The 114,219-nt window shown below is 60.7% G+C and carries 101 protein-coding genes, 2 tRNA genes and 1 pseudogene (1 of these 104 only partly in view); 68 read left to right on the top strand and 36 right to left on the bottom strand.

The features are described from left to right. Both ruvB and A37A_RS0104815 read left to right on the top strand, forming a co-directional pair. Nucleotides 1–107: the final stretch of a Holliday junction branch migration DNA helicase RuvB gene (ruvB, locus tag A37A_RS0104820; protein WP_018290397.1), read on the top strand. 922 nt of this gene lie to the left of the window's left edge; only the last 107 of its 1,029 coding nucleotides appear in the window; its start codon lies off the left edge, out of view; the stop codon is at nt 105–107. A gap of 11 nt (nt 108–118) precedes the next feature. Continuing rightward, entirely contained in the window at nt 119–1,249 is a 1,131-nt protein-coding gene (locus A37A_RS0104815) for a serine hydrolase (RefSeq protein WP_018290396.1), read from the top strand. Here the strand turns inward: A37A_RS0104815 and A37A_RS0104810 are convergent. Together A37A_RS0104810 and A37A_RS15860 are read right to left on the bottom strand one after the other, a co-directional pair. Then, the gene (locus tag A37A_RS0104810) at nt 1,206–2,315 is read right to left on the bottom strand and encodes a hypothetical protein (protein WP_018290395.1); all 1,110 of its coding nucleotides are present in this window, start codon (nt 2,313–2,315) and stop codon (nt 1,206–1,208) included. The genes A37A_RS0104815 and A37A_RS0104810 overlap by 44 nt on opposite strands. Then, nucleotides 2,312–3,625, bottom strand: a complete 1,314-nt coding sequence (locus tag A37A_RS15860) for an APC family permease (RefSeq protein WP_018290394.1) — start codon at nt 3,623–3,625, stop codon at nt 2,312–2,314. Before A37A_RS15860 ends, A37A_RS0104810 begins: the two co-directional genes overlap by 4 nt. 190 nt (nt 3,626–3,815) lie before the next feature. On the opposite strand from A37A_RS15860, the gene A37A_RS0104795 reads away from it, so the two are divergent. The 4 genes from A37A_RS0104795 (at nt 3,816) to A37A_RS0104780 (ending at nt 6,483) form a co-directional block, all read left to right on the top strand. Beyond that, complete coding sequence (locus A37A_RS0104795; protein WP_018290393.1) at nt 3,816–4,232, top strand: secondary thiamine-phosphate synthase enzyme YjbQ; 417 nt, start codon at nt 3,816–3,818, stop codon at nt 4,230–4,232. After that, entirely contained in the window at nt 4,229–4,807 is a 579-nt protein-coding gene (locus tag A37A_RS0104790; RefSeq protein WP_018290392.1) for a rhodanese-like domain-containing protein, read from the top strand. Before A37A_RS0104795 ends, A37A_RS0104790 begins: the two co-directional genes overlap by 4 nt. 79 nt (nt 4,808–4,886) lie before the next feature. Further along, a tRNA-Lys gene (locus tag A37A_RS0104785) sits at nt 4,887–4,962 on the top strand. Between the two features lie 57 nt (nt 4,963–5,019). Further along, nucleotides 5,020–6,483, top strand: coding sequence for a tetratricopeptide repeat-containing serine protease family protein (locus A37A_RS0104780; protein ID WP_018290391.1), 1,464 nt, complete (start codon nt 5,020–5,022; stop codon nt 6,481–6,483). A gap of 153 nt (nt 6,484–6,636) precedes the next feature. Here A37A_RS0104780 and A37A_RS0104775 read toward each other — a convergent pair whose 3' ends face one another. Further along, entirely contained in the window at nt 6,637–7,527 is an 891-nt protein-coding gene (locus tag A37A_RS0104775; RefSeq protein WP_020494027.1) for a bestrophin family protein, read from the bottom strand. A 544-nt stretch (nt 7,528–8,071) separates the two neighbouring features. Between A37A_RS0104775 and A37A_RS15855 the strand changes: the two genes are divergently transcribed. The 4 genes from A37A_RS15855 to A37A_RS0104745 all read left to right on the top strand — a co-directional run bounded on the left by A37A_RS15855 (nt 8,072) and on the right by A37A_RS0104745 (nt 12,031). Further along, a complete protein-coding gene (locus A37A_RS15855) occupies nt 8,072–9,169 on the top strand; it encodes a mechanosensitive ion channel family protein (protein WP_018290389.1) in 1,098 nt (365 codons plus the stop codon). Between the two features lie 171 nt (nt 9,170–9,340). Further along, on the top strand, nt 9,341–10,111 hold the full coding sequence (locus tag A37A_RS0104755) for a bifunctional 2-polyprenyl-6-hydroxyphenol methylase/3-demethylubiquinol 3-O-methyltransferase UbiG (protein ID WP_051076245.1): 771 nt from the start codon (nt 9,341–9,343) through the stop codon (nt 10,109–10,111). Further along, nucleotides 10,108–10,851 (top strand): bifunctional 2-polyprenyl-6-hydroxyphenol methylase/3-demethylubiquinol 3-O-methyltransferase UbiG, encoded by a 744-nt coding sequence (locus tag A37A_RS0104750; RefSeq protein WP_018290386.1) that lies wholly within the window; start codon nt 10,108–10,110, stop codon nt 10,849–10,851. The genes A37A_RS0104755 and A37A_RS0104750 overlap by 4 nt, the downstream gene beginning before the upstream one ends. Before the next feature lie 25 nt (nt 10,852–10,876). After that, nucleotides 10,877–12,031 carry a glycosyltransferase family 4 protein gene (locus A37A_RS0104745; RefSeq protein WP_018290385.1) on the top strand — a complete coding sequence of 385 codons (1,155 nt, stop codon included), beginning with the start codon at nt 10,877–10,879 and terminating at the stop codon, nt 12,029–12,031. 13 nt (nt 12,032–12,044) lie between these two features. On the opposite strand, the gene A37A_RS15850 is transcribed toward A37A_RS0104745, so the two are convergent. Next, nucleotides 12,045–12,818, bottom strand: coding sequence for an HAD family hydrolase (locus A37A_RS15850; RefSeq protein ID WP_020494025.1), 774 nt, complete (start codon nt 12,816–12,818; stop codon nt 12,045–12,047). A gap of 347 nt (nt 12,819–13,165) precedes the next feature. On the opposite strand from A37A_RS15850, the gene A37A_RS0104730 reads away from it, so the two are divergent. The 8 genes from A37A_RS0104730 (at nt 13,166) to A37A_RS0104695 (ending at nt 20,112) form a co-directional block, all read left to right on the top strand. After that, on the top strand, nt 13,166–13,804 hold the full coding sequence (locus A37A_RS0104730; RefSeq protein WP_020494022.1) for a MotA/TolQ/ExbB proton channel family protein: 639 nt from the start codon (nt 13,166–13,168) through the stop codon (nt 13,802–13,804). Between the two features lie 29 nt (nt 13,805–13,833). After that, on the top strand, nt 13,834–14,346 hold the full coding sequence (locus A37A_RS15845; RefSeq protein WP_018290382.1) for a biopolymer transporter ExbD: 513 nt from the start codon (nt 13,834–13,836) through the stop codon (nt 14,344–14,346). Then, nucleotides 14,333–14,953, top strand: coding sequence for an energy transducer TonB (locus tag A37A_RS15840; protein ID WP_018290381.1), 621 nt, complete (start codon nt 14,333–14,335; stop codon nt 14,951–14,953). The genes A37A_RS15845 and A37A_RS15840 overlap by 14 nt, the downstream gene beginning before the upstream one ends. Nucleotides 14,954–15,011: 58 nt before the next feature. Next, nucleotides 15,012–16,493 (top strand): anthranilate synthase component I, encoded by a 1,482-nt coding sequence (locus A37A_RS0104715; RefSeq protein ID WP_018290380.1) that lies wholly within the window; start codon nt 15,012–15,014, stop codon nt 16,491–16,493. Nucleotides 16,494–16,510: 17 nt separating this feature from the next. Continuing rightward, on the top strand, nt 16,511–17,137 hold the full coding sequence (locus A37A_RS0104710; RefSeq protein ID WP_051076273.1) for an aminodeoxychorismate/anthranilate synthase component II: 627 nt from the start codon (nt 16,511–16,513) through the stop codon (nt 17,135–17,137). Between the two features lie 19 nt (nt 17,138–17,156). After that, entirely contained in the window at nt 17,157–18,413 is a 1,257-nt protein-coding gene (locus tag A37A_RS0104705; RefSeq protein WP_018290378.1) for a Glu/Leu/Phe/Val dehydrogenase, read from the top strand. A 62-nt stretch (nt 18,414–18,475) separates the two neighbouring features. Beyond that, nucleotides 18,476–19,408 (top strand): dienelactone hydrolase family protein, encoded by a 933-nt coding sequence (locus tag A37A_RS0104700; RefSeq protein WP_018290377.1) that lies wholly within the window; start codon nt 18,476–18,478, stop codon nt 19,406–19,408. Nucleotides 19,409–19,413: 5 nt separating this feature from the next. Beyond that, nucleotides 19,414–20,112, top strand: a complete 699-nt coding sequence (locus tag A37A_RS0104695) for a biotin/lipoate A/B protein ligase family protein (protein WP_196799500.1) — start codon at nt 19,414–19,416, stop codon at nt 20,110–20,112. A gap of 20 nt (nt 20,113–20,132) precedes the next feature. Here A37A_RS0104695 and ald read toward each other — a convergent pair whose 3' ends face one another. After that, nucleotides 20,133–21,242 (bottom strand): alanine dehydrogenase, encoded by a 1,110-nt coding sequence (ald, locus tag A37A_RS0104690; RefSeq protein ID WP_018290375.1) that lies wholly within the window; start codon nt 21,240–21,242, stop codon nt 20,133–20,135. Between the two features lie 131 nt (nt 21,243–21,373). Between ald and A37A_RS0104685 the strand changes: the two genes are divergently transcribed. Beyond that, entirely contained in the window at nt 21,374–21,934 is a 561-nt protein-coding gene (locus tag A37A_RS0104685; RefSeq protein WP_018290373.1) for an NADPH-dependent FMN reductase, read from the top strand. A gap of 1,000 nt (nt 21,935–22,934) precedes the next feature. On the opposite strand, the gene glgA is transcribed toward A37A_RS0104685, so the two are convergent. Next, nucleotides 22,935–24,374: a glycogen synthase GlgA gene (gene glgA, locus A37A_RS0104675; RefSeq protein ID WP_018290371.1), complete on the bottom strand. Its 1,440-nt coding sequence runs from the start codon at nt 24,372–24,374 to the stop codon at nt 22,935–22,937. Between the two features lie 243 nt (nt 24,375–24,617). Between glgA and A37A_RS0104670 the strand changes: the two genes are divergently transcribed. The 4 genes from A37A_RS0104670 to A37A_RS0104655 are packed head-to-tail and all read left to right on the top strand — an operon-like array spanning nt 24,618 to nt 28,112. Then, the gene (locus A37A_RS0104670; RefSeq protein WP_018290370.1) at nt 24,618–25,592 is read left to right on the top strand and encodes a PhoH family protein; all 975 of its coding nucleotides are present in this window, start codon (nt 24,618–24,620) and stop codon (nt 25,590–25,592) included. Continuing rightward, nucleotides 25,589–27,232 carry an HD family phosphohydrolase gene (locus A37A_RS0104665; protein ID WP_020494019.1) on the top strand — a complete coding sequence of 548 codons (1,644 nt, stop codon included), beginning with the start codon at nt 25,589–25,591 and terminating at the stop codon, nt 27,230–27,232. Before A37A_RS0104670 ends, A37A_RS0104665 begins: the two co-directional genes overlap by 4 nt. Nucleotides 27,233–27,257: 25 nt before the next feature. Further along, entirely contained in the window at nt 27,258–27,557 is a 300-nt protein-coding gene (gene ybeY, locus A37A_RS15835; RefSeq protein WP_018290368.1) for an rRNA maturation RNase YbeY, read from the top strand. Between the two features lie 3 nt (nt 27,558–27,560). After that, complete coding sequence (locus A37A_RS0104655; protein ID WP_018290367.1) at nt 27,561–28,112, top strand: DNA repair protein RecO; 552 nt, start codon at nt 27,561–27,563, stop codon at nt 28,110–28,112. Here the strand turns inward: A37A_RS0104655 and A37A_RS0104650 are convergent. Together A37A_RS0104650 and A37A_RS0104645 are read right to left on the bottom strand one after the other, a co-directional pair. Further along, the gene (locus tag A37A_RS0104650) at nt 28,098–30,263 is read right to left on the bottom strand and encodes an AMP-binding protein (protein WP_018290366.1); all 2,166 of its coding nucleotides are present in this window, start codon (nt 30,261–30,263) and stop codon (nt 28,098–28,100) included. The genes A37A_RS0104655 and A37A_RS0104650 overlap by 15 nt on opposite strands. A gap of 99 nt (nt 30,264–30,362) precedes the next feature. Then, nucleotides 30,363–31,469, bottom strand: coding sequence for a glycoside hydrolase family 3 N-terminal domain-containing protein (locus A37A_RS0104645; RefSeq protein WP_018290365.1), 1,107 nt, complete (start codon nt 31,467–31,469; stop codon nt 30,363–30,365). 111 nt (nt 31,470–31,580) lie between these two features. Between A37A_RS0104645 and A37A_RS15830 the strand changes: the two genes are divergently transcribed. After that, nucleotides 31,581–31,898, top strand: coding sequence for an acylphosphatase (locus tag A37A_RS15830; protein WP_020494018.1), 318 nt, complete (start codon nt 31,581–31,583; stop codon nt 31,896–31,898). Here A37A_RS15830 and metE read toward each other — a convergent pair. Beyond that, entirely contained in the window at nt 31,869–34,193 is a 2,325-nt protein-coding gene (gene metE / locus A37A_RS0104635; protein ID WP_018290363.1) for a 5-methyltetrahydropteroyltriglutamate--homocysteine S-methyltransferase, read from the bottom strand. The two genes, A37A_RS15830 and metE, sit on opposite strands and share 30 nt — an antisense overlap. 117 nt (nt 34,194–34,310) lie before the next feature. Between metE and rsmA the strand changes: the two genes are divergently transcribed. The 8 genes from rsmA to A37A_RS0104590 all read left to right on the top strand — a co-directional run bounded on the left by rsmA (nt 34,311) and on the right by A37A_RS0104590 (nt 41,300). Continuing rightward, nucleotides 34,311–35,087 (top strand): 16S rRNA (adenine(1518)-N(6)/adenine(1519)-N(6))-dimethyltransferase RsmA, encoded by a 777-nt coding sequence (gene rsmA / locus A37A_RS0104625; RefSeq protein WP_018290361.1) that lies wholly within the window; start codon nt 34,311–34,313, stop codon nt 35,085–35,087. Nucleotides 35,088–35,239: 152 nt separating this feature from the next. Next, a complete protein-coding gene (gene merT, locus A37A_RS0104620; protein ID WP_018290360.1) occupies nt 35,240–35,614 on the top strand; it encodes a mercuric ion transporter MerT in 375 nt (124 codons plus the stop codon). Nucleotides 35,615–35,627: 13 nt separating this feature from the next. Beyond that, on the top strand, nt 35,628–35,930 hold the full coding sequence (gene merP, locus A37A_RS0104615; protein WP_018290359.1) for a mercury resistance system periplasmic binding protein MerP: 303 nt from the start codon (nt 35,628–35,630) through the stop codon (nt 35,928–35,930). Continuing rightward, on the top strand, nt 35,927–37,543 hold the full coding sequence (merA, locus tag A37A_RS0104610; RefSeq protein WP_018290358.1) for a mercury(II) reductase: 1,617 nt from the start codon (nt 35,927–35,929) through the stop codon (nt 37,541–37,543). The genes merP and merA overlap by 4 nt, the downstream gene beginning before the upstream one ends. A gap of 11 nt (nt 37,544–37,554) precedes the next feature. Further along, the gene (gene merE / locus A37A_RS0104605) at nt 37,555–37,779 is read left to right on the top strand and encodes a broad-spectrum mercury transporter MerE (RefSeq protein ID WP_018290357.1); all 225 of its coding nucleotides are present in this window, start codon (nt 37,555–37,557) and stop codon (nt 37,777–37,779) included. A 364-nt stretch (nt 37,780–38,143) separates the two neighbouring features. Then, nucleotides 38,144–38,623 (top strand): acetolactate synthase small subunit, encoded by a 480-nt coding sequence (gene ilvN, locus A37A_RS0104600; RefSeq protein WP_026195654.1) that lies wholly within the window; start codon nt 38,144–38,146, stop codon nt 38,621–38,623. A 17-nt stretch (nt 38,624–38,640) separates the two neighbouring features. Beyond that, entirely contained in the window at nt 38,641–39,693 is a 1,053-nt protein-coding gene (gene ilvC / locus A37A_RS0104595) for a ketol-acid reductoisomerase (RefSeq protein WP_018290355.1), read from the top strand. Beyond that, nucleotides 39,690–41,300, top strand: a complete 1,611-nt coding sequence (locus tag A37A_RS0104590; protein ID WP_020494017.1) for a 2-isopropylmalate synthase — start codon at nt 39,690–39,692, stop codon at nt 41,298–41,300. Before ilvC ends, A37A_RS0104590 begins: the two co-directional genes overlap by 4 nt. Before the next feature lie 167 nt (nt 41,301–41,467). Here A37A_RS0104590 and A37A_RS19980 read toward each other — a convergent pair whose 3' ends face one another. Together A37A_RS19980 and ppc are read right to left on the bottom strand one after the other, a co-directional pair. Next, complete coding sequence (locus A37A_RS19980) at nt 41,468–41,689, bottom strand: hypothetical protein (RefSeq protein ID WP_155996477.1); 222 nt, start codon at nt 41,687–41,689, stop codon at nt 41,468–41,470. A gap of 82 nt (nt 41,690–41,771) precedes the next feature. Further along, entirely contained in the window at nt 41,772–44,543 is a 2,772-nt protein-coding gene (gene ppc, locus A37A_RS0104580; protein ID WP_018290351.1) for a phosphoenolpyruvate carboxylase, read from the bottom strand. A 157-nt stretch (nt 44,544–44,700) separates the two neighbouring features. Here ppc and A37A_RS0104575 point away from each other — a divergent pair, with 157 nt between their 5' ends. The 11 genes from A37A_RS0104575 to A37A_RS15810 all read left to right on the top strand — a co-directional run bounded on the left by A37A_RS0104575 (nt 44,701) and on the right by A37A_RS15810 (nt 54,802). Further along, on the top strand, nt 44,701–45,708 hold the full coding sequence (locus tag A37A_RS0104575; RefSeq protein WP_018290350.1) for a tyrosine recombinase XerC: 1,008 nt from the start codon (nt 44,701–44,703) through the stop codon (nt 45,706–45,708). 61 nt (nt 45,709–45,769) lie between these two features. Beyond that, nucleotides 45,770–47,110, top strand: a complete 1,341-nt coding sequence (locus A37A_RS0104570; protein ID WP_026195652.1) for a 3-deoxy-D-manno-octulosonic acid transferase — start codon at nt 45,770–45,772, stop codon at nt 47,108–47,110. Between the two features lie 287 nt (nt 47,111–47,397). After that, entirely contained in the window at nt 47,398–48,393 is a 996-nt protein-coding gene (locus A37A_RS0104565; protein WP_020494016.1) for an ABC transporter ATP-binding protein, read from the top strand. Beyond that, nucleotides 48,374–49,174: an ABC transporter permease gene (locus A37A_RS0104560; RefSeq protein WP_018290347.1), complete on the top strand. Its 801-nt coding sequence runs from the start codon at nt 48,374–48,376 to the stop codon at nt 49,172–49,174. The genes A37A_RS0104565 and A37A_RS0104560 overlap by 20 nt, the downstream gene beginning before the upstream one ends. Next, on the top strand, nt 49,171–49,866 hold the full coding sequence (locus tag A37A_RS15825; protein WP_018290346.1) for an SCO family protein: 696 nt from the start codon (nt 49,171–49,173) through the stop codon (nt 49,864–49,866). The genes A37A_RS0104560 and A37A_RS15825 overlap by 4 nt, the downstream gene beginning before the upstream one ends. Then, on the top strand, nt 49,863–50,297 hold the full coding sequence (locus A37A_RS0104550; protein ID WP_018290345.1) for a DUF420 domain-containing protein: 435 nt from the start codon (nt 49,863–49,865) through the stop codon (nt 50,295–50,297). The genes A37A_RS15825 and A37A_RS0104550 overlap by 4 nt, the downstream gene beginning before the upstream one ends. A gap of 293 nt (nt 50,298–50,590) precedes the next feature. Further along, nucleotides 50,591–52,150 (top strand): glucose-6-phosphate dehydrogenase, encoded by a 1,560-nt coding sequence (zwf, locus tag A37A_RS0104545; protein ID WP_020494015.1) that lies wholly within the window; start codon nt 50,591–50,593, stop codon nt 52,148–52,150. A 2-nt stretch (nt 52,151–52,152) separates the two neighbouring features. Continuing rightward, entirely contained in the window at nt 52,153–52,836 is a 684-nt protein-coding gene (gene pgl / locus A37A_RS15820; protein ID WP_018290343.1) for a 6-phosphogluconolactonase, read from the top strand. A gap of 369 nt (nt 52,837–53,205) precedes the next feature. After that, nucleotides 53,206–53,886 (top strand): tetratricopeptide repeat protein, encoded by a 681-nt coding sequence (locus tag A37A_RS15815; protein WP_018290342.1) that lies wholly within the window; start codon nt 53,206–53,208, stop codon nt 53,884–53,886. A gap of 51 nt (nt 53,887–53,937) precedes the next feature. Beyond that, a tRNA-Cys gene (locus A37A_RS0104530) sits at nt 53,938–54,009 on the top strand. A 94-nt stretch (nt 54,010–54,103) separates the two neighbouring features. Beyond that, nucleotides 54,104–54,802, top strand: a complete 699-nt coding sequence (locus tag A37A_RS15810; RefSeq protein ID WP_196799497.1) for a L,D-transpeptidase — start codon at nt 54,104–54,106, stop codon at nt 54,800–54,802. Nucleotides 54,803–54,902: 100 nt separating this feature from the next. Here the strand turns inward: A37A_RS15810 and ileS are convergent, their stop codons facing one another. The 3 genes from ileS to A37A_RS0104510 are packed head-to-tail and all read right to left on the bottom strand — an operon-like array spanning nt 54,903 to nt 60,619. Continuing rightward, a complete protein-coding gene (gene ileS / locus A37A_RS0104520; protein WP_018290340.1) occupies nt 54,903–57,605 on the bottom strand; it encodes an isoleucine--tRNA ligase in 2,703 nt (900 codons plus the stop codon). A gap of 5 nt (nt 57,606–57,610) precedes the next feature. After that, a complete protein-coding gene (gene pheS, locus A37A_RS0104515) occupies nt 57,611–58,651 on the bottom strand; it encodes a phenylalanine--tRNA ligase subunit alpha (RefSeq protein WP_018290339.1) in 1,041 nt (346 codons plus the stop codon). 57 nt (nt 58,652–58,708) lie between these two features. Next, a complete protein-coding gene (locus A37A_RS0104510) occupies nt 58,709–60,619 on the bottom strand; it encodes a hypothetical protein (RefSeq protein ID WP_018290338.1) in 1,911 nt (636 codons plus the stop codon). 123 nt (nt 60,620–60,742) lie between these two features. Between A37A_RS0104510 and A37A_RS0104505 the strand changes: the two genes are divergently transcribed. From A37A_RS0104505 to A37A_RS0104485, 4 genes are all read left to right on the top strand, one after another. Then, nucleotides 60,743–62,422: a formate--tetrahydrofolate ligase gene (locus tag A37A_RS0104505; protein ID WP_018290337.1), complete on the top strand. Its 1,680-nt coding sequence runs from the start codon at nt 60,743–60,745 to the stop codon at nt 62,420–62,422. Beyond that, nucleotides 62,391–63,266: a TIGR04255 family protein gene (locus A37A_RS0104500; RefSeq protein ID WP_081616189.1), complete on the top strand. Its 876-nt coding sequence runs from the start codon at nt 62,391–62,393 to the stop codon at nt 63,264–63,266. The genes A37A_RS0104505 and A37A_RS0104500 overlap by 32 nt, the downstream gene beginning before the upstream one ends. Continuing rightward, nucleotides 63,247–63,792 carry a hypothetical protein gene (locus A37A_RS0104495; protein WP_155996476.1) on the top strand — a complete coding sequence of 182 codons (546 nt, stop codon included), beginning with the start codon at nt 63,247–63,249 and terminating at the stop codon, nt 63,790–63,792. The genes A37A_RS0104500 and A37A_RS0104495 overlap by 20 nt, the downstream gene beginning before the upstream one ends. 511 nt (nt 63,793–64,303) lie before the next feature. Then, nucleotides 64,304–64,774, top strand: coding sequence for a universal stress protein (locus tag A37A_RS0104485; RefSeq protein ID WP_018290333.1), 471 nt, complete (start codon nt 64,304–64,306; stop codon nt 64,772–64,774). On the opposite strand, the gene lepB is transcribed toward A37A_RS0104485, so the two are convergent. The 10 genes and pseudogenes from lepB to A37A_RS0104440 form a co-directional block, all read right to left on the bottom strand. Next, nucleotides 64,768–65,916 carry a signal peptidase I gene (gene lepB, locus A37A_RS0104480; protein ID WP_018290332.1) on the bottom strand — a complete coding sequence of 383 codons (1,149 nt, stop codon included), beginning with the start codon at nt 65,914–65,916 and terminating at the stop codon, nt 64,768–64,770. The genes A37A_RS0104485 and lepB overlap by 7 nt on opposite strands. After that, nucleotides 65,913–67,721 carry a translation elongation factor 4 gene (gene lepA / locus A37A_RS0104475; RefSeq protein ID WP_018290331.1) on the bottom strand — a complete coding sequence of 603 codons (1,809 nt, stop codon included), beginning with the start codon at nt 67,719–67,721 and terminating at the stop codon, nt 65,913–65,915. Before lepA ends, lepB begins: the two co-directional genes overlap by 4 nt. A gap of 131 nt (nt 67,722–67,852) precedes the next feature. Then, nucleotides 67,853–68,758, bottom strand: a complete 906-nt coding sequence (locus A37A_RS0104470) for an alpha-E domain-containing protein (protein ID WP_018290330.1) — start codon at nt 68,756–68,758, stop codon at nt 67,853–67,855. Continuing rightward, a complete protein-coding gene (locus A37A_RS0104465) occupies nt 68,755–70,272 on the bottom strand; it encodes a circularly permuted type 2 ATP-grasp protein (protein WP_018290329.1) in 1,518 nt (505 codons plus the stop codon). The genes A37A_RS0104470 and A37A_RS0104465 overlap by 4 nt, the downstream gene beginning before the upstream one ends. 48 nt (nt 70,273–70,320) lie before the next feature. Then, complete coding sequence (locus A37A_RS0104460; protein WP_020494012.1) at nt 70,321–71,301, bottom strand: aldo/keto reductase; 981 nt, start codon at nt 71,299–71,301, stop codon at nt 70,321–70,323. Between the two features lie 52 nt (nt 71,302–71,353). Further along, nucleotides 71,354–71,827 (bottom strand): transposase, encoded by a 474-nt coding sequence (locus A37A_RS18965; RefSeq protein ID WP_020494011.1) that lies wholly within the window; start codon nt 71,825–71,827, stop codon nt 71,354–71,356. 74 nt (nt 71,828–71,901) lie between these two features. Continuing rightward, nucleotides 71,902–72,444 (bottom strand): hypothetical protein, encoded by a 543-nt coding sequence (locus A37A_RS18150; RefSeq protein WP_018290326.1) that lies wholly within the window; start codon nt 72,442–72,444, stop codon nt 71,902–71,904. A gap of 151 nt (nt 72,445–72,595) precedes the next feature. Beyond that, nucleotides 72,596–72,919, bottom strand: a pseudogene (locus A37A_RS15800) (transposase); the annotation flags it as partial. A 1,119-nt stretch (nt 72,920–74,038) separates the two neighbouring features. Next, complete coding sequence (locus A37A_RS15795) at nt 74,039–74,755, bottom strand: lysophospholipid acyltransferase family protein (RefSeq protein WP_018290323.1); 717 nt, start codon at nt 74,753–74,755, stop codon at nt 74,039–74,041. Continuing rightward, complete coding sequence (locus tag A37A_RS0104440; RefSeq protein WP_018290322.1) at nt 74,752–76,098, bottom strand: hemolysin family protein; 1,347 nt, start codon at nt 76,096–76,098, stop codon at nt 74,752–74,754. The genes A37A_RS15795 and A37A_RS0104440 overlap by 4 nt, the downstream gene beginning before the upstream one ends. A gap of 207 nt (nt 76,099–76,305) precedes the next feature. Between A37A_RS0104440 and A37A_RS15790 the strand changes: the two genes are divergently transcribed. The 6 genes from A37A_RS15790 to A37A_RS0104400 all read left to right on the top strand — a co-directional run bounded on the left by A37A_RS15790 (nt 76,306) and on the right by A37A_RS0104400 (nt 83,056). Then, nucleotides 76,306–77,580: a folylpolyglutamate synthase/dihydrofolate synthase family protein gene (locus A37A_RS15790; protein ID WP_018290321.1), complete on the top strand. Its 1,275-nt coding sequence runs from the start codon at nt 76,306–76,308 to the stop codon at nt 77,578–77,580. Further along, nucleotides 77,567–78,241, top strand: a complete 675-nt coding sequence (locus tag A37A_RS18145; RefSeq protein WP_018290320.1) for an HAD-IA family hydrolase — start codon at nt 77,567–77,569, stop codon at nt 78,239–78,241. The genes A37A_RS15790 and A37A_RS18145 overlap by 14 nt, the downstream gene beginning before the upstream one ends. 98 nt (nt 78,242–78,339) lie before the next feature. Then, the gene (locus A37A_RS0104415) at nt 78,340–79,011 is read left to right on the top strand and encodes a succinate dehydrogenase cytochrome b subunit (RefSeq protein WP_020494009.1); all 672 of its coding nucleotides are present in this window, start codon (nt 78,340–78,342) and stop codon (nt 79,009–79,011) included. 37 nt (nt 79,012–79,048) lie between these two features. After that, nucleotides 79,049–80,965 (top strand): fumarate reductase/succinate dehydrogenase flavoprotein subunit, encoded by a 1,917-nt coding sequence (locus A37A_RS0104410; RefSeq protein ID WP_020494008.1) that lies wholly within the window; start codon nt 79,049–79,051, stop codon nt 80,963–80,965. Then, the gene (locus A37A_RS0104405; RefSeq protein WP_018290317.1) at nt 80,966–81,736 is read left to right on the top strand and encodes a succinate dehydrogenase/fumarate reductase iron-sulfur subunit; all 771 of its coding nucleotides are present in this window, start codon (nt 80,966–80,968) and stop codon (nt 81,734–81,736) included. It abuts the gene before it with no gap. 249 nt (nt 81,737–81,985) lie between these two features. Further along, on the top strand, nt 81,986–83,056 hold the full coding sequence (locus A37A_RS0104400) for a bile acid:sodium symporter family protein (protein ID WP_040888248.1): 1,071 nt from the start codon (nt 81,986–81,988) through the stop codon (nt 83,054–83,056). Nucleotides 83,057–83,106: 50 nt separating this feature from the next. Here A37A_RS0104400 and pstB read toward each other — a convergent pair whose 3' ends face one another. The 4 genes from pstB to pstS form a co-directional block, all read right to left on the bottom strand. Beyond that, nucleotides 83,107–83,934, bottom strand: a complete 828-nt coding sequence (gene pstB / locus A37A_RS0104395) for a phosphate ABC transporter ATP-binding protein PstB (RefSeq protein ID WP_018290315.1) — start codon at nt 83,932–83,934, stop codon at nt 83,107–83,109. Beyond that, the gene (pstA, locus tag A37A_RS0104390) at nt 83,931–84,842 is read right to left on the bottom strand and encodes a phosphate ABC transporter permease PstA (RefSeq protein WP_018290314.1); all 912 of its coding nucleotides are present in this window, start codon (nt 84,840–84,842) and stop codon (nt 83,931–83,933) included. The genes pstB and pstA overlap by 4 nt, the downstream gene beginning before the upstream one ends. Further along, the gene (pstC, locus tag A37A_RS15780; RefSeq protein ID WP_020494007.1) at nt 84,839–85,867 is read right to left on the bottom strand and encodes a phosphate ABC transporter permease subunit PstC; all 1,029 of its coding nucleotides are present in this window, start codon (nt 85,865–85,867) and stop codon (nt 84,839–84,841) included. The genes pstA and pstC overlap by 4 nt, the downstream gene beginning before the upstream one ends. Nucleotides 85,868–85,981: 114 nt before the next feature. After that, a complete protein-coding gene (gene pstS, locus A37A_RS0104380; RefSeq protein WP_018290312.1) occupies nt 85,982–87,013 on the bottom strand; it encodes a phosphate ABC transporter substrate-binding protein PstS in 1,032 nt (343 codons plus the stop codon). Nucleotides 87,014–87,204: 191 nt separating this feature from the next. On the opposite strand from pstS, the gene A37A_RS0104375 reads away from it, so the two are divergent. The 6 genes from A37A_RS0104375 to leuS all read left to right on the top strand — a co-directional run bounded on the left by A37A_RS0104375 (nt 87,205) and on the right by leuS (nt 94,349). Beyond that, the gene (locus A37A_RS0104375) at nt 87,205–87,495 is read left to right on the top strand and encodes a hypothetical protein (RefSeq protein WP_020494005.1); all 291 of its coding nucleotides are present in this window, start codon (nt 87,205–87,207) and stop codon (nt 87,493–87,495) included. A 27-nt stretch (nt 87,496–87,522) separates the two neighbouring features. Next, nucleotides 87,523–88,407 carry a polyprenyl synthetase family protein gene (locus A37A_RS0104370; RefSeq protein ID WP_018290310.1) on the top strand — a complete coding sequence of 295 codons (885 nt, stop codon included), beginning with the start codon at nt 87,523–87,525 and terminating at the stop codon, nt 88,405–88,407. Between the two features lie 74 nt (nt 88,408–88,481). Beyond that, entirely contained in the window at nt 88,482–90,545 is a 2,064-nt protein-coding gene (gene shc, locus A37A_RS0104365) for a squalene--hopene cyclase (RefSeq protein WP_155996475.1), read from the top strand. Beyond that, complete coding sequence (locus A37A_RS18140) at nt 90,542–91,270, top strand: hypothetical protein (RefSeq protein WP_018290308.1); 729 nt, start codon at nt 90,542–90,544, stop codon at nt 91,268–91,270. The genes shc and A37A_RS18140 overlap by 4 nt, the downstream gene beginning before the upstream one ends. Then, the gene (locus A37A_RS0104355; RefSeq protein WP_020494002.1) at nt 91,251–91,577 is read left to right on the top strand and encodes an iron-sulfur cluster assembly accessory protein; all 327 of its coding nucleotides are present in this window, start codon (nt 91,251–91,253) and stop codon (nt 91,575–91,577) included. Before A37A_RS18140 ends, A37A_RS0104355 begins: the two co-directional genes overlap by 20 nt. A 300-nt stretch (nt 91,578–91,877) precedes the next feature. After that, nucleotides 91,878–94,349 (top strand): leucine--tRNA ligase, encoded by a 2,472-nt coding sequence (leuS, locus tag A37A_RS0104350; RefSeq protein WP_026195647.1) that lies wholly within the window; start codon nt 91,878–91,880, stop codon nt 94,347–94,349. A 71-nt stretch (nt 94,350–94,420) separates the two neighbouring features. Here leuS and A37A_RS0104345 read toward each other — a convergent pair whose 3' ends face one another. Beyond that, nucleotides 94,421–95,755 (bottom strand): TldD/PmbA family protein, encoded by a 1,335-nt coding sequence (locus A37A_RS0104345; protein WP_018290305.1) that lies wholly within the window; start codon nt 95,753–95,755, stop codon nt 94,421–94,423. Then, nucleotides 95,752–97,320 carry a TldD/PmbA family protein gene (locus A37A_RS0104340; protein WP_018290304.1) on the bottom strand — a complete coding sequence of 523 codons (1,569 nt, stop codon included), beginning with the start codon at nt 97,318–97,320 and terminating at the stop codon, nt 95,752–95,754. Before A37A_RS0104340 ends, A37A_RS0104345 begins: the two co-directional genes overlap by 4 nt. Nucleotides 97,321–97,491: 171 nt before the next feature. Between A37A_RS0104340 and A37A_RS0104330 the strand changes: the two genes are divergently transcribed. From A37A_RS0104330 to A37A_RS18135, 3 genes are read left to right on the top strand one after another with little or no spacing between them, the layout of a single operon-like run. After that, entirely contained in the window at nt 97,492–98,757 is a 1,266-nt protein-coding gene (locus A37A_RS0104330) for a M20 family metallopeptidase (RefSeq protein ID WP_018290302.1), read from the top strand. A 9-nt stretch (nt 98,758–98,766) separates the two neighbouring features. Further along, nucleotides 98,767–99,444 carry a hypothetical protein gene (locus A37A_RS0104325; protein WP_018290301.1) on the top strand — a complete coding sequence of 226 codons (678 nt, stop codon included), beginning with the start codon at nt 98,767–98,769 and terminating at the stop codon, nt 99,442–99,444. Nucleotides 99,445–99,487: 43 nt separating this feature from the next. Next, a complete protein-coding gene (locus A37A_RS18135; RefSeq protein WP_231363765.1) occupies nt 99,488–101,308 on the top strand; it encodes an N-acetylmuramic acid 6-phosphate etherase in 1,821 nt (606 codons plus the stop codon). Here the strand turns inward: A37A_RS18135 and nth are convergent. The 4 genes from nth to A37A_RS0104300 are packed head-to-tail and all read right to left on the bottom strand — an operon-like array spanning nt 101,305 to nt 106,839. Then, nucleotides 101,305–102,015, bottom strand: a complete 711-nt coding sequence (gene nth, locus A37A_RS0104315; RefSeq protein ID WP_018290299.1) for an endonuclease III — start codon at nt 102,013–102,015, stop codon at nt 101,305–101,307. The two genes, A37A_RS18135 and nth, sit on opposite strands and share 4 nt — an antisense overlap. Continuing rightward, nucleotides 102,012–103,406, bottom strand: coding sequence for a 30S ribosomal protein S12 methylthiotransferase RimO (gene rimO, locus A37A_RS0104310; RefSeq protein WP_018290298.1), 1,395 nt, complete (start codon nt 103,404–103,406; stop codon nt 102,012–102,014). Before rimO ends, nth begins: the two co-directional genes overlap by 4 nt. Beyond that, nucleotides 103,403–104,491, bottom strand: a complete 1,089-nt coding sequence (locus A37A_RS0104305; RefSeq protein WP_018290297.1) for a helix-turn-helix domain-containing protein — start codon at nt 104,489–104,491, stop codon at nt 103,403–103,405. The genes rimO and A37A_RS0104305 overlap by 4 nt, the downstream gene beginning before the upstream one ends. Nucleotides 104,492–104,505: 14 nt before the next feature. Then, nucleotides 104,506–106,839 carry a DNA translocase FtsK gene (locus A37A_RS0104300; RefSeq protein ID WP_018290296.1) on the bottom strand — a complete coding sequence of 778 codons (2,334 nt, stop codon included), beginning with the start codon at nt 106,837–106,839 and terminating at the stop codon, nt 104,506–104,508. A gap of 305 nt (nt 106,840–107,144) precedes the next feature. Between A37A_RS0104300 and A37A_RS0104295 the strand changes: the two genes are divergently transcribed. After that, entirely contained in the window at nt 107,145–107,759 is a 615-nt protein-coding gene (locus A37A_RS0104295; RefSeq protein ID WP_018290295.1) for a superoxide dismutase, read from the top strand. A 44-nt stretch (nt 107,760–107,803) separates the two neighbouring features. Here the strand turns inward: A37A_RS0104295 and A37A_RS20535 are convergent, their stop codons facing one another. Further along, nucleotides 107,804–108,055 carry a hypothetical protein gene (locus A37A_RS20535; protein WP_018290294.1) on the bottom strand — a complete coding sequence of 84 codons (252 nt, stop codon included), beginning with the start codon at nt 108,053–108,055 and terminating at the stop codon, nt 107,804–107,806. A 115-nt stretch (nt 108,056–108,170) separates the two neighbouring features. On the opposite strand from A37A_RS20535, the gene A37A_RS15765 reads away from it, so the two are divergent. Together A37A_RS15765 and A37A_RS0104280 are read left to right on the top strand one after the other, a co-directional pair. Next, nucleotides 108,171–108,722 carry a DUF192 domain-containing protein gene (locus tag A37A_RS15765; RefSeq protein WP_196799493.1) on the top strand — a complete coding sequence of 184 codons (552 nt, stop codon included), beginning with the start codon at nt 108,171–108,173 and terminating at the stop codon, nt 108,720–108,722. Continuing rightward, nucleotides 108,719–109,501: a histidinol-phosphatase HisJ family protein gene (locus tag A37A_RS0104280; protein ID WP_018290292.1), complete on the top strand. Its 783-nt coding sequence runs from the start codon at nt 108,719–108,721 to the stop codon at nt 109,499–109,501. Before A37A_RS15765 ends, A37A_RS0104280 begins: the two co-directional genes overlap by 4 nt. Here A37A_RS0104280 and hpnC read toward each other — a convergent pair. Further along, on the bottom strand, nt 109,487–110,416 hold the full coding sequence (hpnC, locus tag A37A_RS15760) for a squalene synthase HpnC (protein ID WP_196799492.1): 930 nt from the start codon (nt 110,414–110,416) through the stop codon (nt 109,487–109,489). The genes A37A_RS0104280 and hpnC overlap by 15 nt on opposite strands. 176 nt (nt 110,417–110,592) lie before the next feature. On the opposite strand from hpnC, the gene coaE reads away from it, so the two are divergent. The 3 genes from coaE (at nt 110,593) to galE (ending at nt 113,785) form a co-directional block, all read left to right on the top strand. Continuing rightward, complete coding sequence (gene coaE, locus A37A_RS0104270; RefSeq protein WP_018290290.1) at nt 110,593–111,195, top strand: dephospho-CoA kinase; 603 nt, start codon at nt 110,593–110,595, stop codon at nt 111,193–111,195. Nucleotides 111,196–111,436: 241 nt separating this feature from the next. Beyond that, entirely contained in the window at nt 111,437–112,780 is a 1,344-nt protein-coding gene (gene rho, locus A37A_RS0104265; protein ID WP_081616274.1) for a transcription termination factor Rho, read from the top strand. A 24-nt stretch (nt 112,781–112,804) separates the two neighbouring features. After that, nucleotides 112,805–113,785, top strand: a complete 981-nt coding sequence (galE, locus tag A37A_RS0104260) for a UDP-glucose 4-epimerase GalE (RefSeq protein ID WP_018290288.1) — start codon at nt 112,805–112,807, stop codon at nt 113,783–113,785. The last annotated feature ends 434 nt before the right edge of the window (nt 113,786–114,219 follow it).

Below are 114,219 nucleotides of genomic sequence, written 5' to 3'. Positions count from 1 at the left end.
GCTTTCTGCAACGCACCCCGCAAGGTCGCGTCGCGACCCAGAGGGCTTACCAAAAGCTGGGGCTGCCGACAGAAAGAGGGAAAGGCGAGCAATCGGAGCTCTTCTGAAAGCCATCAGATTGCCTTGGAACGGATCCATCCGTCGTGCATGGCGGCTTCCCCTCGCGCGGGCGGCGCTTCTGCTGCTCGCGACGGCGGCTCTCGGCGTGTGGTTCGCCGAAGCCACTCCGAGCGGGGAAGGCCGGAGATTTGCCGCCGCATCGGCCTATTCCGCCCGTCACGGCGGGTCTGCTCTCCTCGTGTTGGAGGGGGGTAGGGTCTGCTGGGAGGAGGAAGCCCGAGGCGCTCGCTGGGAGGGCAGGCAGCGAATCTTCAGCGGCACGAAGGGATTCTGGATCCTGGCGGCGTTACGGGCCGTCCAGGAAGGGATTTTTTCCCTCGACGCGCCCGTTGCAGAGACGGTGGCGGAGTGGCGAAGCGATCCAGTGAAACGGCGGATCACTGTCCGTGAACTCTTGAATTTTACCAGCGGGCTTGAGCCCGCCTTTTTCCTGCACGCGGACGGCGTCGAAAATCGAAACGCTCGGGCCTTGTTCCTGCCGCTTCTGGCTCGGCCTGGTCAGGCCTTTCTCTACGGGCCGGCCTCGCTGCAGGTATTTCACGAGTTTTTTCGAAGACGTCTGCTGCCGCGCCAGGAGACTCCGACCCATTTCCTGGAAACCCGCGTGCTCCGCCCCATGGGTCTTGGCCGGCAACGTTACCTGGAAGATGGCGCAGGAAACCCGCTGCTGGCGACCGGCTTTCTTCTGCGGGCTCGGGAATGGGCCGCCATCGGTGACGTCCTCGTGCATCGCGGAGCGCCGATCCTCCGTCCGGAGGTCCTGGAGGAAGCGCTTCGGGGTTCAGCAGTCAATCCCGCCTTTGGCATGGCTTTTTGGAACAATCGCGCCGCCTCCTTGCCCGACGCCCGCGAGGTGGAGGTGGAGGCGATGCTCTCCCGTCCGTGGCAGAGCCAGGATTGGCGGAATGCCTGTCTTTGGCGTGAAGGCCCGACGGACCTGGTGGCGGCGGTCGGCTCCCACGGCCAGCGCCTCTATGTGATCCCATCCCAGGGATGGATCGTGGTCCGGCAAGGCTATAGCTATTCTTTTTCGGACGCGGATTTCTTACGCCTGTTGCTGCCGGGAGTCTATGGAGCCCGGCCGATTACTGCGAGAGGAGCGGATCTGTCGTCTCCCTCGGAGCGGTAGGCCGCGGCGTCCGGGTGGCAACGACAAGGGAGGCTTCCTCCCGCTTCCATCGGTATCCGAAAGCAAAGGGAAGCGGGGGCGGATTGGCGTTCGCGGTCCGCGTCGCAAGATCCGGCTGGTAGAACTCGCGGAAGAGCGGAATGGGACCTCGGTAGAGGCCAAAGAAACGGAGATTCCATCCGGAAGGAAAGAAGCGGACGGGGATTCCTGAATCGTCCTGCAGGACCAGCGTACTGCGGGCGAGCACCAGCCGGCGCAATTCGGAGAAGGCGCTGCCGTGCAGCAGATAAGAAGCGGCTTTGATCAAGGTTGGCCCTCCAGGAATGCTTTCCAGGTAGCGGGGGAGCCCGGAAGCGGAGAGTGAACCGTCTTCCAGGTTGACTGAAAAGTAGCAGAGCCGATGCTCTCCCCCTCCCGGCCCCTGGAACAGCAGGCAGCTTCTGCGTCCGGCGGCACCCTGCTCGATCGAGAGGAGGCGACAGCCGTCCCTGACCAGGAGCACCGAATAGAGAGGAAGGATCCCTCCCAGCACGGACGAAGCGGTCAGCCGGCGCGTCTCCTTGGTGATGGAAAAGCTCCATTGGAGAAGCCATTCAAGGGATTGGCGAATGCGCGGGAGTTCCAGATCGAGGTTTGCCGATGTCAGGCGTGCGAACGAGGGGGGAAGCCCGGCCTCCTCCCGGGAAGCGAGCACATAGGTCGAGGCATGAGGGAAAAAGCAGCGTGGGTAGATGGCATCGGGTCCGCTGAAGGGATAAAAGACCGGGTTGGTCGAGGAGGAAGCCGCCCCGAGGAACTCGACGGTCCACTGACGGATCGGGTCGAGCTGGAAATGGCGGAAGTACTCCCAGAGCTTGTCCATCTCCTTGGCATGCTCCTGCCAGGACGGGTGCGCGGCGAGGTTTTCCATGGGCGATCCGGGGCCGGGAGAAAGACCGGCGACGAAGCGAGCGGCTTCGTCGAGCTCGGTAGGCTGCGCCTGCGGCTGCCCGGAGGATTGGCGCGGGGAGATCCAGCACAGGATCAGGAGCAGGGCAAACGGGAGCAGGAGGAATGATGGTTTCATTGCGCGGAAGGAGAATTCGCTGGTGGAGGATCGCCCCGGCGGATCAAAGCGTAAATCGGAAGCCCGAGGAGAAGGGTGCCGAGCCCGGCCAGGGATTCCTTGGGCCTGACCCGGAAGAGATCCCAGAGCATCCAGAGGCAGACGGCAAGGAAGACCAGTGGCGTCCATGGGTAGCCCCATGCTCGGTAGGGTCGGGGCAGGGAGGGTTCCTTCCAGCGGAGAACATAGACACCAAGGACCGTGGCAAACCAGGAGAGCGTGAGGGTGAACTGGATATAGGTCAGGATCTGGGAAAAGGTTCCCGTCGCCAGCAGCAGCACGACAACGCCGTACTGAAAGAGAAGGGCACGAGAGGGCACTCCCTCCCGGTTGCGGTACGAGAGCCAGCGGAGGGCGGCATAGTCCTCTCCCACCGCCATGGCGACGCGAGGTCCCATCCAGGTCATGGCGGCAATCGAGGAAAGGAGCCCGAGCGAGATCACACCGGCGACGATCCGACCCCCGGCTTCGCCGAAGATGTGGCGCCCGGCGATCATCCCGACTTCGATCACCCCTCGCATCTGGGTAATCGGCGCTGCGTGGAGAAAGGCGACGTTGAGGGCCACGTAGAGGACGGTGACGATCGTCGAGCCGATCGCCAGCGAAAGGGGAACGGTTCGTTGCGGGTTGCGGACCTCCTCGGCGATATAGACCGAGGCATTCCATCCGGAATAGGAATACATGACGTAGACAAGGCTCGCGGCAAAGGAAGCTCCGGTCATTTCGCGCAGCGCCGGCCCCGTGGGGGTAAAGGAGACAGGTTGACCTTGGGCGAGCAGGAAACTCGAAGCCGAAAGCAAGAGAACCAAGAGAACCTTGAGGCCGGTCACCGCTTCTTGAAAACGAGCCCGGAGATCGACGCGGCCCAGTTGCAGCAGGGTGAGCAACGTAGCCACCGCCCAGGCCAGCCCGCTTGGCGAGGAGCCGGGGAAGGCGGCGGAGGCATAGGCACCGAAGGCCATGGAAGCCAGGGCGATCGGAGCCCCGAAGCCGACCGTCGAGGAGAGGAAGGCGGCAAGGAAGCCGACCACCGGATGATAGATCCGGCGCAGGAGGCTGTATTCACCTCCGGAACGGGGGATGGCGGCGGAGAGTTCTCCATAGGCCAGCGCCCCGCAGAGGCTGGCGACCCCTCCGAGAAGCCAGAGGAAAGCGATCGAGAAGCCGGAGGAGAGGTTCTCCAACTGAAATCCAAGGCTGGTGAACACGCCGGTTCCAACCATATTGCCGACGACGAGAAAGACGGCGGTGCGGAGGGGAATGCGTCCCATGCCGGATAATCCCTATTAGCCAATTGGCACTTTTCAGAAAAGAAGCAGAAACAGCTGGTAGTCAATCCAAAGCCAATGGGAAGCCCCTGATAGGCTTGCAATGGCCGAAAACGCTGGTAAAAGGAGTCTTCTTATTGGTTCTTCTCTCCCAGGTTTGCAAGCAGGCGATGAAGCAGCCGATTGCCGACGGATGAAAAGCTTTCGCGAGGAATTATGGTTCGAGCTGCCTGCGCGGCGAGAGTTCGTCAACATCACCGGACAGATCGAGGGTTGTCTCCAGAAGAGCGGAATCCAAGAGGGCCTTCTTCTCTGCAATGCGATGCATATCACCGCCAGCGTCTTCATCAACGATGACGAACAGGGGCTTCATGAGGATTTAGAGCGCTGGCTGGAGAAGCTGGCTCCGGAGAAGCCTCACTCCCAATATCGTCATAACGTGGGCGAAGACAACGCGGATGCCCACCTCAAGCGGACCATCATGGGCAGAGAAGTGGTGGTCGCTGTCACCGGTGGTCGACTCGACCTTGGGCCATGGGAACAGATCTTCTATGGCGAGTTCGACGGAAAACGGCGCAAGCGCGTCCTTGTGAAGATCGTAGGGGAATGAGCGCGAAACCTCCGGCGAAAGTGTCTCGTTTCCGCGCCCTCTGGCTCGTTCTCGGCGTGGTCCTGGGCGGGTGCAGCCTGATTGCTCCTCCGCCCGAACTTTCTTGGGAGCGGGTCTTATCCGCCATCCGCGACCGCTTCCCCGACGTTCCGACGATTTCCACCGAAGAGCTGGCGAAAGAGCTCGATGGATCTCGGCAGGAGCGTCCGGCCTTGCTCGACGTGCGGACGGTCGATGAATTTGACGTGAGTCATCTCAAAGGGGCGATTCGAGTCTCTCCCAACGAGCGTATCGGAGCTATCTCGCGCCAGTTTCGGATGGATCAACGAATCGTGGTGTACGATTCGGTTGGATTTCGAGCCGCTTCCTTTGCTCGCCGGCTCCACCAGTCCGGGTACACGGAGGCGAAGTACTTGGAAGGGGGGATTTTCAAGTGGGCAAACGAAGGAAGACCGGTGTACCGTGGCGAAAAGCGGGTGAACGTCGTCCATCCTTCCGATTCCTATTGGGGTCAGCTTCTGAAGAAGGACCACCGTTCCATCTCCCTTTTTGATTTGAGCGGCCCCATCTTTTGATCGACCGCCGATGGATGGAAAAGAGAGTTGTTTTTGCATTGGCTCTCGGCTAGGTGTTTCTTTGCGCGTCATCCCATCTGCCTCGGTAGCTCAGTTGGTAGAGCAGGTGACTCTTAATCACTCGGTCGTAGGTTCGAGTCCTACCCGGGGCACCATGATCGGGAAGGCGGTTGGTATCCTCGCCTAGGCGAGGGGTTTGCGCCGGTTCAACCATGGTTGCGATCCGCGACGGGGGCAGGCGGTGGAACTTCGGGAGGCTCGGTCTCCATTCTTCACTCTTTTCCCTGATTTTTCTCGCATCCTCCTTTGGGCAGACATGGGAACCCACCTCCCTCGTCAAGAAGGTGCAGTCATCCGTGCTGCTGGTCTTGGAGAAGGACTCCTCGGGCAAGTTCGTGGCAGCCGGATCGGGCTTTCTTGTCTCTTCGGACGGGAAGCTGGTGACGAACGATCACGGAAGCAAGAAGGCCGAAGATTTGTCGGCGCAGGCGGGGGACGGGCGAGTTCTGCGCGTCCTGAGTATTTTGGCGCGAGATCCCGCGCAGGATCGGGAGCTGGTGCAGCTTGACGCAAAGAGGCTTCCGTTCCTTCGCGTCGCCGAATCCGTTTCTGTCCATTCCGGGGAAGCGGTTGCGATCATCCCCACTCGTTATGCGAGAAGCAATGGCGTCTCTCTCGGCACGGTTGTCGTCAAGCCGAGTCTTTTCGGCCCGAACCGCTTGCTTGTGGTGACGAAGGCCGTCTCTCTCCTCTACAGGGGAGCCCCCGTAGTGGGAAGCGAAGGGCAGGTATTGGGAGTGGCAACGTCAAGATCTCGAGTTCAGCCGGGTCAGTTGCTTATCCCTGTGGCCGCGATCGGAAAGCTCGCAATCCGGCCGTCCGCCGAGCTGCCCAAGGAAGGAGCCGTCGCGTTCCTCCGGCCTGCGCCGGAAATGCCGGGTACGACACCGGCGGCCGATGCCCAGAAGACTCCGAAGACACTCGGGGCGGGACAAGCGGCGCCGCAGCTCGTTACTCCCTCCGCAGGGGTAGAGGCGGGTGACCGAGTGGCATGGGAACTCCTGCAGCATGGGGATTACGCGAAAGCGGCAACGGCTTTCGAACTGGAACTCCACCGCAGGTCGTCCGACGCTCGTACCTGGATCGGGTTCGGTTTGGCGAAACGGCATCTCGGACAGACGGAGGAGGCGAGCGCCGCCTTCCGGGAAGCCGTCCGTTTCAGTCCTTCGAGCGGACAGGCATGGTGCGAGCTGGGGGAAATCGAATTGGAGCGGGAGCGATATCCGGAAGCGGCCGACTCTTTTAAGCGGGCGGCCCAGCTCCGACCGGGGGATGCTCAGGCGTGGCTGGGAGTCTCGGCCGCCGATCTCGCCCTGAAAAAGCGGCAAGAGGCGCTGGCGGCCCTGGGCCGAGTGCAGGAGCTCGATCCTGCCGCTGCGGCAATCTGGCGGGGTGTCGGAAAGATCTATTCCCAGCTCGGCAGACCGGGGGATGCGGTGACGGCGTTCCAGCGGGCAATCGACCGTGACCCGGAGGACGCGCGCTCCTGGCTTGCCCTCGGGCTTGCTTCCCTTGAGCTTGACCGCATGGAGCGGGCCCAGGAGATTCTCCCCAAGCTGTTGGCGCTGGATCCTGACCTGGGAATGGAGCTGGTCGAGGCGTTGAAGAAGAGATAAAAAAAGCGAGAGCTTTGCCGGCTCTCGCACAACGCGGGAAGGTTCGCCGGAAATTCCAGCCAGAGAAGCATCCGGGCCGTTTTGCAAACCCCAAGCAAAACGCTTGGGAGATATATGTGCCGGCTGGCCTGCAATAGCGTTCTTGCGCGAAGCTTACGTTGTCTGCCGCGTAGCCGCCGGGTTCTCGAATGCATGGAGAAGCTCCCGTTCGAGATTGTCGGAAAGGGCTGCGAGGGGAATGGAGTCGAGATTGTCTTCGAATGGGTTTTCGAGATTGCGTCCAATTTGATTCAACATCAGGAGGATGAGTGCGACAAACGGGGAGATGACGACTCCCCAAGCCCCGGTCTCGTCGGCAATCCCGAAGGGGAGAAGGAAGCTGTAGGTGTAGGTCAGGAGTTCCAGGAAACGGTCATATTGCCGAGGAAAGGGAGTGTTTTGGATGCGCTCGCAGCCGCCCTGAACATCTTCCATGCGCGTCAAGGTGCGATCGAGGGCCAGGAACTGGGGGCCAGAGATCGTCTCCTGTGCGCAATTCTCCGATATGCGGCGGCTCATATGGGAGAGGAGAAAGCAAGTTGGCTTTGGCTCTCCGGCCAATTTCTCCCTGAGCTCCGGAGAGGGGAGGAAGGGGAGCATCTCGGTCGACTCAGTCCCCCCGTTCAGTTCCGTGCGGAGGGCGCGAACGAAGGCGACCTGAAGAAGAATGAGTTCTTTCTGGGCGCTCTCCCCGCTTTGAGGGTCCGCCATGGCCAGGAAACTCTTGACTTGGCGCAACCAAGTTCGCGATGCACTCACGAGCTGACTCCAGAGAACGCGCGCCTCCCACCAACGAGCATAGGCCAGGTTCGTTCGAAAGGCGAGAACCATTCCGATCAAGGCTCCCATGAGGGCGAGCGGCTGGTCCGGCATGGCGATACCCCTTAGGACATGGGTTCGGAGGTCGGCCAAATAGGCGAGAACGGAGAGGACCAGGATTAGGAATAGCGGCTTGCGAACGGGGGAGAGGCTGCGTCGGCAGACGCGGTCGAATTTACCACGCATGGTCACTTGCGGGTCGGCGTCTTTGGAAGGGGGACAGCCATGCCCGGGGCGCTGCGGGAACATCCGGGGTCAGTATATCCAAATGGGGGAGGTCGGGAATGTTTTTCGACCCGCGTACGGTGGTGCAGAAGGCGCGAGAGCGGTCGATCAAATCGTTGACATGCTTACCGGAGACCAAGGTAGATTCGAGGAAGAGGGGGCGGGTCGATCCCCCCCGTTGTTCTGTTTCGGTTTTCCGCCAGCCGCATAACTGCCGTAGCCCGTATGACCTACATGACCGCGGTAGTCTATTCTTGGTCTTATCGATTGGAAGAACTGCCTCTGGGAGAGGTATCCGTCGCCTTGGCGCTTCTGGTTCTGGGCGCGCTCCTGCCAAAATTGGTCGGCCTCTGGCATCGGAAGCCGATTCGCTGGCGGACGCCGAGCGAGCCGGAGGGGTGGCGGGACGGAATCCTAAGCTCCCTGCTTCCCCCGGTTCAAGTGGGCCTATGGGGGAGCGCGGTCGTCATGACCGTTTTAGCGATATCCAACTATCTCCGCCACTATGGCGGGGGGGGGGCTGCCTCGCCTGTCGATCGTGGTCGGGGTGGAGGCGGTTTGGGCCTTGGCGTTCTGGTGGTTTCTCGCTCGGTTTATGGCGGTCGGCTTGAGTTGGCTTCGTCGGAAAACCGGCATTGGCCGCGGGCAGTGGGCCGTCGTGCTCTTCCCCAGGCTCGTCCGTTTTGCCCATTTCCTTGCTCCCGCAATCGGATTGATCGCCCTGGAAAGCTTCCCCCTTTCCGACGTCTATCGGGCCGTGCTTCATAAAGTTTTGGCCATTTATGCCATCGGTTTGATCGGCCTCGCGGCCGGGAATAGCGTGGCGGCGGTGGGCGACACGATGCTGCGCAGCCACCCACTGAACAGCTCGGATCCGGCCGCGAGTTTACGCTCCCGGAAGCTTCATACCCAAGTGAAGATGGCGACTCGGGTGCTCTGCTTCGTGATCGGGCTGTTAACGTTCTCCGCGGTTCTGATGCTCTTTTCCGAGGTCCGCCACGTGGGCGCGAGCCTGCTTGCCTCCGCCGGCATCCTCGGCATGATCGGCGGCCTGGCCGCGCAGAAGACGATCGGCAACATCTTCGCCGGGTTGCAGATCGCTATGGCCCAACCAGTGCGCCTAGGGGACATCGTGGTTGTCGAGGGAGAGTGGGGGACGATCGAGGAGATCACCCTGACCTACGTTGTGGTCGCCGTCTGGAATCAGGTCCGCCTGGTTCTCCCGATCACCTATTTGATCGAGCATCCTTTTCAGAACTGGACTCGACACGCGAGCGATCTCTTGGGGATCGTGCATGTCCACGTCGACTACACGATGCCGGTGGAGGAGATGCGGACATATCTCCTGGAAATCTGCCGGAAGAATCCTCTGTGGGACGGGCGCGTGGCGGCCACGCAGGTCACCCAGGCGACCGAGCGAACCATGGAAGTTCGCCTGCTGGTGAGCGCGCAGGACTCCTCGAAAGCCTGGGGTCTGCGTTGTGCGGTTCGGGAGCAGATGATCGCTTTTATCCGCGAGCGATTTCCGCAGTGTCTTCCCAAAATCCGCGCGGAATGGGAAGCGGTCGGAAAGAAAAGCAGCGGTGATCTTCCCGATGGATAGCCGCCATTTCTCCCAAGCTTTCTCCTACGGCTTGCACAATGGGCTTGTCTGCTTCGTTACGCTTGGTTTTCCATCCTTGCACTATGTCTTCATACAGCTCCGGTGGAAAACCGGCGCCGCGCCTCGCATCCAAGCCCATTTGCGGCGCCTCGGCTACGAAATTTGTGAGAAATGGCGGCTAGTACGGGAGACCAGCAGCAGGGAAGGGCGCTAGCGCCTCGGGCACGACCGGAGATTCACCGGGAGGTGCGTAAATTGTTACGCCGCTTAGCGTTGCCGAGCTGCGCGCGTGTGCTCGATGTACCCCTTGGACCTGGGGCGATGGCCAGCCAGTTGCAGCGCGAGGGATTTGCCGTTTGGGGCGCCGATCTCGATTTGGCGCAATCCGACGGGCTCGATCCGTCCATTCAGCGGCAGCGGGCTGACCTCAATGGAATCCTGCCCTTTCCAGAGCAGTTCTTCGACCTGGTGCTTTCGCTCGAAGGCATCGAGCATCTGGAAAATCCGTTCCAATTTGTCCGGGAAGTCGCACGTGTCTGCCGCCCGGGAGCCTATTTTCTTCTGTCGACCCCGAACATCTGCAACCTGGAAGAACGGTTGAACTTCTTGGTTCGAGGAGCCTTTTATCGCTATATTTCGGCTAGCGACTTTGCCGAAAAGGGAAGCGGCTTCGATCATCAGAATCTCATGACTTGGGTGGAGATCCGCCAGTTGCTCGATTGGAACGGGTTTTCCCTGCTCGGGCTTTTCCGCGACAAGATCAAGTGGAGGCAGCTCCTCTTCCTGGGGCCCCTGGGTCTGCTCCTCTGGGGCTTCGGTAGACTCCAGAGCCGGGCGAGGAGAGAGAAGTATTGTTGGAGAGAAACGGAGTCGGCTCCCGTGCTCTTCGGCGGAAGCACCCTGATCGTGCTGGCAAGAAAAGGCGTGGGGCGATCGGGATGAGCACGGAGGCGATCTATCGGGCGGTGCTCCCCTTGCTGCGATCCCACCTCCCTCCGGATGGGCGCCACCTGGATGTGGGGAGCGGCTCCGGAGAGCTCATTCGGCGGGTACGTGCCGGGTGGAAAGGATCGAGCTTCGGCTGCGACTATACTTCCGAGTGGATGAAGCTCCCGGGGCAAACGGTCGACGTGGCCGATCTGAACCGGGATCCCCTACCCTACGAAAGCGGCTTTTTCGACGCGGTGAGCTGCACCGAGGTTGTCGAGCATCTCGATGACTATCGCCGGCTTCTTCGAGAGATCTTTCGGGTGCTCCGGCCGGGAGGAATCCTCGTCCTGTCGAGCCCGAACATTCTCAACCTCAAGTCGCGGCTCCGGTTCCTCTGGTTCGGTTTTTGGAACCTCTTTGGGCCGCTCTCCTTCTCCCGGAGGATTCGCGTCGATACCGATGGACATGTCACGCCCGTACACTATTTTTACCTCGCCCACGCCCTGGAGGAAGCAGGATTCACGGAGATCGGCGTCACGGTCGACCGCTGGCAGCGCTCTTCTCTCCTCTCTCTGGTCCTTCTCTATCTTCCGGTGCGGCTTCTTGGGGAAGCCGCCTATTCTCGCGAGGTGCGGCGTCATCACACCATCGATGCCGGGAACCAGCCGCATGTAAAGGCAGTCAATTCGGTGCCGCTCCTTGTGGGCAGAACATGCATCGTCTGGGCAACGAAGCCCTCCTCCATGAGTTAGCGCAAGACCGGGACTCGCTACTAAGATGAAGCGATCTCGAATCGCCGTCGTCAGCCTCTTTTACGGGGAATCGGGAGGCGCTGAGCTCTTTGCGAGCGAGGTGACCGATCGGCTGGCGGAATCGGGGGAATTTGATGTCCACGTCCTGGCCCATCGCTGGAAAGACAGGACCGGCAAGATTGCATTCCATCGCATCGACTTCCGAAAATGGCCGCGATCCCTCCAGAAGTTCTCTCTCTCTCTTTCGGTCCGGAAGGTGGCGGCCGTGGAAGGTTTCGACCTGGTCCACACCCAGGAATTGCTCGATGCGGCCGACGTCGTCACCTTCGGGGCTCCCGTCGCCCTCTGGCCAAAAGTCCAAGGGAAGCGAGGGGTGCAATTGCGAACCGAGGTCGATCGTCGCATCGAAAGACGCCTGCTCCTTTCCAATCGGCTCCAGTGCATCCTGGCGAACTCGAATCAATCGGCGCGGTGGTTGATGGCGGAGTACCCCGAGCTGGCCGGACGGCCGGTCGAGGTGGAGACGGTCTACCCAGGGGTTGATCTCCAGCGGTTTACTCCTCCGAGCCCGAACGAACGTGGGGCAGGCCGAGCGGAGCTCGCTGACCGCTTTGGATGGAATGTCTCGGATCCAGTCGGCCTCTTCGTGGGAAACTACTGGGATCACAAGGGCTTGGGAACCGCGTTGCGCGCGATTCGGATTCTCCGAGGGAAGAGCTGTCCGGTCAGGCTCCTGGTGATGGGGAACGACCGGGAAAGGGCAAGATGGCTTTCGGTGATTGTGGGCCTGGGCTTGGCTGTAACGGATGTCGCCTTTCTTGGGGAGGTCGCCGAGGGGAGAGAGGCCTATTTCAAGGCCTCGGACTTCCTGGTGCTGCTTTCCCGCTTCGAAAGTTTCGGGACCGTGGTTCTGGAGGCTCTGGCTTCCGGGTTGCCGGTCATCCTGAGTGGGCGGGTTCCTGCTCGGGAGATTCTTCCCCAAGATGCTGGGAGCCTGATCGAGGATCCGATGGATTTCCTCGGGGCGAGCGAGGCGATGGAGGAGTGGATCCGAAACCCTGCTGCGAGGGAAAAGCTCGCCTCTCAGGCGGCGCAGGTGGCCAGGGCCTATTCGTGGGAAGCGGCTGCCGAGAAGACGGCGGCGGTCTATCGAGACTGCTTGGCCCGCAAAGGGGAGTGAAGCGGATGCCTTTTCACGAGGCGAACTGGGCGAGCGCCTCGGCGATCCCCTCCGAAGCCGGAAGGCTCGAGAGAAACCCGCCCTGACTCCGCACCCGATCCTTGACCGCGGGAATGGCGTTGACGGGACAGGTCAAGAAGGCGGCGTAGCGGAGATCGAGCATGGGTAGATCGTTGTGATGATCGCCTGCGGCCAGGGTGGCGGAGGCATCCAGGCCGATCTCCTTTTGCACGGCTTCCAGAGCGCTGCCTTTATGGATCTCTCGATGGGAAAAGCGAAAGCCCTCGCAGTTGCGCTGGAGGGAGATTTCCGGAAAGGGAGCGATCCATTCGCGGATCTTCTCATGGATCCGGTCAGCTTCCGCCGCATCCGAGGCCAAAATCTCCAAGGGCGACCATTCACCGCTCTGGTAGACGGCCCTCGTCCGGTGCTTGAGAAAGTCGCGCATCCCCTCCCAAAGAGGGGCCGTGGCCGAAAAAAGCTCTTGGTGGAGATCCGAGCACCGTTGGTTCCAGGATCGGTGGGGAATGGGAAGATGGCGGGCGATCCGATAAACCTCCCGCTCGCCGAGCACGACCCAGTCCGGCCAGCACGGGAAGCGCTGCCGCTCGATCTCGCGCCGCAGACTTTCCCAAGGTCGCCCGGTATTGATCACCCAGGCGACCCCTCTTTGCTTCCGAAGCTGATGGAGGCGAGCAAAAAATTCGGGAGAAACAGAGCGGCCGCCTTCCTCCGAAATCGGAAGCAGCGTGCCGTCGAAGTCGGTGCAAACGATCTGTAGGGTCATGAGTCGCGGCGGCCAGAGGCGCCCGGCCGCCTCTCGGCTTTTAGCACAAGCGGACCGTCCCCAAAAGATGCTTCCGGATCCGATCGATGGGGCCAAAGAGAGGAATTTACATCGCGACGCTTCGATTAGCGATCGGCAACGCACAGGCCCGGAAGGGATTGCGACCGGAAAAAAATGTCACGAAATTGTAACAAGGATTCTCGTCTCTCCCATAGTAGGTTTATTCACAGAAGATATTTCGTTATTTCATTGGCAAGATGATCCTCAGCGCAAAAGCGGCGAGCAGCACCGATAGCCGAACGCGCACAGTCCTGCAGTAGCCGAGGGACGCAAGCAAGGAGTCGAACATGTTGATAGAGCTTTTCCTTAAGGGTGGACCGATCATGTGGCCGATCGCGGTCCTTGCCGTAATCACGGCGGTCGTTCTGGTGGAGAGGGGCCTATTTGTTTTTCAGGCGAGCACCCAAAAGGATCCAAAATCGGTGCGCGCCATATTCGACTCCGTGGAACGAGGCGCTCTTGACGAGGCCGTCTCCGTGGCGAGTCGGTCCAAGGACAGGGTTGCCCAGGTGTTGGCAGAAGGCTTGCGTCATCGCGACAGCTCGCTGACCGAAGCTCTATCCGAAGGGGCGAGTGCGGTGCTCCACCAGTGCCACCGGGGGCTCGTGGTGCTCGACACGGCGGTCACGCTCGGGCCGCTGCTCGGTCTTTTGGGTACCGTCACCGGAATGATGCGGGCATTCAGCCTCGTGGGGGGCGGAGAGCTTGCCGGAAAACAGGCGGCGATCACTGGCGGGGTTGCCGAATCGCTCCTGGCGGTCTGCTTTGGCTTGGGGGTGGCGATCGCGGCGATCGTGCCGCTTAACTTCCTCAATGCTCGGGCGGAGCGTGTCCGTAGGGAGGTCGAAGCCTCCGCGACGCGGCTGGAGATGCTCCTGGCTCGAAAGAGCCGGGAAGGGGCCCTGATGCTCGATCGGGTTGTCTAGGGAGGCGCTTCCGAGGGAGAAATTGTTCCATGCGCGTTGTTCTGCAGGATCGCCATCGGCCGAGGCTTGAGATCATCCCGTTCATCGACGTGATGTTCTTTCTCTTGGCCACCTTCATGATCGTCTCGCTTTCGATGACCAAGAATGAGGCCATCTCGATTCGTCTGCCCCAAGGAACGACCACGGTGGTCCAGAACCCCAACGACCAGATGATCGTGACGGTGTTGGCCAACGGGGATTATTCGATCGGACAGGACAAGGTGCCCGCTGCGGGGATCGGCCAGAAGCTCGCGGCGCTGAAAGCCGCGAATCCCGACCCCAAGATTTTCGTCACTGGGGAATCCGACGCTCCTTTCGAGCGCGTGATCCAGGTGATCGACGAGGGGCGCAAGCTCGGAATCAGCCGGATCGCGATCCAGACGACCAAGCCGAAGCCCAGTGGGCAACCGGTTGCTCCGTCTCCATCCGGTCAAGCGGTGCAGTCACCGATCCAGCCACAACAACATGGTGCAGGGGAGGTGGCGAACAATGGAAAGAAATGACTGGTTCGGCTATCTCTTTTCCGTACTTTTCCACGCCACGCTCCTGTTTGCGGCGGGCTTCTTCTTCATCCAGCGGATGGAGTATGGGATGCAGGCGGGGAATGCCTCGACGGAAGTCGATCTTGCCGAGCCTCCGTCCCCTGAGCCGCCAGCGCCTGAGCCTCCCCCGCAGGAGCCTACTCCGCCCCCTCCCCCTCCTCCGGAGGAAATGGCCCTTCCCACTCCGGAAGTGAAGCCGGCTCCTCCTAAGCCGCCTGTCCTCAAGCCGCGGCCGGTAGCACGGAAGTCCTCGGCGGCGCCCGGTGTCCCTGGGGTGCCTTCCAAGGGAGTCCAGATGGCCGTTCCCGATTATTTACGGAATCCTCCTCCTTCGTACCCGGCATCCGCAAAAGCGGCAGGTCATCAGGGACGAGTGGTCCTGCGGGTCCATGTCACCGCGGACGGGAGGGCCGAGTCGGTCGACCTTCTCCACAGTTCCGGCTACAGCGAGCTTGACGAGTCGGCGCTCAATGCGGTTCGCCACTGGAGGTTCCGCCCCGCCCGAATGGGGCCGGTTGCGGTGCCGATCAATGCGGATGTCCCGGTGAACTTCGTCCTCAAAAAATAGGGCGGGCCGCAGGATCGCGAGCCTTGTGCTTTGGAACGCGCGTGGGTAGCGTTGGCCGGTGATCAAACCGGATAGGAAGCTGTTCCTCGATTTAGCGAAGAGGGGCAATCTCATTCCCGTCTACCGGGAGATCGTTGCCGATCTCGATACACCGGTTTCGGCCTTCGCCAAGCTCGGCGCAGACCGCGCGTTCGGTTTCCTCCTGGAATCGGCGGAAGGAGGGCGCTTTGGTCGCTACTCCTTTCTTGGAGTCGATCCACTCCTTGTGCTGACGGTACGGGCAGGGCGGATGCGCATCGATCACCGGGGGGGGCGGACCGAAGAGGCGGATTGCCGGGACGACCCGTTGCGTGAGCTCGAGCGGGTGATGGGCCGGTTTCAACCCGTCTGCCTCGAAGCGCTGCCTCCCTTTAGCGGAGGAGCCGTGGGATTCCTCGGGTATGAGGGGGCAACCTACTTCGAACCCACCGTCCCTCGGGCTCGGCGCGCCGACCTTGGCACGCCGGATCTCCTCTTTCTCCTGACGGATACGGTGATGGTCTTCGATCACCAGGAGCGGAGGATCAAGCTCATCGCCTATGCGTGGGTCAAGGAGGATCCCGAGGCGGCCTATGCCGAAGCAGTCGGGCGTCTGGATTGGATGCAAGGCGCACTCAGCCACGGGGTTCAGCGGCCTTCGCTCCTTCGTCCGGAGTCGGTGGCGGATCTCTCTTTCACGGCCAACCTGAAGCCGGAGGAGTATGTCCGGATGGCGGAGAGGATGGCCGAGTATATTCGCGCGGGAGATGTTTTTCAGGTCGTTCCTTCGCAGCGACTCGAGGTTCCATTTGCCGGGGATCCTCTGGATCTCTATCGGGCGCTGCGCTTGGTGAATCCCTCTCCCTACATGTTTTGCCTGCGTCTAGGGGAGTTTTCCCTCGTCGGCTCTTCTCCGGAAATCCATGTTCGTTGCCTGGAAGGAAAGGCTCTCATGCGACCGATTGCAGGAACCCGCCCTCGACCGGAGGATCCGCGTCAGGAGCATGCTGTCATCGAAGATCTCCTGGCCGATCCCAAGGAGCGGGCCGAGCATGTGATGCTCTTAGATCTGGCGCGCAATGACTTGGGCCGCGTCTGCTCTTATGATTCTGTTCATGTGGCCGATTTTCTCGTCGTGGAGAAGTACAGCCATGTTCTGCATATCGTTTCCAGCGTGGAAGGCCAGTTGCAGCCGGGAAAGAATTCCTTCGACGTGCTTCGTGCCACCTTTCCAGCCGGGACCGTCACGGGCGCGCCGAAAGTCCGGGCGATGCAGATCATCGCGGAACTCGAGCCTACCGAGCGCGGACCCTATGCGGGCGTGGTCGGCTATTTCGGGTTTTCGGGGACTCTCGACTCGTGCATTGCGATCCGGACCGTCCTCCTCCGGGAAGGGAAAGCATTCCTTCAGGCGGGAGGGGGCCTTGTGGCCGACTCTACCCCGTGGGGAGAATATCGCGAATCGCTAAGCAAAGCGAAGGCTGGGCTGAAGGCCCTTGCTCTGGCAGGCTCCCTCCGTTAGCGTGGATGGCGGTAAAGATGCTCTTGGTGATCGATAATTACGATTCATTCACCTACAATCTCGTCCAGTACTTCGGGGAGCTTGGCGAGGATCCCGTCGTCTTTCGCCACGATGCCATCGACGCCGAAGGCGTTGCTCGCTTGTCTCCGGATTGGATCGTTCTTTCCCCAGGGCCGAAGACCCCGAGGGAAGCGGGCATCTGCTGTGAGGTGATCCGGTTGCTCGGGGCCCGGATTCCGATCCTCGGGGTCTGCCTGGGGCATCAGTGCATCGGGGAAGTCTTCGGTGGGCGTGTCGTTCGCGCTTCCCGATTGATGCACGGCAAGACCTCACCGATCCTCCATCGAGGCCAAGGAATCTTTTCCGGAATTCCCTCGCCATTCGAAGCAACGCGATATCACTCGCTTTTGGTGGAGCGGGAGAGCCTTCCCGAATGCCTGATAGTCACGGCGGAAAGCGACCAAGCCGAGATCATGGGTCTGCAGCATCGCACGCTGCCGATCCATGGCGTGCAATTTCATCCTGAATCGATTTTGACTCGGGAGGGGAAACGGATTTTGGAGAACTTTCTCTCCCTACGTCCTGATGCGCGCCGCATCCGGCGGGCAAGGCCGGGAAAGACGCCGGCGGAATCGACCCGGTAAGTGGAAATGGCCTCTGCGCATGCGTTTTCTTCTGGATAACCCCACCTTTGCGATGGCCTGCCAGCAGTTCGATCAGGCCGCCGATCTCCTCGAACTTCCCCAGAACTTGAGAGAGAGGACGAAGTGGCCGAAGCGCCTGGTGACCGTGGCGATTCCCGTCCGAATGGATTCTGGGGAGGTTTACGTTTTCAGCGGGTATCGGGTCCAGCACCATCTCTCCTTGGGGCCGACCAAGGGGGGAATTCGCTATGCTCCCAGCGTCGACCTCGGAGAAGTGGCAGCGCTTGCCATGTGGATGAGTTGGAAGTGTGCTCTGATGCAGCTTCCCTACGGAGGCGCCAAAGGGGGCGTCGCCTGCGATCCGGCGATGTTGAGCCGGCGGGAGTGCGAGGCATTGACGCGGCGGTATACCCAAGAGCTCATCTCCTTTATCGGTGCTCGATCGGATATTCCCGCCCCGGACCTGGGAACGGACGAACAGATCATGGCCTGGATGATGGATACCTACTCCACCCATGCCGGCTTTGCCGTGCCGGAGATCGTCACCGGAAAGCCGGTCCCGATCGGCGGATCTCTCGGACGGAGGGAAGCTACGGGAAGGGGGGTTGCCTTCCTGGTCAACCGGGCAGCCGAAATCTGCAAGCTTTGCTCGCCCCTGCGCGTGATCGTGCAAGGTTTCGGCAACGTGGGCTCCCATGCCGCCCTTGAATTGGTTCGGACCGGATCGAGGGTCATCGGCGTTTCCGACCGGACCGGAGCAATTCATCGTGCCGGCGGAATCGATCTCTCCGCGCTGCGGCAGCATGTGGCTCGCCGTGGAGGAGTCCAAGGGTTTCCCGAGGCCGAGCCGATCGACGACCGGGAGATTCTGCTTCAGCCGTGCGATGTACTCATCCCGGCCGCCGTGGAACGGATGATCACCGGTGAGATTGCCGGAAAAATCCAATGCCGCATTCTGGCGGAAGGGGCCAACGGCCCCACGACGCCCGAAGCGGACAAGGTGTTGGCGGAGCGACCCGAGGTCTTTCTCTTGCCGGACATTCTCTGCAACAGCGGAGGGGTCGTTACGAGCTATTTCGAGTGGGTGCAGGATCTGCAAAGCTTTTTCTGGTCGGAGCGGGAGGTGTATGACGCGCTCTACCGTATCCTCGAGCAAGCGCTTTCGACGATTCTCAAGCGCGCGGGGAGGGAAAAGAGCTCCATGCGGATGGCCGCCCTGATGATCGGGATCGAGCGGGTGGCGGAGGCCAAGAGGCTTCGAGGCCTCTTCCCCTGATTCCTCTTTTTACTTGTGCAAGAGCGACATCGTGGGATGCTTAAAATAGTTCATGTTCCTGCATGACTCTCTTGATGGTGCGTGGTCTCTCCTTTTTTTTCTCGGTTAGCGTCCTCTTCTTGATTGTTGCTTTCGGTCAGGAGGGAGCAGAGCGTCCAGAGGTAGCGACGAATCGAGCGGGAGAATCCCCCTCTCTCCCCCCAGCCGCTCTCCCAGCGGCTCCGGCCCCACCGGTCGTGGAAACGGCCAAGCCTGCCCTTCGTGGGGCGATGGTTCGATTGAGCGATTTTGGGACCGACGACGTGGCCTATCTGTCGATTCCCGACAGCCCTCCGGTTGGCGCGGTCGTGCTGGTGCCCGGGATGTGGGGTTTGGATGATCGGATCAAGCTTTGTGCCGACCGATTGGCGCGCCAGGGATTCGTCGCGCTCGCCGTGGATCTCTTCAACGGACAGGTGCCGACTGACACGCGCATGGCCGCGGACTTGGAACGGAGTCTTCGCGGAGAGTCGTCCTTCCGCGTCATCCGAGCGGGCATCCGGTTCGTGCGGGAGAGCCCGCGATTCCGGACGGACCGGGTGGCGTTGATGGGTTGGGAGATCGGTGCGGGCTTTGTGCTCGAACTGCTTTTGACCGAGAAGGGGATCGACGCCGGAGTCTTGTTCTACGGTCCTCTCGAGCTCGATCGTGGAAAGCTGGCGAAGCTCAAGGCTCCGGTGTGCGGGCTCTACGGCGACCGTGACCCTTCGATTCCAAAGGAGGAACTCCTTCGCTTCACCAAGATCGTGGAGGAGGAGCACAAGCCCTTCGACTTGCATGTCTTCCCCGCGGGAAGCAGTTTTGTTGATCCGCGCAGTACGAGCTTCGATCCGGTCAGCGCGGAGGCGGCGTGGAACATAGCGGCGCACTTCCTCGATCGCCATCTAGCAGAAGGCGGCGACAATAAGAAGGATGGCGGGTGGCGCGATCTCTTTCGCATGAGCGAAAAGAAATGAGGAGCATGACGGAGCCGCTCGTCCAGATGGCCGGCGGAACGGGGTGCCGCTGGCGGCTGCTGCGGCATGGTCCGGGAGGACGGGCTTGGAACATGGCCGTCGACGAAGCGCTGCTCCGTTCCTCTTCGACTCCCGTCCTTCGAATCTACGAATGGGAGGGAAAACCAGTAAGCATCGGCTACTTTCAGAGTTGGGCGGAAGTGCCGGGTGACCGGCCATTTGTTCGCCGCTGGACCGGGGGGGGGCTGGTTGATCACGCCGCCGACCTGACCTACACGGTGATCGTCCCGCGCAGTCATCCCGTAGCTCGACTTTCGACATTGGATGCGTATCGGCTTTTCCATGCAGCTGTTTGCCAGGCCCTGCTCTCGCTCGGGTTTTCCGCCGAATTGGCCGCCGAGAGCGGACCCGAACCTTCTGCCCGATGCTTTGCCCGCCCGGTCCGCTTCGATGTGATGGCGGGAGGCGCGAAGGTCGCCGGTGGCGCCCAGCGGCGGACCCGCGAAGGGCTTCTTCATCAGGGCAGTATCCTCTGGTCTACGGCGGCCGATCCCTCTCGGATCGCTTCCGCTCTTCCTCAGGGGTTCGCGGAAGTGATGGCAGCCGACCTCGTTGAGGAGCGGCTTTCCGAGGAGGAGTTTCGGCTCGCCCGACAGCTTGAGCGGGAGCGTTACGCGACCGACGAGTGGAACCGGCAGCGGTAAAGCCGGGTTGCGTCGCGGGATCAGCGAAGGATCATCTTCGGATCGATCGCCTTCCAGCTAAATGCCTCGGCGACGCCTGGGCAGCTGACTTCGCCGCCGATGGTGTTGATCGCGGAGCGGAGGTCCGCATTGGTTTTCGCGGCGGCTACGCCTTCCGAAGCGAGGATGAGGATCCACGGGAGGATCGCGTTGGTAAGCGCGAAGGTGGAGGTTCGTGGGACGGCTGCGGGAATGTTGGTCACCGCGTAGTGGAGGATACCGTCCACGGAGAAGACCGGATCGTCATGGGTCGTGGGATGTGTCACCGTCTCGATGCAGCCGCCTTGATCAATGGATATGTCCATTACGACCGATCCACGTCTCATCTGCTGCACCATTCCGCGGGAAACAATTTTCGGCGCTCGAGCACCGGGTACGAGAACCGCTCCGATCACTAGATCCGCCCGCTGGAGTTCCTCTTCCAAGTAGTACGGGGTGACCACGGCGGTGCGGATCCGGCCGCCAAAGAGGTCGTCGAGAAATCGCAGGCGAACGGAGTTATGATCGAAAAGGAGAACTTCCGCTCCCATTCCCGCGGCGATCCGTGCCGCCTGCGTGCCCACCGTGCCGCCTCCGACGATGATGACGCGCCCGGGCGGGACGCCGGGCACTCCGCCAAGCAGGATCCCCGACCCCCCTTGCGCATTTTCCAGGAAGTGCGCTCCGGCTTGGACGGCAACCCTTCCCGCGACCTCGCTCATGGGAATGAGCAGGGGCAGGCTCCCGTCGGGGAGCTGCAAGGTCTCGTAAGCGAGTGCGGTGACTCCTTGGGAGACCAGGGCTTCCGTCAGGGATCGGTTGGCGGCTAGATGCAGGTAGGAAAAGAGAAGCAGCCCGTTCCGAAAAAACGGGATCTCGGACTCGACCGGTTCCTTGACCTTTACCACGAGCTCGGACAGCCAGCAGCTTTCCCAATCGCCCATTTTTGCCCCAGCCCGCTTATACTCCCCATCGGAGAAGCCGCTCGAGAGCCCTGCTTCCGTTTCGATCGTTACCGCGTGACCGGCCTGCACGAGCGCGTGAGCGCCGGCAGGGGTGAGGGCAACTCGATTTTCTCCTTGTTTCCGTTCCTTTGGGACGCCGATACGCATGGTTGCGGTCCTTTCGGTTGACGGCAACAAAGCAGTGCGGTCGTCTGTCGACAAGTTTTTTTGCTGCTTGCCCTTGAGAGATTGGCGCGAGCTTGCCTTTCCGCAAAAAACTCCCTCACGATGATCGCGACGTGATTGCGATCCTGATCGGAACGAATCGATTGGGAAGCCGGACGAGGCTCGTCGGCGCCCATCTGATCCGTTTGTATGCCGAACTAGGAGAGGAGACCCGTCCGGTCGACCTAGGACTCCTGCCGAACGAGGTGGGCAGCCCTCGCGCTTACGCCAGCAGGCCCATGGCAGTCAGCCGGTTTGCGGCGCTTTTGGAAGCGGCAAGCGGCATCGTGATCGTTCTCCCGGAATACAACGGGAGCTTTCCCGGCATCCTGAAGCTCTTTTTCGATCTCCTTCCGCACCCCAGCCCTTTGGAAGGCAAATCCATTTGCCTGGTGGGCGTGGCGCGCGGCCGCTTTGGCGGTCTGCGGGCGGTCGAGCAGATGCAGAACCATCTGCTCTACCGAAGGGCCCACCCCTATCCCTATTCCGTTTTGCTGCCGGACGTCGGCCTGCTGCTCGCAGAAGCCGCGAGGATCCAGGATCCGGCTTCGATCAAGCGCCTGCGCGAGCAGGCGGAAGGATTTTTGTGCTTCGTCGCGAGCCTTACCTCCGGGGGAGGGAACCAAGAAGGGTAACCGCCATTTCTTGTGCGCCGTGAAAAGGGTGCATCGCCCAGTGGGGAGGGAGTGATCTCCACCCGGCAACTATTGCTCCAGCCGGAAGCACTCGGAGCGGCTACTGGTGGTAACGCCAGCGGTCGAAGCCTCTGGGGGAAAAGGCCCGGGAAGCGGGTCAGCGAGCAAGCAGGCCCTAAGGAAAGTGAACGCTGAACAAAGCCTCGAAACCGGCAATGCGGACGCCGAGCTCGTGAGAGAGAAGCGAAGGCCGTTGTCTCCCTGGGAAGGAGAGCCAATACGTGCACTGGGGAGAGCCGCCGGGGGGTATTGGGCGAGGGGCATGCGGGCAAAGGACGATGCATCAACACGGGAGGCCCAGCTGGCCGGGGAGCTCGGGTTGGCCCCGAGCGGACCGACCGCTGCCCTGCGAGGGGCCGAAGCGGGACCAGGTGGGAGTCGGATAGGTCCCATACTACCTGTGAGCTCGGAGAAAGTCCGAGGGAGGGAAGGGGCCTTAGTTCAAGGGAAACGTCGGAAGGAGCGAGAACGGAGAGTGGCGGTACGCCTACAACCTCCCTTGCGTGTTCGGGAAGCTCCAGATGACGTTGCAGGAGGAAAGCGAAGGCAAGTTCGACCTCATCTCCCTCGGGAGATGTACGTGGAGCTTACCGTGGGCATAATCCTGCGCCAACCTTGTCCGGAAGCCGAATGCGGGAAATCCGCCTGTTCGGTTTGATGAGCGGGGAGTGGAAACGGCCGATAGGGAGAGAGATACTCAGGCACTGTCATACCGAAAGGGGCAGCTCCCGCTATGGCTCTCCTACGTCGCACCGCGCCACTCCTCGACTCCACACAAATTTCGTAGCCGAGGCGCCGCAAATGGGCTTGGATGCGAGGCGAGGCGCCGGTTTTCCACCGGAGCTGTATGACGACATACTGCAAGGATGGAAAACCAAGCCCAACGAAGCAGACAAGCCCATTGTGCAAGCCGCAGGAGAAAGCTTGTGAGAAATGGCGGTTAATCTCTAGCCGCGCTGCCGATCAGCCGCTGGTAGATCTCCTCGTAGGCAGCAGCACTTCGTTCCCAGGAGAACTCTTGGCGCATGGCCTCCTGGCGCATCTCTCGGAGAGAGGGAGGGTCGCGATAGACCTCTTTTGCCCGCCGGACGGCCTCGGCAAAGGCGCTCGCGACAGGTGCCTGGAAGAGAAACCCCGTTCCTTGTCCAGCAACCGGATTCCACGAGGTGATGGTATCCGCCAACCCTCCGGTTTCGCGAGCGATGGGAAGAGTTCCGTAGCGAAGAGCATAGAGGTGGGTGAGACCGCATGGCTCGAAGAGGGAGGGCGTGAGCAGGAAGTCGGCCCCGGCCAGGAGGAGGTGGGCAAAGGCCTCGTCAAAGCCGATGCGGACCGCGATGCTTTGGGAGAAGGCGCGGGCCAAGCCCAGCAGGCTCTCCTGCAAAGAAGGGTCGCCTTCTCCCAGCACGATGAGGCGGCTGTCTTCCTGCCGGAACTCGTCGATGATTTCGATAAGAAGCGGAATGCCTTTTTGCGCAGTGAGCCGGGAGATCAGACAAAAGAGCGGGGCGTCGGACGGCTCCCAGCCAACCTGCTTGGCGACCAGGTCCTTGGAGAGATGCTTGGCGTCCGGATTGCCTGCGGAATAGCGGGTGGCCAACCTAGGGTCGCTGCGCGGATCCCATCGGGTGTAATCGGCCCCGTTGAGGATCCCGGAAAGCTTGTATTTTCTTTCGTGCAGGACCTCGGCGAGCCCGCAACCGAATTCCGGCGTTTGAATCTCCCGAGCATAGCGTGGACTCACGGTCGTCAAGCGGTCGGAAAAGACGATCGCAGCCTTCAGGCAGTTGATATGCTGGTGAAACTCGATTCCGGCGGGAGAAAAGTAGCTTGCCGGCAGGTTGGTTAAGGGAAAGTCCAATCCCCAAAAGTTTCCCTGGTAGGCGAGGTTGTGAATCGTGAAAAGCGTTCGGAAAGGAAGTCGTCCGGCGCGAACGAAGACCGGAACGAGACCGGTATGCCAATCGTGGAGATGGAGAATCTCTGGGGTCGGCTGCACGTGTTGGGCGAGCAGCGGAATGATCTTGGAGAAGAAAAAGAAGCGGCTCGCGTTGTCGGCGTAATCCGTTCCCGGAGGGCCATAAAGGTAGGTTCGATCGAAGAACTCCTCCTTTTCGACCAGGAAGACGCGAATGTCCCGGTCGGTCCGCCCTTCCCAGATCCGGGCACTCTGCAGGGAGAGGCCCAAGGGTGCGCTAAGGACTAGATCGGTGGGGCGCAGCTCCGGGAGGGTTTCTCGGATCGAACGGAAGAGGGGGAGAACGCAGGCAACCGAGTGCCCCCTCCGTCGCAAGGCAGCGGGGAGGGCCGCCAGCACGTCGGCCAGTCCGCCCGTCTTTGCGTAGGGGGAAAGCTCGGTTGCGGCAAAGAGGAGGTTCATTCGACGGTGGGTCGCAGGCTGCCGCTTCGGGAGGAGAGGACCGTCGGGCAGCCGATTTCGGTTTGCACGAGTGCGGGCTTGAAGATAGGCTAATTGTGGATAGATAGATCGTATCGAAATGTCAAAGGCTTGCGCCTTGGGTCGGGAAATTCGCGATCGTCATCCCTTAGTTTCGTTTTGTTCGGCGAGACCTTTCAGGGGAGGCGGACAAATGTCTTGCGGAGGCTCTAGCGCGCAGGAACGATGACTCGGGAAACCCTTGCGTTCGGCGGCCCGAGGGATGTGGTGGCGATCCTCGGAAATGAATCGAAGAATGTGCGCATTCTCGAAGAGGCTTTTTCGGTGAAAGTGACTACGCGGGAAGGGTGGATCCGCATCGAGGGCGAAGCAGAGGGAGTCGCAAAGGCGACACAAGCCTTCCGACAGCTCGAGGACGCTCGCCATCGAGGAGTGAATATCGGGAAGCAGGAGTTGCGATATACCGTGGATGTCATCGGACGCGGAGATGGGGTCGATTTGGCGACGTTGCATCGGCAGGGCTTGCGTCCCTCCAACCATGGGGCGTCGATCGTGGCGCGTACCCCGAGCCAACGCGCCTACGTGGAGGCGTTGCGCTCCCATGAGCTTGTCTTTGGGGTCGGCCCAGCGGGAACCGGCAAGACGTACCTGGCAGTTGCCGCGGCGGTGGAGGCGCACCGGGCCCAGGAGGTAGAGCGGATCGTACTCACGCGGCCTGCGGTGGAGGCGGGGGAGGCCTTAGGGTTTCTTCCCGGGCAAGTGGAAGAGAAGGTCCTTCCCTATCTGCGGCCTCTTTACGATGCACTGGAAGAGATGCTCCCTCCCGAAGAACTGCAGCGTTACCTCAGCCGCGGCTGGATCGAGATCGCCCCTCTGGCGTTCATGCGAGGCCGGACGTTGGCGCACTGCTTCGTGATCTTGGACGAAGCGCAGAACACTACACCGGAGCAGATGTTCATGCTTCTCACGCGGATGGGCCCGGATTCTCGCTGCGCGATCACTGGAGACCCTACGCAGATCGACCTTCCCCGCGGTCGGCAATCGGGTTTGTTGGAGGCGATCTCCGCCCTAGAGGGGCAGCAGGGGATCTCGATCTGCGAATTCACGGAACAGGATGTACTTCGTCACGATCTGGTGCGGCGGATCCTGGAAGCCTACCGCAGGCATCGGGAGCAAGCAGGGCGGCAAGCGAACGCATGAGCTTTTTCGAGCGCTGGCGGCTAATGCGCAAGGGACTGGCCTGCGGCCGGTCCCGCAAGGCGGCGAGTGGCCCAAAGTGGCGGGAGAGGTTGGAGAAGGACCAACGGGTTCGGGGGTTGCTCTTCCTGCTCTTCACGGCCCTTGGCATCGCCTGCGGCAGCTGGTCTCACTCGCATCCAACCTACTCGGTCGCTCTGCTGACGGTTGTTCTCTCGGCGGGAATCTTGATCCCGATGCGGATCGGGCTTCCGGAGCTCTTCCAGAGCAATTCCAAGCTTGCGCTGGTATTGGCCGCCGTCCTCCTCCACCTGTTTGTCGGTAAAGCCATCTACCTCTGGTCAATGCATCAGCCGGGGGCGGAATTCGGCGCTCTCTACTTTTATGTTCCCACCGCCCTGGCCCCTCTGCTGACGACCGCGCTTCTCGGGGCCTTCTCCGGACTCTTCACCGTTTTTGCATCCTCGCTGTTCAGCGCAGTCTTGATCAGCCAGAGCATTCCTCTTCTGGTGAACAATCTCGTATCGGGCTTTGTGGGTGTCTACATGACCCAGCGGGTCCGTCGTCGCCGAGACGTCATCCAGGCGGGAATGGCGGTGGGCGTGGTCAGCCTCGCCTGCGCCATGGCCTTCGGGTATGTGGGCGAAACGGAAAGCGATGTGCTCATTGCACAGGGTGCCTGGAGCGTAATTGAGGGCTTTGCTGCCGGAGTCCTCGTCAATGCGATCCTGCCCTTCTTGGAGGAGCTCTTTTGCGTGAACACCGATTTCACCTGGATTGAGCTTTCCGACCTAAATCATCCTTTGCTGCGGCGTCTTGCGAGCGAGGCTCCCGGAACTTATCACCATAGCCTCATGGTGGCGAATCTCGCGGAAGCGGCGGCGCAGACCGTGGGAGCCAACTCGGCCCTCTGTCGGGTGATGGCCTATTTTCATGACGTGGGGAAGCTTGTGAATCCTCAATATTTTGCGGAAAACATCGATGGGGAAGGGAATCCACACGATAGGCTCTCGCCTTCCTTGAGCGCGTTGGTCATCGTCTCCCATGTAAAGGACGGGATGGAGTTGGCTCAGCGCCATCATTTGAGACGGCCCATTCTGGACGGCATCGAACAACATCATGGCGATTCTCTCGTCTACTATTTTTATCAGCGGGCGCTTCGGACGATCGAGGACTGCAAGGCGGGAGTCCGTATTTTGGGAGCCTCGGAGAAGGATGTGCCCGGATTTGACGAGAGCCAGTTTCGCTATCCGGGGCCAAAACCGCAGAGCCGGGAAACCGGGATTCTCATGCTCGCCGATATCGTGGAAAGCGCCTCTCGCAGCCTGGAGAGACCTACCACCCAACAGATCGAGCAGATGGTGTGCGAACTCGTTTGGCGAAAGCTGGCCGACCATCAACTCGACGAATGCAATCTCACGCTCAAGGAGTTGCGATCGATTGAAGATAGCTTGAGGTTCAGCTTGAAGACCATGCTGCATAGCCGTCTTCGATATCCACAGAGAAAGCCCGATGATGCCGAAGCTCTGCGTCTTCAACCATCAGCGGCGGGTGCGCCTCTCCCATCGGGCCTTGCTACTTCAGTGGCAGATGGCTCTTCGACAGATCCGGACGCGAGGCCGGCCCTTGCCGCCGAGCATTGAACTCTCCCTAATCTCTTCACGAGCCATGGCGGCGTTGCACGCCGAATGGATGGGGGAGCCGGGGCCGACCGATGTCCTCTCTTTCGATCACGGTGAGGTACTCCTCTGTCCTTGGGTTGCCGAAAAGGAAGCGCCCCGCCACAATCTGACCACGGAAGAGGAGGTGCTTCTTTATGGGATCCACGGGTTTCTTCATCTGGGAGGATGGGACGACCAATCCCAAGGGGACCGGGCGGCGATGGAGGCGGAGCAAGCGCGCGTTTTTGCGCTCGCTCGGGGAGCCGTTTCCCGCTCTAATCCCGGAAATTCCTCGCGGGAGCGCTGAACGATGGATCGGGAGCGGCAAACGGAAGGCATCCTCTTGCGGCGGCATTCCTATTCCGAGAGCAGTTGGATTCTTGGTTGGATGACCTCCGACCTGGGTTGGATCCAGACGGTGGCAAAGGGCGCAAAGAGATGGCCGGGTTCCTATCGGGGACCGCTCGATCTCTTCTACCTCTGCGAGATTGCGGTGCTTGTGCCTCGGACGGGAGATCTCCACCTCTTTAAGGAGGCGCGGGTGAGAAATCCCTTTTTGTCCCTTCGGAGGAACTGGGCCACCTTCTCCTGCGCGCAATATTTTGGCGAGCTGGTGGGGGGATCTGTGGAGCGTGGGAGTCCTTTCCCGAACCTCTACGAATTGCTGCGCAAGGCCCTCAGTTACCTGGAAGCGCATCCGCCTTCCCTTGCCCTGATCGAACGCTATGAGCGCCGCCTCCTGGAGGTGAGCGGGATGCGGGGAGGCGGTCAGCATGCGCTGGGCGATCTCCTGGGTGGCGGTGCTTCTCGGCTTTTCGCAACCAGGCATCGCCTAACCGAAGCGGTTCTATCCGGCGCCTAACGGTTCGTCCGATGGGCGGAATTCCTCTTCCTCGGCGAGCGCGATTTTCCGAAGCGTTCTAAAATCGATCTTACCCAGCGGGGTTTTCGGAATTTCTGCTCGTAGGATCACCTTTCGCGGGCTCCAGAGCGAAGAGAGCCCCTGCGCGACGAGCTTGCGGCGAATGGCCCATAGGGTCAGAGGCCGATTGGAAAAAAGAACGAGCTCTTCTCCCCGCTTCCCATTCGGAATGCCGACGACCGCGACTTCAAGGCCTTCTCCGAGTTCCGCGCCGAAGGCGTTATGGATGGCTTCTTCCACGGTTCCATGAGGAACCATCTCCCCGGCAAGCTTGGAAAAACGGCTGATCCGCCCCTCGATCTGGAGAAAGCCATCTTCGTCGACGCGTCCAATATCCCCGCTCAGGAGCCAGCCGGCGGAGAGGGCGCCTTGGGTGCGAAGGGGATCGTCAAGATATCCGCAGAAGATATTGGCTCCTCGGAAGCAGAGGATGCCTCGCTCGGAAAGAGAAAGGTCGTCTCCAGTTTCCGGGTGCCGGACTCGCACGCTGATTCCTGGAGCAATGCGACCGACGGTTCCTGGACGGTTGCGTGCGCTGTAAGAAGCGGTGCCCACTGGATGACGGAGATCCATTAGGTTTGTGGAAACGACCGGGGAGGCTTCGGTCAGGCCGTAGCCTTCGCAGACCGGGGTGCCAAACTTCGCTTCAAACTCTGCCCGCAACGCTTGCGAAAGCCTTTCGGATCCGACGATCACCAGGCGAAGGCTGCGTAACTGATTCCGGCCGGACTTCCGGAGAAGCGTTCGCAGGAATGTGGGCGCGGTGATGAGAAGGTCGATCCGGTGGACCTCGATCAGTTGAGCAAGCTTCTCGGCCTCCATCGGGCTCACGTAGGTGATTGCGTGAGGCCCGCCCATCAATGGCCACCAGAGGGTGGCTGTGGCGCCGAAGCTGTGAAAGACCGGTAGGCAGGCCAAGATTCGCTCAATCTGGATCTGACCGAGAATCGCCTCGATCTGGGCCACGTTGGCCAGGAGATTGCGGTGGGAAAGAGGCACCCCTTTGGGGTCGCCGGCCGTGCCGCTCGTAAAGAGAAGAGTCGCCTCCCGGTCCCCGCCACGGAGAGGAATGCCGGTCAGGCGAAGGGCGAGCCTAGTGGGGAGGTATGCTCCCAGGAGGCCATCGCGGAGGAGGGAGAGACGCGGGAAGCCCAATAAGAGCTTTCGGAGGTCGACCGTCCGATTCGTCCACGGAAAATCGGCTAGCTTCGCCTGGATGGCTTCAGCCGTGAGGATCATCCGCAGACCGGAATTTCGGATGGCAACGGCGTTCGACGTTCGTCCGGCGGTAAAGTTCAGGTTGACGGGGGTCTTTCCGGCGAAAAGGCAGCCCAGATTCGCTACCGCAGCGCCAATGCCGGGGGGCAAGACGAGTCCGACTCGCGGCTCGGAAACAGAGCGGCGCAGCCATCGGGCAAGGCCCAGTCCGGCAGCGAGCAACTTCGCTCCGGTCAGTGCCCGACCATCTTGGAAGCCGTCGGTGAGGACGATACGCGAACGTGCTTGGCGCAGCGTCAGGAAGCAGGCCAGGGCGAGGCTTCCGTCGATCTCCGGCCTGCTGGAAAGCGCGCGCTCCCCGAGGTCGTACCAACCCTTGATCAGCCAATCGAGAGACGAAATGGGTGTCGGACCGGGAGGGCCGACGTAGACAAGGGAGGATTCCCCAGGCCCAATGGACTCGAGAGCCCAGCGGCGAAAGAGCGGGATCCATAGCAGGTCGATCCACACGGGGCACACTGGTCCTGGATAACTCTCGAAGACCTTTCGGAAGGCTGGATTCGGTAGGCGGACGGTGTGATCGGGCTCCGAGCGGATCTCATCCATGAGCGCGACCAGCTCACCGGATTCCGTGCGCTCGCGGATCCACCGCGCGATGCAGGGAGCTTCTTCTTCTTCAAAAACGCTGCCTCCGCTGCGGCGCAACTCCGCAATCTCTTTGCCCGAAAGACCGGTCGCTGGAACCGCCCAGAGAAGGGGTCGGGGAGAGTCAACAGCCAGGGTGAGAAGAGACTCTTTCGTCGCACCCGCAATCGCCAGGAGACAGCCGGTCGAAGGGAGCCATTCCTGTCCGAGCCAGCGGGAAGTCGACATGGAGGGGCGGCAATCGTGCACGAAAACGCTATAAATAGCAACTACATTGCCGCCGCGCGACGACGAAGCTTTGAGAAGAGGAGTTCCGGATCGCTTTCTTCAATAGGTTTCGACAGGGGAGCGCTTCGCGTGATCCCGCGTTGGTTCACTGGCTTTCTCAGGCGAGAGGGAGTCCGCCCGCAGCCTGCCGACATGAACGTCGAGGTCGACGAAACGTTCAAAAGAAAAGGGGAGAGGTGCGGCTAGCCGCTCGCGCAAGCTTTCGATCCGTCTCTCGGCCGGCGCACGGACGGCATCGGGCAAGCGGGCCAAGCGCTCGGCTACTTCCCTAGCGAACTGCGGCCGATGGCAAACCAGCAAGAGATCGCTGCCGGCGCGAAGCGCGAGCTCGGCGGCATCGGGAAGCGAGTAATGATTGGAGATCGCGCCCATATCGAGATCATCGGTGACCACGACGCCGGGATAGTCCCATTTCTGCCGGAGAATACCCCGGACGATGGCCGGGGAAAGAGAACTGGGAAGGCCCGAAGGATCGAGGGTCGGACAGCGGACGTGCCCGACCATGAGCGAGTCGCAAACCGGAAGAAGCTTGCGAAAGGGCTTCCACTCCTCCGCCTCAAGCTGAGCGGGATCCCGATCGAGTGTGGGGAGAGTTTCGTGAGGATCGACGCGTACGAAGGTGTAGCCAGGAAAATGCTTGCCGCAAGAGAGAATCCCCTCGGTGCGCATCGCTTCCAGGAAGGTGGAGGCCAGCCGGGAAACTTCGTCGGGATTCCGGCCATAGCATCGATTCCGAAGAGAGTTGTCCGCCTCGGCATCGATTTCGAGATCCAGAACTGGGGCGAGGTTCCAGTTGAGTCCGAAAAGACGGAAAAGCTGGCCGGTCAGCGTTCCGTGGCGCCGAATCAGGGAGGTGTCCCCCCGCTCATGCAAATCGCGAGCGCTGGGTGGTTCGTTCCCAATCTGCCGCAGGCGCGAGACGCGTCCGCCTTCCTGATCCATGGCAAGGAATGGGGGGAAGGGCAAAAGCCGCCGCAACTCGTCCAGGAGGGCGCGAAACTGTTCCGGAGAACGGAGATTGCGAGCGAAGAGGATCAGGCCGGATGGCCGAACAGCCTCGAGGATCTCCCGCGTGGCCGAGTCGACTTCCGGGCCGGGTATCCCCAAGATCAGAAACTTTCCGCCTTCGGCTAACGAAAGGGCCATGAGTTGCTGGACCTCCTACGCAAAACATTGTTCTTTTCGTGTCCACAGCGGTAGATTAGGCGACGGATCGTGGCTCGCGAGCGGAAGATTGCCCATCTCCGATGTTCCGGCATGAGGAAGCGGTTGCGTGTTATCTACTCCGGCACGGTCCAAGGCGTCGGTTTCCGGGCCACGGTAGCGCGCCTTGCGCAGGACCTCTCTGTGGAAGGGGCCGTCTGGAACCGCCGGGACGGCCGAGTGGAACTCCTCGTCGAAGGAGAGGAATGCGCCATTCATCAGTTGCTGGATCGAGTCGAGGCGGCTCATCTTGCTCCATGGATCCAATCGATCGACTCTGCTTGGGAAGAGCCTACGGGAAAACTTCGCGGCTTCGTCATCGCCAGGGAAGAGGAGTTTCCCTCAGGAGACGGATTCTCCCTTTTCCGCTAACTGTTTTCGGACCCTCCTGGCCGCTTCTACCATGTGGCGCAAGGAGGGGACCACCTCCGCGGCGTTCCTCGTCTTCAGTCCGCAGTCGGGATTGACCCAAAGGGCAGCGGCGGGAAGAACCGTCAAGGCGCGTCGAATCCCTTCGGCAAGCTCTTCCGTCGAGGGGATGCGAGGCGAATGAATGTCCCAGACGCCGGGCCCGATCTCATTGGGGTAACGGAAGTGAACGAAGGCATGGAGCAGCTCCATGCTGGAACGGCTGGCCTCGATCGAAATCACGTCGGCATCCAGGGCTGCAATCGCGTCGATGATGTCGTTGAACTCCGAATAGCACATGTGCGTGTGGATGGTCGTCGAGTCGGCCACGACGCTCGCGCTGAGGCGGAAGGCTTCGACCGCCCAGGTGAGGTAGGCAGGCCAATCGGCCCGTCGCAGAGGAAGCCCTTCCCGCAGCGCCGGTTCGTCGATCTGAATCGCCGAAAGGCCGGCTTTTTCCAGATCGGCAACCTCGTCTCGTATCGCTAGGGCGATTTGACGAGCCGTGGTCGCGCGGGGCTGATCGTCGCGAACAAAGCTCCATTGGAGAATTGTGACCGGTCCGGTCAGCATCCCCTTCATCGGCTTTTGCGTCAGCGACTGAGCGAACTGCGACCAGCGCACAGTCATCGGCTTCGGACGGGAGACATCGCCGAAGATGATGGGGGGCTTGGTGCAGCGGGAGCCATAGCTCTGCACCCATCCTCCTTCCGTGAAGGCGAAGCCGGCCAGCTGCTCTCCGAAGTATTCCACCATGTCGTTGCGCTCGAATTCGCCATGCACGAGGACGTCGAGGCCAATCTCTTCCTGTAGATCGACGACCTGCCGGATCTCTCCTTCCAGGAAGGATTCGTATTCCGTCGTTGTAAGCCCGCCGGCTCGCCATCGCGCCCGGGCCTTCCGCACTTCGGCGGTCTGGGGAAAAGAGCCGATCGTGGTAGTGGGAAGCAGCGGCAACGGACTTCGGCCACGCTGCGCCTTTCTACGCGCCGGATAGGCGCTCTTTCTCTGGAGATCGAGAGGGCCAACCGCAGTCACTCGCTGGGCGACCGCGGGATCATGCACGCGGTTGCTCTGCCGACGCGATTCGAGAACCCGCCGGTTTTCCTCGAGAGCGGATAACGAGGCCGGGTCTCGCAGCGTCAGCCGCGCCAAAAGGTCAACTTCGCGGAGTTTTTCGTAGGCGAAGGCAAGCCAACTGCGCAATTCCGGATCGAGGCGCTTTTCTCCTTCCAAGCTCACGGGTACATGCAGCAGGGAGCAAGAGGGAGCAAGCCAAAGGCGCTCCTGCCCGACTGCCGCTAGAGCGCGCTCGATGGAGCGGAGAGATTCGGCAAAGTCGTTTCGCCAGACGTTTCGTCCGTCGACGACCCCCAACGACAAGATCATGTTTGGGGGCAGCGCGCTCAGGACACTTTCCAGCTCCGAGCCCGCCCGCGTTGCGTCCCAATGCACGGCGTCGACCGGCAGGGAGAAGGCTGCCTCGAGGTTATCCCGCAGCGGGCCGAAGTAGGTGGCCAACAGCAGCTTGAGATTCGGGGCCGCCGACCGGAGTCCGTCGTAGGCAACGCTCAGCGCCTTCTGGAAGGAAGGCGGAAGATCGAGGACCAAGGTGGGTTCGTCGATTTGGATCCATTCGCATCCCAGCTCGGAGAACCGCCGGAGAATTTCCTGATAGACGGGAAGAAGGGCCGGAAGGAGTTGTGCCGCATCCTCGTTTCCTTCGACCTTGGAGAGCCGCAGAAAGCTGATCGGTCCCAGCAGGACCGGCTTTGCCGGAAATCCGGCCTGCCGGGCTTCGAGGAATTCGGCGAATGGTTTTTGGGAGGAAAGTTGGAAGCTCTGCCCCGGCTTGAGTTCGGGAACAATATAGTGATAGTTGGTATCAAACCACTTCGTCATCTCCATGGGAGCAGGGCCTTGGGTGCCGCGTGTCTGCTCGCGTTCCAGCAGTCCTCGTGCCATGGCAAACAGCTGATCGATGGAAACCTCTCCGCCGACAGAACCGAATCGGGGCGGGACCGCGCCCACGAGCGCCGAGGTGTCCAGGACATGATCGTAGAGGCTGAAGTCGCCAGTCGGGATCCAGCGGATCCCCGCCGCCTTTTGACGGGCCCACGCCTGCCGCCGAAGCTCCGAGGCGACCTGCAGGAGAGAGTCAAGCGCCGCCTCTCCTTTCCAGTACGACTCGAGCGCGCGCTTGAGCTCGCGATTGGGACCTATCCTGGGATAACCTAGGTTGTGGGTACAAAGCTCCATAAATATGGCCCTTAACAGAGCGGGCCGAGAATCGCAAGGAAGGTTTTCGTGCCTTCGAGCGAGAGGCGGCGCGAAGGAAGGGGCGCTCCTGCCCGGGAAGGGGAGCCGGGAAGAACGATGAACATTCGGAAGATCCGGGAACAACTTGCCGGGTCGGCGCTGCGCCCGCAGCGGCGATTCGGGCAAAATTTTCTCCATGATTGGAACCTGGCCTGTTGGATCGTGGACTGCGCCCTCCGAGGGCTTTCTTCCCCTTGGCGCATCTGGGAGGTCGGACCTGGCCTGGGGGTTTTGACGAAGCTTCTCTTGGGTAAAGGGGCGGAGGTCCGAGCGGTAGAAATCGACCGCGGCCTTGCGGCGATCCTGCGCGATCGCTTCCAGGGGGAGGCCGACTTTCATCTCTGCGAAGGGGATGTGCTTCGGGCGGAATGGCCCGAACCCACCCGCGACTGGGTTTTGATCGGCAATCTTCCCTATTCGATTTCCGGACCGTTTCTCGCCTCCCTCTTCCGCCATCGGACGCCATTCCGCCGCATCGTGGTGACGCTCCAGCGAGAGGTAGCGGAGCGACTCGTGGCTGCGCCGCGGCACTCCTCCTTCGGCAGCCTTTCCGTAATGGGGCAGTCCTTCTATCGTATCGAGATCCGGAAACGATTGCCTCCGTCGGTCTTCTATCCCAAGCCAAGGATCGACTCTGCCGTGGTTTGGCTAGAGCCGCTCCAGGCGGCTCCGGTGAGCTCGGAGGATCGAGAAGAGTTCTGTGGCTTCGTGCGCCGGAGCTTCCTGCATCGTCGGAAGTGTTTGGGGAAGAGCTTGGGTTGCCAGGAGAGGAGACGTCCGGAGGAATTGGGCGTCGACGAATGGGTGGAAATCTGGCAAACGCTTCGAGGCTGACTGCCGGGAGTCCCCACAAGGATGGTCCTCGTCAAACTCCCGCAACCGAATGATTCCCTGAAGAGTGAAGGACGATGCTCAGTCCCTCTGCTTCCGGCTCCATGATCCTTGACGCCGTAGTTTAGTACGGAGTTAGCGTTGAGAGCGTGAGGATGGAGTCCGGAAAGGAGAAAGCCGTTTCGGAAGGGAAGGGAGGTCGCCGTGCGTTGGCGGCGGCGGGCATCGCCGCTCTCCTCGCCTCGGGCTGCTGCCTTGGACCGCTGGTGCTGGTGGCGCTTGGTTTCTCCAGTGCCTGGATTGGCAACTTGACCGTGCTGGAGCCGTATCGGCCGATCTTCCTCGGCGTGGCTCTGGTGGCGCTTTTCTTTGCCTGGCGGGCCATCTTCGGTTCGGCAACCTCCTGTAAGGCCGAGGAAGTTTGCTCGGCACCGCAGGCCGCTAAGGTCTACAAGATCCTCTTTTGGCTCGTGGCCGCTCTTGTTTTGGTTGCCCTCGGGTTTCCTTACGTTCTGCCACTCCTCCCATGAAAAGGAGACTGTGATGAACCTCGAAATGACCAGGAAAAAGCTGATCGCCCTTACCGCCTTGGCTCTAGTCATGATTTCCCTGGCGTGGGCGTCGACGCAGAGCACGACGATGTATATCCCCGGGATGTCCTGCGGCGCCTGCCCGACGACGGTGCGCACCGCTCTCAAACGGGTGCCCGGCGTGGAGAAAGTGACCGTCGATCCAGGCAAAAAGATCGTGACCGTCACCTACGACGATCAAAAGACCAACGTAGACGCGCTGAAACGAGCGACCAAGAATGCAGGTTACCCTGCCGGCGAGAAGGAGAAGAAGTGATCGCCCCCGTGGCTCCTTCCATCCCCCTCACCCTCCCAATCGAAGGGATGAGTTGCGACTTGTGTGCCGAGCGGATACGGCAGGCTTTGGAAAAGGTGCCCGGTGTTCGCTCGGTGTCGGTCTCCTTTCCGCAGCGACGGGCAGAAGTCGTGGCGGATGGAGCGGAGACTCGGCAAGCATTGGTGGCCGCGGTGACCAGTCTTGGATACCGGGAGGGGGCTTTGAGCGTGGCGGTGATCGGAAGCGGGGGTGCGGCGATGGCGGCGGCCCGGAAAGCGGTCGAGCGGGGGGCGCGCGTCACGCTCATGGAGCGCGCCACCATCGGCGGCACCTGCGTCAACGTTGGCTGCGTGCCTTCGAAGATCATGATTCGCGCAGCCCAGATTGCTCACCTCCGCCGCGAAAGCCCGTTTGACGAGGGCCTGCCACCCACCCCGCCGGCGATTGTACGGGAACGGCTGCTGGCGCAACAGCAGGCGCGGGTCGAGGAACTGCGCCATGCCAAATACGAAAGCGTCCTGGCCGACAACCCGGCCATCCGGGTGCTGCATGGCGAAGCGCGGTTCCAGGACGGTCACAGCTTGATCGTTCGACTCAACGAAGGCGGTGAGCGCACGGTGACATTCGATCGCTGCCTGATCGCCACCGGGGCGAGTCCCGCCGTGCCGCCCATCCCCGGCCTCGGGGACACACCATATTGGACCTCGACCGAGGCGCTGGCGACCGACACCCTCCCCGAGCGTCTGGCCATAATCGGCTCGTCGGTGGTGGCGGTGGAATTGGCCCAGGCCTTTGCCCGATTGGGCAGCCGGGTGACAATCCTTGCGCGCAGCACGCTGCTCTTCCGTCAGGACCCGGCCATCGGCGAGGCGCTGACAGCCGCTTTCCGAGAGGAAGACATCGAGGTGCGGGAGCATACCCAGGCAAGCCAAGTCGCCTATCGGAACGGCGAGTTCGTGCTCACCCTTCCCGATGGCGAACTGGTCGCCGACCGGCTGCTGATCGCGACCGGCCGCAAACCGAACACGCAGAGCCTCAACCTGGAGGCGGCCCGCGTGGCTCGGAATCCGCAGGGGGCCATCGTCATCGACGCCAGCATGCGCACCAGTGCCCCAGGCATCTACGCGGCCGGCGACTGCACCGACCGGCCGCAGTTCGTCTACGTCGCGGCCGCCGCCGGGACCCGCGCGGCGATCCATATGACGGGCGGGGACGCGTCGCTGGATCTCACCGCCATGCCGGTCGTGGTGTTCACCGATCCCCAGGTCGCCACCGTGGGCCTGAGCGAACAGGAAGCCCATGTCGCCGGCATCGAGACCGACAGTCGCACGCTCACTCTCGACAACGTGCCGCGCGCCGTCGTCAACTTCGATACACGGGGTTTCATCAAGCTCGTGATCGAGGAAGGCTCGCGCCGGCTGATCGGCGTGCAGGCGGTGGCGCCCGAAGCCGGGGAGTTGATCCAGGCGGCAGCGCTGGCGATCCGCCACAGAATGACCGTGGAGGAACTGGCGGAGCAGCTCTTTCCGTACCTGACGATGGTCGAGGGGCTAAAGCTTGCAGCGCAGGCGTTTCGCCAGGACGTAAAGCAGTTGTCCTGCTGCGCCGGCTAAAGTCGGGGAAGATGAGCGCGAATCCGTCGGAACGAAAGCGCTTCACCGGCTACCTGTGGGCGGGACTGGCCGTGATGACCTGCCCTTGCCATTTGCCGATCCTGGCGATTGCTTTGGCGGGAACGACCTTCGGTGCATTTCTCTGGGATCACGAAGGAATCGCCGCTTTCGGATTGAGCGGCCTCTTTCTTCTTTCCGTGCTGCAGGCATGGCGAGCGTTCCGCAAAGGATCGTAATCTTTTTGCCGGATGGCTTGGATTGGCACCGGGGAAAAATGGATTTGGCCGGTCCGAGGCCTTTCCGATTCAGAGCCGTTGTGTGCGCCGGCGCCATTGCGCCCGTGGGAGAATTGCCACGGTGGGCGGGAAAGGCGAAGCGCCAATGTTTTGGTTTGACCCTAAGCCTGCGAAGGTTTATGGGAAAGGTTAGCAATGGTCATGATGACGCTGGCGTCGGCAGCTAAGCTAGCCGCCTCCTAGGGAGGCGGCGGTCCGGTTGTAGCGGCGTCCAGATCGCGTTCCCGTCTCTCCCTCGTGTGAGAAACGGGTTTTTTTCTTTATGGAACAGGCCAATGTCCCGGCGAAGGAATCGGAGGCGCGAATGCGGCACACCATCTCGGTGCTGGTTGCGAACCGGTTCGGAGTGCTGACCCGGATCGCGGGCTTATTTAGCGGACGGGGATATAACATCGACACCTTGAATGTGGGTCCGACACATGATGAGAAAGTCTCGCGGATGACGATCGTCGTCAAAGGGGACGACAAGGTTTTGGACCAGGTCACGCGACAACTCAACAAGCTCGTGGACGTGATCGCGGTGCAGGACTTTCGCGAAGGCGAGTACATCGACCGTCAGCTGATCCTGGTCAAGGTGAAGAGCACCGAGCGTTCTCGGGCTGAGCTCATGCAGATTTGCGACATCTTCCGAGCGAAGATCGTGAACGTAGAGCCGGAGGATCTGACGATCGAGATCACCGGTGACGAGAGTAAAGTGGAGAAATTTCTCTACTTGATGAGCACTTTTGGAATTCTCGACATTTCTCGAACAGGAAAGATCGCCTTGCCAAGGCAAGGCGAATAGGAAGGAAGCAGTAGACTATGGCGGCAAAGATTCATACGGAAGAGGAAGCGAGCTTGGCTCCGTTGCAGGGGCGGGTGTTTGGGGTCATCGGGTTCGGATCGCAAGGCCACGCCCATGCGCTCAATCTGCGGGACTCCGGAGTCGAGGTCATCGTGGGGCTTCCCGAAAAGAGCCGTTCGGTCGGCGTTGCTCAGGAGCTTGGTTTCGCAGTCCACCGCAGCCCGGAGGTGACAGCGAGAGCCGACGTGCTCTTTCTCGCTACACCCGATCTCGTGATTCCCCATCTATATGCGGCCGAGATCGCTCCGCATCTTCGTCCGGGGCAGACGCTGGGCTTCGCCCACGGTTTTGCTGTCCACTACCGGACGATTGCTCCGCCGGCAAACGTGAATGTCATTCTGGTCGCTCCGAAGGGCCCCGGCCACTTGGTGCGCCGGGAATTCACCTTGGGGAGAGGGGTTCCCGCCCTGGTCGCTGTCGGACAGAACCCCTCCGGGAAGGCGCTGGAGACCGCACTCGCCTGGGCCACCGGCATCGGAGCGGCACGAGCCGGGGTGATCGAGACGACCTTCCGAGAGGAAACGGAGACGGATCTCTTCGGTGAGCAGGCGGTGCTCTGCGGCGGAGTCACGGCGCTGGTGCAGGCGGGCTTTGAAACCCTGGTCGATGCCGGATATCAGCCGGAGATGGCCTACTTCGAGTGCCTCCATGAGTTGAAGCTGATCGTGGACCTGATGCAGGAAGCAGGGATCTCCGGAATGCGTTTCTCGATCTCCGAGACGGCAAAGTGGGGCGATGTCACGGTCGGTCCGCAAATCATCGACGAGCATGTGCGTGAAACCATGCGCAAGGTCCTAGGCCGCATCCAGGACGGAAGCTTCGCGCGGGAATGGATCGCGGAGACCGAAGGCGGGAAGAAGCGTTACAAGGAACTGTTGCAACAAGGAGCGGATCATCCGATCGAACTGGTGGGCGCGAGGATGCGCTCCCTCATGCCGTGGCTGAAGAAGCGGGATGTATCGGGAGCGCAGGCGGCCTTCGAGACGGGGGGCGGAAAGCCAATCGAATGAAATCTTTCAACCGAGTGATTGTCTTCGACACGACATTGCGGGATGGAGAGCAGTGTCCCGGAGCCAGTATGGCGCCTCGGCAAAAGCTCGAAGTGGCTAGGCAGTTAGCGCGGCTGGGCGTGGACGTCATCGAGGCGGGCTTTCCGGTGATCAGCCAAGGCGACTTCGACTCGGTCCGGGAAATTGCCGAGCAGATCGATGGGCCCAAGATCTGCGGACTGGCTCGCTGTATTCCCGGAGACATCCAGGCGGCGGGTGAGGCGCTGAGGCCGGCCGGCAAGCGCGGACGGATCCATGTTTTCCTGGCGACCTCGACCATCCACCGCCAGCACAAGCTGGTGAAGAGCCAGGAGGAGATTGTCCGCATCGCCGTCGAGGCGATCCGCCATGCTCGCAGCTTGGTGGAGGATGTGGAATTTTCTCCGGAGGATGCGACACGGACAGAGCCTGATTTCCTGCTGCGGATCGTGACGGAGGCCATCGCCGCGGGAGCGACGACGATCAACATCCCGGATACGGTGGGGTACACGACGCCCGGAGAGTTTGCGGAGCGGATCCGAATGATTCAGGAAGGGGTTTCCAACCTCGGGGGAGCCGTATTGAGCGTCCATTGTCACGACGACCTCGGCTTGGCGGTTGCCAATTCGCTGGCCGCGATCCAGGCCGGGGCTCGGCAGGTCGAAGGAACGATCAACGGGATCGGAGAGCGAGCGGGCAATGCCGCGCTCGAGGAGATCGTGATGGCGCTCAATACGCGGCGCGATGCTTTCGGGGGGCTGGAAACAGGCATTCATGCCAAGGAGATCGTCCGGACCAGCCGATTGGTGGCCCGCATGTCGGGTCTCCACGTCCAACGGAACAAGGCAGTGGTCGGGGAAAATGCGTTTGCCCATAGCGCGGGCATTCATCAGGACGGAGTGCTCAAAAAGCGGGAAACCTATGAGATCATGGACCCGACAGAGATCGGATGGGGCGAAACGGAACTGCCTCTCACCAAGCATAGCGGGAGAGCCGCCTTGGAAAAAAGGCTCATCACCCTTGGGTTTGGGCTGAGCCGAGACGAGATCGATGCGATTTTCGGCAAATTCAAGGAGATCGGAGACAAGAAGAAATTCGTCTACGACGACGATCTGGTCGCTCTTGCCGAGGGACAGATCACGCGGATCCAGGAGACCTTTGAGCTCGTCTACTGGAGCGTATCGACGGCATTTCAGGGAGTCCCCACAGCCACCGTCCGCTTGCGCAAGGGAGACGCGGTCTTGACCGACGCCGGGGTCGGCGGTGGCTCCGTAGACGCAGCAATGAAGGCGATCGACCGGATTAGCGGACGGCGAGGGCACTTGGTCGAATATCGCGTGGAAGCGGTTACCGAGGGGAAAGACGCCATCGGCGAGGTGACCGTGCGGGTCGACTTCGGCGAAGGCAGGTTCCTCACCGGGAAAGCGGCGTCGACCGATGTGGTCGAGGCGAGTGTCCGGGCCTATCTCAATGCGGTCAATCGCTCCTTCCTCTCCCGGTCCGAGGCTTCCGATCCTGGGGAAAGCGCCTCGTCCCGGGATTGCGAACTCAATCCGAAGACTAGCCGCCATTTCACACAAATTCCGTAGCCGACATTCGCTGACTCGCCTTGCCCGGATCGACGAACCGCGGAGAGACGACGCTTGGAAAGCGCAACTCGCAGAGCTTGTCCCTGCGAAAAACGGCTAGCATGCCTATCTCGTAAAGTTCGTACCCATTTCGCAAGCCGCAGGAGAACGCTTGTGAGATAGGCACGCTAGAAAAGGGGCACGGAAGGGGAGATGGGGGAAGGAGCGGGATTCTCCGGCAGGACAAGAATGAGAAGGTGGTGGAAGGTCACGAAGGCCATCAGAAAGAGATAGCCGATCACGATGATCAGGATGAGACCCATAGTCATGTCTCGGCGGTGGTGAGGGTGAAGCGAATCGTGGGATTCGCCAATCCCCGGAGCCCCTACTCGGTGTAGCTTTGCCGCCATCTCATCATTTTTGCAGCGATCCTGAAAAAATGCAAATCCATTTATCGTGGCATAAGCGTATGGCCCGCGAACGACAAGGTGGCTATCCGGTGTTTCGGAGCCCAGCGCTAATCCCGTTTACCGTCAGTTCGATCACCCGCCGAAGCGCGTGCTCGTCATCCTCCTGTCCCGTTCCGAGCGAGCGGAGACGGCGGATCATCTCGACTTGGAGATAATTGAGCGGATCGACGTAGGGATTCCGGAGCCGGATCGAACGTTGCAGGACCGGCTCGCGATCCAGCAATGCCGCGACCTGAGCGATGGCCAGTACGGAGGAGACGGAACGGTCGTATTCGGCGCGGATCTTCGAAAAAACCCGCTCCCGGACTTGGGGATCGCGCACGAGCGAAGCGTAGCGTGCGGCAATACTCATATCCGTCTTGGCGAGGGATTGCTGTGCATTGTCCAAGGTGGTGCGAAAAAAAGGCCATTCTTCGTACATTTCCCGAAGGAGGGCAAGGGCTTCCGAGGAGCTTTGGCAAAAGGAGTTCAAGGCGCCCATGCCATACCATGCTGGCACGACAAAGCGGCTCTGAATCCAAGAGAAAACCCAGGGAATGGCCCGCAGTTCGTCGAGGGTGTCGATCCGAGAGCGAACGGCTGGTCGGGAGCCGAGGTTGAGCAGCCGCAGCTCGTCGATCGGAGTCGCTTCCCGCCAAAATTGCAGAAAGGAGGGATCGTCGCGTACGAGCCCGTGATAGAGGAGAACGCTTTGCGCCGCAATCTGGTCCATCGCATCGATCCAGCGAGCGGGAAGACGCGACGGCTCCCTGGACGCGTGGACTCCGGTCAGGGTTCCGTAGGTGATCTGTTGCAGGATGCGAAAGGCGATGTCCGGATCGTGGTAGCGCGTGGAGAGCGCCTCGCCTTGCTCGGTGATGCGGATCTTGCCTTCGACGAGGCCGCACGGCTGAGCAAGAATGGCTTGCGCGGCAGGCCCTCCTCCTCGGGCGATCGTTCCACCGCGACCGTGAAAGAGCGTGGGGCTCACTCCATTTTGTCGGCAAACTTCGACGATAGCGTCCTGTGCCTTGTAGAGCGCCCAACTCGCAGCGAGATATCCGCAGTCCTTGTTGCTGTCCGAATAGCCCAGCATCACGATCTGCCCGCCACCCTGTTGCTCCAGGCGCGACCGATAAGCCGGATGCGCGAAAAGGTCCCCCAGGATCGAGGGTGCCGCGGAAAGATCCTCCAGAGTCTCCACAAGGGGTGCGATGGCGAGGTCGACCTGCGCGAGGTGGCAGAGGAAAAGCACCTCGAGGACATCGGAGAGTTCCCGCGTCATGCTGATCACATAGGCGCCCACACACTCCTGTCCATAGAGCGTCCGAGCTCGCCCGACCGTCAAAAGAGAACCCAGGACATCGCGGCCTGCCTGGCGGCAGCGGTCCCAGCACGCTTGGAGGTCGGAAGGCGGAGGTTGCCGGAGGAGCGAGGAGAGGGTTGCTTGTTTTTGCGTTTCGGCCAGGCGCGAGTAGTTCTCCCCGTAACCCAAGAGCGGCAACAGCTCGTCGAGCGCTTCTTCATGAACACGGGAATGTTGGCGGATGTCGAGGGTGGTCGCGTGCAGGCCGAAGGTTTTGAGTTGCCGGCGGAGTTTGAGCACGTCGCCGTCGGCAAGCATGGGGGCTCGGCCTTTTTGGAGTGTTTCGGCGATGGAGTCGAATTCGCGCGAAAGGCTGCCAAGCGTGAGATCGGGCTCCGGCGGGGGGCCGAAGAAATCGAGCAGATCCGAGGAGAGGGTGCGGTCGCGTGCCTCGAGCACTTCCTCGTGGAGCGCCGCCAGCAGCAGGCGATAGGGTTCGTTCGGATAGCGGCGAGCGAGCCGGTTGCGATGAAGGATGAGGCGTTCGCGTCGCGAAAAGAGGTCGAGCAGTTTCGTCGCCGACGGGTCCCGCCGCGTCGAGATGGTCAAGAAACGGGAGAGCCGATCGAGCGCCTCGGCAATCTTGGAAAGAGCAAGCTTGCGATGAAGAACGAGACTTTCCGCAGTGATGTCGTAGGTGACCGATGGGTGGCCGTCTCGATCTCCTCCAATCCAGGAGCCGAAGGAGATCCAATGCTGCGGTGGCCGTACCATCGGATAGTGGACCGAGAGAGATCTTTCCATCTCCGCCTGAAGGTCGGGGAGGACCTCCCAGAGCGTAGAATCGAAGAACCAGAGTCCGGTCCGAACCTCTTCCAAGACCTGTGGCCTCTCCGTGCGGTTGCGATCCGTAAGCCACAAGGAAGCGATCTCGCGCTTCAGGGAGGAAGACCAATCTGCGTTTTGAGCGGGCGTGCCTTCCTCCTGCTCGCGGAGAAACCGGGCCAGCCGGCGAAGCTTCGCGAGGATGGTGCGACGCTTGGCTTCTGTGGGGTGGGCTGTCACCACGAGGGTGATATGGAGCTTGTCCACGATCCTTTGGATCTCTTCCGGTCCGACTTCCTTGGCCTTGAGCTCTGCCAAGGCCGCCTCGATCGACGCGCGCGGGAACAAGCCGGATTCCAACTGTCGACGCCGCCGACTGCGCAGGAGGTGAATCCGGTAGTCCTCTTCGGCGAGGTTCACCAGTTCGAAGTAGCTGGTGAACGCCATGGCGATTTCGTAGGCGATTTGCGGAGAGAGCCGGCGTACCGCCTCGGCAAGGGCGTCGGAGGCACCCGCTTCTCCCGCCCGACTAGCCTTTGCGAGGGATCGGATCTCCTCCTCGACCGACAGGACCTCTGCTCCCTCCAGGCTGGAAATCACATCGCCGAGGGCATCTCCCAGGAGGTGGATCGCTCGGGAAAGGCGTTCGAAATCATGGTCGGACGGTGGAAGGCTAGATCTCATGGAGCGATGGAAATCGAAGGAGTCTACACTCTTTTTCGCCCATGCCAAACGGAAGTGCGATTCTCTCCCACCGTCTGGGCGGAGGCGTTGCTCAGGCGTTTTCTTGTGGCCGGAGTCCTGCAGCAAACAGTAAGCTCTGTACCGGATCCACAACAAAGTGAAGACGCAAGCCCAGGCTGTCCGCAGAAGGGGGAATGAGGAGAGAGCCGAAGAGGAGCAGCCGGGTCGACCGGGATCCGAGTTACCGGAGAGCGAGGAGAGGGAAATTCTGACCTTCCTCGCCGCTCTTCGGGAGCAGAAGGGGTATTCTCCCTTTACCGTTCGCAATTACGGCCAAGCCTTGCGGGAGTTTGCCATCCGGCGCAAAGGGAGTTCCTGGTGGACGGTGGAGCCGCGGGATCTGCGCGATTATCTTTACGAACTCTGCCGTCGTCCCGATTTGGGAGCGGCTTCCATCCGCGTTCGTTTTGCCGCGCTCCGCTCCTTTTTTGCCAGGGCTGTGAAACGGAAACAGATGACGGACAATCCGGCTCGGGCGATGAATCTTCCTCGGCTGGCTCGTCGCCTGCCCATCTTCTTCTCACAGGAACAGGTTTTGTGGCTTCTGGAGGCGCCGCGGAGGAAGTGGGCGGATCGAGAGAAGCGCCGATCGGTTCGCGGCCCGGCCTGGAAAGAGTGGCAGATGTGGCGGGACAAAGCTTGGCTCGAGGTGCTCTATGGGGCCGGACTGCGTCTTCGGGAATTAACGGGGTTGCGCCGCAAGGATTTCGATTCAGAGCAGCAACTGGTCCAGGTTCTCGGAAAAGGAGGGAAGGAACGCATCTGCCCGCTGGGCCCCACCGCGACCGAGGCGATCCTTCATTATTTGGAGCTTTGTCCCTATCAGGCCGATGCGCTTTTTGTGTCTGGGCGAGGTAAGCCTCTCTCTCCCCGCTTCATCGAGTCGGCTTTCCGGCTCTATCTGACGGAATCGGGCCTGGAGGGCGCGTATAGCCCGCATAAGCTGCGGCACAGCTTCGCAACGCACCTGCTCAATAACGGAGCGGATCTGCGGTGCGTCCAGGAACTATTGGGCCACGCTCGTCTTTCTACCACTCAGATCTATACGGGGGTCTCCACGCAGCGGTTGCGGGAAGTCTATCAAGCGGCCCATCCCCGGGCATAGCCTGCATGTCTCCCAAGCGTTCTCCAGCGGCTTGCCAAGCATGCTCGGTTGGCGCTCTCTCGTGAAGGTTCCTCTGCTGCGTTGGTGTTACCGGCTGGCCTTTCCGGTCATTGCGGGCCTGGCCAGCCCGTATTATCTTTTCCGCCTCTCCAAGCGGGGAAACCCCCGAGAGGGGTTGGCTGAGCGGATGGCTTTCTATGCGCGTCCGACGCGAGAGGCGGTCGGTGCTGGAGTAGACCTCTGGATTCATGCCGTGAGCGTCGGAGAAGTGCTTGTGGCGCTCGCGCTGATTCGGGAGCTGAGGAGGAGGTCCCCAACCCTCCGAGTCGCTTTGACGGTGACGACGATCACGGGGCGGAGGGTGGCGCTGGAGGTGGCGGATTCAGAAACGATCGTTCTCTGGAGCCCGATCGATCTCTCCGATGCCGTGAAGAGGGCATTCGCCCTGTTGCGTCCTCGGGCACTAATCCTTGTGGAAACGGAGGTCTGGCCTAATTATCTTTGGGAAGCCAACCGGCGGCGGGTTCCGGTCGTCCTGCTCAATGCTCGGCTTTCGCCTCGGACGGAGCGATGGTATCGACGCTTCCCGAAGATCTTCCGATCCATTTTACATGAGCTCTCGCTGGTATGCGCACAGGCTCCGGAGGACCTGGACCGCTTGATTGGAGCTGGCTTTCCCCCGGAGGCGATCTTCGTGACGGGGAATCTCAAGTATGACGTCGCCGACCTGGGGAGCCGAGGGCAGGATTGCCGCTGCTCCTGGTGGGAGCGGTGCGGGTGGCCGGCGGACACCCTCATCCTTTTGGCGGGCAGCACCCATCCAGGGGAAGAGGAGGTGATGGTCGACCTCTATCGGGAGTCGCGACGTCGCCATCCGAATTTGCGCCTGATTCTTGCGCCGAGGCACGTGGAGCGGGCCACGGAAATCCGGGCGCTTTGCGAGAGATCCGGCCTTTCCGTCCTCTCGCGCACCGAATTGGGGAAGGGTTCGCCGCGGTGCGTTCCTCCGGACGCGCTTCTTTTGGATACCACAGGAGAGCTCCGCTTCCTCTACGAAAAAGCAACCGTCGTCTTCATCGGAAAGAGCCTCTGCGCTCATGGGGGGCAGAACTTTTTGGAGGCTGCTTGTGCCGGAAAGCCGATTCTCGTCGGGCCAAACATGGAGAATTTCGGAATGCTGGTTCGGGAATTTCGGAGGGAGAGAGCCATCCTCCAAGCCACCGATCGGGCGGAGCTAGGCGGTCTCCTAGAGGAGCTTCTCTCCTCCGGCGCCATGCGATGGGAATTGGGAAAGAGAGCGCATGCGGTCTTTGCGAAGAATGTGGGCGCTGCCGCCCGCGCGGCGGAAATTGTCTGGGGACTCCTTCGGGCGCAAGCGCAAGTTCCGACTGTGGGATCCTAGCGGCCATTTCTCCCAAGCCGCAGGAGAACGCTTGTGAGACAGGCAGGCGAGCGGGTTAGCGGAGAGTCGCTAAACATTTGACAGGATGGCGGATTCGCTTTCAACTTAGCAGGAATGTCCGGGCTTGCGTCCAACCTGCAAATCTCACCGTTTCCGTGTCCGATGCGCCGTAAAGCGGCGGGGAGGCGAGGTGCCGCACGGGCCTTTCTTCCGAGCGCAAACTGGGAATGGGGCAAGGAGAGAAGGCAAGGATCACTTCGCCAGCCGTAGGAGCAACATTGCGAGAAATGCAGGCCACAACGGTCGCCAAAGAGAGCGCCCTCTCTGTAAATGGGTTATCCTATGCGTATGGGAACCGCGCGGTGCTCGACCGCGTCTCCTTTCAAGTGGAGAAGGGGGACCTTATCGGGATCCTGGGCCCGAACGGAAGTGGAAAAACGACCCTCTTCCGCCTGCTTTCCACTCTTTACGCGGCGCCCTCGGGGATGATCACCCTGGCCGGTTACGTCTATCCAGCGCAAGCGGCTGCCGCACGCCGGCGGATGGGCATCGTCTTCCAATCCCCCAGCCTCGACAAGAAGCTGACGGTGGCGGAAAACGTCTTTCATCAAGGCCATCTTTACGGGTTGCGGGGAAACGAGTTGCGAAAGAGGGTCGAGGATCTGCTGCGGCTCTTCGGCATGGAAGAGAGGGCGGGGGATCTGGTGGAAACCCTTTCGGGTGGGCAGCAGAGGCGGGTGGAGATCGCCAAGGCGCTTCTCCACGAGCCGGAACTGCTGCTTTTGGATGAGCCCAGCACAGGGATCGACCCGGTGGCACGACGGGACTTCTGGCGCCATCTTTTCGCCCTGAAGGAGCAGAAGGGGTTGACGATTCTCGTGACGACCCACCTGCTGGACGAAGCGGAGCGATGCGATCGACTTTTGATCTTGGACCGCGGAAAACGAGTGGCCTGGGAAACACCGAGCCGCCTTCGCGCGCTCATTCCGGGATCGGTGCTCTCGATCCGGTCACCGAAGCTTTCGGAAATCGAGGGCGAGCTCAAGCAGCTTTGGGCGGGCCGGCTCATTCGCCGTGTCGACGGGATGCTGCGGATCGAGCCGCGTTCCGAGGAGTCGGTTGAGGACGCGATGCGGGACGCCGCCAGCCTCTTGCAGCGATTCGGCGCTGAGGTCACCGCTCTTACGGTCTCGCAGCCTTCCCTGGAGGATGTCTTTCTTCATTTGACCGGGCATCATTTCGAGAGCCAAAACACGGAATCGAATGGAATCTCGGACCAGTAGCATCGTTTCTGGAAGCTTCGGCTTGGGCGTTTATACGCTCTGGAAGCGGGAGGTCGTCCGGTTCCTGCGGCAAAAGAACCGAGTCGTGGGGGCATTGGGTACCCCGTTGGTCTTCTGGTTCCTGATCGGCTCCGGAGTCGGGAGTTCCTTTCGTACCGGCGGAACCAGCTCCGGCGACTACTTTTCCTACTTCTTTCCCGGGATGCTGCTTCTGGTCGTCCTATTCACCGCGATCTTCTCGACCATCTCCTTGATCGAAGACCGCCGGGAAGGCTTTTTGCAGGCGGTGCTCGTGGCTCCTGTCCCCCGGTCGGCCGTGGTTGCGGCGAAGCTCCTGGGGGGGATGACCCTCAGCGTCCTCCAATGTCTGCTGATCTACCTCTTGGCGCTTCCTCTGGGCCTCCACTTCTCTCTGGGTTCATTTGCCCTCGTCGTGGCAACGCTCTGCCTGTTGGGACTCGCGCTCACCGGGATCGGCTATCTGCTCGCTTGGCCGCTTGACTCGGTCCAAGGATATCATGCTCTAATGAACCTTTTATTAATGCCTCTTTGGCTTCTCTCCGGAGCGCTTTTTCCGCCGGACGGATCGGTCGGCTGGATGCGCGCAATTATTCACGCTAACCCCCTCTATTATGGGTTGGAGCTTCTGCGGGCGGCATTGTGGCCGGGACGGTCGAGCGCATCTCTTTGGCTCTTTGGAGCCATTACTCTTCTCTTTACGGCTGCGGTCGGGCTGGCGGCAGTCGTCATCACTGACCGGGTCCGAGTGAAGCATCCATGAGCGAAACCGTGAAACCGCGTTCCGGCGTTGGTCTGATCCCCTTCGGGCTAGCGGCGGCCGTTCTTCTCTCCCTGTTCCTGAGCCTGGGTTACTACGCGCTTCTCCATCGAAAGCAGGGAGGCATGGCGCTTCCCGTGCTGCGTCGGGTCCTGCCCTTTGCCTTGACCGATTCGTTGGGCAAGATAGTGACTCGGGAAGACTTGAAAGGGAAAGTCTGGGTGGCGGATTTCATCTATACGTCGTGTCCGGGACCTTGCCCAGCGGAGACGCTTCGAATGAAGGAGATTCAAGATCTCGTGGCGAACCTGCCGAATGTGCGGCTGGTTTCGATCTCGGTCGATCCGAGAACAGATACGCCGTCGGTGCTCCAGCGCTATGCGGAAGCCCACGGAGCCAATCCGGCCAAGTGGTTATTCCTGACGGGTGGCGTCAAGGAGATTTGGCTCTTGGCATCGGAGAGTTTTGCCTTTGCCGTGGGAGAAAATCCTCCGAACCGTCCAGCCGAAGAAGGACCTGTTTTCCACTCAACGCAATTTGCTCTCGTCGACGCTGCGGGACGCATCCGTTCCTATTATGACGGATTGAAGTCCAGCACCCCGGCAAGGGTGGCCCAGGACATTCGTCAACTCCTTGATGAGCGGCCCGGAGCGATGAGAGAAGCGACTCTTCCATCCCAGGCTGGAGACAGGTGATCTCTCTCTCGGAGCTCCCCGCGGTCAACGCCAGCCTCAATGCTCTGACCGCATGCTTTTTGATGGCCGGGTTTGTAGCAATCAAGCGGAGGCAGATCGCCCATCATCGCAACTGCATGGTAGCGGCTTTTGCTACCTCAATGGTCTTTCTAGCCTGCTACCTTTTTTATCATTGGTTCCACGGGGCGACCGCGTTTCCTCGTCACGACTGGTCGCGGCCTCTCTACTTTGCGATTCTCACCTCGCACACCCTGCTTGCGATCGTGAACCTTCCCGCGATCCTTACGGCGCTCTACCTCGCAGCCAAGGGGCGTTTTGCTGCACACGCCAGAGTCACCCGGCTTCTTTGGCCATCCTGGATGTACGTGTCGGTTACCGGGGTGCTTGTCTATTTCATGCTCTACCACTGGTTCCGCCTCCCGACCTCGTAGCCTGCCTGTCTCCTAAGCGTTCTCCTGCGGCTTGCGAACTGGGTTCGGCCGCGTCGTTGGGACTTGGGTTTTTGGCCTTCCTCACAGGATGTCGTCATACAGTTCCGGGGGAAAACCTACGTCCTGCCTTGCATCCAGGCCTGTGTGCCGCGCCTCGGGTAGGAACTTCGTGAGACATGCAGGCTAGGAAGAGGCACCTTTCGAACGGCCCGTGGGCAGGAGGTGTCGGTTGCTCGACATAGGCAAGGGGAACGTGCTACTTAGTAGCGAAGCGGAGTTCTACCGAAGAGGGGATGACGGTACGCCAGCCAGTATCGCTTGGACAGACGGTGGGGGGCAAGGTCCCTCCGACCGCGGTCGTCATTTTCGGGGCATCCGGGGATCTTACTCATCGAAAGATTCTTCCTGCCTTTTATCACCTCAAGAAAAACGGACATCTTCCGGAAGGGATGGCGTTTGTGGGTTTTGCGCGGCGGGAGCAATCCGAGCAGCAGTTTCGAGAGGGGCTCCGGCAATCTCTAGCGGATTTTTCCCATACTCAGCCCATTGACAACGAGGTGTGGGCAGCGTTGGAGCCGCATATCTACTACCACAAGGGCGACCTTTCGAACCCTGATGACTATCAGAGGCTGGCGGAACGCCTTCGAGGATTGCCCGAAGCGGGTGCCTTTGGGCAGAATCATCTCTTTTATTTGGCGATCGCCCCCAATTTCTTCTCGGTGGTGGCGGAAAACCTTGGGAAGGCAGGTCTCCATGCGGGCCCTGAGGTGAACGGCTCTCGGCGATTGATCGTGGAAAAGCCCTTTGGAACCGATCTTCCTTCTGCTCGCAATCTCAATGCGACCTTGCACCAGGTTTTTCCTGAGCGGTGCATCTTCCGCATCGACCATTATCTGGGAAAAGAGAACGTTCAAAATCTCCTCTACTTCCGTTTCGGCAACTCGATCTTCGAGCCTCTTTGGGACAGGCGGTATATCGACCATGTGCAGATTACCGTGGCGGAGACCCAGACGATTGGCTCCCGGGGCGGCTACTACGACATGGCCGGCGCCTCCCGGGACATGCTGCAGAATCACTTGATGCAGCTCTTCACCTTGATCGCGATGGAGCCTCCCGCTTCCTTGGAGGCGGAATCGATTCGCGATGAAAAGGTCAAGGTGCTCCGTTCGGTCCCGACGCCCAGTTCGGAGGAGGTTCTGCGAAACAGCGTGCGCGCCCAATACGGCCCCGGAATTTTGGGAGCGAAGACGGTTCGTCCTTACCGGGAGGAGGATCGCGTCTCCCGCCGCTCGCTGACGGAGACCTACGTCTGCGTCCGTCTGGAGATCGATAACTGGCGCTGGTCCGGGGTCCCTTTCTATCTCCGCACCGGAAAGGCGCTCAGCTGCCAGTATACCGAGATCTGCATTGTCTTCCAGCGCCCTCCGTGCGTACTTTTCGCGCACAATCTAAAGCACATCGCTCGGAATTGGCTCAAGATCCGCATCCAGCCGACCGAGGGGATACACCTGCTCTTCAACACGAAGGTGCCGGCGCAGCCATTGATCGAAGAGGCGCGGATGGACTTTTACTACCGGCGCCACGATCACTACTTCCCAGAGGCCTACGAGCGCCTGCTCTTGGATGCTCTCATCGGGGAATCGACCCTTTTTACCCGATCCGATGAGGTCGAGCATGCATGGCGAATCGTGGATGCGGTGTTGGAGGCTTGGCAAGAGGAGGAGCTCGATCGGCTTCCCCTTTATGCTCCTGGCTCGATGGGGCCGGTGGAGGCAGAGGAGCTTTTACGCCGAGAGGGACGGCGATGGGGAGATCCCCCCTGCGAGGAGGAGGAAGAATCGGTACGGGAGTAGGGATGGCGATCTCTGTTTTTTCCTTTCACGAGCGGGAAGCTTGGCTCGATCGCCTGACGGGCGATTTTCGAGTTCTGCTCTCCGAAACCCGACCGCCGGATCGGCCGTTTCATGTCGCGCTCTCCGGAGGAAGCACCCCGATCCCCCTCTATCGTCACTGGGCAGGACTCGATCTGCCGTGGGAAAGAATCGACTGGTGGATCGGCGACGAGCGCTGGGTGCCCGTCACCGATTCGAGGAGCAACGAGGGGATGATCCGTAGCAGCTTGGGGGCTCCCGCGGGCGCACGCCTTCGGCTGAAAAGTTGGCACGGGGGAGTGGAGCCGTTGGAGGCGGCTCGGCTGTACGACAACGCCTTGCGGCGGGAGTTGGGTGATCCTCCCGCTTTCGACCTGATTCTGCTGGGAGTCGGAGGGGACGGACACACCGCATCCCTTTTCCCGGGCAGCCCGGCGCTCGAAGAACGGGTTTCCTATGCCGCTCCAAATCCCCCTCCGGGAGCGGAGGGCCCGCTCCGGCTGACCCTGACCTATCCCTGTCTCGATGCGGCCCGCTCCGTCTGGTTTCTCGTTGCGGGAGGAGCCAAGGAAAAGATCGTCGAACGGCTGCTTTCCGGCGACAAGACGCTTCCGGCGGGCCGTATTCAGGCAATCGACCAGCGGCTCTATTGGGTTCGCGACGGATGAGAGGATTTGGCCTGCGTGTCTCCCAAGCTTTCTCCTGCGACTTGCGTAACGGACCCGGCTGCTTCGTTGGGACTTGGTTTTCCCTCCTCGCAGTATGTCGTCGTACAACTTCGGGGGAAAACCTGCGCCCCGCCCCTTGCATCCAGGTTAATCCGCCGCGCTTCGGGCACGAACTTTGTGAGACATGCAGGCTGGCCGCCAATTCTCCCAAGCTTTCTCCTCCGGCTTGCACAATAGGCTTGTCTGTTTCGTTGGGCTTGGTTTTCCATCCTTGCAGTATGTCCTCCTCATACAGCTCCGGTGGAAAACCGACGCCACGCCTCGCATCCAAGCCGATTTGCGATGCCTCGGCTACGAAATTTGTGAGAAATGGCGGCTAGGAAGCTCTCTCGTCTATCTGCTGGGATCCTCCTGGCAGCCCTCGGGGTTCTTTTCAGCGGGAGTGCGGCCTGGGCTGCCTCTGACGAGCAGAAGGTGCTCTTCGCGCAGGCCTATCAGGATGCGCTCGTTGCCTTTCATCGAAAAGATTGGCGGGCTGCCCAGGAGGCGGTCGATCAGGCGCGCCGGATCGATCCGGACGATCCGCGCGGCTTGGTGTTAACGGCCAAGATCTTGCTCAAGAAAAAGGACTACGCGGGCGCAGAAACCATGCTTGGCGAGGCCCTTCGGCGAAAGCCGCAGTTCGGCCCGGCGCTACTCGTCTCCGGGGATCTGGCCTTTGAGCAGCGGCGGTTTGCCGAGGCATTCCGTCTGTACAACGAGGCGCTTCTGCGGGAGCCGGGCGACAAGGACATCATTCTCAAGATGCTTTATTGTCAGGTCATGCTAGGCGACTTGGGCGCGGCGGAGCGGCTTCTGGCACGGTTGAGCCCTTTTGACGAAGCAAATCCGGCCTATTATTTTGCAAAGGCGGCTATTTTCCAAGGTCGCGACAGGCGGGAGCCAAGGGATCAAAAGGATTTATTGCAGACCGCTCGGGTGATGTACGGCAATGACGTCTTCGCCCAGTATCTCCGCGATTATGAGTTCTTGTTTGCCGATCGCCCGTAGACTACGTAAGCTTCACTCTTCTGCCGGAGCCGGTTGCCGTGCGATTTCTCCGGCGGGGTAGCCAAGTGGTAAGGCCGGGCTCTGCAAAAGCCCCATGCGTGGGTTCAATTCCCACCCCCGCCTCTCTTTTTGGAAGTTGCGACGGGAACGAGACTTGACTCGGCTTGCATGTTTTGACAAAGGTTGAGCGTTTCTTATGTTCTCTCATCCCGAGGAGGTGATACCTTCACGCGGAAAGTGGCAGAAGCTGGCGGCGATTGCGCTATTCCTTTTGGGATGTTCCTTCCTGCTCCCTGGGTGCGCCAGCCACGGCAACACGGCGAGTCGAGGAAGCAGCGGGCGAGTCGCGTGGGGCGCCGTTCCCGATGGGCTCATTCCGTCCGACCGGGTCGTGAAAGTCTCGCTTGAAAACCAGGCGGTTTACGTCCTGGACGGAGGGCGAGTGGTCTGGGCCGCCGCCACGAACGTAGGGAAGCCCGGACATGCAACCCCGACGGGATCGTTTCGAGTCAACCAGAAGCTGGAGAGGAAACGGTCGGGCTCATACGGGTTTTGGGTGAATGGAAGCCGTGTCGTCCCCACCGAAAGCGGAAGGGGCGGATCTCCGGGTTCCGGATGGCATTACGTCGGATATCCTATGCCCTACTGGGTGGAGTTTTTCCCGGGATATGGCTTTCACGAGGGCTTTGTCTGGATAGAGCCGCGTACGCACGGCTGCCTGCGGTTGCACGGGACGGCGGCAAGCCAGTTCTACCGGCTCGTGGAAGTGGGAACGCCCGTGCACATCAGCAGAAACCAGCCGGAGGACGAGACGGTTGGCCAGAGCATTCCCAGGTTTGATGACTCCCGGGAGCCGGATCCCTCCAACGGTTTCCTCACTTCGGACGAGGCGTTTCTTCGGCCGTGGGGCGGATAGCCTGCCTGTCTCCCAAGCGTTCTCCTGCGGCTTTCGAAATAGGCCTTGCATCCCAGGCCTATTCGCCGCGCCTCGGCTCACGAACTTTGTGAGACAGAGGCTAGCCGCTCCTTCCCGTTGTCCGGACCACCAGGGAGCAGCGTCGACAGAGATCGGGATGATCCGGATCGGTCTGCCCGAGATCTTCGGAATATTTCCAGCAGCGCGCGCACTGTCGACCCGGGGCGCGTCGAACGCGTATCGCAACCTGAGCTTCCGGGAGAACGCGCACTCGGGAGACGAGAAAGACTTCAGCGAGCAGTCCTTCGTCCGTTGCGAGGAAATGGGGCGTATGCACTTCCACTTCGGCTTCTAAGGCCTTCCCGATTTCCTTGGCTCGTCGGCTCCCTTCCAGGGCCTCGTTGACAAGGCTTCGGAGCTCCAGAATGTGAGTCCAGCGTTCGGAGAAGGGGAGGTCCCCTCTCGGGGTCTCTTCCGGCGGAAAGAGCTCCAGATGGATGGACCCGCTCTTACCCAGGGACTGCCAAGCTTCCTCTGCCGTAAACGGGATCATGGGCGCAGCCAGACGGAAGAGGCTTTCCGCCATTCGGTAGAGAAGAGTTTGAGAGGCGCGCCGGGCGAGTCCCTCAGGGGCGTCGCAATAGAGCCGATCCTTGAGCACGTCAATGTAAAAAGCGGAAAGCTCGGTCGAACAGAAGCGGGTGAGTGCATGATAGGCGGCTGGGAAGTCGTAGCGGCGGTAGGCCTCGACAACCGTCCGAACAAGCGCCCGCAGGCGGTCGGCCATGTACCGGTCGAGTTCCGGAAACTCCTCTTCGCGGACCGGGTGTCGGGCAGGATCGAAATCATGGAGATTGGCCAGGAGGATGCGAAAGGCGTTGCGCAAGAGTCGATAGGTGTCGGAGATGCGCGAGAGGATCTCCTGGGAAAAGGGGACGTCATTCCGGTAATCTTCGCTCGCCACCCAGAGGCGCAAGGGGTCCGCACCATACTGGACGAAGAAGTCGGAGAGGCTGCGGGCACCTTCCCTTTTGGCGAGCTTCCTGCCGTCGAGATCCATAACGAAGCCATTGGTCAAGACCGTCCGGTAGGGAGCTTTTCCCCATCGGGCGACCGATAGCAGCAGGGAGGACTGGAACCAACCACGATGCTGGTCGCTTCCTTCCAAGTAGAGGTCTGCCGGAAACTCGCCGCGGGGAGCCAGAACGGCCGCATGGCTCGAACCGGAGTCGATCCAGACGTCGAGAGTGTCAATTCCTTTCCGCAGCCCCGCCGGCAGCCCAAGTTGCCGCGCGAGAGTCTCCTCGTCGGTCGCATACCAGACATCCGTTCCGCTATGGGCCACCATTCGCGCGAGTTTGCGGATCACTTCCGACTCAAGTACGGCACTCCCGTCCTGCCGGTAAAACACCGGAATCGGGATGCCCCAGGACCTCTGACGGGAGATGCACCAGTCCCGGCGGCTCTCGACCGCGCCACGGATGCGGTTGCGTGCCCGAGGAGGAAGCCATTCTACTGCGTCGATCTGGCGGAGAGCCTCCGGTTGAAAAGCTTTTACGTGGATGAACCACTGCCGAACCGAACGGAAGACAATGGGGGTTTTCGATCGCCAGCAGTGCGGATAGTCGTGGAGGTAGGCGTGCTCTGCCCAAAGCAAGCCGGCCCGCTGGAGCAAAGCGATGATCCGGGAATTGCCTTCCCAAACGGTAAGACCCACGAGTTCGGGAAGGCCGCATTCTTCGGTGAATCGCCCGTCGTCGTCGACAGGGGAGAGCGGAGGCAGCCCGTGCTCCTGGCCTAGGAGGTAATCCTCCATGCCATGACCGGGAGCAATATGGACGAACCCAGTGCCACTCTCTCCCGTCACGAAATTGGCGGGATAGACCAACCCGTTGCGGGGCAGCAGCGGATGGCGGTAACGGAGCCCGAGCAATTCGGCGCCGCTCCCGAAGCGGCGCACGCAGGGCGCGTTCTCCAATCCGGGCAGGAAATGCACTCGGGCTTCTGCCACGAGGAGGTGTCGGTCGCCAGCTTTGTAGAGACCATACGAGAGATCGGGATTCAAGGCGACGGCAAGGTTGGCGGGTAGCGTCCAGGGAGTGGTTGTCCAGATCAGGAGTTTCGTCTCCTCGGGCAGATTGCGTTCCCGGCAGCTCTCTGCCAGGAGAGGGAACTCGATGTCGATCGCAGGATCGGTTCGTGGCTGGTATTCCACCTCGGCTTCCGCAAGCGCGGTTCGACAGCCGGTGCTCCAGAAGACGGGGCGGAGTCCTTCGAAGACCAATCCCTTCTCTACGAGGTCGGCAAAAAGAAGCAGAACCTCCGCCTCGTAACCGGGATCCAACGTGCGGTAAGGCCGCTGCCAGTCGGCGAAAATACCGAGTCGCTCGAACTGCTCGCGCTGGATGCCGATGTAATGGAGAGCATAGGCCGCGCAGCGCTGCCGGATCGTCAGCGGGTCCCGCCCGTCGGGAGGAAGGTCCGCCATCACTTTCGCTTCGATCGGAAGACCGTGGCAGTCCCAGCCGGGAAGATACGGAGCCAAAAAGCCCATCATGTTCCGCGACTTGAGAACTAGGTCCTTTAGCGTTTTGTTGAGGGCGTGCCCCAGGTGAGCGCTTCCGTTCGCAAATGGCGGGCCGTCGTGCAGGATGAATCGGGGCCCCGAGCTGCGCGCCTGGAGGATCTGATCGTAAAGATTTTCCCGACGCCACCGCTCGAGCAGGAGCGGTTCTCGTTTGGGTAGCTCGGCGCGCATCGGGAAGGAGGTGCGCGGCAGAAGGACCGTGTTACGATAATCCATGAGGCTTAGACCGGAGAGCTTTGATTGCGCAGGAAGCGAACATCGTTTTCCGTAAAGAGCCGGAGGTCCGGGATCTCTTCGACGATCATCAGAAGCCGCTCGATGCCGAATCCAAAGGCGAAGCCGGAGTAGCGATCCGGATCGATGCCAGCACCCGAGAGAACCTTGGGGTGGACCATCCCGCACCCGCAAAGCTCGAGCCACTCTTCCCCCGCTTTGGATTGACCGGGCCGGAGGCCGTCGATCTCGAAGCTAGGTTCGGTGAAGGGAAAATAGTGAGGGCGAAAGCGAAAGCGAATCTCGCGACCCAGCAGCTCTCGGAAGACCAGTTCGAGCGTCCCCTTGAGGTCGCGCACGCTCAGGTCTTCATCGACGACGAGCCCTTCCACCTGGAAGAAGGCAATCGAATGCGTGGCGTCGATTTCATCCCGTCGGTAGCACCGCCCCGGAGCCACGATGCGGATCGGCGGTCGCTGCTTCTCCATCACGCGGATCTGGACCGGGCTCGTCTGGCTGCGGAGCAAGAGCCGACCTCCCTTTCTCGAAGGAGCCGGGGGAAGGAGACTGGCGTCCTTCAGAAAAAAGGTATCCTGCTCGTTACGCGCCGGATGGTCGGGAGGGGTGTTGAGCGCGTCGAAATTGTAAAAGTCGGTTTCGATTTCTGGACCGTCGGCCAAGGCAAAGCCCAGCCTGTGGAACACATCGACGATGCGCCGCAACATGCGGGAAATCGGATGAATCGATCCCTCGGATATCGGGCGGCCGGGCAGGGACACGTCAAGGGGCGGGCCTTGCGGAGAAGTGGACGCCAGCGCCGCTCGTCGTTCTTCGACCGCCGCTTCGGCCCACTTCTTGAAGGAGTTAATCTCTCGTCCCTTCTCGCGCCGCCGTTCCGGGGGGAGGGTGGAGAGGGAGGCGATCAGGCGAGGAAGCTCTCCTTTTCGGCCGAAGTAGCGGATGCGGATCTCTTCGAGAGCGGCCTCGGTCTCGGTGGTTGCCAGTGCTGCGCGCAACTCGTTCTCCCGTTCTTGCCATTCCTTTTCCACAAACGAATTTCTCCTTAGTACGAGAAGCTTTTCCTCTCAGACGACTGGGCCTCCCCGCTATCGAGCCGGCGTTGTGTCGGCAGCCCGCCCCGAGGAGACCTCTTCGGGCGGGAGAACCGTGGGGAGGGGAAGCGGATCGTGCCTTGCTCCACGATGGAGGAACATGAGGAGAATGCCTCCGCAAATCAAGATTGAGCCGATCCACTTGCACGGCCAGCCCGGATCATAGAGCACCTGAAGGGTGGTTTCCTGGAGGTCCCGAGGATTCCAAGAAGCCTGAGAAAATTTGTAGTTGCGTCCGAGAGCCGAACGCCAGAACCCCCCCGGGAAGATGGCGGGCGAGTTCATGTGAGCGGTCTCGACTCGCTCTACACCGGTCCTCGAATCGCCGAAGCGGACGGTGGCCTGAAAGTCAACGGGGGCGTCGCTTCCTTCCTCGCGGGGGACGACGAACTTTTCCAGGGAAACATGGAAGGGGAGAGGCTGACTTTCCAGCCCGTAGGCCACTCGCACGGGAATCCCTTGCATCGTGAAGGTTTGGGTGAGACCGGAGAGGATCCAGAGAGGGGAAGATTGGAGCCGGTTCTTGGGATCCTCCACCCGGGCGCGGACGCCCGAGCCGATTGCCATCGTGAAGGCCGTGCCGGCTTCCCGCTTGCGAACGATCGTTTGAATCGACGAGCGAGGCTCGTAGCGGAGAACCGCAGCCTCCCAGTCGGCCCATCCCAGAGAAAACGTCTGGCCAGGGATGGCGGTCCCCTGCGCGGAAATCTGGCCCCGGCGATTGAATGCCTGATAGCTGATGCGGTCGCCCTCAGAAGATTTCCATAAGAAAAGGCCGGGCGAGGAGCCCTCACCCTCCGTCCAGCTGAGCTGCACCAAGACGGCGGGATTGTCGGGACTCTCCGAGAGAGAGGTCGGCTTCCCCTCCCTCATGGCGAAGTTGGGCCAATAGCCAGTCAAAAGCGCTTGCGCGCCGCCGGGCAAGTCGAGCGGCTTGCCCAAATGCGCCGTGACCTCCCAAGCGTTCTTTTGTCCCGATGGAGAGATCGCGACCAGAAGCATCTGGTGACTCTGATCGTCCGGGACGAGGAAGAAGCGGTAGGGCGAAGGGACCCCCTCGATTGCATGCGTGATCGGTTGCTCGGGAGCGCGGGCGAAGATGACCTCAGCCTCATGCAGCGATCGCCCGGGAGCAGAAGTGGGCGGTTCGGAGAGCCAGTGGATCTTGGCCAGGCCAAAGAAATCCTGGGTCTGATGGGCAGGCTCCTTCTCCAGAAGAGCCAGGAGAGTCTTTTGCCCGGCCATCCGGCTCTGCAAGAGGAGGGTGGCTCCGCGTCCGGCGGAAGGATCGGAGGAGGGAACGACCTCTTCGGTGAGAATCAAGTCCGAGGAAAAATCGTCGATCACAAGGCGGAGGTCCGTTCCCGGAATGGCGAGCTTGCGCGGATGGACCGGACTGGGGCGCCAGAGCTCTGCAGGAAAGGCCACTCGGAAGATTTCCCGGCGAAACGGATCTTCCAGAAAAAGAGCGGTCCGATTGAGCGTGACGCGATCTTCGGGGGGATCTCCCACTCGCAGGTGGACGAACCCTTCGAAGCCGGCGAGCCGGCCGATCATGGCCCCCGTCAATAGCAGGATGATCCCATAATGGGTGACGACGAAGCCGAGGTGGCGTCGTTTCCAGGGGATGCGGGTGAGGGTGACCGCGAAGAGATTGACGCAGAGGAGAATTAGCCAGCCAAGGAACCATGGAGACCGATAGACATAGTGCTGGGCAACCGCCGAGTCGAAGCGCGACTCGATCCCCGTCGCCACTGCGCAGGTCGCGGCCAGGCTCAGAAGGAGGGCTACGGCAAGCGGGAGCGAGCCCAGCGCATGAATGACTCTCCAAAAGGCGGAGTTGCGCTTACGCTCGGCGATGAACTCCTGGCGCGCCTGGTCGGAGAGGGAAGTGAAGAATTTCACCCGGACGGTGGGAACGCTATCGCGTGTTGGAAGGGTTGTATGGTAGTCGGGAGAGCGTAGGAAAGCCAAGGGGAAATCCGCCGAGTAGAAGAAACTGCCGATAGGCCATTTAGAGGGACCTTTATGAGTCATCCGTTCACCGATCTCGCGATCGCACAGCATGCCCGGCTCGCACCGATCGAGGAAATCGGGGCGCGGCTGGGAATCCCGAAGGAGGCACTTCTTCTTTGTGGGCAAGGATATGCCAAGCTGCGCTGGTCCTTCCTCAAAAGCTTGCGTCATCGGCCGAAAGGCCGATTGATCCTGGTCACGGCCATGACGCCCACTCCTGCCGGGGAAGGGAAGACCACGACGGCAATCGGCTTGGCCGACGCCTTGCAACGTCTTGGGCAGAAGGCGGCGGTCTGCCTTCGCGAGCCATCGATCGGACCGATCTTCGGCCGAAAGGGAGCGGCCACGGGAGCGGGACGGGCACAGGTCATTCCCCGGGAGGAGATCAACCTTGAGTTTACGGGAGATTTCGCAGCGGTCGGTCTCGCTCATAACCTGCTTTCAGCTCTGGTGGACAACCACTTCTATCAGGGAAACGAGCTTCGCCTCGATCCGAGCCGCCTTCAGTGGAAGCGGGTGGTCGACATCAACGACCGGGCATTGCGGCGGATCATCGTCGGTCTCGATGGCCGCAAGGGGTGGGTGCGGCAAGAAGGGTTCGAAATCGTCGCTGCTTCGGAGGTGATGGCGATCCTCTGCCTTGCCCGGGATTATCACGATCTTCGAACCCGCTTGTCAGGGATTCGCGTCGGCCCACGCCTCGGCGGCGGGTCGGCGACGTCGGGGGATCTAGGGGCGGCGGGGGCCATGGCGGCGTTGCTCCGGCATGCCTTTCTTCCGAACTTGGCGCAGACGCTCGAGCAGGTCCCCGCCTTCATTCATGGCGGACCGTTCGGGAACATCGCCCATGGGTGCAGCTCGGTGATTTCCGCGGAAGCGGCGCTGAGCCTTGCGGACTGGGTGGTCACGGAGGCAGGCTTTGGGAGCGACCTCGGGGGCGAAAAGTTTGTCGATATCTTCTGTCGCCAATCGGGCTTGCGGCCGGCGGCAGCGGTGATCGTCGCAACCATTCGCGCGCTCAAGTGGCACGGCGGTCTCCCCTTGGATGCCCTCAACCGGGAGGACCTTGGGGCCTTGGAAGCGGGGCTCGCCAATTTGCGCAGGCATGTAAGGATCCTGCGCGATCTCTTTGGACTGCCCGTGATCATCGCGTGGAATCGGTTCGCTTCCGACACCGACGCCGAGTTGAGGTGCGTCCAGAGCGGGGCGAGAAACATGGGTGTGCCTTCCGCCGAATGTCGGCACTGGGCGGAAGGAGGCGCGGGAGCCGAAGATCTTGGTCGAAAACTCCTCTCAACGATGGAAGAGAGCGCCTCGCGCTTCCGTTTTCTCTATGAGGAGGACGCTCCACTGTGGGCGAAACTGGTCTCTGTCGCCGAACAGGTCTACGCAGCCGGGGAGGTAACGGCCAAGCCTTCCGTTCGGCGAGATCTCTGCCGCATGGAGGAGGAAGGCTTTGGAAAATTACCGGTCTGTATTGCGAAGACCCAGTACTCCTTTTCGACCGATCCTCGGCTCCGCGGAGCGCCGGAAGGGCACTCTTTTCCCATTCGGGAGGTTCGCCTGGCGGCCGGCGCGCGCTACGTGCTCGCTCTGTGTGGAGAGATCCTCACCATGCCCGGGTTGCCGGAGGATCCTGCCTCGCTGCAGATTGACATCGATGAGGATGGTCAGCTCGTCGGCGTCTTGTAGCCGGCATCGTGACGCGGCGGACTCAGGATTCGAGCAAGCCTCACCCCACCTGAATTTTCTTCGTTTCCTCTCCTGCGGATGGCATGTTTTCTTTGTGTCTTTCCATTACCGGAAGTCGCCGATTTTGGAAGCCATGTGCGAATTTCGTCTCCGGCCCCAATTCTGTTGGGATTCGACTCTTCCCGGTCTCTTTTATGAAAGAGTGCGCGGCAAATTTCCCGGGAAAGAGCAGCAGACGCGAGTGAAGCTGCCGCCTCCGCCTGGGACAAAGGCCTCCGAGATCGGAGCTGCCGCGTTTCCCTTTCAAACTCTCTCTTTCTTTTTTTCTCCGGAGAGGAATGCTGCTTTGGGGATCGGAGATCGAGTGGTCTCCGCCCACCGACTGCGTCCTTACCCGGGTTGGGAGATCTTTGAAAAAGAGGCAGGGGAAGCATTGAAGGTCCTCGAAGAGGTAACCGGGGAAAAAACTCTCCAGTCGATTGCGCTCACTTACATCAACCGGATTCCGCAGCCGGAGGATTCCGAGGATCCTGTGCGCTGGTTTCGCTGCCAGCCGTTGCTCGCCTCTGGACAGGAAGGCCGCGTACGGGCTTTTTCTCTGGAATCGGAACTGCATGCTGCCAAGGGGCTAATCTTGAAAATCAACTTGCGAAAAAGTGCGGACAGCAAGGAGTACGCCCTTCAGATCGTTTCCCTCTCTGCTCCGGGAGCGACGGTGGAAGTGGACCAAGCGGGTGCGTGGCTTGAGCGTGCGCATGAAGAGATCAAGAAAGCCTTTGAAGATTCCCTTACTCCGGCGATGAAATTGAAACTCGAGCCTGTTGATGAATCATTGTCTAGCTGAGCAGAGGGAAACTGACCTTCAGCCAGGGGCAGCGGATCCCCGCGACTTTTGGCTACTGAGCGCCGTTGGTTCTGCCGAGACTAAGCTATCGATCCAACTCTATCGTTATCTGGAATGCGGGTCGGTGACCGGGGAGGGTTCCGCTTCCGTCGGCCCTGCGTCTATGGCGCTGACGGCTCCGAGCAATCAATTCCTTGAGTCCCTGTCCGAATATGGGATCAAGGTCGTCGATCCAAATTCTCTGCGTTCTTACTTTCTCGCCCATCAGGACATGTTGCCCATAGCGGAGTCGGCTTGTGGCGCAGCTTTCCTTTTTTTTAAGGGGATCGCCAAGCTCAGCATCGAGCTCTATCGTGACCCGGAAGAGGACGACGAGTATCCGATGATCTGGGTGCGGGCGAAAGAATACGACTCCCGGATCTTGGACCGGATCCAGGAGGTTCGCAGGGAGTACGAGAGTGTACTCGCCTCTTCGAGCGGTTGGCTCATGGTCGGCACGGACTTTCGCCTCCAGAGCGATGTTTGACTGGAATCTATATTTTAGGCTCGCTCGAAAGCTCAAAGAGCTGGCCAAAAACGATTCCTACTTACAAGAAGCGTACATCCGGTCTGCGGTAAGCCGGGCCTACTACGCTGCTTTCGGTCAAGCAAGACGATTTGCCGAAAGTAAATTGGGGTTCGAGGCGAAACAGGGCGCTTCGGATCACAAGGAGTTGCGCGATTGTTTGAAGCAAAACTCCTACACGGGTGCAGCGGAGTGGTTGGATGACCTCCGCCGTTGGAGGAATTCGTGCGACTACGATGAATCGCCTTTGGAATCAACAGACGTAAGGGCAATGTGCGACCAAGCCTTGACGCAGGCCAACAACGTTCTGCAGTGCCTGCAACCCGTTGCGCCCGTTGCATGATGTACTGTTTTTTGATGTCACAAATTCTGTATCTACTCCCGGGTCATCCGGATTCTCGGGTGAGTGTTGTTTTTTTTTGGCGGAAGAGTGTTAATACTCTAACCTCCCTAACGCTAACCGGTTCCTCTCATGTATCACTGCCTATTGGTGCCGCTGGAGCAGAGTCCGCTGGATGAAGCGGTCCTGAGCCATGCTCGCGAGTTGGCCCGCCTTTCGGGAGCGCGACTCGTACTTCTGCACGTCTCATCCCTTCCGGCTTTCCCGCTCGCCGGAATCGAGGAGTGGGCACTCGAATCGGGAGAACGGATCGCCTTGCGTCAGGACGAAGTGATGAATCGGGCGCGGCAATATGTCGAAGAACGGGCGCAAGAGCTGCGGAGCCAAGGTCTGTCCGTCGAGGTGGAGCTTGCCCTTGGCGACGCCGTCAGCCAGATCGTTCGGACTGCGAAGGAAAAAGGAGCCGATCTCCTCGTCATGGGGAGCCACGCACACACGATCTGGGGAGCGCTCTTCGGCAGAAGCACTACCTTCCCGGTTCGGCGCCTCACGGAAGTACCGATCCTTCTGGTGCGGACCGACGACGAAGCGTCCGCTCAGTGAATCCAGCCCCAGCGCGGGCTAAGTGGCCAGTAGATCAAGAGCCCGGTTCCCACAAGGTCGTTCCGCGGAACGGGACCCCAGAAGCGGCTGTCCTGGCTATCGGGGCTATTGTCCCCCATAGCCCAATAGCCGTCTTTGGGAACGACTACCTGCTCTTCTGGAGAGGAGAGATAGAGCTGGCCGGGAAGGATCACATAGCCGCGGTAACCGTTGCGTGCTGCTTCGACGCGCGACATGGCCGCATTTGGCGGAGTGGCACTCCCGTTGATGCGCAGAAAGGGCGGGTCGATCTGAAGCCGGTCGCCGGGAACTCCGACACATCGCTTGATGTAAAAGAGCGATCCATTGAGGCCGTGATCCCGCAAGGTCGATTCGATGCCCTCGATGCCAGCGGTTCGGAAGACGAAGACTTCACCGCGCCGCGGGGGGTGAAAGTTGTAGACCGCCTTGTTGACCAGGACTTGGTCCCCTGCCACGGTCATAAAGTTGAAGATGGGCTCTCCTGCCCGAAAGAATAAGCCGGGCCTCAATCCGATCTTGTAGACCAAGGCAGGGGCCGCCACCCAGACGCGCTGCTTCTCTCCGTCGTCGAAGAGGAGATCGGTGTATTCAACCAATAACTTTCCTGGAACCAAGTCGACGAGCGACACGTCCCGGGAGAGGCGTAGATAGTGATATTGCCTGCCGAACAGGAGCATGTGGAGGAGACGGATGGGCCCCGGGGGGGGCGGCTCGACCCGAGCAATGGTCTGAATCCCGTAGAGGGTTGGCTTCATCGAATCGGTGGGAATCTTGAACGGCTGGAGGAAGTAGGCGCGGATGGCCAGCGCCGCCGCGATCGCCACCAGGAAGATCTCTATGTTTTCCCGCAACCCCGCCCAGGCCTTCGGCGGAAAGAGCTTCGTGGCCAGCTTTTCCCCCCGCTCAAGGAGGAGGGAAGCGGTCGTCCCAGAGGCTTGCGGGTCCGAAAGACTCGAGGCGGCCTCCCTTTCAAAAGTCTCTGCCTCTTGCCGCGCTTCCGGGGAAAGCAGGTCTTTCTGACGAACGCGCAGGCGTCCAATGGCTCTTCTGAGATCTGCCAGCTCCTTGCGCTGGCGGCGGAGGGCTTGCTTGTGCGAGAACGACAAGGGCGAGGCTCTCACGCTCCGGTCTCCGTTTTCAGAATCTGCAGAAATGCTTCCTGCGGAATGTCGACACGGCCAAAGGTCTTCATTCGTTTCTTGCCTTCCTTTTGCTTCTCCAGAAGTTTCCGCTTCCGGGTGATATCCCCCCCGTAGCATTTCGCGGTAACATTTTTTCCGACGGAGCCGATGTCCTCGCGTGCGAGGATCTTGCTTCCGACCGCGGCCTGGAGCGCGATCTTGAAGAGATGCCGGGGAATGAAGTCCCGCAACTTGGCCAGAATCGCTCTTCCCCGCGCCTCGGCCCGGCTCCGCGCCACGATGCAGGAAAAGGCCTCCACAGGTTCCCCATTGACGAGGATGTCGAGCTTGATCAGGTCTTCGGTCTGATAGGGGGCGGGCTCATAATCCATCGAGCCATACCCCCGGGTGAGCGACTTCAACCGATCGTTGAAATCGACCAGGATCTCGCTCAAGGGAAGTCGGCATCGGAGCATCACGCGATTCTCTCCCGCCGATTCGGTCGACTCGCAGGCTCCGCGCTTTTCCAAGACCAGTTGCAGAATCTCACCGATTCGTTCTGTGGGAATCAGGAGAAAGGCACGCACCGTCGGTTCGGCGATCGTTTCGATCAGAGAAGGATCGGGCATGCGCAAGGGGTTGTCGACCTCCACCAGCGTCCCATTGGTAAGCCTCACCTGGTAGACGACGCTGGGATAGGTGGCCAGGATTTCGACTTCGTGCTCGCGCCGCAGCCGCTCCTGGACGATCTCCATGTGGAGCAGGCCCAGGAATCCGCATCGTAAGCCCGAGCCCAGCGCAGCAGAGCTCTCCTGGGTGAAGACGATGGCGGGATCGTTGATCTGGAGCTTGTGGAGAGCACTCCTGAGCTTTTCGAAGTCCGAGGAGTTGAGAGGATAAATGCCGCTGAAGACCATGGGTCGGGCTTCCTGGAAACCGGAGAGCGGTTCCTCGGCCGGATGGAGCGCGGAGGTGAGCGTATCCCCAATCTTGACCTCGAGCGGGCTCTTCAGGTTGGCAATCACATAGCCGGTTGCCCCTGCCTCGAGGTGATCCTGCGGGAACATCTTGGGGCTGAAGATGCCTACTTCCTTGATTTCGTAAACGGTCTGGGTCGCCATCAAGAGGACCTTCAGGCCGCGGGAGAGCTCCCCTGATCGTACTCGAACGTAGAGGATCACCCCGCGGTAAGGATCGAAGACCGAATCGAAGACTAGGGCGCGGAGGATGCCGTCGGCGATGGGCTGCGGTGCCGGAATCCGGTGCACCACCGCCTCCAGGATCTCGGTGATGCCGGTCCCTGCCTTGGCACTCGCCAGGACGGCTTCTTCTCCCGGAATCGCGAGAATCTCCTCGAGCTGTCGCTTAACCGATGCGGGATTGGCGGTCGGCAGGTCGATCTTGTTGATGACCGGGATCAAATGGAGATTTTGCCGCCCGGCCAGATGCACGTTGGCAACCGTTTGCGCCTGGACGCCTTGCGCGGCATCGATCACCAGGAGCGCTCCTTCGCAGGCTGAGAGGCTTCGGGAGACCTCGTAGGAGAAATCCACGTGGCCCGGCGTATCAATGAGGTTGAGTTGATAGCTTTCTCCATCTCCGGCCTTGTAGCGCATCGTCACGGGATGAGCCTTGATCGTGATCCCTCGTTCTCTCTCCAGATCCATGGAGTCGAGAAGCTGGTCCTGCATCTGCCGTTCGGGAATCGTATCCGTCGCTTGGAGGAGGCGATCGGAAAGGGTCGTCTTTCCGTGATCTACATGAGCGATGATGCAAAAATTACGAATTCGCGAGGGAGGAAACATGCGGTCGTTCTTTCCTTCTTATAAGGGGAAAAGAGCGCGCCGCAAATGTTAACCGCCAATTCCCCCCAAGCTTCCTTCTGCGGGGGTCCGCTGCCATGGCTTGGATGTGGGTGTGACGGGAGAGATGGCGGCTAACCGAGTGCCTTTTCGATCTCTTGGTGGAGCTGATTGCAGCCGATCTGAAGCTCCACCAGCAAGTAGCCGAACCGCTCCTTTGGAGTGTTTCCCAGGGATCTGAAGGCTGCGGCGAGCGTCTGAGCAGCCGAGGACGCAGGGGCGAGAGCATAGGAGCTCTTCTTTTCCAGTCGCTCCAAGGAAGAGGAAACGGAGCGTAGCAGCGCAGCAAAGCTCCTGGGCAGCAACTGGTCTCCCAAAAGAGACCGGAAGACGGCTTCTTCCTCATAACAGGGGCCGCGGGTCCGTCGGTAGACATCGAGAGAAGAAAATCCACGGAGAACCGCCGTCTTTTCTTCCAAGGAAGGCGCGGGGCCGGCCGAGTCGTCTGGAGCGAGTGCGCTTAGAGCTGCAGCGAGGTTGCCCATTCCTTCGATCCCCTGACCCAGGGCGAGCCAATCCTGGGCTGCTCCCTGCTCCAGAGAGAATCGGGCGATTTCATAGATGGCGCTGATTCCCGCTACTCTTTGGAGGAAGTAAGCCCGGGGGAAGGGAACCTCGCCGATTGGGACAGGCGACACCGGTGGACCGATCGGGAATTGGCCGAGCACCTCCCATAGCTCTTCCGGAAGCTCCTCCCGCAGGTGTCGAGCATTGAGCTGCGCGGCTTCGATCGAGTTCCTCACCGACAGAGGATTGTCCGTGGCCTCCAGAAACCAGAACAGTTCGCCTGCCGGTCCGAAGATCGGGCCGGGAACCGCCATGCGCAGTACCTGACGCAGCCGGATCAGGCAGGCTTCCCCTCTTCCTTTTCCGCCATCCCAGCAAAGAGGCCAATAGGCCTCCACGAGCCGGATCGTGTCGAGCGCGCGAGTCAAGTAACGCGAAAGCCAATAGTAGTGGCTTGCCTTACGAAAGATCATGGCCTCGCGAGGTTTTGTGCCCTTCCCTCGCGCTTGTCGGCTCGCAAGACCCAGGTGTCCTTGCTGCCGCCCCCTTGGCAGGAGTTTACGATGAAGGATCCTTCCCGCAGGGCAACCCGCGTGAGCCCTCCTGGGATGACCGTAGGAGTGGGTCCGAAAAGAACAAACGGACGCAGGTCGATCCGCCGGGGCTGGAGCCGCCCGTCGATCCAACAAGGGACTTGGGAGAAGGAAAGGACGGGCTGCCCGATGTAGTTCCGGGGTTGGGCGAGGATCTTTTCTCGAAAGGCGGCGCGTTCCTGGACGCTGCTCGTCGGTCCGAAGAGCATGCCATATCCTCCCGCTTGGCTAACCTCCTTGACGACCAGCTTGCTCAAGTTGGCGAGAACATGATCTCGTTCTGCAGGACGTTCGCAGAGAAAGGTTTCCACGTTGGGCAGAATGGGTTCTTCTCCAAGATAATACCGGATCATGGAAGGGACGAACGGGTAGATCGCCTTGTCGTCCGCGACTCCCGTTCCAATTGCATTGACCACGTTCACCCGGCCCGCGCGGCAAGCGGCTACAAGCCCCGGGACGCCCAAGAGGGATTCCGGGCGGAAGGCAACCGGGTCGAGGAAATCGTCGTTGAGACGTCGGTAGATGGCTCCGACCCCCTTCCATCCGGAAGAGGTTCGGAGCTGCACTTTCCCCTCGATCACCGCCAGATCTTTCCCTTCGGCCAAGGGGATACCCATTTCTTGAGCCAGGAAGGTGTGCTCGAAGTAGGCGGCATTGTGGATGCCTGGGGTCAGCATGACGGTGAGAGCGCCATCGGCTCCCTTGGGGCGAAGCGCACAGAGGGCTTCCCGCAACAGGGTTGGATAGGACTCGATCGAGGCCACTGGGGCGGCTTGGAAGAGAGAAGGGAAGACTCGGCGCAGGACGCGCCGATTGGCCAGCATGTAGGAAGCCCCGCTCGGAACCCGCAAATTGTCTTCCAAGACGACGAAACCGTCCCGTAGCCGCAGGAGATCGGAGCCCGCGATCATCGCATAGATTCCGTGGGGCACGGGCGCCTGCACCATTTCCCTCCGAAATTGGGGAGAGCCCAAGACCAACTCGGAGGGAACGATCCCTTCCTGCAAGATACGGGCCTGTGCGTAGATGTCCCGAAGGAAGCAGTTGAGGGCGGTCACCCTCTGGATCAGTCCTTTTTCGAGGTGGAGCCACTCCGAGGCGGAGAGGATTCGCGGTAAAAGGTCGAAGGGAAAGACGCGATTCTCGTTCTTCGAGTCCAGGGCAAAGGTGACTCCGCCGCGGACAAGCTCTCCGGCAGCCATCCTTTGTCGATCTTCCCAGAGTTCGGGGGAGAGTTTCTCGATAAACTTCCAGAGACCGCGATAAGGACGTTGCGGCTGCATCTCGGCATCGACCATCTCGTCGAATTCCGAATCGAGTCGGTAGAGGGGACCGGGCAGGCAGTTCTGCTCGCGCCGGTCGACTCCAGGATTGGCGGGTAATGCCGCTTGCATGTCATCTTCCGCATAGCAGAAACCATGCCGGCTAGCGCGGGCGATCGGTCAAAGCGGCGGAGCCATGAATTCCGGGCCAATCGGCTCCGGAATCCGCCGCTCGAGAATCCCGTCGATCTCGTCTAGATCGCGATCCGAGAGTGAAGAAGGTGGTATATGGGCGGCCTCCAGGATTTGCGCCGGCTTTCTCGCTCCCCAGAGCACGACGGAAATCCCTGGCTGCTGCAGGGCCCATCGGGCCGCCATCTGCGCGAGGGTGCATCCATGAGCCTGCGCCAAGAGGCGAAGGTCGTCCACAGCGGCAAGATAGCGCCGAAACGCGTCGCCTTGGAACTTCGGGTCGATCCTTCGAATGTCTCCATTGGCAAAGGAGTGGCTTGCGGAAAATTTGCCGGTCAGCAGCCCGCGGCAGAGCACGCCGTAGGCCACGACCCCAATGCGGTTTTCTTGGCAGTAGGGAAGCACATCCCGTTCGATCCCACGCTCGAAGAGGTTATAGGGAGGCTGGTCGGTGTGGAGAGGCGCGACCTTTCGCCAGGCTTCCATCTGGCTCGGGGAGTAGTTGCTCACTCCGAGCGCACGGATCTTCCCATCGGCTTGGAAGGGAAGCAGAGTCTGCGCCGTCGCCTCGATCGGCACTCGGGCATCGGGCCAGTGGATCTGATAAAGGTCGATCGAATCGACTCCCAACCGGCGCAGGCTCTCGTCGATCTCCTTTCGGAGCCGCTCCGGACTGGAATTCCGACGGATCTCCTCCCGATCGTTCCATTCCAGTCCCGCCTTGGTGGCAAGGATGACCCGATCGCGGCCAATGCGCCGAATCGCCTTCCCGACGATCTCCTCGGCACGCCCGAATCCATAGACTGGTGCGGTGTCCAGAAAGGAGATGCCGGCATCGACCGCCGCCTCGATCGCCGCGATCGCCTCCTTCTCCTCGGCACCGCCCCACATCCAGCCCCCCACGACCCATGTGCCCAGGCCGATGCGCGAAACCTGCTCGTCTAAACCTCGCAGCGAGGTGTATTCCATGCGAGTTGATTCCTCCAGGGCGGGTTTCTTTCGATCACTCCCATCGCTCATGCTAACAGCCCGTCGTACTTAGACTTAGCGCGAGAACTCCCCATGATGCGCCGGCAGTCCGATGCGGCACAGGGAACGATTGTCTCGGAATCTGTAAAGGCCAGGATAATGCGACGGCCGGTCTGGCGCAGAGCGACCATGGGGATCCGACCATCGGGGAACCGGGGTGGCGTGCTCCCATCAGCTTCCAAAGGCGCTTGAAGTTGTACGCCAAACAGACCAACGACCATTCGCCCTGGACTTTGGCTTGCCCGCGGAGCCGAAACGCTCGGAAGCCCATCACCGATTTGATGACGCCGAAGACCGGTTCGACGGTCTGCTTTCGTCGAGCGTGGAGGCGGCGACCTTCCGGGCTGGCGAGCTTTTCGGTCATCTTGCGCCTCCACGGGGCGGTATGCGCAACGGGCTTCTCCCGGCGACGATCGGCTGGCCGGAACTCGTATCGCCGGCGACACTCCAGAGCTTCGGCCCTCATCAGCACAGCTACGGACTTCGAATTCCTTCCCGCCTGCAGAACCTCGACCGTGTTCGCCATGTGGCAAACCGGTGTCAGGCGCGCCGAGTACCCGGCCGCGAGACCGACCGACCGACCTCCGCAGGAATGGCCCGCACGTCGCCTTCCAACTCGCCGCTGTCGCTGGCGCAGACGCTCACCCGAGCCGAAAGCACCAAGGCACTCCCTTCCGCATCCACTGCCGCCTGCGCGTTGTAGCTCTGTTCAAAGGCTTCGTTTCGGCTCTTGCGCATCAGCCGGCTCTCGGGATCGGTCAGGTTGCCTTGCTCCTCCGCCCCAGGCTTCTCCTCCGGAAGCTGGATGTGCCGGCCTTTGGCACTCCCCTTGCGACCTTCCCGTTCTTCTACCTTTCGTTCGTAATCCGCACGCTCCCGTTCCGCTCGCTCCTTGGCCCGCTCCTCCAGCCGGCGTTGCGCTCCCTCCAGTTTTGCCTTGAGCCGCTGCCGCCGACCAATCTCCTCCGGCAACTTGCCAGGATCCGCGTCGCCTCTACGGTCCGCGTCCTCCGCCTTCTCCAAGAGCTCAGCCACATCCGCCCGCAGAAGCTCCGCCAGTTCTCCGGCCCGCTTGCAAGTCACATTGCGATGCTTGCTCGCGTTGGCCCGAATCTTGGTTTCCGTCCCACGCGCTCACCACCCCTGACCTTCAAAAGCCTTCATCTCCCCGCGCCAGCGCCACACACCCCCTTCAAAAAGCAAGTCCGCCACCCCGCGGCAAAGTTCTCCCCGCCCGAAACCGGCAGATCGTGTCGTGATCCGGATGGGTGTTCGCACAAAGGTAACGAACCGCCACATCCCGCCACGTCGCCGCCTCGATCCGTCGACTCGAAAAGATTCCGTTGGCGTAGCAATAAATCAAAAGCGAGAGCATCATCGACGGCGGATATTGCGCGTCCCCCGTCCCGCGCACGTTGACTCGAAATCCCCGCAGATCCATCTTCTCCACCGCCTCGATGACAAAATGCACCAAGTCGTCTTCCCTCACCCAATCCCGCATGTCCTCGGGCAAAAGCATTGGGGTCATCCGATCCACCATCACAAATCGCTCAGCCATGCCCTCTTTTACCATATTCCAGAGGAAAAAGGAAAGTCCGACAGGCTGCTAGCCTGCATATCTCGTGCGCCGTGAAAAGGGTGCATCGCCCAGTGGGGAGGGAGTGATCTCCACCCGGCAACTATTGCTCCAGCCGGAAGCACTCGGAGCGGCTACTGGTGGTAACGCCAGCGGTCGAAGCCTCTGGGGGAAAAGGCCCGGGAAGCGGGTCAGCGAGCAAGCAGGCCCTAAGGAAAGTGAACGCTGAACAAAGCCTCGAAAGCGGCAATGCGGACGCCGAGCTCGTGAGAGAGAAAGCGAAGGGCCCGTTGTCTCCCTGGGAAGGAGAGCAATACGTGCACTGGGGAAGAGCCGCCGGGGTATTGGGGGCGAGGGGCATGCGGGCAAAGGACGATGCATCAACACGGGAGGCCCAGCTGGCCGGGAGCTCGGGTTGGCCCCGAGCGGACCGACCGCTGCCCTGCGAGGGGCCGAAGCGGGACCAGGTGGGAGTTGGATAGGTCCATACTACCTGTGAGCTCGGAGAAAGTCCGAGGGAGGGAAGGGGCCTTAGTTCAAGGGAAACGTCGGAAGGAGCGAGAACGGAGAGTGGCGGCACGCCTACAACCTCCCTTGCGGGTTCAGAAGCTCCAGAGGACGTTGCAGGAGAAAGCGAAGGCAAGTTCGACCTCCTCTCCCTCGGGAGCTGTACGTGGAGCTTACCGTGGGCATAATCCTGCGCCAACCTTGTCCGGAAGCCGAATGCGGGAAATCCGCCTGTTCGGTTTGATGAGCGGGGAGTGGAAACGGCCGTTAGGGAGAGATACTCAGGCACTGTCATACCGAAAGGGGCAGCTCCCGCTATGGCTCTCCTACGTCGCACCGCGCCACTCCTCGACTCCACCCAAGCGTTCTCCTATGGCTTTGCGAAATAGACCCGGCTGCTTCGTTGGGACTTGGTTCTTCCTCCTCGCAGTATGTCGTCATACAACTCCGGGGAAAACCTGCGGCCCGCCTCGCACCCAGGTCCCTTCGCCGCGCCTCCGGTACGAACTTTGTGAGAGAATGCAGGCTAGCAAAATTCCGAGTTCCGCGCAACGGGACGTCTTTCGGGAAAGGGCTTTTTTTGAGGACTCCGCTTCAGCCAGTCGCGTCGCGGCGGAGCGCCTCTTCCAGGGCAAGACGACAGGCCGCGAGCTCCGTAGGGGAACCGTCTTTTGGCGGAGCGATGAGGGCGCCGACGTGGATGTGGCATGCGGAAAACGGATGCGGAATCTGAAACCGGTCCCAGCTTCGCATTTCCGACCTTCGGGAGAAACGGCAGGAGATGGGCAGGATGGACCGCTGCAGCAGTTGGGCAATTTGCAACACGCCGTCCTGCAACTGGTATCGAGGTCCGCGCGGCCCGTCGGGAGTCACTACAATATCGCGTCCTTCCCGTCCCAAGCGGAGGATGGTGCGAAAACCGAGACTCCCATGCCGGGAAGAAGAGCCTCGGGCCGCTTCGAATCCGAACTGGGAGAGCAGCCGGGACAGAAGCTCCCCGTCGTTGCTCGCGCTGACGAGCGCCACGAGCCTGCGCTCCGGAAAGTGGCGCGAGTAGAGCGCCGGCATGACCAAGAGCCGATTGTGCCAGAACGCAAAAATCAGAGGTTCTTCGGGAGGGCGGCTCACGATCCGGTGTGGGTCTTCGATGGTGACGCGCAGAGTCTGGGTCAGGCGGCGAACCAGGAAGGCAGCGACAGCTGGAGAGAGGTTCCGACGCAGAGAACGGCGCCGGGAGGCGAGCCAAGCACCCAGACTTTTCGCCCGTAATGGCTTCCAGCGAGCCGTAACCGCTTCGAGGTTCGCTTTCATTCCGATTCGACCGCTGCTTCCGGAAACTCTTCCTTGAGGCGTTCGATCCGAACGCGCCGGAATTTCTGGGGGATCACGTCTTCAGCGATCAGAAGAAAACCGTCGACGTGGAGGGTTTCGAATCGCCTCGGCTGCCGACCCCATTGCGCGAGGCACCATTGCGATACGGTCTGCGTCGTTTCGGTGGGCAGCGGCCAATTGGTTTCGATGGCAAGATCCCGTAAGGGCAAATCCCCGTCGACGGTGGCCGAATCCTGGGTCAATTCATAAATCGGACTCTTTTCGATGTCGAACTCGTCCCGAATGTCGCCCACGAGCTCTTCGAGCACGTCTTCGAAGGTCACCAAGCCAATCATGCGGTTGTCTGGATCCGCCACGACGGCCATATGGGTCCGTGCCTTGCGGAACTCCTCAAGCATCGCGGGAAGGAGTATATTCGGCGAGAATAGAAGAGCGGGCCGGAGAAGGGAGGCCAGGGTCGTCTGTTTCCCCAAGGCGATATACTGCCAAAGAAGTTCTTGCAGAAGAATGATCCCGACGACCTGCTCGGCATTCTCTCCGCAGACGGGGAATCGGCTGTAGCCGGAACTTTGAGCAACGCGGATCGTCTCCTCGATCGGTGCATCACGCCAGAGCACCACCGCCCGCTCACGCGGCACCATGACCTGCTCGGCCCGGGTTCGGCGCAGCCGGAGCGCTTTGACCATGATCTTGTTGATCAGCTCATCGAAAGGATGGGGGTGCGGGGAATGAATGAGGATTTGCTGGAGCTCCTCGGGGCTAAGGGAATGGCCTGCGCTTTCCGGCTGGGGGAGGGCGAAGCCGAGGAGTCGAAGGAGGAAATCGGCCGCATGGTGCAAGATCCAGACGAACGGATAGAAGAGATAGTAGAAGGCAACCAGGGGAGGGCTGAGCAGAAGGACGATCTTCTGGGAGTGCTGCAGCGCAAGAAACTTCGGGGCGAGCTCGCCCAGCGCAATGGAGACGAAGGTGATCAGGCTAAAACCGAGCACGGAGCTTAGCGAGTTGAGGTAAGGACCTTGCGGCAGGCCGCTGGAGCGAAGGAGAGGAATGAGCCAGTCGGCCATGATGGGCTGGCCGGCCCATCCCAGCCCGATGCTGGCCAGAGAGACACCAATCTGGATCGCGGGAAGAAAACGATCCGGCTGACGAACCATCCGCAACGCGAACGGCAACCTCCAGTCAGAGCTCTTCAATAAGAGCTTGAGCTGGGTCACTCTAACCTTGACGATCGCGAATTCGATGGCGACGAAAAACGCGTTGGCTGCCACCAACAGCGGCAGCAGAAGGGCTTTCCATCCCGAATCCGCCACTGTATCCATTCTTTCTCTATCTTTCCGATTGCGGAAGGTCGCGCTACGCTCGAATTCCCTTGGGTTGAAACATCTTTTTCGTTAAATGGCTGCTAGGCGCTCGGCTTTGTCATGAATCTTGCGGTCTCACCCTGCTCTGGTCGTCCGCGAGGCTCGTCAGAGGAGGATGCGTACCGGAAAGCACTTGCCTTTCTCGGGCGGTGTCGCCGATGGGGCATGAAGCTCGGGCTCGAGAACATGGAGCTTCTGGCCCGAGAAGTCGGATCGCCGCAGAACGGCTTGCATTTTCTTCACATCGCAGGCACCAACGGCAAGGGCTCGACTGCTTCCTTCCTGGCTTCTGCCCTTCGCGCCGCCGGTTACCACGTCGGTCTCTATACCTCGCCCCATCTCTGTACCATCCGGGAAAGAATTCAGATCGATGGGGTCCTCACCTCGAAAAAGGAATTTACCCGCTGGATTCGGATGCTTCAAGCGGCAATCCGGAACCGGGAGGAAAAGCAGCCGGGATTCGCCCCTACTTTTTTCGAGGTCCTGACGGCGGCGGCCCTTCTCGCCTTCCGAGAGCGAGGAGTCGATTGGGTCGTTTGGGAGACCGGCTTGGGCGGCAGGCTCGATGCGACCAATATCGTGCGTCCGGAAGCCTGCATCATCACCACGATCGGGCTGGAGCACACCCGTTACCTTGGCTCCTCCCTGGCCGAGATCGCTCGCGAAAAGGCCGGAATCCTCAAGCCGGGTGTGCCGGCGGTCATCGGGGTGGAGCAAGGGGAGGCCCGGGAGGCGATCCGCGAGAGGGCGAGCAAGATCGGAAGTCCGTTGAGGGAGATCGGGGAGATGGTGGGGGAATCCTACTCGGATGGAGAGCCTTGCCAAAGGGCGCGGATCGATGGAGAGCGGTTCGTTCTGGGTCTTTTGGGCAGCCATCAGGTGCGGAATGCGACCTGTGCCTATGCTCTGCTTCGATTGCCCCTATTTTCAGGAAAGCCGCTTCCCCAAAAGGCCATTCGCTGCGGCTTCCGGACCGTTCGCTGGCCGGGGCGCTTTCAGCGATTGCGGAAAGACCCGCTCTGGGTTCTGGACGGGGCTCATAACCCGCAGGCAGCCGAAGCCCTGGTCCAGACCTGGGAAGCATGCTATGGAAAGCGTCCCTATCACCTAGTTTTCTCTGCCCTGTCGGACAAAGATTTCGCCACGATGGCCAGCGTCCACTCGCGGCAGGCCCGTCAAGTCAGCCTGGTCAGACTCTCCACGGAACGTGGGCTCGCTCCCGCTCGCCTGATCGGATGCTTTCCTCACTTGCCGTGCCAAGCTTACGATTCGTGGAGTGAGGCGAGCCAGGCACTGGCGAAGGACCCGGGCCCGATTCTGGTAACCGGTTCTCTTTTCCTGGTCGGCGAGGTGCTGGCCGATGAGGGGAACCTTCTTCCCGAATTTGAATCCAATGAGCTGCTCGAGTCCTCGCACTCCCATTCGAGTGGTTCTTTTTGATCTGGTCGGGACCATACTTGCGCCCGCGGTTCCGGTCGAGGCGACTTATGCGGCCACAGCCCTCCGGCACGGACTCCGAATCGATCCAAAGATCGTTGCGACCCAATTCCGGCAAGCCTTATGGCGCTACCGCTATCGTCCGCAGGCCACAGTCCCATCCGATGGGGACGACCGCTTCTATTGGGGAGAGATCATCCGGGAGAGCTTGGCCCCCGTCTTCGGCTCCGGACTGGGGCCGGAGAGGTGGGAAGCGATGGTCGAAGAACTTTACGAGCAGTATGGGCGGGGCGCCGCCTGGCGGCTCTATCCGGAAACAAGGCGGGTGCTGGCGGATTTGCGGGACCTCGGGCTGCGCCTAGGGGTTCTTTCGAATTGGGATCGGCGGGCGCGGCGGGTGTTGGCCGACCTGGGTCTGATCGAGTTTTTCTCGGCGATCTTTTTGAGCGCCGAGCTGGGTGCAGCCAAGCCCGACCCTCGCCTCTATCGCCTAGTTGCCGAGAGGCTCGGATATCCACCGGGGGCACTTCTCCTGGTCGGCGACGATCCGGAAAACGATGGCACGGCACCGCGGGCCTGCGGTTACGCGATCTGGGTGGTGCGGCGGCCGGAGGGCGACCTGGAAAGGTTGCCGCTCCGGTTGGCGAAAGCTGCGCACGGCTGATCGGGTGCCGCTCTCCGCCCGTCGCGCTGTATGAGATCCCCTTTGCGTTTTCCTCCTTCCTGTGCGATAGCAAACACCCGGTGAGGGAACGGACGAGCGTGTCGACGATCGGCCTGAAGATCCTGATGGGGGTGACCGGCCTCATCCTGGTCGGCTACATCAGCCTGCATATGCTGGGAAACTGGCAGGTCTTTCTCCCTGCGGTCTACATCAATCAGTACTCCTATCTTCTCAAATCGGTTCCGCTCCTTCTTTGGAGCGTTCGCCTTGTCCTCCTCGCCTCCTTTGCCGTCCACGTTGCGTCTGCCGTGCGGCTTGCCCAACTTCGGCGGGCGGCTCGGCCGAAGCGTTACGATCAGATCAAGCCCAACGGAGCGAGCTGGGAGTCGCGTTCGATGCTGCTGACAGGGATCGGTCTCGGCCTGTTCGTGCTCTTTCACCTTTACCATTTCACCTGGCACTTCCCTCCCTTTTCCGCTTTCGATCGTTTTTCCGCTCGCCTTTCGGAAACTTCGCATCCCGTCCCCGACGTCCACCGCATGATGGTCGAAGGGTTAAGGAACCCTTGGGTCGCGGGAGCCTATCTTCTCGGCATGAGTTGCCTCTTCTTTCATATCCGGCATGGGATCGACGGGATATTCAGCTCTTTTGGGCTGGTCAACCGGCGAAGCTTTCCCTGGGAACGGTGGCTCGCTCATGCCCTGGGCTGGGTCTTTTTCCTCGGCTTCTCTGCCATTCCCGTGGCGATCGTGCTAGGGTGGGTCCGGTGACCAGCGGGGAGAAGAACGGGCACGGAGGGCGAGCAAAATGAACGTGCCCGATGCCAGAATCCCGGAAGGACCGCTCCAACACAAGTGGCAGGACTGTCGCGACCGACTGGGCCTGGTATCTCCTGCCAACAAGCGGCGGATGAGACTCATCGTGGTCGGGACAGGGCTGGCAGGAGCTTCAGCGGCTGCTTCCCTGGGAGAACTGGGGTACGCGGTCGACTGCTTCTGCATCCAGGACAGCCCGCGGCGAGCCCATAGCGTGGCTGCCCAAGGCGGGATCAACGCAGCGAAGAACTATCGGAACGATGGCGATTCGATCTATCGCCTCTTTCAGGAAACGATCAAGGGCGGAGACTTTCGCTCCCGTGAGGCGAACGTCTATCGGTTGGCGGAGCTGAGCGCGCGGATCATCGATCAGTGCGTGGCGCAAGGCGTGCCTTTTGCCCGGGAGTATGGCGGGCTCCTCGCGAACCGCTCCTTCGGTGGTGTGCAGGTCTCCCGTACTTTTTACGCGCGAGGGGCGACCGGCCAGCAGCTCCTGCTCGGCGCCTATGGTGCCCTGAATCGGCAGATTGGGTTGGGGCAGGTAAAGATGCATCCGCGCACCGAAATTCTCGATCTGGTCGTGAGTGAGGGCCGCGTCCAGGGAGTGATCGTGCGGGATTTGGTCGGTGGCCGGGTTTCCGCCTGCGCGGCCGACGCAGTCATCCTGGCGACTGGCGGTTACGGCAATGTCTTCTATCTTTCGACGAATGGGCAGCTTTCCAACGCTTCGGCGATTTGGCGTGCTTATAAGCAAGGGGCGGGTTTCGCCAACCCCTGCTTTACCCAAATCCATCCTACGTGCATCCCCCCCTCGGGCGGCTCCCAGTCGAAGCTTACGCTGATGTCGGAGTCGTTGCGAAACGATGCACGCGCCTGGATCCCGAAGAGCAGGAACGATCGTCGTCCTCCAGACCAGATACCAGAAGCCGACCGCGACTATTTCCTCGAGCGCCTCTACCCGAGTTACGGGAACCTCGTTCCTCGGGACATTGCGAGCCGAACCCTCAAGCGGATGTGCGATGAAGGTCGTGGCGTCGGTCCGCATGGGCTGGGCGTCTATCTCGACCTGGGCGATGCGCGGCATCGGCTGGGTATCGCTGCGATCCTCGAGCGATACGGCAACCTCCTCGACATGTATCACCAGGTAACCGGAGAAGACCCGATCCAGCAGCCGATGCGGATCTATCCCGCGATCCATTATGTGATGGGTGGGCTCTGGGTCGATTACCACCTCATGTCGACCGTCCCGGGGCTCTTTGTGCTGGGCGAGGCCAACTTTTCGGATCATGGAGCGAACCGTCTGGGGGCAAGCGCGTTGATGCAGGGCTTGGCGGACGGGTATTTCATCGTGCCGTACACAATCGGCGATTTCCTTTCGCGGAAGAAGACAGGGTGTCTGCCCTTGGAGGCAGCTCCTTTTCAAGACGGAGTACGGAATGCGGAGGCACGGCTTGCGAAGCTGCTCGCTTTGCGGGGATCGAAGACTCCCGTCGAATACCATAAGGAGCTTGGCGCATTGCTCTGGGAACATTGCGGCATGGCTCGAAATGCCCAGGGGCTCCGGTCGGGGATCGAAAAAATTCGGGAACTTCGGGAATCTTTCTGGAAGAATACGCAGGTAGTTGGTCGGGGCGAAGGTTACAATCCATCGCTGGAACGGGCCGGGCGCGTCGCCGATTTTTTGGAGCTCGGCGAGCTCCTTTGCCTGGACGCACTTTCGCGAGAAGAATCCTGTGGCTGCCATTTCCGGGAAGAGCATCAGACGGAGGAAGGGGAGTGCTTGCGAGATGATGCCCGCTTCGCCCATGTTGCTGTCTGGTTCTTTCGCGGGGAGGGGGAGCCTCCGACGCGGGCGGTCGAGCCTCTCCGGTTCGAGAATCTGCAGCCGGTCGCCAGGAGTTACAAGTAGGTGAGGATCACCTTGCGGCTTTGGAGGCAGTCCTCTTCGAAGGACCGGGGAGGGTTTGTCGAGTACGTTCGGGAGAAAGTTCGTCCTGACCAATCCTTTTTGGAAATGCTCGACGAGCTCAATGGGGATCTGGAGCGGAAAGGGGAAGATCCGATCGCCTTCGAGCATGATTGCCGGGAGGGGATCTGCGGAAGCTGCTCCCTTGTGATCAACGGGCGGCCGCATGGACCCGGAGCAGGGACGACAACCTGTCAGCTCTATATGAGGAGCTTTCCGGAGGGAGAGCGAATTACCGTGGAGCCATTTCGCAGCAGGGCATTTCCCTTGATCAAAGATCTGGTGGTCGATCGGAGTGCGTTCGACCGGATTCTGCAATCCGGAGGCTACATTTCCGTTGGGACCGGGCAGGCCCCGGAAGCCAACACGATGCCCGTGCCTCATTCGGTGGCAGAGGACGCCTTTGACGCCGCACACTGTATTGGCTGCGGTGCCTGCGCGGCGGTTTGCATCAATAGCTCCGCCGTTCTCTTTGTCGGCGCCAAAGTGAGCCATTTGGGACTTCTTCCTCAAGGGAAGGTAGAGCAGGATGTCCGGGTGCTGCGGATGGTGCGCGCGATGGATCGGGAAGGTTTCGGCGCATGCAGCTTCACGCGGGCTTGCGAGGCGATCTGTCCGAAAAACATTTCGGTCGAGGTGATCTCTGCTCTGAACCGGGCGTACTGCTCTGCCCGGACGAAGGAGTTCCTGGGTTGGACAAGACCGGTTGGGTAAGTGTCCCCCCGGCGCTCCGTTCCTTCCGGCGTCGAGGAAGACGCTGGCCGCCATTTCTCACAAGCTTTCCCCTGCGGCTTGCACAATGGGCTTGTCTGCTTCGTTGGGCTTGGTTTTCCATCCTTGCAGTATGTCGTCATACAGCTCCGGTGGAAAACCGGCGCCTCGCCTCGCATCCAAGCCCATTTGCGGCGCCTCGGCTACGAAATTTGTGAGAAATGGCGGCTAGGCAGAAAAGAAAGGAACGTCATGGAGGAGGAGACGGGGCGCATCGCCCTCGAGCGTTTGGGCAGGCTTCTGGACTGGCTCCATCGCCACTTTTTCTGGGCGCTGATCGCCGCCCATGGGTTGGCCGCTCTCGCTCCGGACTTCGGGCAGCGGATCCGGCGACTCACCTTTGGCTCGGTTCCGATCTTCGGGGAATCCTTCTCGATTTCTCTGCCCGTCCTGCTCCTTTTTCTCCTGCTCTGGAACAGCGGATTCGGCGTGCCGGGAGGCAGACTGAGGGAGCTCTTTCGCAATTTTCGCGCCCTGCTCCCCGGCCTCCTGGTCAATTTTCTGATCCCTCTTTTCTTTCTGGCCGTTCTGCGAGCGGCCCTGTTGCCGTGGCACAATCAGGAGGAAGTGGAAAACCTTGTGATGGGGCTCGGGATCGTTGTAGCCATGCCCATCGCGGGGGCTTCGGCGGCTTGGTGCCAGAATGCCGGCGGAGACATGGCCCTCTCCTTGGGACTGGTGCTGAGCTCCACGGTGCTGAGCCCTTTTGCGGGCTCACTTGCCCTTCACGCCGTGGCGCCGATGGTGGCAGGAGACTATGCGGAAGACCTGCGTGAGATGGCGGGACGCGGAATGGGGATATTTCTCCTCCTCTGCGTGGTTCTGCCCTCCTTGCTTGGGATTCTGGTCCGGCATCGCGCGGGAGAAACCTTCTTTGCCCGCGTCCGTCCCGCCCTGCGCCCGGCCAATGAGTTGATTCTCCTCTGGCTGATTTACATGAATGCCGCCGTGGCGCTCCCTTATGCGTTCCGTAATTTCGACGCGGATTTTCTCGCGATGCTCTTGGTGACTTCCGGCATTCTCTGTCTGCTCCGCTTCCAATGCGGAGCCTGGCTGGGACGTCTTCTGCGAGCTTCTGTGCCGGAGAGGACCGCACTCCTCTATGGCCTTGGAATGAACAATAACGGCAGCGGATTAGTCTTGGCCGCCGCCGCCGTTCCTGACCACCCGCTGGCGATTCTGCCGATCGTGTTCTACACCCTCCTCCAGCAGATTACCGCGGCATGGTATTACAGCTACTGGATTCCGCGCCGGAACGTCTGAGGGCGCCTCTTCGAAGCGCGCCTCGGATACCACTTTGTGAGACATGCGGGCTAGCTAAAGCGGCCGGTCAGATAGTCTTCGGTCTGCTTCTGGCTGGGATTGGTGAACATCTTCTTGGTCGATCCGAATTCAATCAGCCTGCCTTCCAGGAAAAAAGCGGTGAAATCCGCCGTCCGCCCGGCTTCTTGCAAGTTGTGGGTTACCAGCACGATGGAATAGCGCTGCCCCAAATCCCGGATGAGCGATTCGATCTGCGCCGTCGCGATGGGATCGAGCGCCGAGCATGGCTCATCCATGAGCAGGACTTCAGGGCGGATGGCCAAGGCCCTGGCGATGCAGAGCCGCTGCTGCTGGCCACCGGATAGCGCGGTGCCCGGCGCATGAAGCCGGTCCTTGACCTCGCTCCAAAGAGCCGACATTCGGAGCGCTTCTTCGAGCCGTTCTTCGAGGAGCCCGCGGTTTCGTATGCCCGCGAGCCTGAGGCCGATCAGGACATTTTCCTGGATGCTCATGGTGGGAAATGGGTTCGATTTCTGAAACACCATGCCTACACGGCGGCGAAGGAGGATCGGGTCGACCCTTGACTCATAGATGTCTTCCCCAAAGAGGCGAATTCGTCCTTGCACGTCTACTCCCGGAGTAAACTCATGCATCCGGTTGAGGACTCGCAAGAAGGTACTCTTGCCGCACCCGCTGGGTCCGATGATTCCCGTCACCTGGCGGACCGGAATGTTGAGGGAAATGCCATGGAGGACGGCCCGATTGCCGTACCAGACGTGCAAGTCTTCGATCTGAAAGGCGGCCGAGCGCTTCTGCGGATCCGCTCCCTCGGCGGAGGCGGGAACCGCTCCCTTGGCATTGGACGTGCTCTCGCTCATGGGGACTTTTGCCTAGTCAACGCTCGGACCACGATACTCATGCAAAACACCAGAGCGAGCAGAACCAGCGCCCCGGCCCAGGCTTGCCTGTGCCAATCCGGATAGGGGGCAATCGCGTAGACAAAGATTTGCAGGGGAAGCGCGGCGATCGGCTCCTGCAAGTGAGCGGCCCAGACGCGGTTTCCGAAGGCGGTGAAGAGGAGAGGAGCCGTTTCGCCCGCCACACGAGCGGCAGCCAGCAGAATGCCGGTGAGGACCCCTCGTGCGGCGGTCGCCAGCATGATGTGAAGAATGACCTGGCTGCGGCGGAGGCCCAACGCGAGTCCCGCTTCGCGGTAGACGGAGGGGACCAGTCGGATGACATCTTCGGTGGTTCGCAAGATCAGGGGGATCATAATAAAGGAGAGAGCCAGCCCGCCGGCGAGGCCGGAGAAAGTCTTCATTCGGAGGACTACCCAGGAGTAGACCACGATACCCCAGATAATCGAGGGCACACCGTTGAGGACATCCGCGATGAACCGGATGAACAGGCGAAGGCGGGGATCGCCGTATTCGCAGACACAGATTCCGCCAAGCACGCCAATCGGGGTCCCGACCAGTGTCGCAACGGCGACCAGAATACAGCTTCCGACAATCGCATTCGCCATTCCGCCGCCGGTCTCGCCTACCGGCTTCGGCAGCTGCGTGAGAAAGTCCCAAGTCAGAGCAGAGCTTCCGGAAGAAAGAAGGAAAACGAAGACAAAAAGAAGCGGGCTAATGACGACGATTGCGGAGAGGACGGAAAGGATCTGGAAAAACCGATCGACGACTTTCCGAATCCGGAAGCGGCGGGAAGCCGCCCGATCCTCGTTCGCCGCTTCTCTTCGGGACTCGGGCTTCGGATCGGAGGAGTTCGATAGCGGGCTCACCGGTGCATCTCCATCGGCTGGGTCGGCAGCGGCCGGGGCGCAAAGAACAAGGGTACGTTATGGATCAGCAGGCGGGCGAGGAAGTTGATGACGAAGGTCACGACGACGAGGGTTAGGCCGATTTCAAAGAGGGCGGACAGATGCTCTTCGGAAGTCGCCTCCGCAAATTCATTCACCAAGACGCTCGCCAGCGTATATCCGGGGGCGAAAAGCGAAAGCAGGATGTCCGGGCGGTTCCCGATCACCATGGTGACCGCCATCGTCTCTCCCAAGGCTCGGCCCAGGCCAAGAACCCCGGCGCCCACAAGGGCGCTCCGGGCATAGGGGAGCACGCCGACGCACATGACTTCCCAACGAGTGGCGCCCAAGGCCCACACCGCTTCTCGCAGCGTCGGTGGCACCGATCGGAGGATTTCGATAGCCAGGGAGGTGACGATAGGGGTGATCATCATCGCGATGACCAGAGCGCCGGCCAAAAGGCTCACTCCGTAGATCGGCCCTTGAAAAAAGGGGAGCCAGCCGAAGACCCTCTGTAGGAAAGGGAACCCGGTCTGCCGCAGCCACGGCACCATTTCGAACATGGCCCAGAGTCCCCAGACGACGCTCGGGACGGCGGACATGAGGTCGACGAGTGTCAGGACGGGGCGGCGAAGCCAGATGGGCGCGAATTCCGTCAAAGAGAGGGCGGTCGCGACCGACAACGGGAAGGCTAGAAGCAAGGCGATGGCGGAGGAGACAAGGGTGCCGTACAAGAAAGGGAGAGCTCCGAATCGACCGGTAACCGGGTCCCAGTGGGAGCTGACGAGAAACCCCGCGCCGTAACGGCCGATCGCTTTCTCCGCTCCTCGATAGAGCTCCCATCCGACCAGCGCGGCGAGAGCCAAGACGGAGATCCCCGCTGCCGTGACCAAGATCCCAAACCCCCGATCCAGGATTCGACCAATCCCGACGGAGCGAGTTAGAGACCGCGTTCTGGCCGAGGGTCGAAGGGCGTCCGAAGACGGGTCACGTCGGAACGGGTTCATCGCCTTTCTCCTTCCCATCCAGACGGAGGGGCGGAGTCCAATCTATCAACGGCGTCGCAACAGGATCTGCCTTCCCTCATTCGACTTTGTGAGACATGCAGGCTCGTCTTGTACTTATCGAATTTCCGGCAAGCTTGCCAGTACCCGTTCCCGGAGGCGAGGGGGGAGAGGAGCATAATCGAGCGAGGAGGCCAGCGCCTGGCCGTCGGTGAGACACCAGCGCACAAAAGCAAGGAGCTTTTCTGCCTTTTGGCGGTCCGGCGGCTTTTCGTAGAGCAGCAGCCAGGTTAATCCAGCAATCGGGTAGGCCCCGGGGCCGCTGGCGTCGGCAATCGAGATGCGGAAGTCATCTCGTTCGAGCGGGCTGGATGCCATGGCCTGGGTCATCGATTCGGGCGAGGGGAGGACGTAATTTCCCGCTCGGTTTTTCACGGCAGCGTAGGGAAGCGGATTTTGAACGGCGAACGCGAGCTCCAGATAGCCGATGGCTCCTGGAAGAGAGCGGATCTGGCCCGCCACTCCCTCGTTCCCCTTGGCCCCGATCCCGGTCGGCCAGCGGACCGCCGTACCTCGCCCGGCGATCCGGGCCCATTCCGAACTCACCTTTGCGAGGTAGTCTGTGAAGATGTAGGTGGTGCCGCTTCCGTCCGAGCGGTGGACGACGACCAGAGGCAATGAGGGCAGTTGGATGTTAGGATTGATTTGCGCAAGCCGCGAGTCGTTCCAATTGTCAATTCGACCCAAGAAGATGTCGGCGATGGTCTCCGGCCCAAGGTGGAGTGGGGGAGAACCGGGAAGGTTGTAGGCGAGCGCATCCGCGCCCGCAACCATGGGGATGTGGAGGATCTTTTCGGGCGCGGTCTTGAGAATGGCCTGGCGCACGGGGCTGTCCGAGGCTCCGAAATCGACGGTCTGGTGGAGTAGCTGCTGCTGTCCGCCCCCCGATCCGATCGCCTGGTAATTGAAGCGGACCGTAGGGTCGAGCCTCTCGTAGGTTGCGAACCATCGCGCATAGAGCGGGAAGGGGAAGGAGGCGCCCGCACCGTTGATGAGAGGCTTCGATTCGCGCCCCCAGGGGGCCGACGAGAGCCACAGGAGGGCCAAGACTAAGAGAAAGAACAGGCTCCAAGGACCGGGAATCTTCATGCCGAGGAAAGATTGCCATGCAATGGACATCTACGAGTAACTCAATTTGGCGGTGATTCGGAAGGCTTTTGTCCTCTTTTCGCTGGCAGCATCTCTCTGCTCTCCGGGAACGAGTAGCTCTTTTGGGCGATTGACCCAGGATGACCGCTTGTGAGACAAGAGGAGCCGGCGCTCCCGACCCTCTAGGAAAAGTGGAGATAGAGAAGCAGGTTCTCGTGGTGGTCGAAGCCGATCCGGAGCACAGCCCTCGGGCAGCAGAGGGACTCCGGGTCGCGGCGGGTTTGTCGATGCATCCGGAACTTCGCGTCACGGTCGTTCTTGGGCGGGAGACGGCCCGCGCGATGCGGGAGAAGTGGTTTCGGCGTGTCGAAGGGGAAGTGTGGGACCGAGCGCTTGCCGAGCTTGTCGAAAATCAGGTCTCCTTGCTCGAAGCGGAACCCATTGGAGTTGTGTGGGATGGGGTGATTCGTTTCGCGGATTAGGGAGGAAAACCAGAGGAGGGAAGGAGATTGAGCACGGATCTAGCCGCCTATCTGGCGGAGCGGAGGGAAGGGATAGATGAGGCGTTGCGGCACTACTTGCCTCCGGTCACCAAGAAGCCTCGAACCCTTCATGAGGCGATGAGCCACAGCCTCTTTGCCGGGGGAAAGCGTTTGCGGCCCATCCTCTGCTTGGCGGCGTGCGAAGCGGTGGGGGGAGACTACTCTCCGGCGCTACCGCTCGCCTGTGCCGTGGAGTGCATTCACACCTATTCGCTCATCCATGACGACCTTCCCGCCATGGACAATGACGACTGGAGAAGAGGGAAGCCGACTCTTCATAAGATCTACGGAGAGGCGATTGCCATTTTGGCAGGGGACGCGCTTCTGGCGGAGGCTTTCGAAATCGCCTGCCGATACCGCGGGGGAAGATACGGGCCGGGGATCGTGATCGGCGAGCTGGCCCGCGCTTCTGGCAGTCGGGCGTTGGTAGCCGGTCAGATTGCGGATTTGGAGGCGGAGGGCAAAGAGATTTCGGTCCGACAGCTTCGGTCCATCCACTTGCGGAAAACGGGCGCCCTCATCACCTCTGCTCTCCGCTTGGGAGCCATGGCGGGCGAGGCCAGCCGCGAATCGCTGCGCGCGGTCACCCAGTTTGGACGATCGCTCGGGTTGGCCTTTCAAGTAATCGACGACATTCTGGATGTGACGCAGACCACGGAAAGGTTGGGAAAGAGCGCAGGGAAGGATCGGACAGCAGAGAAAGCCACCTATCCCCGGCTGCTTGGGCTCGAGGGAGCTCAGCTTGCGGCTCGACGATACACGTCCCGCGCCCATCAAGCGCTTTCTTCCCTCGGAAATAAGGGTGCCATCCTTGGCGAGTTGGCCCGTCATCTCCTGTCGAGGGAAAACTGATTAGGGCAAACGGGATAAGGGATCTGTTTTGGGTTGACGAAGACAGGATTCGCGCGCTATCAGCCGAAATTCCCATGAGATCCGGTAAATTATTTTCTCAACCTGTGGAAAGAGGAGCCAAGACGAAACCCGTCATGGTGATCGAGGAGGCATTGGATCATGCGTTAGCGGTCGGACTGGCGATTGCACGATCGCAAAACTATCTTCTATCGACCCAAAAACCGGATGGGCACTGGGTCGGCGAACTCTTCGCCGACGTAACCCTGGCTTGCGACCGGATCCTGTTGATGCACTGGCTCGGCAAGGTCAACTATCGCAAGCAGGCCCGATTCATGAAGCATATCCTGGATCGACAGTTGCCAGATGGGGGTTGGAACATTTTTCCGGGCGGTCCCAGCGAACTCAACGCCACCATCAAGGGTTATGCCGCGCTCAAGCTCGCCGGCTTTACCCAGCAAGACCCGCTGATGGAGAAGGCTCGGTCCACGATCCTGCGGCTAGGCGGAATTCCCAAGTCGATGACTTACACGAAGCTGGGATTGGCTCTTCTCGGGGTCTACCCCTGGCACCAGCTTCCGGTGATCCCGTTGGAGATTGTGCTCTTTCCGGCTTGGTTTCCGTTTCATCTCTACAAGATGTCGGCATGGTCCCGCACGATGCTCGTTCCTCTGGCGATCATCCATCACTTCAAACCAACCCGGCACCTTCCTGCACACCTCCAGCTCCACGAACTCTTTCCTGCCGGCACGGAACAGGAAGGCATTTCCTGGAAATGGTCGACCACGCTCTTCTCTAAGAGGAACGTGTTCCTGGTTTGTGACAAGCTGCTCCAGCTTTGGGACCGTTCTTCCTGGAAGCCGCTTCGCACGCGCGCATTGAAAAAGGCGGAGGAGTGGATGGTTGAACGGATCGGCCAGGGATCGGACGGACTCGGAGCCATCTTTCCCGCGATGCACTACGCGATCGTCGCGCTCAGGACCTTGGGTTATCCGGAGGAGAGCCCGCTCTTTCAGAAGGCGCTTCGCGACTTCGATGGCCTTGAGGTGGACGAAGGCGAGGATCGCGACCTTCGGGTGCAGCCTTGCGTTTCGCCCGTCTGGGACACCGCCGTTGCGTGCGTAGCCCTGGGACGGAGCGGATTGCCCTCTGGTCAATCCGATCTCCGAAAGGCTGCTGCCTGGTTGATGGAGCGGGAAATTCGGGTGAGGGGCGATTGGCACGTGAACAATCCTCATCCGGAATGCAGCGGCTGGGCTTTTGAGTATAACAACATCTACTATCCAGATATCGACGATTCCCTGATGGTCCTCCTCGCCTTGTTAGGCATGAAAACGGATGACGAGGCGAAAAAGCAAGAAATGATCGAGCGCGCTTTCCGCTGGGTGCTCAGCTTTCAGTGCCGGAACGGCGGTTGGGCGGCCTTTGACAAGGATGTCAACAGTTCCTGGCTCGAAGACGTACCTTTCGCGGACCACAATGCGATTCTCGATCCTCCCTGCTCGGACATCACGGCCAGGGCGCTTGAGCTGGCGGGCAGGATGGGAATCAAACGAAGTGAGCCATTTGTTCAGCGCGGGATCCGCTTTCTGAAGAAGAGCCAGGGTGCCGACGGTTCGTGGTTCGGACGATGGGGAGTCAATTACATTTACGGCACCTGGCAGGCGCTTCGTGGGCTGCGGGCGATCGAGGAAGACATGAATCAGCAGTGGACCCTGCGGGCTCGGGACTGGCTGGAATCTTGCCAAAATGAGGACGGTGGTTGGGGAGAAACGCCGGCTTCCTACGAAAATCCCGATCTCAAGGGCAAGGGGCCGAGCACGGCGTCGCAAACTGCCTGGGCGATCATGGGAATCCTCGCGTGTGGAGAAGTCGATCGCCCCAGCTTGCGTCGAGGAGTGGCCTATCTGGTGAGGAAGCAGGATCCGGGTGGCTCATGGCGGGAGGAGTTTATTACGGGAACGGGCTTCCCGGGCGTGTTCTATCTGAAATATGACATGTATCGGAATGCCTGGCCTCTTTTAGCTCTTTCCGACTATGCCAAAGCGCTCTCCGTGGCCAAGGAGCAGACCGAGGCTTGGGTTCGTGCAACTCTTGCCGTAGCGATTTGCTCTCGTTCCCGCGCCGGTGGAATCGGATGATCGGAATCGCATTCGCCGTCAAGCACGAAGCCAAAGAATTCCTCGCCGCGCTCGAGAAGAAGCGGTGGGAAAAAGCAGCCGCTGCTTCGCTCTGCACTGGCAAACTCGGGGATAAGGAGGTGGCGGTCGCCATCATCGGCATGGGTCGGGAGAGGGCGGCGAGGGGAACCGAGCAGTTCTTGCGGCAGTTTCCCGTCCGCGTGCTCGTCCTTGCCGGATATGCGGGGGCGCTTCGGCCCGAGATCCAGCGGGGAGAAATTGCCGTAGCCTCCAACTATCTGGATGCGGGATCGGCTCTCTGGGTTTCCGGGGGGAAAGTGCCCGAATTGCGCATCGCGACGGCCTCTGCCGTCGTGGGGAATCCAGAGGGCAGGCGGCAGCTGGCGAAAGCCACTGGCGCGGATCTCGTCGATATGGAGACGGAGGCTGTGGCGAGCATCGCCCGATCGCGAGGAGTCCCTTTCCTCAGTCTTCGAGTGGTGACCGACGATTTCGAAGACCGGCTTCCGGTCGATGCGATTGGTGCGGCCTGGGAGAGCGAAGGAGGAAGCATTCGCCCCATCCAGTTGACGCTTCATCTCGCGACGCATCCCGCGGAGATCGGACCGCTTCTGCGGTTTGTCCGATTTCTTCCTCAGGCCCGGCATCGATTGACACAAAGGCTTCTCGAGCTAGTCTACAACTTAGGAGAGAGTGGAGGAACGAGTGCAAACCAGGCTGATTGAGATCACCCCGAAAGCTCGGGAAGAGATTATTCGGTTGGCGCCGGTTCCTGGAGCGGCCCAATTGCGGATTGCCGTCACGCGGGGCGGCTGCGCCGGGTGGGAATACCGGATCGAATTTGCGGCGGCCCAACCGGACGATATCGAGTGGCAGGATGGTGAGGTTCGGATGGCCGTGGAGCGCGCGAGTACGGCGAGGCTGGAAGGAGCGGTCCTCGATTACGAGGGAGGGCTTTCTGGGGCGGGCTTCCGCTTTCGGAATCCTCATGCGAGGGGAACCTGCGGCTGCGGGACTTCCTTCGAAGCATAGTCGGTCAGGGAGCGAGAAGCAGCGGGATGCGTCAATTCTCTTCTCTCCTGCCCTCTAGACTGCCTGTCTCCCAAGCGTTCTCCCGCGGCTTGCGAAATGGACCGGTCTGGTTCGTTGGGAGTGGGTTTTTCCCCTTGCAGGATGTCGTCATAGAACTCCGGGGCAAAACCTGTGCCCCGCCTTCTTGCATCCAAGCCCATTCGCCGCGCCTCGGGTACGAACTTTGTGAGCCATGCGGGCCAAGGCCCGGCGTGCGGAAATGCTTTTTGCTTTTCGGTGGAAAGTCGCGTAGAGGCGGTCATGGAAGCGCGTAGGGCTTACCCTTTTGACCGGATCGAGGCGAAGTGGCAGCGAGTCTGGCAGGAGCGTGCCGTCTTCCGCGCGGCCAATCCTGGGGAACCGGGGGCGGAAAAACCGAAGTATTACGTGCTCGATATGTTTCCCTACCCTTCCGGGCGTGGGCTGCATGTTGGGCATCTGGAAGGCTATACCGCTAGCGACATCGTGGCCCGTTACAAGCGGATGCGCGGATTCAACGTCCTTCATCCGATGGGCTGGGACGCCTTCGGCCTTCCCGCGGAGCAGCATGCAGTGGCGACCGGCATCCATCCGCGAATCACCACCGAGAGAAATATTGCCCACTTCCGCGAGCAGATCACGGCGATGGGATTTTCCTACGACTGGTCGCGGGAAATCAACACGACCGATCCCCGCTACTACCGCTGGACCCAGTGGATCTTTCTCCAGCTCTTCCGTCGCGGGCTTGCCTATGTCGCCGAAGCGCCGGTCTGGTATTGTCCGGCGCTGCAGACGGTCCTAGCCAATGAGGAGATTCTCCCTTCGCCGGACGGCCCGGTTTCCGAGCGAGGCCACCACCCGGTCGAGCGGCGGCCGCTGCAGCAATGGATGCTTCGCATCACCGCCTATGCCGAGCGGCTCCTTGCCGACCTGGATCTCGTCGATTGGCCGGATTCGATTAAAGAGATGCAGCGGAACTGGATCGGGCGCAGCGAAGGGGCCGTCATCCGCTTCTCGATCGAGGGGATCGAGAGTTCCCTCGAGGTTTTCACCACTCGTCCCGATACGCTCTTTGGCGCGACCTATGTGGTGTTGGCTCCCGAGCACCCGCTGGTTGCGAAGATCACTCGTCCGGAATGCCGGGAGGCTGTCGAAGCCTATCAGCGGGAGGTGGCCAAGAAGAGCGACTTGGAGCGGGCGGAGCTCACCGAGGAGAAGACGGGCGTCTTCCTCGGTGCCTTTGCGATCAATCCGGCCAGCCGAGAGAGAATTCCCGTCTGGATCGCCGATTACGTGCTTTTGTCTTACGGGACCGGAGCGATCATGGCCGTACCGGCGCATGACGAACGCGACTTCGAGTTCGCTTCCCTCTTCGGTCTCCCGGTGCATCCTGTCGTGCGTCCAAAGGACTCGGCAGCTCCTCCGGCAGGTTGCTTTCCCGGGGAGGGAATCGCTTGCTGTTCCCAATTTCTGGACGGCTTGAGGACACTGGAGGCCAAGAGCGCGATGATCTCCTGGCTCGAGGAAAAGGGGTTAGGCAAGCGAACCATCCAATATCGGCTGCGCGACTGGCTCTTTTCCCGGCAGCGATATTGGGGAGAGCCCTTTCCGATTGTCTGGCGGAACGGGGAAGCGCAGCCGGTACCCGAAACCGAGCTTCCCGTCCTTTTGCCGGAGCGAAGAGACTTTTCTCCCGAGAGGGGGGGCTTTGCTCCGCTCTCCCAGGAAAAGGGCTGGGAGGAGCTACCGGACGGAGGCCGCAGGGAGACCAACACGATGCCCCAGTGGGCTGGCTCTTGCTGGTACTACTTGCGCTATCTCGACCCCGGAAACGACGGAGAACTGGTTTCCCGGGAAACGGAACGATACTGGATGGGGGCCAAAGGAGTCGACCTCTACATCGGGGGAGCGGAGCACGCGGTGCTTCATCTGCTCTACGCCCGCTTTTGGCATAAGTTCCTCTATGACATCGGAGTGACTTCGACCCCCGAGCCGTTTCATCGTCTCGTCAACCAGGGCATCATCCTGGGGGAGGACGGACGGAAGATGTCGAAGTCTTTGGGCAACATCGTCAACCCGGAAAGTCTGCTGCGGGAATATGGAGCCGATAGCGTGCGGCTCTTCGAAATGTTTCTGGGACCATTGGAGCAGATGAAGCCCTGGTCCTCGCAAGGGCTCGAAGGCCCGCACCGCTTCTTGGCTCGCGTCTGGCGACTGGTGATGGAGGAGGATGCCGAGGGCCGCTGGATGCCGCGTCCGGACATTTCGAATGAGGAAGTCCCAATGGAGACCCGGCGGCTTCTTCATCGTACGATTCGCAAAGTAGCAGAGGATCTGGAGTGCCTCTCCTTCCATACGGCAATCGCGCAGATGATGATTTTGGTCAATGCCCTGACGCGCCGGCCCATCCCATCCCGGATCGTTCTCGAGCCGCTGATCTTGCTCCTTTCGCCCTTCGCTCCCCATCTCTGCGAAGAACTCTGGTCCGTGCTTGGTCATGCCGAATCCCTGGCCTATGCGCCATGGCCGGAAGCCGATCCCCTGCTCCTGATCGAGGAGGAGGCGGAATGGGTCATCCAGATCAACGGCAAGGTTCGAAGCCGGATGAGGGCGGCGCTGGATCTCGGCCAGGAGGAAGCCGAATCCCTGGCGCGCCAGCGATCGGAGATCGAGTCATGGCTCAACGGAAAGTCGGTGCAGAAGGTGATCTTCGTTCCCGGGAAGCTTCTGAACTTCGTGGTGGCCCGGGAGTAATGCTCCCCGCGAAGAGGAGCCGAGCCGATCGGCCTCTGGTCCGGAATGTCGCGAAAAAGCGATATTCCTTCTCAGGAAGCTTCGGAGACCGACGAGAAAGTAAACTCCTTGGCGACCAGCGCGGGTACCCGCGCGGGGAGATCGTCGATTTCCGATCCCACGGTGGCCTCAGGTGTTCCGAGAGCCACGGCATTCTTGAGGAGGGTCACGGGGCTTTCGTTGAAACGAAAGTTATTCACCGGATGAGTGATTTCCCCCTTTTCGATCCAAAAGGTTCCATCGCGGGTCAGACCGGTGAGCAGGAGCGTGCGAGGATCGACGGTTCGGATATACCAGAGGCGAGTCACGAGCACGCCTTGATCGATGCCCTGGATCAACTCTTCGGTCGAACGATCGCTACCGGACAAGAGCAGATTGGTCGGCTCGGGAACTGTCGGCGCCTTCTTCTCCTGCGCCCAAAAGCGGGTGCGCATCAACTCGTGGAGTTGGCCGCGATCGATCCAGAGCCTGGAGGTAGCCGGAAGACCATCCGTCGAATAGATCGAGCCGGGAGTCATCGGGTCTTCCGGATCGGAGCGTAGCGAAACCGAATCCGAGAAGAGCTTTTCTCCCAAGAGCGTTCCCCCTCTCGGACGGGAAAGAAAGCTTCGCCCCTCGTCGGCAGGACGGGCTTGGAGCGACAGCAACAGGAAGCCGACGAGGTCGCACACAGCCGAAGGCTCGAGCAGGACAGTGTAGCTACCTGGCGCAAGGGGCTGCGGATGGCGCGAGTGAAGCGCCTTTCCCATTGCCCGCTCGACGAGGACGGGTAGGGAGATCCCCCCTGGAGAATAGGCCGCGCTCGCTGCCCAGCCCGCGCCCTCTCCGTCGCGAGTTCTCGCCGAGACCGTGTAATGGAGGCGAGTCGCCTCCTGGAAGACCCAGAGGCCGGTCGTCGCTGCATAAGCCGAAAAGCTGGTTTCGCATTCCAGGAAGGCTGCGCCAACGACTCCCTTGGTTTCCGCAGCCGCGAGGATCGTCTGCCCCTGTTCCGCTAGATCCTTCGTCGAGAGGCGGGCCGCCTCGGGGGAGTAACCCTTGGCGGCAGGGTACGACTGTGGGCCGGGCGGGGACAGGAATTCCGGATCTTCCGGAGAAACGCGAGCCACCTCCTCGGAACGGCGGACCAGAGCGGCAAGGTCGGTGGGATTCGCCTTGTTTCCTGCCGCTTCCCCCCTCCGTTTCCCAAAAGAGGACTCGACGCGGCAATGGAAGCCTTCGTCCTCTCCGCTGGTCGTGACCGTGTTGCAGGCGATGCGCAGGTTGAGCCTCGTCCAGCCGGAGATCTCCGCGATTGCCGTTTCCGCTTTGGAATAGGAGAGCAGCTTGGCTCCGATCTCCCGGGCCTCCCCTTCCGACAAGATCACGCGTGCCTCCCGGTGTTGAGGATATTGATCCCACGGAACCGGGCGGGCACGACTCCATGCGAGACAGGCGCGGACTGGACCGGTTGGCCCTTGCCACAGGAGAGCGTTCCACCGAGCCAGTATTCCTTTGCCCCGCCGAGCCCGTCGCAAGCAGTCCAGAACGGGACGGTCGTGCTCTGGTAGGCGACGTCCCGGAGCATCTCGCCGAGCTTCCCCTTGCGGATCTCATAGAAGAGCTGTCCCCCGAACTGAAAGTTCTTGCGCTGTTGATCGATACTCCAGCTTCCATCTCCGACGATAAATACCCCGTCGTCGACTCCCGCGATCAACTCTTCGAGGGAAACATCGTGTTGCGACGGCTGCAAAGAGATGTTGGGCATGCGTTGGATCGGAAAGTAGGCGTGTCCTTCCGCGAAGGAGCAGGCATTGGAATGTGGGAGGCCGATCCAGCGGGACTGCCCGATCGCCATCTGGAAGTTTTCAAAGCGCCCACGGGAGATGATGGGGAATCGAGCGTAACGAGTCGGCATCCCGTCATCATCGTAGGCGGCCGTGGCAAGGCCGCCCGGCTGATCGCGGTCGGCCATCACCGTCACGATCTCACTGGCAAAGCCCAAGCGACCCCGGTCGTCGGGCTTGACAAACGTCGTACCGGCGAAACCCGCCTCGTAGCCGAATGCGCGGTCAAGCTCGGTGGAGTGGCCGATGGTCTCGTGAAGGGTAAGCCATAGGTTGGTGGGATGGAGAACCAGATCCTTCTTGCCTGCGGCTACCGGCTTAGCCTTGAGCTTTCGCCTCGCGTCTTCGGCTGCCTGGCGCGCTTCCTGCTTCCAGTCGTGCGAACGGATATATTCATAACCGGCTGCCCGCGGCGGAAGGAGACTGGAGCGGTTGGCAAAGCGACCGGTCTCCGGATCGATTGCGGTGACGGTAAGGCGCGGATAGGTGCGGAAAAAGAGCTGTTCGAGAAAGGAGCCAATGCTCGAGGCAAAAAACTTTTCCTGCCGGACGAAGAGGAAAAAGCTTTGGCAGAAAGGAGCGCCCGCCGCCCTGGCCGTCGCATTGATTCGAAGGAGCTGCTCGGCCTTTTGATCTAATGGGATGGAGAAAGGATCCTGCTCGATCGGCACGCGCCACTGGTCGATCTTCGGTTCGACTCTCTCGAGCTCGACCTGTTGGGTCGCCAGTGACCGGTTTGCTTTCGCCATCTCGACGGCAGTGCGCGCGCAGGCGCTCGCATGTGCTGGGTCGAGCATGCTTGCGGAACTGAATCCCCAGACGCCGTTCACGAGTGCCCGCACCCCGAGTCCGCTGCTGGCGGAGACCTCGACGTTCTCGATCCGTTCTTCCCGGGCGGAGAGCGCTTCGGATTCGGAAAAAAGGACGCGAACATCCGTGTATGCGGCACCTGCGGCTCGTGCCGCATCCAGGGCGGCCTCCGCGAGCCGAGCGGCCTCTTCCCGACGGGAAGATCGTCCTTCTGACGTTGCGGCGGCCAGCGGACTGCCTCCTCCGAGGAGGCCAGCAGCCAGGCTTTGCAGGAATTTTCTGCGAGAGATGCTCATGCCATGCCGGATGGATTCTGGATTTACCCATAGCAAGAGCGCCTGGGTCGCGGCAAGGGCGGCGTTGCTCTTACAAGGCCTCAGCGGACGATGGGCGGCGCCGCCTGCCGCGAAAAAGGCTGCCGTTGCCGATCGGCGTGATACAAGGGAAGAGAGGGAGGAAGACAAGAAGTGAATACCGATGCGGAAACCTGGCTTGCGGAACACGAGGAAGACCTCTGTGCTTTTCTCGCGGAGACCGTGCGCATTCCGACCGTGAATCCCCCGGGGGAAAATTATACGGATCTGGTCGAGAGGTTAGAGGCCAAGCTTCGGGATATCGGCCTTTCCACGGAGATTTTGACCGTTCCCCAGCAGATTGTCGCCAAGACTCTCCTGCCAGGCTCCGCGAACTTTCCCCGGCATAACCTAGTCGGGAGATGGGATGTCGGTGCGGAAAAGACCGTCCAGCTCAACTCCCACTACGACGTCGTTCCCGCAGCGGGGACGTGGAAGCACTCCCCCTTTGCTGGCGAGCGGGATGGCGATTGGCTTTTCGGCCGAGGAATGGCTGACATGAAAGGATCACTTGCCGCAAGCCTATTCGCGGTGGAGGCGGTGCGACGGACGGGACTCAAGCCCCGTGTCAACGTAGAGTTGGCTTTCGTCGCCGATGAGGAGATCGGGGGAGAGCTCGGCACGGGCTATCTCGTGAGCCATCGGAAGAGGACTCCGGATTTTGCTATCGTTTGCGAAGGCGGGGCTGCGGGTAAAATCGGCGTCGGCCACAATGGCATCGTTCAACTGGAGGTGACGGTTCTCGGCAAGGGAGGGCACTCCGCCTACCCGATCCGGACCGTAAACGCCTTCGAGCAGATGGTTGCCCTTGTCTCGCGCATCGAGCCGGAGATCCGGAAGACGCTGGCCGATTCCCGCAAACGGTTTGCGACCCCGTCCGGCGAGTACCTGGAGCCCGTAGTCAACCTGGGGGGAGTCTTTGGACCTGGGAAGGCAGCAAAGGTGAATATCATTCCGGGCGAGGCGAGCTTTACGATCGACCGGAGGCTGACTCCGTCCGAGCAGTTGGTGGTGGTCGACCGGGAGTTGCGCGAGCTCGTCCGATCGATCGCCGCGAAATGCCGCATCAGAATTCGGATTCGGAAGATTCAAACGACGGCGCCGTGTGCTCTTTCTCCCCGCTCCCCCTTACCTCAGGCCTTCCGGAGAGCAGTGGAAGGGGTGCGGGGTGGACGCGCACGCTTCACCGTGAACCGGGGAGCGACCGACATGCACTACTACGCGCGGAAGCTAGGGGTGGACACGATCGGCTACGGGGTCGATGGGAAAAACATCCATGCAATCGAGGAGCGGATCTCCGTCAAGGATCTGGTCGCCACGGCCCAGGTCTACGCTCGATTCCTGTGCGATTTTGCGCCGGATTCTCCGAAAGGCCGATAGGCGCCCGAGATGAGGAACCTACGTGAGCGAGGAAGCGGTGGGGAAGGAACGGATTGGCGTCTCTGGACAAGATCGCCGAGGGCGATTCGTCGAGTCAGAGGATGGCGTTCCCTCATCCTTCTCTTTCTGGGAGCAGCGACCGTCTGTCTGTGGCGGGCTTACCCGCAACAACATCCGTTTGAAGCGGGCGTCGGGGTGGTCTATGCTCCGGGGCACGCCTTCATCTTGAAGGCGCCCGAGGGCTGGATTCTCGATCGGGAATCCCGAGGCAAGGGGCGATTGGAGCCAGTCTTTTATCCGGTCGGCTTCACGGCGAAAGACACCCCCATGCTCATCTGGGCTGGCTCGAAACGCTTCGAGTCGGGGAGACAAGACCGCATCGAAAGTCTCTTGGCGGAGATCGCTCAGGTGCTGTCTCCGCCTCGCGGAGAGGGGGTCAAAGCCGTCCCCGTAGAGGAATGCCGAGTCGGGAAAGGCTTCCAGGCGGAGATCTATGCCTTCGTTTCAGAGCCAGGAGGAGAATCGCTTTTTGCAAGGGTGGGTTGCATCTCGAGCCCGACGGCGATCGACTACGTGGCTCTCCGGGCAAAGGATAAGAGTTTCTATGAGAGATCCCTGGCCGCCTTTGCCGCGATCCTGAAGTCCTACATCCCCTTCCGGGGAGGCGAAGTTTATATTCCAAGATGAGCCAGGCCAGTGGAGAGCGGGCCCGGGAGCATGAGGGACAAGGTTGAACACGGGCCGAAAAGAGAGACCGCTGGTGGAAGCAACGTTAGGAATCGAAGGAGGAGGAACCAAGACGACCTGGGTTGTCCTGGATTCGGAAGGAAAAGAGAGGCTGCAAGGCCTTGCCGGCCCGGGAAATATCAGCCTGCTGCAGGAGGACGAGATCCGGAAGCTGCTTGCCGGGATTCGGTCGGAGGCTGGAGGGGAGATCCATTCCATCGGAGCGGCCTTTGCGGGCTGTCATCTGCCCGTGCAGCGGCAGCGGATTGCGGAAATCCTCCGATCCCTCTGGCCAGCGGCGGTTCGCGTCGTCGTTGCCGAGGACACCCGTTCAGCCTTTGCCGGCGCGTTCGGCTCGGAAGAGGGAATTATCGTCATCGCGGGAACGGGCTCCAACGTCCAGGGATACCGACAGGGGCAGTGGGCGCGAGCCGGAGGCTGGGGGCATATCTTGGGAGATCCAGGCAGCGCCTACGACTTGGCCCACATCGGGCTCCAGCGTGTCTATGACGTCTTCGATGCCACGGGGGAGGTGGTTCCGCTGGGCGTCTCCTTTTTGCAAAGGATGGGCCAGAACAACCTTGAGGAGCTTTTCACCCATATCCTCTCCGACTCTTCGAAGGATCGAATCGCCGCGCTCGCTCCCTGTGTGCTGGAGCACGCTGGGGCGGGCGATCCTCTTGCCATCGATGTCGTGCGATCCCGCTCGAGCCTTTTGGCGGATAAGGTCGGCCATGTGGCAAAAAAGCTCCAGTTCGAGATGCCGAAGATCGCCTTGATTGGTGGGCTCTTCGAGCACAGTGAAGCCTATATGAAGCTTTTCAGCGAGGAGATGCGCTCCCGGCTCGCCGTCCGCGAGATTTTTGTCTCCCACGTCACGGGAGCGGTGGGTGCGGCACGCCTGGTCACGGAGTGGGCTAGCGACTCTCCCGCAAGCGAGGTGAGGTCCAGGCCGCGCGTTTCGCGCGAAATCTCCGTTGCCCTAGAGGGCGCGCTCACCGAAGAAAGAAACCCTCGATCTCGTTTTCTCGATCGCAAATCGGTGCCGGAGCTCGTCCAACTCTTTCTTTCGGAAGAACGCTTCGTCGAGCAGGCCCTTGCAAACCGGAAAGAGGCGATCGCCACGGCAGCCGAGGCGGTGGCGTCTGCCTTGGAGCGAGGAAAACGACTCTTTTACGTTGGAGCCGGAACGAGCGGACGCCTAGGGGCGCTCGATGCGAGCGAAATACCGCCTACCTTTAGCGTCTCTCCCGATCTCGTGCAAGCCATCATGGCCGGAGGATCCGAAGCGTTTTTCCAGAGTCGGGAGGGGGCGGAAGACGATCGCGGAGCCGGGGCGCGCAGCGTGGTCGACCGCGGCGTTCGGGAGGGAGACGTCGTCTGCGGAATTACCGCGAGCGGAAGGACTCCTTTTGTCTTGGGCGCGCTCGAGCAAGCAGCAGCCCTGGGAGCCCTGCCCATCCTTCTGAGTTGCAACCCTCGCCGTCCCGCCGCACCCTTTGTCCACTTCGCGATCGATTTGGCCACGGGTCCGGAAATCGTAGCCGGCTCGACCCGCCTCAAGGCGGGAACGGCGACGAAATTGATCCTGAACATGCTGTCGACCATTGCCATGATTCGGACTGGCCGAGTTCGGGACAACCTGATGATCAACGTGCAACCGAATAGCGAAAAGCTTCGCTATCGCGCCCTTCGCCTCGTCATGGAACTGGTTCCCTGCAATGAGGAAGAAGCGTTTGGCCGCTTGGAGCGGGCAGAGTGGCGGGTGGCACTCGCCATCGACCTGCCAACGCCATCCCCGGGGGAACAGAGGCGCACGGTTTAGGGCATGGGCGGCAAGCCCACTCGGGGGCAAAGGGAGAGGAGCTCACAGTGAGGACAATCCGGCTTGCGCGAACGACAACGCTTCCGCCCGTGGAAGATCAGCCGGTTGCTGAACGCAATCCATTCCTTTTGGGGAATCCGCTTTATCAGGTCGGACTCGATCCGCTCTGGAAGCTTCTGATCCGTGAGGCCGAGCCGGTAGGAAACGCGCGCCACGTGAGTGTCGACGACGATGCCGACGGGCAGTTCGAACCCGTTTCCCAACACCACATTAGCGGTCTTGCGTCCGACGCCCGGCAGCTTGATCAACTCTTCCATGGTTTGCGGTACCTGTCCATCCCAGCGCTCCGCCAGGATTCTTGCGGTCATACGGACGTGGCGCGCCTTGGTTCGATAGAAGCCAAGGCGGCGCAGAGCATCTTCCAGGGCTTCGAGGGGGGCAGAGGCAAGGCTTGCGGCGTTCGGGTATCGGGAGAAAAGCCCGGCCGTGACCCGGTTCACCTGCTCGTCGGTGCAGCGGGCGGAAAGAATCGTGGCAATCAGCAGCTCAACAGGGTTCCGGTAATGGAGGGCCGGATGGCTGTCCGGATAGGCGGCCGCAAGGAGGCGGCATAGGGCTGCCGCCCTCCTCCGCTCGTTTGGGAGCGGACCGGAGGAAGAGCCCCGGAGCCCTTTGGGGTTCGAGATTCGGATTGCCGGAGCCTTCACGCGCAGCGGGCACAAACGGTCTCCCTGGCGATCAGATCGTAATCCGAGGCTCCTCGGATGACCACCTCGGCGAACTTGCCCGACGGCAGCTTCGGGGAGACAAAAATCTTTCCGTCCACATCGGGGGCATCGGCGGCGGACCGAGCGAGACCAGGGGAATCGACCAGCACCCGCATCGTTCTCCCGATGGACTCGGCCGCCCGGCTTCGAACAATCTCCTTTTGCCGCGCCATGAGCTTTTCCCAACGTCGCTTTTTCTCGGCGGCGGGAATCTGTCCTTCGAGCCGGGCGGAGCGGGTTCCCTCTTCCTGGGAGTAGGAAAAGACGCCAAGCCGCTCGAAGCGCGCCTCGCCGACGAAGTCAAGCAGCCTCTGAAAGTCGTCTTCTCCCTCCCCGGGAAAGCCGACCAGGAAAGTTGTGCGAACCACTACCCCCGGAATGTCCCGGCGTAGAGAGGCGAGCAGCTCCCGCAACTGCGCTTCGGAGGTGCCTCGTTGCATCCGCTGAAGAACCGGGTCGGCGATATGCTGAAAAGGAACGTCGACGTAGCGCACCACCTTCCGAGCTGCGGCAAAAGCCTGGATGAGCCGATCGTTCCAGTGCGCAGGATGAGTATAAAGGACCCGGATCCAGAAGTCTCCTGGGACCTCGTCGAGGGCGCAAAGAAGATCGGCGAGCGTTTCTCCTCGCGTGGAAGCGTCCGGCGCCGTTTCGCTTCTCATTCGATCCCTGCCGAAATAGGTGGAATCCTGGGAGATGAGAATGACCTCCCGCACGCCGCGGGCAATCTGCTCTTCCACCTCGCGGACGATGGAGGCGATTGACCGGCTTCGGAAGCGGCCGCGGATCCGAGGGATGATGCAGAAGGTACACGGATGATTGCATCCTTCAGCGATCTTGACGTAGGCCAAGTGGCTGGGGGTCAGCGGAAAGCGGGGTGAGGAGAAGTCGGGAAGAAAACGGGATTCCGAGGAGATGGCGTCGCGGCGGAAGCCCTGGTCGTCGATGGGAAGCAGGCGAGCGACATGCTCGGCGATCTTGTCGACTTCGTCCAGGCCAAGGAAGAGATCCACCTCGGGGAGGAGAGAGGGCAGATCTTCGCGATACCGCTGGGCAAGGCAACCGGTTACCACGATCTTCTGAATCGGACTTCTTCGCGAGCTTTCACGTTCCTGATGGGAGGAGAGCACCGTGCGGATCGCCTCTTCTTTTGCCGGATCAATGAATCCGCAGGTGTTGATGATGAGAATGTCTGAGGTCGCGGCTTCGAAAGAGACGACGGCGCCCGCCTCCGCGAGCCGTCCGAGCATGATTTCCGCATCGATCAGATTTTTCGCACACCCGAGCGGGATCATGCCGACGGTCTTCCCCTTAAGCGATAAGGGGCTCATGGATTCGGAAGAGTAAGCTCTTGTGACGGCGAGTCGGCGGAAGCCATGGATACCGTCTGTCCGTCGAGCACGATATCGACCACGGAACTATTGGCCATCTTGATCCGGAACTTTGGACCAAGAAACTCCCTACGCTCCCCGGCATGCAAAAGACCCGCAAACAATTGGCGGCTGTGGCCATCTTCGATCACGTTGACGTGAACCCAGGATTCCTTCTTGGCCTGGAGAACCAGATGATACGCCTTTGTAGGGGAAGGGAGATCTCCCGATGGGGTAGCGGTAGCGTCGGAAGCTTCCGCCTGTTCCCCCTCCTGCCCGTTCGCATCCCCTTCCTCCGTAGATTCTTCCGCTGGGGCAGGGGCGGTCGGGCCCGAAGTCGATTCCTGCTGCGGAGCGTTCTGGTCTTCCGTGGGATGAACGGGTATCGCCCGGGCGATACGCACTGGAGGCTCAGCGGTTCCCGCCGGGGGCTCTGGGGACGAGGAATTCACAGGGAGCGCCCGGCGAATCTCCACGACTTCCGGAGGTGGTGGGAGCAGGGGGACCTTTTTTCGGATTTCCGTCTCGACCGGCTTCCGGGAGGCACGGCTCTCGGGAGCGAGTTCCAGGCCGGTGATCTCCTTGGGTTCGGACGGCGTCGGGCGCCGATAGGAGGCTACCTGGTAGACGCGGTAGACTCCCACTGCACACATGAGGACGAAAAGCCCGGCGGCCACCAGGAAGGAGACGAGTTGCGGAGAGATCCAACGCCGTCGGGAGGCCTGCACTCGTCCCAACAGGAGAAGCGGCTTCTGCGTAGGGTATGGACCGCGACGCATCGGCCAAAACGCTTGATCCAATTGATCGAGCAGCGCCTTTTCGTCCAGGTGAAGAACTCGAGAATAGGTGCGCAAGAAGTTGCGAACGTAGGCTGGCGCGGCGAAGCTGCGATAGTCATCCTGCTCCAGAGCCGCAATCTGCTCCGGCAAAATCTTGGTGGCTTTGGAAGCCGTATGGATGCTCCACCCCAATGCTTGGCGAGCCTCATGCAGCTGGTGGCCGATGCTCTTCCCGGGTGGAAGTCTTTTAATGTGGTCGATCGCCATGGTGGTGTACGCCGCTACGCAGTCGGGACCGGACCGTCCAAATCGGCCAGAATTTCCCGAGGCTTGGCTCCGTTTTCTGGCCCCACCAACCCTCGATCTTGGAGTAGATCCATCACCCACGCCGCTCGATTGTACCCGAGTCGTAAACGCCGCTGCAGCAGCGAAGTGCTGGCGCGTCTCTCTTGCCAGATCACTTCTAGGCACTTCTGAACCAGCTCGCGATCCGAATCCGACAGGTCACCCGTTGCGGACTCCCCGGAAAGCTGATCGTGGAGCTCGTTCTCTATCACGGGCCCTCCTTGGGCGCGAACATAGTCCACGACCTCGGCTACCTCCTCCTCTGAAACGTACGCCCCCTGACCTCGGACCATTTGGCCCACGCCCGGCGGCAAATACAGAAAATCACCTTTTCCCAGTAGGTTTTCAGCGCCATTCTCGTCCAGGATTACCCGAGAGTCAAGCGAACTGCTGACCTGGAAGGCGATCCGGCTAGGGATGTTTGCCTTGATGACTCCGGTGACCACCTCCCTTCGCGGAGTCTGCGTCGCAACGATCAGGTGGATTCCGGCAGCGCGCGCCTTGGCCGAAAGACGAGCGATCGCAACTTCTACATCCGCTGATGCGGTCTGCATCAAGTCGGCCAGCTCGTCCACGATCACGACGATGGCTGCGAGCGGCTTGGGAGGGGGTGGTTGCTCGGCAGCTTTCTCGCCGGAATCCTCCGCAGAAGCGGAAGCCGCGCCACGTTGCGCAGAGAGAGCCTTGAGAATCTGCGCATTGTAGGCGGCAATGTTGCGCACACCGGCGGAGGCCAAAAGCTTGTACCGTTTATCCATTTCTGAGATCACCCACTTGAGGGCGGTAATCACCTTCTTGGGTTCGACGACGACCGGGACGATCAAGTGGGGAATTCCGTTGTAGATCTGTAGTTCGACTTGCTTGGGATCGACCAGGATGAGCCGAAGTTCCTCCGGTCCGAAGCGATAGAGCAAGGAGAGCAAGAGGGAGTTCACGCAGACGGATTTTCCGGAGCCGGTCGCTCCCGCGATGAGCAGGTGGGGCATCTCGGCGAGATCGCCAATCAGCGGCTGGCCGTAGACGTCTTTCCCGAGCGCGATCGGCAGGCGCGCCCGGGTTTGCTGGAACTCGGGAAGCGCGAGAATATCGCGGAGAACGACGGCGGACTTATTCGGATTCGGGATTTCGATTCCGACGCTGTCCTTGCCTGGGATCGGTGCGAGAATGTGAATCTTCTCCGCCCGCGTCGCCCGAGCAATATCCCTTTGGAGGCTCAGGATCCTGTCGACGCGGACCCCTTCCGCCGGGTAAAGTTCGAACCGGATCACCGTGGGTCCCTTGGTGATCGTTCCCAGGGAGGTCTCGATCCCGAAGCTCTCGAGGGTCTTTACCAAGAGATCCCCCGTTACGCGGAGGTCAACGTCGCCGGGACCGCCCTTGCGGGGAGGAGGACCATCCCGGAGCAGGCGGAGGGGAGGAGGACAATAGTCCGTCGATCGGATCGCGGGCGCCGCGCGGGAAATGGGCTCGGTCGAGGCCTTGCGGACCGGTTCAAACACAGGGGTGGAAGGCTTGCGCGATGGAGGTGGATGCGCCGTGTCGATGATCTCGGGCGGCGGCGCTTCTCGCCGCATGGTGACGCGGTTCCCCTTTCCGGCGAGCTTCCGGGTAAGCAGCCTCTCCTCTTCCACGAGCTTGCGCTTGGCAAGCTCGATTTGGCCGCGCACCCCCTCGCGGCGGAGGCATTCTTCCCTGTGCGCCGTCCAGCGCTCTTCCACCCAGTGCACGAGGCGGATGAGGCTGCGAACCGGTTCCGCCTCGTAGAGAACGATCAGCAGGAGAAGGCAGGTGAGACCCAAAAAGATCTCGCTCCCTGTTCTCCCGAGGATAGGGGAAAGCAAGGGGCGATCGATCAGCTCCCCGACAAAGCCTCCGGTGCTTCCTATATTGACGCGAGACCGCCACTCGCTTCCAACGTAGGGTTGAACGTTGGCGAGCCCGGCAGCGGCGAACAGGAAGAGGAGCGTCCAGAGGAGTTTCCACCTCCAGATCACCTGGGCCTGTAGGCTGAATGCCATCCCTGCGGTCAGCAGTAGAAACGGGATCAGGTAGGCTCCGAGCCCAACGAGGGAGTAAAGGGCGAAAGCCGTGTATCCGCCTGCCGGTCCGATCGCGTTGGCAGCCTCAGCCTGGTGAGGCCACTGGTTGAAGCCGACGTCGCCCGGGCGATAGGATACGAGGCTGAGGAGCAGAAGAAGCGCTAGACCAAAGCAGAAGATGCTGCTGACCTCCGCGAGCAGGCGACTCTTGGCTTTTTCCCAGAGTTTCACGGCGCACTGTAACGTGCGCGAAGGCAGAGGGGCAACTCGTTTATTCGTTTGCTCCCCAACATCTGATGGCACACGGCTCCTTGCGCTTGCCCTGCCTGTTCGGGGAAACGCTTGGAGGAGGCTGGGGAAAAAGTCCTTGCCTTTCCGGAGTTGTTGACGTTTGAGTGACTCTACCCGTTGGCTGCCGGTTCTCAGCGTCTCCGGTCCAAAGGCAAGCCGAGTACCGCGAGTACGACGGTTCATCGGTCGGTGCCGGTTGGCGAACGGGGATGGCAAAAGACAAAGACCAAAAAAGAGGACTCTCTATGGCATACGAAACACCTCAGCTTCCTTATTCCTTGGATGCGTTGGAGCCATACGTCAATACGATGACGATGGACTGCCACTACAATGGTCATCACAAGGCTTACGTGAACAACTTGAACAAGGCTCTTGCCGACTACCCCGACTTGGCGGCGAAGAGCCCCGAAGAGTTGATTCGGGACCTGGCGTCCGTTCCGGAAAAGATCCGCACCGCCGTGCGAAATAACGGTGGTGGACATGTCAACCACTCGATGTTCTGGAAGATGATGGCACCCCGCGTTGGTGGAGCACCTTCCGGGAAGCTCCACGAAGTGTTGAAATCCACCTTCGGCAGCTTCGCTGAATTTCAAGGGAAGTTCGAGGCGGCGGGCCTCGCCCGCTTTGGGAGCGGCTGGGTCTGGCTGGTACGCAATCCGGCCGGAGCGCTCGAGGTCATGTCTACGCCGAATCAGGATTGCCCACTGATGGAGAGGAGCTATCCCCTTCTCGGATGCGACGTCTGGGAGCATGCTTACTATCTGAAATACCAGTTCCGGCGCGGCGACTGGCTGAAGGCGTTCTGGAATCTGGTGAATTGGCCAGAAATCGAACATCGCTTCGAAGCGAGCGGAGCGTAGGCTCCCTCGCTCGGGCGGAAAGTTCCGCCGGAACCTCTCAGCGGCTAGAAAGCCAGAAATTCGTCCGTGCCGAGGATTAAGTCCGCAAGCAATCCAAGCCCGCCGTAGGTTACATCGGCCTTTCGCGGGAGGGAGCGGCGCAGGGCGGCATAGGCGCATCCGAAGAGGCGGAAGCGTGGGCTGGCGCGCGGAAGGAGCGCGTCGATCTCCCGTACGCCGTTGTCTAGGCAGTAGAGGTAAATGTTGTATCCTTGCCTACTTCGCTCTTCCGCGGTCAGGAGAAAGTCTGTAAACATAGGGCTTCTTCGATCGACGGTCAGAAGAAGACAGAGGGTTCGAGGAGAGGAAGCGCTTGGCACGGGCGGGAAAACGCTAATTCTGGATGTGCCGTCCGAGGGCAAGGATGAGCCTTTGAGCGAGCGAGTACAAGGCCGTCATTCCACCAATCTTCCTCTACCCGGTTCCGGGCGCAAGAGACGATGCGGAGGAGTTGCCTTTCTTTTGCTGCTGGCGCAGCTTGGATGGATGAATTCGTTCTCGGTCGCCAGAACCGCAGAGATCGCTCCCGCCCCTTTGCATCTTTTGGCAGGCACAGGTCATCTGGCCGTCGAGGTGGCACGCACCCACGAGGAACTTTCGCGCGGGCTGATGTATCGCCGAGTGCTGGGTGAGGATGCGGGAATGCTCTTCTTGCTCCCGCGGGAGGGGGTGGCCTCATTCTGGATGGCGAACACCACGATTCCGCTTTCGGTCGCCTTTCTCGATCGAGACGGCATCATCCTCGAGGTCCACGATCTTCAGCCGCTGGATACCAAGATCGTTGCCAGTCGGAGCTCCCGGGTTTGCTTCGCCCTCGAAGTCAATCGAGATTGGTTCGCCCGACATGGCGTCCGAGAAGGAGAGACGATCCAGCCAGAGGGAGCGACTTGGCAGGAACTCGCCGCGCAGAAAGGCAATCCATGAAGATTTTCAGCGATTATCATATGCATCCCCAGGGCCATCGGCTGCATCCATACAGCCGCGAACTGCTCGATCCCTGGTCGGTCGCGGCCCGCAAGAAAGGAATTCAAGAATTTGCGATCACCGACCACGATCGTTATCATGCGGGAGTCGACTTCGACCGCTTTCGAGAATGGCGCGAAGAAAATGACGACCTGACGATTCGAATGGGAATCGAGCTCGACAACGATCCGCAGAGTAGCGACGCCGGACTCGCTTGGGTGCGGCGGAATTGGGACAAGCTCGATTTCGTCTTGGGCTCTGTCCATTTTCTGGGTGATTGGCCGTTTGATCGTGCCGGGGAGGATGTTGGCTTTTCCCGGCAGCCGATCGAGGAGATTTATCGGGAATACGCCGCCGCCTTGTGGAAGCTCGTGGAAAGAGGCTGGATCGATTGCCTGGCTCACCTGGATTTGATCAAGATATTCGGATTTCGGCCGAAAAACGACTTCCTAGGCTACTTTGAAGAGATCTTGCTTCTGGTGCGGGAGAGGGACTTGGCCCTGGAGATCAGCACGGCGGGCTGGAGAAAACCCGTGGGCGAGGCTTATCCCGACGAGGCGATCCTATGGCGGGCCCGAGAGATGGGCATCCCTTTCACCTTGGCTTCGGACGCACACTCCTGCTTTCAGATCGGGGAAGATTATGAACGGCTCTCCGATCTCCTGGAAAGGCTGCAGATCCGCGAAGTCGCTCTTTTTAAAGGACATCAGCGGAGAATAGTGCCCCTAGCCCGCGTGTAGGGAAGGGCGGAGGGCGGCTCTCTCCGGCGAACGGGGCGAGCCGTCCCGAATGCAAAAAAAAGCCTTGGCCAAGAGAGTCGGAGCGTCAAGAACCCCAAGGGTCGGACGATGGTGAAGGGTGTCGAAATCAAGATCGACGATCTTTTCGAGAATGCGGCGCCCGCTATGCCAAGTGAGTTCGATTTCCCAGCGGAGAGGCCGGGGAAGCGTCTGCATCAATCCGCACCCTTCATCGAAGAGCCGAAAGGCTCTCTCCACCTCCATGGCGAGGAGAGCTCGGAATTCCGGACCTGCGCGACCGGCGAGGAGACTTTCTTCGGTCACTCCGAAGCTCGTCATCCCGTCTTGCGGCAGATAGATCCGGTCTTTGAGAAGATCGATGGAGATATCTTGCCAAAAGTTCGTGATCTGCAAGGCCGTGCAGATGGCGTCCGATGCGGCGAGTTGTTCCTCTTCTCGCTCTCCGTGGATCAGGAGAACGAGCCGGCCGATCGGATTGGCGCTGCGTCGACAGTAATCGAGAACTTCGGCAAACGAGGCGTAGCGCTTCTTTTCCACGTCCTGTGCAAAGGCGCTGAGGAGATCGAGGAAGAGTTGAATCGGCAGGTCGAACTGCTGGATCGTGTGGTGGAGCGCCACGAAAATCGCATCCTCCGGCTCGGAGGCCGGATTGCGGACGGCGGCTTCGAAACGGTGAAGGCCCGCGAGGCGACCCGGAACAGTCCGTTCCGGCGGTATGTGGTCGGCGGCAAGATTCCCGTATCCCTCATCCGCGATATCATCGGCCAACCGAGCAAAAGCATAGACCGCGTGGATATGGGGCCGCAAAGAGTGGCTGACCAGGAGGCCGACCGGGAAGTTCTCGTAATGGTGAGCAATGCGCTGGCAGGCGGCATAGGCCATATCAAGAGTCACGTGCTCCTTCTTTTCCGAAAGAGAGATGTTGTCAACTGGGAATGGGTGGGTTGCGTGCAAACTGGACTGGCGATCCGTGGCGGGGAACATAGAGATTCAGAAAAAGGGGCGGGCATCGGCGTCAGGCATGCGGCCTCCTCCGCCCTCCCGGCCGATCGACGAGAACGAACCTCCCGATGCCAATTTCCTACCTTGGCTTGACCGGCGGAATCGCCGTTGGCAAGTCGACAACCGCGGCTCTCCTCCGGCAAGCGGAATGGTTCGTGATCGATTGCGATGAGATCGCGCGGAAGTTGACGGCTCCGGGAGAGGAAACTTGGCAAAAACTGGTTGACGTGTTTGGTGAGCAGATCTTAAATGAAGATCAGACCATCAATCGAAAAAAGCTCGGGTCGATGGTTTTTCGTTGTTCCCAGTTGCGGAAGACGCTAAACGAGCTGACTCACCCCACCATCCTTGAAAAGTGGCGCAAGGAAGTGATGGCTTTTAGGGCTCGGAACCCAAAGGGCAAAATCGCTGTTTCGGTTCCCCTTTTGCATGAAGCAGCCCTGGAAGGAGAGTTTGAGAGAGTCCTTTGCGTAGGTTGCTCCTACGCGACGCAAGTGCGGCGGCTCCTAGCTCGTGGGTTGGAAAGGGAGGAAGCGGAGGCACGGATAGACAGTCAGTGGCCAGTGGAGAAGAAAGCGGCGCGCAGCGACGCACTCCTTTGGAACGACGGCTCTCTAGAACTTCTTGAGCGGCAGCTATCACGCTTTCTTTTCGCTTGTGCCGCGGCTTGAAAGCCTCGGTCTTCTCGTGCGGGGAACAATAAATGCGCAACGGTATCCGATGGGAAGGTAGCCTTTTTTGTGAGGAGGGGAGGAGCGATACCTCGCTGGAAAAAGAATGAATGCGGATGAAATCGATCAGGAGAAGAGTGAACCCAAAGGTGGGCCGAATCAAAGTGCATCAGTCGGGAGTCACCGGGTGGGGGAGGTCGCTTCTTCCGGAGAGCAGCGACAGCCTCGGAGCAGCAATCCGGTGAGCAACGCCGAACCGCGCGGTGCGGAGCAGCAGAACCACAAGGAGGGCGGCGGAGCGTGGTCGCGTCCTCATTCGAACGGCCAGCCGCTGAGCTTGAGCGATCTGCAGCGTCTCTCCTTTTCCGACCTCCAGCAGAGAGCCTCCGGGTATCAGATCGAGAATCCCGGCTTGCTGCGGAAGCACGAGTTGATCTTCGAGATTCTTCGCCGCCATGCTCAGAGAAACGGCCCGATCTTCGGAGAAGGTGTCTTGGAGGTGCTACCCGAAGGTTATGGTTTCCTGAGATCTCCCGCCTATAATTACTTTCCTTGCCCGGAAGATGTCTATGTTTCGCCGGCGCTGATCCGGCGCAATGGGCTGAAAAAGGGCAACTCGGTTTCCGGGCCGATTCGTCATCCAAAGGAAAAGGAGCGATACTTCTCGCTCCTGCAGGTCGATCTCGTCGAAGCGGAGGAGCCGGAAAAGGTTCGGAATCGCATTTTTTTCGACAATCTCACCCCTCTCTTTCCAAACCGGAGGATTTTTCTCGAAGGGAAGTCCAAGGATCCCTCCCTGCGGGTAATCGACTTGGTCGCCCCGATCGGATTCGGTCAGCGCGGATTGATCGTCGCGCCGCCGAGAACGGGAAAGACCGTGCTCATGCAGAAAATCACCAACGGGGTGAGCGAAAATCACCCAAAAGCGCACCTGATCGTTCTGCTCGTGGACGAACGGCCCGAGGAGGTCACCGACATGGAGCGCTCCGTGCGGGGAGAGGTGATCAGCTCGACCTTTGATGAAACGCCAGATCGGCATGTGCAGGTGGCGGAAATGGTGATCGAACGAGCGAAGCGATTGGCGGAGACCAAGATGGACGTGGTCATCCTGCTCGATTCGCTGACGCGGCTGGCCCGTGCCTACAACACGCTCCAGCCGCACAGCGGAAAGATTCTGACGGGGGGAGTCGACGCCAACGCCTTGCAGAAGCCGCGCCGTTTTTTTGCGGCGGCGAGAAACTTGGAAGAGGGCGGGAGCATCACGATTCTGGCCACGGCCTTGGTCGACACCGGCTCCAAAATGGACGATGTCATCTTCGAGGAGTTCAAGGGAACCGGCAACATGGAGGTTCATCTGGACCGTTCCTTGGTTGACAAGCGTATCTATCCCGCAATCAACATCCCCAAGTCGGGGACACGGAAAGAGGAGTTGCTCTACCATCCAGACGAGATTGCGCGCATTCACGTGTTGCGCCGTGCGCTCACCTCCGTTCCTCCCGTGGAGGCGATGGAACTGCTGCTCGAGCGGCTTCGGAAGACCAACACGAACGTCGAGTTTCTTCTTTCGATGAATCTCAAGGACTAGGCCCACGGCACGGATCCCGACCTTATGAAGATCCTGGTGACCGGCGGGGCCGGCTATGTGGGAAGCGTCTGTGTCGAGCATCTCTTGGACGCTGGGATTTCCACGGTAGTCGTCGACAATCTTTCGGAGGGACATCGAGCGGCGGTCGATGAACGGGCCGCGTTCCACTGCCTCGACTTGAGCGAACAGGGCCGCCTACTGGCCCTCTTCCAGAGCGAGAAGCCCGATGCGGTCATCCACTTCGCAGCGAGCGCTCTCGTCGCGGAGTCGATGCGCGATCCATCGACCTATTTTCGGAACAACGTCTTCCACGGGATCCATCTTCTTGACTCGATGGTGGCGACCGGGGTGCGGAAGATCGTGTTTTCCTCCACCTGCGCGGTCTACGGACTCCCGTTGAAGATCCCGATCGAGGAGCGAAGCGAGACGAGGCCGATCAATCCATACGGCGAATCCAAGCTCTGTTTCGAAAAGATCTTGCGTTGGTATTCGGAGATCCATGGGATCGTTCCGCTCATCTTGCGTTATTTCAATGCGGCTGGAGCTTCGGAGCGACGTGGAGAAGACCACAGGAAAGAGACCCATTTGATCCCCCGGATCTTGCAGGTGGCCTTGGGACAACGTGAGTCGGTGGAAGTGTATGGAGATGGCTTCTCGACACCCGATGGCACGGCGATCCGGGACTATGTGCATGTGCGCGACCTGGCGGCGGCTCATCTAGCCGTGCTGCAGAGAGAGCAGCCGAGCCTCTACAATGTGGGGACCGGCGAGGGATATTCCGTCCTGCAAGTGATCGAGATGGCTCGCAAGGTCACCGGCAGTCCCATTCCCCATAAGCTCTGCCGCGCGCGCCCGGGCGATCCGCCGCGCTTGGTGGCGAATGTCCACAAGATCCGCCAAGAGCTTTCTTGGACTCCGGCACATTCCCGGCTTTTGGAAATCGTCGAGAGTGCCTGGCAATGGCATCACACTCATCCAGTCGGCTATCCGGACGACTGCTCCTAGCCTGGAGTTCCAGAGCGCAGGAGATTTCCCAACGGAGGGGTGCATGCGCTTCGTTCGCATCGGCGGGGGATTGTAAAGCGCTTCCGGCAGGACGCATTAACGCCGAGTCCTAGCCGCCATTTCTCGTGCGCCGTGAAAAGGGTGCATCGCCCAGTGGGGAGGGAGTGATCTCCACCCGGCAACTATTGCTCCAGCCGGAAGCATCCGGAGCGGCTGCTGGTGGTGACGCCGGTGGTCGAAGCCTCTGGAGGAAAAGGCCCGGAGAGCGGGCCAGCGAGCAAGCAGGCCCTAAGGGAAGTGAACGCTGAACAAAGCCTCGAAACGCTCAATGCGGGCGCCAAGCTTGTGAGAAAGAAGCGAAGGCCGATGACTCCCTGGGAAGGAGAGCAATATGGGCACTGGGGAGAGCCGCCGGGGTACTGGGCGAGGGCATG

Source organism: Verrucomicrobium sp. 3C, from assembly GCF_000379365.1.
GTDB lineage: Bacteria > Verrucomicrobiota > Verrucomicrobiia > Methylacidiphilales > Methylacidiphilaceae > Methylacidimicrobium.
Note: the sequence above shows the minus strand (reverse complement) of the source record. Positions and strands in the feature narration are given on the sequence as shown.

What these genes read in the sequence shown, in the direction of transcription:
- A37A_RS19980 (WP_155996477.1), bottom strand. Translation starts at nt 41,689, where the DNA reads ATGGCGGCAAAGCTACACCGAGTAGGGGCTCCGGGGATTGGCGAATCC.
- A37A_RS0104665 (WP_020494019.1), top strand. Translation starts at nt 25,589, where the DNA reads ATGAGCTTTTTCGAGCGCTGGCGGCTAATGCGCAAGGGACTGGCCTGC.
- galE (WP_018290288.1), top strand. Translation starts at nt 112,805, where the DNA reads ATGAAGATCCTGGTGACCGGCGGGGCCGGCTATGTGGGAAGCGTCTGT.
- A37A_RS15790 (WP_018290321.1), top strand. Translation starts at nt 76,306, where the DNA reads ATGAAGCTCGGGCTCGAGAACATGGAGCTTCTGGCCCGAGAAGTCGGA.
- A37A_RS0104560 (WP_018290347.1), top strand. Translation starts at nt 48,374, where the DNA reads ATGGAATCTCGGACCAGTAGCATCGTTTCTGGAAGCTTCGGCTTGGGC.
- glgA (WP_018290371.1), bottom strand. Translation starts at nt 24,374, where the DNA reads ATGAACCTCCTCTTTGCCGCAACCGAGCTTTCCCCCTACGCAAAGACG.
- pgl (WP_018290343.1), top strand. Translation starts at nt 52,153, where the DNA reads ATGGCGATCTCTGTTTTTTCCTTTCACGAGCGGGAAGCTTGGCTCGAT.
- rimO (WP_018290298.1), bottom strand. Translation starts at nt 103,406, where the DNA reads ATGAGCCCCTTATCGCTTAAGGGGAAGACCGTCGGCATGATCCCGCTC.
- ybeY (WP_018290368.1), top strand. Translation starts at nt 27,258, where the DNA reads ATGGCGGCGTTGCACGCCGAATGGATGGGGGAGCCGGGGCCGACCGAT.
- A37A_RS0104750 (WP_018290386.1), top strand. Translation starts at nt 10,108, where the DNA reads ATGAGCACGGAGGCGATCTATCGGGCGGTGCTCCCCTTGCTGCGATCC.
- A37A_RS0104645 (WP_018290365.1), bottom strand. Translation starts at nt 31,469, where the DNA reads ATGGCCCTTTCGTTAGCCGAAGGCGGAAAGTTTCTGATCTTGGGGATA.
- pstB (WP_018290315.1), bottom strand. Translation starts at nt 83,934, where the DNA reads ATGAGCGAGAGCACGTCCAATGCCAAGGGAGCGGTTCCCGCCTCCGCC.
- A37A_RS0104305 (WP_018290297.1), bottom strand. Translation starts at nt 104,491, where the DNA reads ATGGCGATCGACCACATTAAAAGACTTCCACCCGGGAAGAGCATCGGC.
- lepA (WP_018290331.1), bottom strand. Translation starts at nt 67,721, where the DNA reads ATGTTTCCTCCCTCGCGAATTCGTAATTTTTGCATCATCGCTCATGTA.
- A37A_RS0104295 (WP_018290295.1), top strand. Translation starts at nt 107,145, where the DNA reads ATGGCATACGAAACACCTCAGCTTCCTTATTCCTTGGATGCGTTGGAG.
- ppc (WP_018290351.1), bottom strand. Translation starts at nt 44,543, where the DNA reads ATGAGATCTAGCCTTCCACCGTCCGACCATGATTTCGAACGCCTTTCC.
- A37A_RS0104500 (WP_081616189.1), top strand. Translation starts at nt 62,391, where the DNA reads ATGAGGATGGTCAGCTCGTCGGCGTCTTGTAGCCGGCATCGTGACGCG.
- ilvC (WP_018290355.1), top strand. Translation starts at nt 38,641, where the DNA reads ATGGCGGCAAAGATTCATACGGAAGAGGAAGCGAGCTTGGCTCCGTTG.
- A37A_RS15855 (WP_018290389.1), top strand. Translation starts at nt 8,072, where the DNA reads ATGGCGGGGGGGGGGCTGCCTCGCCTGTCGATCGTGGTCGGGGTGGAG.
- metE (WP_018290363.1), bottom strand. Translation starts at nt 34,193, where the DNA reads ATGGAGCTTTGTACCCACAACCTAGGTTATCCCAGGATAGGTCCCAAT.
- pstC (WP_020494007.1), bottom strand. Translation starts at nt 85,867, where the DNA reads ATGAACCCGTTCCGACGTGACCCGTCTTCGGACGCCCTTCGACCCTCG.
- A37A_RS15795 (WP_018290323.1), bottom strand. Translation starts at nt 74,755, where the DNA reads ATGAAAGCGAACCTCGAAGCGGTTACGGCTCGCTGGAAGCCATTACGG.
- A37A_RS0104780 (WP_018290391.1), top strand. Translation starts at nt 5,020, where the DNA reads ATGGTTGCGATCCGCGACGGGGGCAGGCGGTGGAACTTCGGGAGGCTC.
- zwf (WP_020494015.1), top strand. Translation starts at nt 50,591, where the DNA reads ATGACGGTACGCCAGCCAGTATCGCTTGGACAGACGGTGGGGGGCAAG.
- ilvN (WP_026195654.1), top strand. Translation starts at nt 38,144, where the DNA reads ATGCGGCACACCATCTCGGTGCTGGTTGCGAACCGGTTCGGAGTGCTG.
- leuS (WP_026195647.1), top strand. Translation starts at nt 91,878, where the DNA reads ATGGAAGCGCGTAGGGCTTACCCTTTTGACCGGATCGAGGCGAAGTGG.
- A37A_RS0104730 (WP_020494022.1), top strand. Translation starts at nt 13,166, where the DNA reads ATGTTGATAGAGCTTTTCCTTAAGGGTGGACCGATCATGTGGCCGATC.
- pstS (WP_018290312.1), bottom strand. Translation starts at nt 87,013, where the DNA reads ATGAAGATTCCCGGTCCTTGGAGCCTGTTCTTTCTCTTAGTCTTGGCC.
- A37A_RS0104485 (WP_018290333.1), top strand. Translation starts at nt 64,304, where the DNA reads ATGTATCACTGCCTATTGGTGCCGCTGGAGCAGAGTCCGCTGGATGAA.
- A37A_RS0104795 (WP_018290393.1), top strand. Translation starts at nt 3,816, where the DNA reads ATGAAAAGCTTTCGCGAGGAATTATGGTTCGAGCTGCCTGCGCGGCGA.
- A37A_RS15830 (WP_020494018.1), top strand. Translation starts at nt 31,581, where the DNA reads ATGAGGAAGCGGTTGCGTGTTATCTACTCCGGCACGGTCCAAGGCGTC.
- rsmA (WP_018290361.1), top strand. Translation starts at nt 34,311, where the DNA reads ATGAACATTCGGAAGATCCGGGAACAACTTGCCGGGTCGGCGCTGCGC.
- A37A_RS0104710 (WP_051076273.1), top strand. Translation starts at nt 16,511, where the DNA reads ATGCTCTTGGTGATCGATAATTACGATTCATTCACCTACAATCTCGTC.
- merT (WP_018290360.1), top strand. Translation starts at nt 35,240, where the DNA reads ATGGAGTCCGGAAAGGAGAAAGCCGTTTCGGAAGGGAAGGGAGGTCGC.
- A37A_RS0104650 (WP_018290366.1), bottom strand. Translation starts at nt 30,263, where the DNA reads ATGTCGACTTCCCGCTGGCTCGGACAGGAATGGCTCCCTTCGACCGGC.
- A37A_RS0104755 (WP_051076245.1), top strand. Translation starts at nt 9,341, where the DNA reads ATGGCGGCTAGTACGGGAGACCAGCAGCAGGGAAGGGCGCTAGCGCCT.
- A37A_RS0104460 (WP_020494012.1), bottom strand. Translation starts at nt 71,301, where the DNA reads ATGGAATACACCTCGCTGCGAGGTTTAGACGAGCAGGTTTCGCGCATC.
- A37A_RS15840 (WP_018290381.1), top strand. Translation starts at nt 14,333, where the DNA reads ATGGAAAGAAATGACTGGTTCGGCTATCTCTTTTCCGTACTTTTCCAC.
- A37A_RS0104670 (WP_018290370.1), top strand. Translation starts at nt 24,618, where the DNA reads ATGACTCGGGAAACCCTTGCGTTCGGCGGCCCGAGGGATGTGGTGGCG.
- A37A_RS0104790 (WP_018290392.1), top strand. Translation starts at nt 4,229, where the DNA reads ATGAGCGCGAAACCTCCGGCGAAAGTGTCTCGTTTCCGCGCCCTCTGG.
- A37A_RS0104745 (WP_018290385.1), top strand. Translation starts at nt 10,877, where the DNA reads ATGAAGCGATCTCGAATCGCCGTCGTCAGCCTCTTTTACGGGGAATCG.
- A37A_RS15845 (WP_018290382.1), top strand. Translation starts at nt 13,834, where the DNA reads ATGCGCGTTGTTCTGCAGGATCGCCATCGGCCGAGGCTTGAGATCATC.
- A37A_RS0104410 (WP_020494008.1), top strand. Translation starts at nt 79,049, where the DNA reads ATGAACGTGCCCGATGCCAGAATCCCGGAAGGACCGCTCCAACACAAG.
- A37A_RS0104400 (WP_040888248.1), top strand. Translation starts at nt 81,986, where the DNA reads ATGGAGGAGGAGACGGGGCGCATCGCCCTCGAGCGTTTGGGCAGGCTT.
- merE (WP_018290357.1), top strand. Translation starts at nt 37,555, where the DNA reads ATGAGCGCGAATCCGTCGGAACGAAAGCGCTTCACCGGCTACCTGTGG.
- A37A_RS0104495 (WP_155996476.1), top strand. Translation starts at nt 63,247, where the DNA reads ATGAATCATTGTCTAGCTGAGCAGAGGGAAACTGACCTTCAGCCAGGG.
- coaE (WP_018290290.1), top strand. Translation starts at nt 110,593, where the DNA reads ATGCCAATTTCCTACCTTGGCTTGACCGGCGGAATCGCCGTTGGCAAG.
- A37A_RS0104465 (WP_018290329.1), bottom strand. Translation starts at nt 70,272, where the DNA reads ATGCAAGCGGCATTACCCGCCAATCCTGGAGTCGACCGGCGCGAGCAG.
- A37A_RS0104440 (WP_018290322.1), bottom strand. Translation starts at nt 76,098, where the DNA reads ATGGATACAGTGGCGGATTCGGGATGGAAAGCCCTTCTGCTGCCGCTG.
- ileS (WP_018290340.1), bottom strand. Translation starts at nt 57,605, where the DNA reads ATGGATTATCGTAACACGGTCCTTCTGCCGCGCACCTCCTTCCCGATG.
- A37A_RS20535 (WP_018290294.1), bottom strand. Translation starts at nt 108,055, where the DNA reads ATGTTTACAGACTTTCTCCTGACCGCGGAAGAGCGAAGTAGGCAAGGA.
- A37A_RS0104325 (WP_018290301.1), top strand. Translation starts at nt 98,767, where the DNA reads ATGAGGAACCTACGTGAGCGAGGAAGCGGTGGGGAAGGAACGGATTGG.
- A37A_RS0104565 (WP_020494016.1), top strand. Translation starts at nt 47,398, where the DNA reads ATGCAGGCCACAACGGTCGCCAAAGAGAGCGCCCTCTCTGTAAATGGG.
- A37A_RS18965 (WP_020494011.1), bottom strand. Translation starts at nt 71,827, where the DNA reads ATGAGGGCCGAAGCTCTGGAGTGTCGCCGGCGATACGAGTTCCGGCCA.
- A37A_RS0104505 (WP_018290337.1), top strand. Translation starts at nt 60,743, where the DNA reads ATGAGTCATCCGTTCACCGATCTCGCGATCGCACAGCATGCCCGGCTC.
- A37A_RS0104280 (WP_018290292.1), top strand. Translation starts at nt 108,719, where the DNA reads ATGAAGATTTTCAGCGATTATCATATGCATCCCCAGGGCCATCGGCTG.
- A37A_RS0104810 (WP_018290395.1), bottom strand. Translation starts at nt 2,315, where the DNA reads ATGAAACCATCATTCCTCCTGCTCCCGTTTGCCCTGCTCCTGATCCTG.
- A37A_RS0104775 (WP_020494027.1), bottom strand. Translation starts at nt 7,527, where the DNA reads ATGCGTGGTAAATTCGACCGCGTCTGCCGACGCAGCCTCTCCCCCGTT.
- A37A_RS0104695 (WP_196799500.1), top strand. Translation starts at nt 19,414, where the DNA reads ATGACGGAGCCGCTCGTCCAGATGGCCGGCGGAACGGGGTGCCGCTGG.
- shc (WP_155996475.1), top strand. Translation starts at nt 88,482, where the DNA reads ATGAGATCCGGTAAATTATTTTCTCAACCTGTGGAAAGAGGAGCCAAG.
- A37A_RS18140 (WP_018290308.1), top strand. Translation starts at nt 90,542, where the DNA reads ATGATCGGAATCGCATTCGCCGTCAAGCACGAAGCCAAAGAATTCCTC.
- A37A_RS0104340 (WP_018290304.1), bottom strand. Translation starts at nt 97,320, where the DNA reads ATGAGCATCTCTCGCAGAAAATTCCTGCAAAGCCTGGCTGCTGGCCTC.
- A37A_RS0104705 (WP_018290378.1), top strand. Translation starts at nt 17,157, where the DNA reads ATGCGTTTTCTTCTGGATAACCCCACCTTTGCGATGGCCTGCCAGCAG.
- A37A_RS0104700 (WP_018290377.1), top strand. Translation starts at nt 18,476, where the DNA reads ATGACTCTCTTGATGGTGCGTGGTCTCTCCTTTTTTTTCTCGGTTAGC.
- A37A_RS15860 (WP_018290394.1), bottom strand. Translation starts at nt 3,625, where the DNA reads ATGGGACGCATTCCCCTCCGCACCGCCGTCTTTCTCGTCGTCGGCAAT.
- A37A_RS0104590 (WP_020494017.1), top strand. Translation starts at nt 39,690, where the DNA reads ATGAAATCTTTCAACCGAGTGATTGTCTTCGACACGACATTGCGGGAT.
- A37A_RS0104470 (WP_018290330.1), bottom strand. Translation starts at nt 68,758, where the DNA reads ATGATCTTTCGTAAGGCAAGCCACTACTATTGGCTTTCGCGTTACTTG.
- merP (WP_018290359.1), top strand. Translation starts at nt 35,628, where the DNA reads ATGAACCTCGAAATGACCAGGAAAAAGCTGATCGCCCTTACCGCCTTG.
- A37A_RS0104655 (WP_018290367.1), top strand. Translation starts at nt 27,561, where the DNA reads ATGGATCGGGAGCGGCAAACGGAAGGCATCCTCTTGCGGCGGCATTCC.
- A37A_RS15815 (WP_018290342.1), top strand. Translation starts at nt 53,206, where the DNA reads ATGGCGGCTAGGAAGCTCTCTCGTCTATCTGCTGGGATCCTCCTGGCA.
- A37A_RS15850 (WP_020494025.1), bottom strand. Translation starts at nt 12,818, where the DNA reads ATGACCCTACAGATCGTTTGCACCGACTTCGACGGCACGCTGCTTCCG.
- A37A_RS15825 (WP_018290346.1), top strand. Translation starts at nt 49,171, where the DNA reads ATGAGCGAAACCGTGAAACCGCGTTCCGGCGTTGGTCTGATCCCCTTC.
- ald (WP_018290375.1), bottom strand. Translation starts at nt 21,242, where the DNA reads ATGCGTATCGGCGTCCCAAAGGAACGGAAACAAGGAGAAAATCGAGTT.